Consider the following 115,343-nt stretch of genomic DNA (forward strand, 5'->3'; position numbering starts at 1 on the left):
AAGCCGAGGTCATCGAGAGCCTCATAGAAACCGTTGAGCGACAACGGTTCCGCTCCCGGAGGCGGCCACGCACCTTCGTAGTCCGACGTAATCGAGACGCTGGAGGAAAGAACGCCCTCCGCGTGCCGAACCCAGTCGCTGTCGGCATCCGCCCGCGCGTGGATGCCGACGCGGCGACGGCCCCCCTCGTCCGGCCCGCCGACCAACGTCTGAATCTGGACGCTGCCGCGGTCGGGCAACCGTAACGGTGCCTCCAGGGTCAGTTCCTCGACACGGTCACAGCCGGCTTCCTTCCCCGCTCTGAGCGCAAGCTCCAGGAGCGCGGTACCCGGTACGAGAACCGTGTCCCATACCTGGTGGTCGGCCAGCCATGGGTGTGACGCCACGGAAAGCCTGCTGGTGAACACGTGCCCCGCCAGGGCGGGTAGCTCGGCCATCGCCCCGAGCAACGGATGACCGGGAACCGCGAGCCCCGCGGAGGCCACGTCGACGCCGACATCTTCGGTCAGCCAGAACCGTTCGCGCTGGAACGGGTAGGTGGGCAGATCGACCAGGCTCGGCCGGCGGCCCGCGAAGAAGGCGTTCCAGTCGATCGCCACGCCGTTGGTGAACAGCGTGCCCAGTGCGACGAGCGCGGTCTCCCGCTCGTCGGCGTCTTTGCGCATCATCGGTACGGCGAGCGGGTCCCCCGCGCCACCCTTGACGGGCCCGTCGGCGGTTGCCAAGGTTTCCCGGACGAGAGCGGACAACACCGCGTCGGGACCCGCCTCCACGAACGTGGTCACCCCGAGACCGCTGAGGGTGCGCACGCTGTCGGCGAAGCGGACGGCAAGCCTGATCTGTTCGGCCCAGTAGTCCGCGGAACACAACTGTTCGGCCGTGGCGAGGGCTCCGGTCACCGTGGACACGACAGGGATACGCGGCGCGTGATAGTCCAAACCGGACACCGCCGCCCGGAAGTCGTCGATGATCGGGTCCATGTGCGCCGAGTGGAAGGCGTGCGACACCGGCAACCGACGCGCGTGGTCGAAACGACCGGCGATGGTCATGACCTTGTCCTCGTCGCCGGATATGACCACGGCGAAGGGCGAGTTCACGGCCGCGATCGAGACGCCCTCGCAGAGCAGCGGAATCACCTCTGCCTCACTCGCGGCCAGCGCCACCATCGCTCCCTGGGACCGCAGAGCGTCCATCAGCCGGGCGCGTGCCGTCACCATGGCGCACGCGTCATCCAGCGACAACACGCCGGAGACATGGGCGGCGGCGATCTCGCCGATGGAATGGCCGACGACGTAATCAGGCCGCACACCCCAGGACTCGAGCAACCGGAACGCCGCCACCTCGATGGCGAACAGGGCGGGCTGGGCGTTGATCGTGCGGTCGAGGGCTCGCTTGTCCTCGCCGTAGATCACCTCACGCACGTCGAGCCGGGCCAGCGTCTCGTCGAGCGCCGCCCGGAAGACAGGGAACTGCCCGGCGAGTTCGTGGCCCATCGCGAGACGCTGAGCGCCCTGCCCGCTGAACACGATGGCAACGCGCCGGCCTTGGCGCGCCCTTCCCATGACTACCGCGGGCGCGGGCTCTCCGGCGGCGACGGCGGCGAGCGCGCCGGCCATCCTGTCCCGGTCGGAGCCGACCACGACCGCGCGCTGCCCCAGGGCCTGTCTTCCGGTCGCCAGCGACCACGCGATATCGGCGAGGCCGTTCGTTGTGTCCGCGGCGACGAAATCACGGAGGCGACCGGCATGCACGCGCAGCGCGTCCTGGCTCTGGGCGGAAAGCACCCAAGGCACGAATTCGGTGTCCGGAGGCACGGCGGCCGGTGGCGCCGTCGGCTCGGGAAACTCCTCGAGAATGACGTGCGCGTTGATGCCGCTCATGCCGAACGCCGAAATGGCTGCCCTTCGCTGCCCTCCCCCGGTTTCCCACGGTCTTGCCTCGGCCAGCAGTTCGACGCCACCGTCCGCCCACTGGATATGCGTGGAGGGTTTTTCCGCGTGCAGGGTCCGGGGAAGCACACCGTGGCGCATGGCCATCAGCATCTTCAAGACTCCCCCGATGCCCGCGGCGGCCTGGGTATGCCCGATGTTGGACTTGAGCGAGCCCAGCCACAGTGGCCTGTCGACGGGACGGTCCTGGCCATAGACGGCTTGCAACGCCTGGACCTCGATCGGGTCTCCCAGCGGTGTCCCCGTCCCGTGGCCTTCCACGACGTCCACATCGGACGGTTTCAGTCCCGCCGCATCGAGGGCCTGTCGGATGACCCGCTGCTGGGACGGCCCGCTCGGTGCGTTCAGGCCGTTGCTGGCGCCGTCGGAATTGACCGCCGTTCCCCGAATCACGCCCCACACGGGATGGTTGTTCCGTCGCGCATCGGAGAGACGTTCGAGCACGAGCATGCCGGCTCCCTCGGACCAGCCGGCACCGTTGCCGCCGTCCGCGTAGGAACGACACCGCCCATCAGGCGACAGCACTCCCATTCCGCTGAAGATCACAAAACTGTCCGAGGAGGCCAGTACCGTGACCCCACCCGCCAGGACAAGATTCGACTCCCCGCTGCGCAACGACTGACACGCCAGGTGGATCGCCACCAGCGAGGACGAGCAAGCCGTGTCCACGGACATGGTGGGGCCCTCGAGTCCGAACTGATAGGCGATGCGGCCGGCGCCCGCACTTCCCCCGCTGCTGTGGAACGGGTACTCGTGGTACATGAGTCCGGTGAATACCCCGGTCAGGCTGCCCTTCAACGAAGAGGGCGGAATACCGGCCCGCTCAAGCGCTTCCCACGCTGTTTCCAGCAGGATGCGATGCTGCGGATCCGCACGAGAAGCGTCGACCGGGCTGATCCCGAACAACGCCGCATCGAAAAGCGGTGCGTCGTAAAGAAATCCGCCCTGGTTGACGTAGCTGGTCCCGGACCGCTGCCGGGTCGGGTCGTAAAGGGAGGTGAGGTCCCAGCCGCGGTCGTCGGGGAGATCGGAGATCGCGTCGACACCCGAACTCACCAGCCACCACAGATCCTCCGGCGAGCCGACACCGCCGGGAAACCGGCAACTGGCCCCGACGACGGCGATCGGGTCGTCGCCGGGCTTGGGACGCGCACTCGCCGGGACGGCACGCGCGGGCACCGCGGCCGGCTCGATCCGCTTCCGCAGGTAACCGGCCACGTCGGCCACCGTCGGGTAGTCGAACACCAGGGTCGCCGGCAGGCGGAGACCGGTCACGCCACCCAAGATGTTGCGCAGTTCGACCGCCGCCAGCGAATCGAACCCCATGTCACGGAAGGCACGGTGCTCGTCGATGACGGTCTCGTCGTGGTGTCCCAGTACGGCAGCGACGTGCGCGCGCACCGTCCGCATCACAACCCGGTCGGCATCGTCGTCCGGCAACCCCGCCAGTTCAGCGGCCAGGGGGGTGGCACTGTCACCCCGTACCGTCGGTGCGGGTCCTGGGCGTCCGGCCGGCCTGTCGACGAGTGATCGCAACAATGCGGGCACGCCGTCCGTCCGCCTTCGCAACGCGGCCACGTCCAGGCTGATCGGCACGACCGCCGGGCAGCCACCCGAGACCGCCTCGTCCAGCATCCTGAGCCCATCGGCAGGAGGCAACGCCGGCATACCGAGACGGTTCATCCGCGCCAGCGCGGCGTCGGTCATCTTGTCGGCCATGGTGGTGCTCGCCTGCCACAGGCCCCACGCGAGCGAAGTCGCCGGCAAGCCCCGTGCGCTCCGGTAGCGGGCCAGCGTGTCGAGAAAGGCGTTTGCGGCCGCGTAGGGTCCTTGGCCGGCGCCGAGCAGCAATCCGGCGGAGGAGGAGAACAGGACGAACGCGGCCAGATCGCGGTCATGGGTCAGCTCGTGGAGATGCCAAGCTCCGTCGACCTTGCTCCGGAAGACACCGTCCACTTGCGCCTCGGTGACGTCGGTGATCACCGCGTTGTCGACCGAGCCCGCGGCGTGGACCACGGCGGTCAACGCCTCTTCGCCTTCGAGCAGCTCGGCGAGTGCGGTCCGGTCGGCGACGTCGCAGGCGGCTATTCGCACCTGTGCGCCCGTCGCGGCAAGTTCGTCGCGCAGTCGCGCCGCGCCCGGTGTGTCCAGTCCACGACGGTTCGTCAGCAGCAGATCACGGACACCGTGCTCGGCCACCAGATGGCGGGCGACTAGCGCGCCGAGGCCCGTGACACCACCGGTGATCAGCACCGTTCCCTGCCCCGCCCATGAGCGTTCGGGCGCCAGGGGCCCTCCGGTGACGGCCGCCAGACGCGGCCGGAACAACTTCCCCGCGCGTACGGCCAGTTCGGGTTCGCCGGAGGCGACGGCTCCCGCGACCCAGTCCGTCGTCGCGTCGCCGGCATCGACGATGGTCACCCGGTCCGGATGTTCGGCCTGTGCCGCACGGACGAGACCCCAGACGGGCGAGTACGCCAGGCCGGTCACTTCCTCGTCCGGTCCCACGGCGACCGCGGCACGCGTGACCACCACGAGATGTGCCGTTGTCTCCAGGGTGAGCCAGCGGCGCAGGCCGGCCAGCACCCGGGACGCGGCGGCCCGCGCCTCACCAGGACCGCCGGTGAGGTCGCCGCGCACCGGCCAGACCACCACCTCGGGCACGGCCTGTGGCAGGTGAGCGAACCAGTCGTCGTCGACGATCCGCACGTCGTGGGCCGGTGTCGCGGCTGCGTCTCTTACGTCTGGTACGCCTTCCCAGACCACCTCCCACAACCCGCTGCGCGCGGAATCCTCGACGGCGTTCAACTGCTCGGCGCTGACCGGCCTGCCGACCATGGACCCGATCGAGGCCACCGGCTCGCCGGTGGGATCAGCCAGTTCGATCCGGATGCCGCCCCGGCCCGCCGGGCTGACCCGGACCCGGACCGTGCTGGCGTGGGCGCCGTGCAGCCGCACGTCGTTCCACGCGAATGGCAGCGCCGTTTCGGTGCCCCCATCCAGCAAGCTCGGATGCAGCGACGCGTCCAACAGCGCGGGATGGATACCGAACCCGGCCACTCCCTCACCGGCCGGCAAGGTCACCTCCGCGAAGCGCTCGTCGCCGGCCCGCCACGCCGCCCGGACGCCCCGGAACACCCGGCCGTAGGAAAATCCCCGCGCCACCAGGGTTTCGTAGAAGTCGCCGACCTCGATGGGCACCGCACCGGCCGGAGGCCAGGCCTTGAGGTCGAAATCGGCCGGTTCAGCGCCGGAGCTCAGGACGCCCCGAGCGTGCCGGACCCATGATTCGTCCTCGGCGGCGTCGTGCCGCCGTGAGTGGATCGACAGCGCCCGGCGTCCCGGCTTCTCCGCCGCCTCCACCTCGACCCGCAGATCGCGCGCCCCGTCCGCACCGAGGATCAGCGGCGCTTCGAGGGTCAGTTCCTCCACCAGGTCGCAGCCGGTCTCCTCGCCGGCCCGGAGTGCCATCTCGACGAATCCCGTGCCGGGCAACAGAATCCTGTCCATGATCACGTGGTCGGCGAGCCACGGCTGCGTCCGGACCGAGAGCATCCCGGTCAGCACCAGCGCCGACCGGTTGGGCAGCGTCACCGTCGCGGTGAGCATCGGATGGCCGGACACTCGCTGGCCCAGGTGGGCGGGGTCGGACAGGGCCGGTTCTTCGGCAAGCCAGAACCTTTGCGGTTGGAAGGCGTAGGTCGGCAGCGCGACCTGCCTGGCGTCCGAACCCGCGAACCAGTCCGCCCACCGCACGGGCGTTCCTTTGACGAAGGCGGAGGCCACTCCCGTCAGTACCGACGCCAATTCCTCCCGCTTCTTGTGGAGGAGAGGCAGGAAATCGGCGTCACAGAAGGATTTGCCCAGGGTCGAGAGCGTGGCATCCGGGCCCACTTCGATGAAGGTTGTCACGTTCCGTTCGGCGAGGGTGGTCACGGCGTCGAAGAACCGGACGGTTTCCCGGGCTTGACGAACCCAGTAGCCAGGAGAACACAGCGATTCACCGGCGAGTTCGCCGGTGACCGTGGAGACGAGCGGTATCCGCGGCGGCGAGTAGGTGACCTTTTCGAGCACGGCCCTGAAGTCCTCGAGCATGGGTTCCATCAGCGGCGAGTGGAAGGCATGGCTGACCTCGAGCAGGTCGGCGCGCCATGGCGATCCGGCGACGATTTCGCGCAGGGCCGGCTCCGCGCCGGCCAGCACCACGGACTCCGGGCCGTTCACCGCGGCCACGCCGGCCACATTCTCGTACCCGGCGAGCGCGGGCGATACTGCGTCCACGGGGGCGTTCACCGACATCATGGCGCCGCCGGCCGGCAACGCGCCCATGAGCCTGGCCCGCGCGGCGACGACCGCGCAGGCGTCCGCGAGATTCCAGATGCCCGCCACGTGAGCTGCCGCGAGTTCGCCGATCGAATGTCCTGCCAGGTACCGGGGTCGCACGCCCCACGACTCGAGCAGCCGGAACAGCGCCACTTCGAAGACGAAAAGCGCGGGCTGCGCGTTGCCGGTGTCGCGAAGAGTCTCCTGGGCGCCATGGAAAAGCCGTTCACGCAGTCCGGCGTCGAAATGGGCGCACACCTCGTCGAACGCCGACGCGAAAGCCGGAAAGGTCTCGTACAGCTTTCTTCCCATACCGACACGCTGTGCGCCTTGGCCCGCGAACAACATCGCTGTTTCGCCGTGCTTCGCCACACCCTCGGCCGCCACGGAAACCGTGTCACCTGAGGCAAGAAGGACCACACGGTGATCCAGGACAGCCCGGCCGACGGCCAGCGAATAACCTACGTCGACCGGCGACAGGTCACGACCCGTCAGATGATCGACAAGCCGGTCCCGCTGTGCGGACAGGGCGAGGGCCGACTTCGCGGACAGCACCCACGGCACCGGGGCCGGAAGATCCGGAGTGCGCGGCGCGGATTCCCGGTCATCGGCGCGCTGTTCGATGATGACATGCGCGTTGGTGCCGCTGATACCGAACGCGGACACGGCCGCGCGTCGCGGACGGCCGGCGGGCGGCCATGGCCGCGCGCTGGTCAGCAGCTCGATCGCGGCGCGTTCCCAGTCCACCCGGGACGACGGCTTGTCGACGTGCAACGTTTCGGGCAGCACACCGTGCCGCATGGCGAGCACCATCTTGATGACGCCCACGAGGCCGGCGGCGGCCTGGGTATGGCCGATGTTCGACTTGACCGAGCCGAGCCACAGCGGCAGCGCCCGGTCCTGCCCGTAGGTTTCGAGCAACGCCTCGGCCTCGACCGGATCGCCCAGAACGGTGCCGGTGCCGTGTGCTTCGACGGCATCGACGTCGGCGGCGGCGAGCCTGGCGTTCTTCAGTGCTTCGCGGATGACGGCTTGCTGGGCCGGGCCGTTCGGCGCGGTCAGGCCGTTGGACGCGCCGTCGGAGTTGACCGCCGATCCCCGGACGAGCGCCAGTACCTGGTGGCCGTTTTCCACCGCGGTGGACAGCTTTTCGACCAGCACCATCGCTATACCCTCGCCCCAGCCGGTGCCGTTGGCCGACTCCGCGAAGGACCGGCATCTGCCGTCGGGAGACAGGCCACGCTGCCGGCTGAAGTCGACGAAGACCGACGGCAGCGGCATCACGCTGACGCCGCCGACAACGGCCATGGAGCACTCGCCCGCACGCAGGGAACGACCGGCCAGGTGCAGCGCCACGAGCGAGGACGAGCACGCGGTATCCACCGTGACGGCGGGCCCCTCCAGCCCGAAGGTGTAAGCCACCCGTCCGGACATCACACTGGCACTGTTACCGATGACGAGGTATCCCTCGACCTCATCGGCCGCCGCACCGGAACGGGCGCCGTACGGCTGCTGAGAAGCGCCGATGAAAACTCCGGTCGCGCTGCCCCCGACACCGCTCGGGTCGATGCCGGCCTGCTCGAAGAGTTCCCATGTCGTCTCCAGCAACAGCCGCTGCTGCGGATCCGTGCCCAGCGCTTCACGCGGGCTCATCCCGAAGAAGTCCGCGTCGAAGTTCGCCGCATTGTCCAGAAAACCGCCGTGGCGAGTGCTGGACTTGCCCGGTTTCCCCGGGTCAGGGTCGTACAGTTGGTCGACGTTCCAGCCTCGGTCACGGGGAAACTCCGAAATCGCATCCGTCCCGGAAGCCACCAGGTCCCACAGATCTTCCGGGCACGCCACGCCGCCTGGCAGGCGACAGGACATGCCGACGATCGCGATCGGTTCGTGCGTCTCCGCCTTGAACCGCGAAAGCTCGTGACGGGCGTCGATCAGTTCGGTGGTGACCCGGTTGAGATAGCTACGCAGCTTGTCGGTCTCGGACACTGGAACGGAACTCCTTCAAGGCAAGCACTGCGAGGCGAGGGGCGGCAATCGGTGTCAAAGCTCGTCGATGAGGGAAAAGAGGTCGTCGTCGGACAGGGAGCCGACGGCACGGTCGCCCTCACCGAGCGATTTCTCCCCGGTGGACGGTGTTTGCTCCACCCGGGCGAGCATCGCGTGAAGTTTGGTCGCCAGCCTCGCCCGGAGCCTGGTGTCGTGCTCCGCCGCGGTGAAATCGCTTTCCCATTCTTCGAGCCTTTCCAGAAGCCTGTCGTCCGCTGCCCGCGAACCCGGCCGGAGCAACGTCAGGAGGTACCCGGCCAGACGCGAGACGGTCGGGTGATCGAAAACCACCGCGGTGGGCAACGGGATTCCCGCCATCGCCTGGACGCGATTGCGCAACTCCACCGCGGTCAGCGAATCGAACCCGAGTTCGGTGAACGGCCGTTGCTCGTCGACGTGGGCAGTGCCGGGAAAACCGAGAACCGCGGTGACCTCTTCGCGGATGATGTCGGTCAGTACGTGATGACGGTCTTCCTCCGAGACAGCCGCAAGGCGCCGTATCAGAGCATCGCTGTCATTACCGGCCGTCGTCCCCACGACGTCATGCGGGTGACCGGTTCGCACCAGAGCTTCGAACAACGCCGGCCTGGCGGTACCGAGCGCCCGCACCGCTGCCAGGTCGAGGCGGGCCGGGAGCACAACCGCCTGGTCCGCCGTTACGGCACGATCGAAAAGATCCATCGCCCGCTCCGCCGGCAGCGGGAGGAAACCGGCCAGCGCCGCCCTGCGGCGATCCGGCTCGGTCAGCCTGCCGGCCATGCCGTCGCCGGCCCACGGTCCCCAGGCCAGCGCCGTAGCGGGCATGCCGAGGCTCTGCCGGTAGCACACCAGGGCATCGAGGAAGGTGTTGGCCGCGGCGTAACCGGCCTGCCCCGGAGCACCCACCAGTCCCGCCGCCGACGAGAACACCAGGAAGGCGGCCAGGTCGGCGTTTTCGGTCAATTCGTGAAGGTGCCATGCCCCGATCACCTTCGCGTCGAACACCCCGGCCAGCCGTTCAGGCGTCAGCGACGTGATCACACCGTCGTCCAGCACGCCCGCCGCGTGGACGACGGCCGTCAACGGATGTGCCGGGGATATGGAATCCACCACCCGCGCCAGCGCCGAGCGATCGGCCACGTCACACGCGACGACGGTCACGCCGGCACCGTGCGCCGCCAGCTCACCGACCAGCTCTTCGGCTCCGCCGCGGCGGCTCACCAGGACGAGGTGCCGCATGCCGCGATCGACAACCAGGTGCCGCGCCAGCGCGTGTCCCACGCCACCGGTACCGCCCGTGATCAGCACCGTGCCCTCGGGATCCCAGGCCGGCCCGGTGAGGGGCCGCCGCTCTTCGACCGGGACCAGACGCGGCACCAGCACGCGTCCGTCGCGGACGGCGGACTCGGGCGCGCCCGTGGCCACCGCACCGGCGACAGCCTCCACCGAAATTTCCGAATCCACGTCGACCAGGACGAACCGGCCAGGGTTCTCCGCCTGCGCGGAGCGAACCAGGCCCCAGACGGCAGCCTGGGCAAGCGACACTTCTTCGGCGACGCGAACCGCGTTCCGGGTGACGAAAACAAGTTTCGCGGCGAGGAAACGGTCTTCGCCCAGCCATTGCCGGATATGGGCGAGCGTTCGCGCGGTCAGTTCCCGTGCCGCGTCGGCCGGGGTCAGGCCGGCGGTAGGGGATTCGGCGACGGGCAGGAGGACAACGTCCGGCGAACCGGGCGGCAATGCCGACCCGGCCGGCACCCAGCCGGAAGTATCTGTGGTGGGCGCAACGGACACGCGTTGCCCTTCGGCCCACTCCAGCCGCCAGAGCCCATCCGTGACGGCCGGTTCCGCCCCTTCCGTACGAACGGATGTGTTCTCCGTACCGATCCAATACCGCTCCCGCTGGAACGGATACGTCGGCAACACGGTTCTCCGGGTGGCGGTATGGGAGAATAGAGCTTCGCCATCAAGGTCGAAGCCCCGCACGAAAAGCTCAGCTACCGCGGACAGCAGCGTTTCGGTCTCGGGACGGCCGCGCCGCATCGCGGCGGTGTACGAGAGTCCCGGCGCCGTCTCCTGGGCCATCGCCGACAGGACCGGGTCCGGCCCCAGTTCCAGCACCATATCGACGCCGAGTTCGGCCAATCGTGTCATACCGTCGGCGAATCGGACCGTGTCACGCACCTGGCGAACCCAGTACGCGGCCGACGTCAGCTCGTCGGCGGCCTCACGCCCGGTCAGGGTGGAGACGACCTGGACGGCGGGGATCCGGAAGTTCAGCCGGGCGAGTTCGTCGCCGAATGCCGCCAGCATCGGGTCCATGTGCGGCGAATGGAACGCATGACTGGCCGTGAGCCGCTTCACCCGTACGCCCTTCCGGGAAAACCGGTCCGCGAGGTCGAGGACCGTCTCCTCGTCTCCGGAAAGCACCACGGATGTCGGCCCGTTCACCGCCGCGATGGATACGCGCCCGTCCGAATCGCCCAGCAGGGGGCGGATATCGGCTTCAGCCGCCTCGACGGCCACCATCAGACCGGAACCGCCCTCGGCAACCGGGAGCTCCTGCATGAGCCGTGCCCGCGCCGCGACGAGCCGACAGGCTTCGGGCAGGTCGAATACCCCCGAGACATGCGCCGCCACGATCTCGCCGAGGGAGTGTCCGATCAGAAAATCGGGGCGCAGACCCCAGGCCTCCACCAAGCGGTAGAGCGCTACCTCCAGCGCGAAGATCGTCGGCTGCGCGTAGCCGGTCTGGTGGAGCAACTCCGCTTCAGGGGTCCCTGACTCCGCGAAAAAGACGTCACGCGGCGACGGGAACTGCCCGGTATCCAGATGGTCGAGCACGGAGTCGAGCGCTTCGGCGAAAACCGGGAACCGGCTGTGCAATTCACGACCCATACCCACGCGCTGGGCTCCCTGACCGGTGAACTGCACGGCGAGCCTGCGCGCGCCGGTCACACCCTGGACCAGGCCAGGCACACGGCCGCCGGCACCCAACGCCTGGAGTGCTTCGACGAAGGCCGCCCGGTCGGCCGCGACGATGGCGGCCCGATGGCGCAGCCGCGCACGGGTCGTACTCAGTGCGAGTCCGATGTCCGCGGCTGACGCCCGCGGATCGGTTTCGGTGGCCAGCCTGACGGCCAGCGCGCGCAGCGCCCCGGGTGTCGCGGCCGACACCAGCCATGGCACCGGGCCGTCTTCCGGGCCCGGTGAAACCTCGCCGCCGTCGACGTCTCGGGGCAGTTCGAGCACGAGATGCGCGTTCGTACCGCTGATGCCGAAGGCGGAGACGCCCGCCCTGCGCGGCCGCCCCGTCTCCGGCCATGGGGTGCTCTGGGTCAACAGGGTCACCGCGCCGGTTTCCCAATCCACCTCTGCGGTGGGGGAATCGGTGTGCAGGGTCTTGGGCAGAAGTCCGTGGCGCATGGCCAGGACCATCTTGATCACTCCCGCGATGCCGGCGGCCGCCTGCGTGTGTCCGATGTTCGATTTCAGGGCGCCCACCAGCAGCGGGGCCTCTCGCCGGGATCCGTAGGTGGCCAACAGCGCCTGAGCCTCGATCGGGTCGCCCAGCTTCGTTCCCGTGCCATGTGCCTCGACCGCGTCGATCTGGGGCGGATTCAGGTCCGCGTCGTCCAGCGCCTGGCGAAGGACCCGTTGTTGCGAAGGCCCGTTGGGTGCGGACAGTCCGTTGGAGGCGCCGTCGGAGTTGACCGCGGAACCGAGAATCACGGCGAGCACCTCGTGGCCGTTGCGGCGAGCGTCGCTCAGCCGCTCCAGGACCAGGATTCCCGCGCCCTCGGACAGAACGGTGCCGTCCGCCGCGGCCGCGAACGGCTTGCACCTGCCGTCTTCCGCCAGATTGTGCTGCCTGCTGAACTCCGTGAACACGTCCGGATGGGCCATCACGGTGACCCCGCCCGAAATGGCCAGATCGCATTCACCCGAGCGCAACGCCCGGGTAGCCCAGTGGGTGGCCACCAGCGAGGACGAACAAGCCGTGTCAACGGTGACGGCGGGCCCCTCCAAGCCGAGCACGTAGGAGATTCGTCCGGACAGCGCACTCGAGGTATTACCCGTCAGGAGGTGTCCCCGTACGAGGTCGATCGCGTCGTCCGCACGCGTCGCGTAGCCCTGCTGGTAACCCCCGACGAACACACCGGTCTGGGTGCCGGTCAGCGAGGATGGATCCATTCCCGCCGATTCCAGCGCCTCCCACGACGTCTCCAGCAGCAACCGTTGCTGCGGATCCATCGCCAGCGCCTCACGGGGCGAGATACCGAAGAACTGTGCGTCGAACTCCGCCGCGTCAGGCAGGAATCCACCCCGCGCCGCATACGTCGTCCCGGGTCGTTCCCGCGACGGGTCGTACAAGTGTTCCAGGTTCCAGCCCCGGTCGCCGGGAAAGGCGGTGATCGCGTCCTCACCTCGGACCAGCAACCGCCACAGGTCCTCCGGCGAAGACACCCCACCGGGGAACCGGCAGGCCATTCCGACGATCGCGATCGGCTCTCGAACCGGTGCCGCCGGTCGTCTCCGGAGAGCGGTGATTTCTCCTTTCGCACCGTGCATCCGCTCCAGCACGTGCCGGGCGAGCCTGGCCGGGTTCGGGTGGTCGAACACCACCGTGGCCGGAAGCCGCAGTCCGGTGGCGGTCGCGAGGCGGTTCCGGAGGTCGACCGCGGCCAGCGAATCGACCCCGAGTTCGCGGAAGGCGCTCTCGGCCGGAATCACGGTCCCCTCGCTGTGTCCCAGCGCCGCCGCGGAGACCGAACGAACCAGATCCAGCACGACCCGCTCGCGTTCGGCGGTGGGCAGCGGAGCCAGCCGGTGCGCGAGATACGCCGCCGACCCTCCGCCGGAGTTCCGCGGGCGTGGCGCGGAAGGGACCACCCCGCGCAACAGCCGGGGCACTTCGTCCCTGGACACCATGGCACGGTCCAGCGCCATCGCGATCACGACGGGCTTCTCCGCCCCCAGACCCGCGTCGAAGAGCGCCAGTCCCCGCTCGACACTCAGGTACGCGACGCCGGAGCGCAGCATTCTGGTCAAATCCGTCTGGTCAAGGCGACTGGTGAAACCGAGTTCGCGGGTCCACAGCCCCCAGGCCAGCGCTGTGCCCGGGAGGCCCTGCTCCACACGGTGCCGGACGAGTTCGTCGAGGAAGGCGTTCGCGGCGGCATAGTTGGCCTGTCCAGCGGCACCACTGATACCGGAAAACGACGAAAAGACGACGAAACCCCGTAAGGGAAGCTCACGGGTCAATTCGTGGAGATGCCATGCTCCGTCGACCTTCGGATCCAGCACGCCGTGCAACCGATCGTCGGGGAGACTCGCGACGACCCCGCCACGGTGTATGCCCGCGGCGTGTACGACAGCCGTGAGCGGTTGCTCCGCGGGCATATCGGCCAGCAGGGCCGTGACCTCTTCACGCCGGGAGATGTCGCAGGCCCGGATCCGGACCTCCGCTCCTTGTCCGGACAACTCGGCCACGAGTTCCGCTACGCCCTCCGCGGCCGGGCCACGGCGGCTGACCAGCGTGAGATGACGCATGCCGTGCACGCTGACGAGGTGCCGCGCGACCTCGCGACCGATACCGCTCGTTCCCCCGGTGACCAGCACCGTGCCTTCCCGATCCCAGTTCAGGTCCGCCGGTGCGGGAGCCGGTAACCCGGCCAGTCGTGCCGCCCGCACCTTGCCCTCGCGCAGGCGCAATACGGGCTCGCCGGATTCCAGTGCGGTAGCCAAGGTCGCCGAGGCGAGCTCCCGGGTGCCGTCCTCCACCAGCACGATCCGGCCGGGGTGTTCCGCCTGCGCCGACCGCACGAGGCCGGACACCGCGGCTCCCGTGAAGCCCCCGCCGACGACCACCACGAGTTGCGCGGTGTCGAACCGTGCGTCGGACACCCAATGCCGAAGCAGACCCAACGCCTGCTCCGCGCCGGCGTGCACCGCACCGGGCACGTCCGCCGCGGTACCGCGGGCGGTCTGGTCCCGCAGGTCGAGGACGACGACGCCCGGAATGGCGTCGCCGAACTCGAAATCACCTCGTGTCACGGTGAACCAGGCATCACCGCGCGGGCCACCAACGGGGCTCACTTCGTCCCAGCGCAGGTGATACAGGCGGCCGGGCCGCGAGGTCGGCTGGTCCCCCGTGATCTCGCGGAAACCCGACAACCGTGCCGACGCCACCGGCGCACCGCTGAGGTCGGTCACCACCAGTTCGACGGTTTCGTGGTCCAGGGCGGTCAATCGGATCCGGACGGCATCGGCACCGCGGGCATGGATCGTGACGTCCCGCCAGACGAGCGGATAGCGCATGGATTCGCCCGCGAGCAACGTGGACGCCGGGGCGAGAGCCGCGGCCAGCAGGTGGGGGTGCAGGCCGAATCCGTCGGTGTCGGCGTCCCACGGAAGGCTCGTTTCGGCGATCAGGCTCTCGCTGTCACGCCACAGTGCGCTCAGACCGGGATATAGCGAGACATCGAGTAGCTCGGCATCAGGTCCAGGAAGGACTTCCGCTCCGAACGCGGTGTCCACATCAGACGACGAACCAAGAATGCCTGTGCCGTAACGATCCCAAGGGGCATTCCCGTCCCCGGTCACTCCGGCCGGTCGCGACCACACGGTGAAGCGCCGTTGCCCCGCCGCTTCCGCGTCGACGACCAGTTGCAGGCGAATACCGCCCTCGGGCACCGTAAGCGGCCGGTCGACGGTGAGCGCGTCCACCCGGATCGCGCCCACCGTCTCGGCCGCGTGTGCGGTGAGATCGACCAAGGCGGCTATCGGCGCGGCCGCCGGATCCGCGAAGTCACCGACGTCGGTGACCGCATCGACGCGGCCGCCCCCAGGCTGCGCCGGAGCGGGGATCAAGGCGGTGAACACGTATCCGCCGTCGTCCGGTAGCTCCACCACCGTTTCCATCAGGGCATGCCCGGTGGTCCGTCGCCGCTCGGCGGACATCCCGGGCAAGCCGGCGCCACGCGGCCAGAATCGTTCACGCTGGAAGGCGTAGGTGGGCAGCGGCACGAGACGGCCACCGGCGTACAGCGGCGCCCAGTCGACCGGCACACCCATCACATGGGCTTCGGCAAGCGACCGCAGAAAACGGTCTTTTCCGCCGTCGCCGCGGCGCAGGGTACCGATAACCCTCGCGACAGCACCGGCTTCGGTGATTGTTTCCTCGATCGCGCTCATCAGCACCGGGTGTGGGCTGACCTCGATGAACACGGTGGGCCCGGCAGCCAGCGCCACATGGGTCGCTTGCCTGAAACGCACCGTGTCACGCAGGTTTCTGAGCCAGTACCGCCCGTCGGCACGGGCAGTGTCCATGATTTCCCCGGTGACCGAAGAAACGAAGAGAATGTCGCTTTCCGCCGCACGAACGTCCGCCAGCGCGGACGACAACTCCTCGCTGATGACCTCGATGTCCGGCGAGTGCGACGCGTAATCGACGGCTACCTTACGGACATCAACCCCGGCGGTGCGTCCCAGAGCGGTGAACTCTTCGATCGCGCTGATCGCCCCGGACACCACCACTGAGCCGGGCCCGTTCTCCGCGGCGACGCAGACCCGCTCGCGGCACCTGGCGACAAGGTTTTCGACCACGTCCCGCGGCGCCGTGATTGACGCCATCCCGCCGGTCCCGGCCAGCTTTTCGGCGATCAGCCTGCTGCGCGCCGCTACCACGCGCGCACCGTCCTCAAGCGACAGTCCGCCGGCCACGACGGCGGCGGCGATCTCCCCCTGGGAGTGCCCGAGGACAGCGGTGGGCCGGACGTCCCACGATCGCCAGAGCTCGGCCAAGGCGACCATCACGGCCCACGAGGCCGGTTGCACCACCTCGACCCGGTCCAGTTCCTCACCGTCACTCAAGAGGTCCAGCGGTGACCAGTCCACGTAGGGTTCCAAAGCCGCCGCGCATTCTCGTAACCGAGCCGCGAACGCCGGTGACGAGCCCATCAGTTCGCGCGCCATACCGGTCCATTGCGCGCCCTGACCGGGAAACACGAACACGCAGCGCGGCCCCACGGACTCCGCGACCCCCAGCACGACCGGCGAAGCCGGATCGCCCGCGGCGAACGCCGCCAAGGACTTCCGTAGTTCGTCCTGGTCGTCACCGAGCACCACGGCGCGGTGAGCGAACAACGAACGCGCGGTATGAAGTGTGTAGCCGATGTCCGCGAGCACCGCTCCAGCGTGTCCGTCCAAATAGGACAAAAGTGCGGCCGCCTGGCCGTTGAGCGCTTCGGGGGACTTCGCGGACAGCAGCAGCGGCGGAACGCTCGCACCAGCCCCGCGCAGCCCCGGTCCCGGTGACCAGTCAGGCTCCTCCAGCACGAGATGGGCGTTGGTGCCGCTGATGCCGAAGGACGAGACCGCCGCGCGCCGGGGGCGTCCCGGTTGTGGCCACGGCCTCCGCTCGGTCAGCACCTCCACCGCACCCGCCGCCCAGTCGACCTTCGCCGATGGCGTAGTCACGTGCAAGGTCTTCGGCAGCGTCTGATGCCGCATCGCCATCACCATCTTGATGACGCCGGCCACTCCCGCGGCGGCCTGGGTATGGCCGATGTTGGACTTCACGGACCCGAGCCAGAGCGGCCGCCCGGCCTCGCGATTCTGCCCGTAGGTCGCGATGAGCGCGTGGGCCTCGATAGGGTCTCCCAATTCGGTCGCGGTCCCGTGTGCCTCCACGGCGTCGACGTCGACGGGCGACAACCCGGCGAACCCGAGCGCTTGGCGGATCACGCGTTGCTGCGAAGGCCCGTTCGGAGCGGTCAAGCCGTTCGACGCGCCATCGGAGTTGACCGCGGAACCACGCAGCACCGCCAGTACCTCGTGGCCGTTGCGCCGCGCGTCGGACAACCTCTCCAACACCACGACTCCGGCACCTTCGCTCCATACCGAACCCGCGGCGTCATCGGCGAACGAACGGCAGCGACCATCGACGGAAAGCACACCCTGCCGCGAAAACTCGACGAAAGCACCGGGCGTGCTCAGCACGGTGGCTCCGCCCGCGAGCGCCAGTTCGCACTCCCCCGCACGCAGCGACTGCGCCGCGAGGTGGATGGCTACGAGCGAGGACGAACACGCCGTGTCGACCGTGACAGCAGGCCCTTCCAGGCCGAGCAGGTACGACACCCTGCCGGTCGCGACGCTGCCTGCGCTACCGGTACCGAGATAGTCCGCGGCAGCCTGGGGAAACCCGCCGAGTGCGGGATAGTCGTGGTAGATGAGCCCGGCGAACACACCCGTGCGGCTGCCACGCAACGACAACGGGTCGATGCCCGCCCGTTCGAAACCCTCCCAGGCCGTCTCCAACAACAGCCGTTGCTGCGGGTCCATGCCCAGGGCTTCACGGGGCGAGATGCCGAAGAACGCGGCGTCGAAGTCGGTGGCCGTGTCGATGAATCCGCCGCGGTCGGTGTAGGTGGTCGCGGGCCGGACCCGGTCCGGGTCGTGGACACCGGCGATGTCCCAGCCACGGTTGCCGGGGAAGGACGTGATGCCCTCTTGGCCGTCCGCGACGAGCCGCCACAGGTCTTCCGGGCTGGTGACACCGCCGGGGTAACGGCAGGCCATGCCCACGACGACGACCGGGTCGTCGTCCACCGGATCGCCGACGGCCAGGGTTTCGCGTCCGGTCTCCGGCTCGGCGGCGGTGTGGAACGCGGCCAGTTCCCGGTCCAGGAAAGCGGCGAGCGCGGCCGGGGTCGGATAGTCGAAGACGGCCGTGGCGGACAGAGCTACTCCGGTCGCCCTTTCCAGGCGATTGCGCAGTTCCACCGCTGAGAGCGAGTCGAAGCCCGCCTCGTGGAACGTCTGCTCGGGCTGGACCGCGCCGGGCGACGCGTAACCGAGGACGAGTGCGGCGTGGACGCGCACCATGTCCAGCGTCGTCTGCCCGGCGCGCGGTCCACCGGCCACCGACGCGGGCGCCACGGGCGCGCGCCGGGCCACCAGATGATCGAACACGGGCGGGAGGTCGTCCCGCGCACGCAGCGTGGAGAGATCGAACTCGGTGGCGACGACCGTCGGATGGTGACCGCTGACGGCGCGGTCGAAGCAGGCCAGTGCGTTGGCCGGAGGCATGGGAACCACGCCCGAACGGGTCATACGCCGCAGGTCGGTCTCGCCGAGGTTGCCGATCATGCCGCCGTCGGCCGAGTCCGCCGCCCACGGGCCCCAGGCAAGCGCGGTGGCGGGCAATCCGAGCGTGCGGCGATGTTCCGCCAGCGCATCGAGAAACGCGTTCGCCGACGCGTAGCCGGCCTGCCCCGGCGAACCCACAGTGCCGGTCACGGAGGAGAACAGCACGAAGGCCGAGAGGTCCAGCCGGCTGGTCAGTTCGTGCAGGTGCCAGGCCGCGGCGACCTTCGGTCGCAGGACCTTTCCGAGGCGATCGCCGGTCAACGCGCCTATCACGCCGTCGTCGACGATTCCGGCCGCGTGCACGACCGCCGTGAGCGGATGCCCGGCCGGCACGAGCCGGAGCAGTTCAGCCACCTCGTCACGGTTCGAGACATCACACGCGACCACGCGCACGGACGCCCCGTGCGCCGCGAGTTCCCCGGCCAGTCCCTCCGCGCCACCGTGCCGGCTCGCGAGGAGTAGATGCCGGACACCGTGGCGGTGGACCAGGTGGCGGGCGACGGCCCGGCCCAGGCCACCCGTACCGCCGGTGATCAGCACCGTGCCCTGAGGTGCGAGCGGGCGTGGGAGCGTCAGCACGACCTTACCCACGTGCCTGGCCTGGCTGACGAAGCGGAACGCGTCCCGCGCGGACCGGATGTCCCACGTCGTGATGGGCAAGGGCGCGAGAGTGCCGTCCGCGAACAACTCCGAGAGCGTCGCGAACATTTCGCCGATCCGGTCCGGGCCGACCTCGAACAGGTCGAACGCCCGGTAAGCGATACGGGGATGGTCTTCGGGCCGCCGGATGTCGGTCTTCCCCATTTCGACGAACCGGCCGCCGGAGGACAGCAATCTCATCGACGCGTCGATGAACGCGCCATCAAGTGCGTTGAGGACGACGTCTATTCCGCGCCCGGCGGAGAGCGAACGGAATGACCGCTCGAATTCCAGCGAACGTGATGAAGCGATGTGATCGCCGGCGACCCCGAGCGCGCGGACCGCGGGCCATTTGGCGGGGCTCGCGGTCGCGAAGACTTCGGCTCCGAGGTGCCTCGCAAGGCGGATCGCGGCTGTCCCGACTCCCCCCGCGCCCGCGTGCACGAGCACCCGCTCGCCGGTCCCCAGGGCAGCGAGATCCACCAGGCCGTGGTACGCCGTCAGGTAGGCCACCGGTACGGACGCTGCCTGCTGGAATGACCATGGCGCCGGAAAAGCCGACAGCATCCGGTGATCGGTCACGGCGCTTTGCCCCGCGCCACCGGGAAAAAGCCCCATGACCTTTTGACCCACGACGAAGCGGGTGACCCCGGGGCCGACTTCGGCCACCACACCCGCGGCCTCCGCTCCGACGGGGCCGGCCGTGGCGCCGGGATACATGCCCAATGCGGTGAGTACGTCGCGAAAATTGAGACCGACCGCCCGCACGTCGATCCGCACCTGACCGGGCGCCAGGGGGGTGCCGGGGGCAGGCGCGAGTACGAGTTCGTCCAGCGTGCCGTTGCCGACTTCGAGGCGCCAGGGGACGTCGCCGACGGGCGGTTCGAGCCCTTCCCCGGCACGGATCCTGTTCAGCCGGGCCACCCGGATGCCACCCTGGCGAACCGCGACCTGAGGTTCGCCGGCGGAAACGGCGGCGGCCACCGCGTCGGCGGTCACCGCGTCGGTGTCCAGGTCGACCAGGACGAACCGGCCGGGATTTTCCGCCTGCGCCGAACGCACGAAGCCCCACACCGAAGCGGCTGCCAGGTCGATCGGGGGACCACCGGGCTCCGGGCAGACCGCCCAGTGCGTCACCACCACGAGCCTGGCTTTCGCGAAACGTTCGCCGGAAAGCCACTCGCTGACCAGTCCGAGGCCGCGGGCGACCAGTGCGTGCGCCTCTTCGGGCGTACTGCGCTGTCGGGTCCCGCGCAGCGGAACGATCACCACATCCGGTACCGCCGCCGGTATCCGCGACAAGTCGTCGACCACGAGCCAACCGTCCGACGGCTCCGGCTTGTGGTCCCCGTCCGTGTCCATCCACGCGAGCCGGAACAGCGCGTTGTCAACGGCGGGCCGAACGGAATGATCGATCGTTGCCGCGCGCAGGGTCAGTGAACTGGCGGAGAGGACATGTTCTCCCGCTGGATCGATCAGTTCGAGGGAAACGGTGTCCGAAGACAGCCGGCTCAGCCGGGCCCGCGCCGTGAAGACTCCGCGCGCACCGGCCGACACGCCACTCCAGGCGAACGGCATCGGCACGGGCACGTCGTCGAGTCCCGCGTACGCCGTGGCGTGGAGCGCGGCGTCCAGAAGCGCGGGGTGGATGGCGAACGCATCGACGTCCGCGCGTTCGGCCTGGGGCAGGACCACCTCCGCGAAGACATCGCCGTCGCACTGCCACACCGCCTTCAGGCCCTGGAAGGCCGGCCCGTAGGACAAGCCATCGGTCGCCGGGTCATACGCGCCGGTGAGGTCGACGTGACGTGCTCCGTCCGGAGGCCACTCCCGTGCCCAGGAAACACCCGATCCGTCCGGCTCGGCCGCGCACAGTTTCCCGCTGGCGTGATGCGCCCACGGCTCATCGGGCGAGTCGACGGAGCGCGCGTGGACGTTCAGTCGGCGGGTGCCGTCCGCGGCCGGCTCGGCGACCTTCAGTTGCACGGTGACTTCCCCCTTGGGGGAAAGCACCAAGGGCTCGTGCAGGATCAGTTCGGAGACACCGCCGAGCCCCACATGGTCAGCCGCGCACAGCGACATCTCCAGCAACGCGGTGCCAGGCACGACGATCCGGTCACCTACGCGGTGGTCGGCCAGCCAAGGCTGTCTCCGGGGGGAAAGCGTCCCGTTGAACAACACCTCGGCGGAGTCGGCCAGTTCCACGATGGTGCCCAGTAGCGGATGTTCGTCCTCGGCGGGCGCCACCGCCGCGACCCTTGGCCAGAATGATTCGTGCTGAAAGGGATACGTGGGCAAGTCGACTCTGCGTGCCCTGGCCGTGCCGAAGAACCGGTCCCAGTCGATGCCGACACCGTGGACGTGGGCTTCGGCGAGCCCGGCGGCCAACTCCGCTTCTTCACCACGACCGCTCCGCATGGTGGCGACGCCCACCGCATCCGGCACGATTTCCCTGGCCATCGCGACGAGCGCGCCCCCGGGTCCGACCTCCACGAAGGTATCCGCGCCGTGGCGCGCCAGTTCCGCCACCGCGTCGGCGAAGCGTACGGTGCGGCGGACGTGCTCCACCCAGTAATCCGCACTGGCCATGTCGTGACCGACGGTGCCGCCGGTCACCGTGGACACGATCGGGAGAGACGCGTCGCCGTATCGCACGCTTTCCGCGACCGTGCGGAATTCGTCGAGCATCGGGTCCATGAGCGGGGAATGGAAAGCGTGGCTCACCGCGAGTCGCTTGGTCCGCCTGCCCTTGGCCGCGAACCGTTGTGCCAACTCGGTTACCGCGTTCTCGTCACCAGCCACCACCACGGCGCTGGGGCCGTTCACGGCAGCCACCGCCACAGCTCCCTCGCCATCGAGATATGACGACATCTCGTCCTCGCCGACGCTGACGGCGACCATCGCGCCGCCTGCCGGCAGCGCCTGCATCAGCCGCGCGCGGGCGGCCACCAGACGACACGCGTCGGGCAGGGTGAGGATGCCGGCCACATGAGCGACGGCGAACTCGCCGTTGGAGTGGCCCGCGAGGTACCGGGGTCGTACGCCCCAGGACTCCAGCAGCCGGAACAGCGCCACTTCGACCGCGAACATCGCCGGCTGGGTATACACCGTCTGGTCCAGCCGGGCCTGATCCCCGATCGCGTCACGCAACGGAGGCCCGAATTGATCAAGCACCTGGTCGTACGCCTGGGCGAAGACGGGATACCGGGCGGCGAGTCCGCTGCCCATCCCGGCGCGTTGAGCGCCTTGTCCGGGAAACAGGAACGCCGTTCTGGCTTCACGGGCGCGGCCACGGGTGAGCCCCGCGTGCTCGTCGTCCCCGGCCAGCGCTCGCAGCGCGGCCACGAAATCCCCACGGTCCTTCGTCGTGACGGCCGCCCGGTATTCGAAGGACTCCCGGGTCGTCGCCAGTGAATACGCGACATCGACGGGCTCGGCCACGGCGAGCACTTCGACCAGCCGAGCCGCACTTTCGCGCAGGGCGGCTGGTGTTTTGGCGGACAGGACAAGGGGGACGGCAGTGGTTGCGCCGGTTTCACCCGCTTCACCGGCCGGCACCCCGGAGGCGGGTGCCTGCTCGACGATGAGATGCGCGTTGGTGCCACTGACGCCGAAGGACGACACAGCGGCGCGGCGGGGGCTCTCCTTCCCGGGCCACGGCCGTTGCCCGGTCAGCAAGGACACGGCACCGGAGGACCAGTCCACATGGGACGACGGTTTCCCGGCGTGCAGGGTGGCGGGAAGCACGCCATGCCGGATGGCTTGGACGACCTTGATGATCCCGCCGACACCGGCCGCCGCCTGAGTGTGCCCGATGTTCGACTTGAGCGACCCGAGATAAAGGGGCCTGCCGCCGGCGCGTTCCTGCCCGTAGGTGGCCAGCAACGCCTGGGCCTCGATGGGATCGCCGAGCACGGTGCCGGTGCCGTGGGCTTCGACCAGGTCGATGTCGGCCGGCGTCAGCGACGAGTTCGCCAGCGCTCGCCGGATCACCCGTTGCTGGGACGGACCGTTCGGTGCGGAGAACCCGTGGGACGCACCGTCGGAGTTGACGGCGGATCCGCGGAGCACGGCAAGGACTTCGTGCCCGTTGCGGTGGGCGTCGGAAAGGCGCTCCAGCAGCAACACCCCGACGCCTTCCGCCCAGCCGGTGCCGTTCGCCCCGTCACCGAAGGCCCGGCAACGGCCGTCGGGTGACAGGGCGTTTTGCCGGGCGAACTCGACGAACAGACGGGGGGTCGCCATCACGGTGACTCCACCGGCGAGCGCGAGGGACGACTCGCCTGACCGCAGGGACTGCATCGCGAGGTGGGTGGCGACGAGGGAGGAGGAGCAGGCTGTGTCGATCGACAGCGAAGGACCCTGCCAGCCGAAAGTGTAGGACAGCCGGCCCGAGATGATGGCCGCGGCCGCGCCGGCGCCGCCCGACATTTCGGCCCGGTGAGCGAGCAGATCCCAGTAGTCCTGGCCATTGGAACCGACGAAAACACCGATTTCGGCACCGGCCGAGCTTCCCGGCCGGATACCCGCGCGCTCCAGGGCCTCCCACGCGGCCTCCAGCAGAAGCCGCTCCTGGGGGTCCATCGCCAGCGCATCTCGCGGCGAGATCCCGAAAAACGCGTTGTCGAATTCCGCCGGGTGGTCGAGGAATCCGCCGTACACCGGTTCGGGCAGCTCCCAGCCACGTCCCGCCGGCACCTCGGAAATGGCATCGACTCCGTCGGCGACCAGCCGCCACAGTTCTTCAGGGGTATTGACACCACCCGGATAGCGGCAGCTCATCGCGATGATCGCGATGGGTTCCTGACTCGCGGACTCCACCTCGCGCAGCCGGCGGCGCACCTGCTTCAGCTCGTTTCCCGACCGTTTCAGATAGTCGAGCAGTTTCTGTTCGTCGACCATCGGTCAGTCACCAACCCGGTTCGATGCGGAAGGAATTTCTCGATCGGCGCGGGTCATTCCATCTCCCGGTCGAGGAAGGCGAGAATATCTTCCGCGGTGGCGTTGTCGCCGAGTTCCGGAGAAGCGGGACTCGCGATACCGTCCAGCGCCCGGTGCACGGAAGACACCAGGGTCTGCAGGCGCGCGCTGAGCTTGAAGCGCTCGAGGTCGTCCGGGCTCAGTCCGGCTACTGTGGACTCCAGCCGGTCGAGCGCGGCAAGCACGGGCTCCACCTCGGAGGCCAGGTCGTCGCCGCCGAGCAAGGACGCGAGGTGACGAACCAGCTTCCCGGCCGAGGGATAGTCGAACAACAGCGTGGCGGGAAGCCGCAGGTCGACCGCGGAAGCAAGACGGTTCCGCAGTTCGACGGCACCGAGGGAGTCCAGTCCGAGTTCGCCGAAACTTGTCCGCGGATCGATGGCATCCGGACCTTCGTAGCCCAGCAGAGCGGCTACCTCACCGCGAACGAGCACGAGCAATGCTTCTTCGAGTTCCGGCCCGGTCAGTTCGGTCACATTCTTCGTCGCGGTCGCGGGAGTCGCGGTGGTGTCGGCGGTGGCGATGGCCCGCGCTTCTGGAAGCGCGGAAAAGAGGGCACTGCGGCGTACCGCGGTGAACTGGGGTACCAGTTGTTCCCACCGGACATTCGCGACGAGCACAGCGTGATCCCTCTCCTCGAGCGCGCGCCGCAGGGCGATGAGCGCGGAGTCCGGCGCCATGGGTTCCATGCCGTGCCACGACGTACTCGTCGCCGACACCGTGCCGGCCATGCCCGCGCCGGCCCAGGGGCCCCATGCGACCGACAGTGCGTGGAGCCCCTGGGCTCGCCTCATCTGCGCAAGCGCGTCGAGGTAGGCGTTGGCCGCGGCATAGTTCGCTTGGCCCGCACCACCGAGCACACCCGACACCGATGAGAACAACACGAAGTGCTCCAGATTGTGGTCACGGGTCAGTTCGTGGAGGTGCCACGCGCCGAGGACCTTAGGCCGCACCACGGCGGCCAGCCGCTCGCCCGTCAACGACTCGATGACGCCGTCGTCCAGCACGCCGGCCAGGTGGAAGACGCCAGTGAGCGGGCGGTCGGCTGGAACGCCGGCGATCAGGCGGGCCAGAGCCTCGCGGTCGCCGAGGTCGGCCGCTGCCACGCTGACGGACACCCCCCTAGCCGCCAGCTCCGCGACGAGCTCACCGGCGCCGGGCGCATCGGCCCCTCGCCGTGAGACCAACAGCAGATTTGTCGTACCATTGCCGGCCAGCCATCGCGCGACGTGGCGCCCGAGCGCTCCGGTGCCGCCCGTCACGAGCACTGTCCCTTGTGGACGCCGGGGCTTCGTAGGCGTCCGGGCACCAGGCATAGGCACGCGGACGAGCCGTCGAGCCAGGACGCCAGGTGCGCGCAGGGCGATCTGATCTTCGTCGCCCGGCCCGGACAGTATCGCGAGTAACTCCCGCACCGCTTGAGGGGTGGGTTGCTCCGGCAGGTCGACCAGGCCGCCCCACCGGTGCGGGTACTCCAGCGCCGCGACCCGGCCGAAACCCCAGAGCTGGCTCTGCCCAGGCTCGATCACGCTGTCGTCGCTCGTCGCCGCCACCGCGCCTCGCGTCATCGTCCACAGTCGTCCATCCACAGTGGACCGCAGCAGCTCCATGGTCGCGGCGAGACCCCGGTGCACGCCGTCGCCGACATCGAGATCCGTACCGGCGAAAGACACGATTCCGGCGAAGCCGTCGCCGGGGAGTTCCTCACCGGTCTCGAACTCGACGACGGACGCGGTGTGCCGCAATGCCTCTCGTATCGCGACCGGCCACGGGGTGCCGGCGATGTCCGGGGGCACGACGAGCGCCCAGGTACCCGTCGGCTGGCCAGGGGGAACCTGGACGGGTTGCCAGTCGACGCGGTAACGCCAACGGTCCGGGAAACCGCTTTCTCCGACGACCGTAGGGGCCTTCGCCCAGTAGCTGTCGTGCTGGAAAGCATACGTCGGCAGGTGAGCGCGCCTGGCCGGTGTGCCCGGGAACAATTCCTCCCACGAAACACGGCCGCCGTTGACATACAGAGCCGCCAGCGCGGACAGCAAGGACAGGGTCTCGTCGGCAGCGCCGCGTAGCGCGGGAACCGCTACCTCCGTGGCGTCCCGCTGTTTCCCCGCGCTCGGTGTGTCACCTACCAGGGCCGAAAGCACGGCCTGCGGCCCCAGTTCCAGAAACCTGGTTGCGCCCGCACGGCGCGTAGTCTCCAGCCCGTCGGCGAATCGGACCGTCTCGCGAATCTGGCGAACCCAGTATTCGGGGTCGTCGACCTCCTCGGCGATCTCTCCGGTAAGCCCAGAGACCACCATGATCCGAGGTGGGTGAAAGGTGACGGAATGGGCAACTCGGCGGAACTCCGCCAGTACCGGTTCCATCAGCGGCGAGTGGAACGCCCCGGAGACCTTGAGACGGGTCACCTCCCGTCCGGCGGCGGCGAAACGGGCGCCCAATTCGGTGACGGCGTCCACGGGACCGGACACCACGATCGAACGCGGTCCGTTGACCGCGGCGATGGACACCCGCCGTGCGCCCCCGGCCGGCGCGTCGATTTCCGCCTGGACCTCGGCTTCCGACGCGGCTACGGCGAACATGGCGCCGCCTGGGGGCAACTGGTCCATCAGGCGGCCACGGGCCGCCACCAGCGCGCACACGTCGTCGAGGCTGAGGACACCGGCGATATGCGCGGCCGCCAGTTCGCCGATGGAATGCCCCAGCAGCATGTCGGGGACGACGCCCCAGGATTCGACCAGCCGGAACAACGCTGTTTCGAGCGCGAGCAGACCCGCCTGGGCGTAGGCGGTCGAATTCAGCAGGTCCGAATGTCCGGCTTCGAAAAGCACATCCTTGAGCGGATATTCCAACTCGGCGGTGAACCGGTCACAAACCTGGTCGAACGCGAGGGCGAACGCCGGGTGGTCCCGGTAAAGATCGCGTCCCATGCCCGGGCGCTGAGCACCCTGCCCGGTGAACAAGAACGCCGTCCTGCCCTCGGTTCGCGCGTCGCCTTCGGCGACGCGCGAGGACCGCTCATCGTGCAGGAAGGCACGCAGCGCTCCGGTCAGTTCCTCCCGGTCCGCACCGAGAAACACCGCGCGATGCGGCAAAGCGGATCGTGTGGTCACCAGCGCGTGGCCGATACTCTCGGCGGAATCCCGCGAGGATCCGGCATGGACAAGCAGCCGTTCGGCCTGCGCCCGCAACGCTTTCCGGCTGTGGCCGGACAGCACCCAGGGCACCGTCGGCAGTGCGGCCCCGGCCGGCGCGCGGACCGGCTGAGACCACGCTGCCGGCGCGTCCTCGACGATCACGTGCGCGTTGATCCCCGTCATGCCGAACGAAGAGACGCCGGCACGACGGAGGTGACCGGCCGCGGGCCAGTGGACGGCTTCGGTGAGGAGCCGCACCCCGCCCGCCTGCCAATCGACATGGGACGACGGTCTCCCGGCGTGCAACGTCCTGGGCAGCCGGCCGTGATCCATCGCCAGCACCATCTTGATCACGCCCGCGACACCGGCGGCCGCCTGCGTGTGCCCGAAGTTCGATTTCACCGAGCCGAGCCACAGCGGCCGGTCACGGACCCTGCCGTGGCCGTAGACCGCTTGCAGGGCCTGCACTTCGATCGGATCACCGAGGGTGGTGCCGGTGCCGTGCCCCTCCACCGCGTCCACATCGGACGGATCGAGTCCTGCCGCGGCAAGGGCCTGACGGATCACCCGTTGTTGCGAGGGACCGTTGGGTGCGGTGAAGCCGTTCGACGCTCCGTCCGAATTGACCGCCGACCCGCTGATCACGGCCAGTACGTCGTGGCCGCGACCGCGCGCGACGGACAGCCGCTCCAGTACCAGAATTCCCACGCCCTCCGCCCAGCCGGCGCCATTGGCGGAATCCGCGTAGGAGTGGCAACGACCGTCCGCGGACAGCACCCCCATCCGCTGGAACGCCGTGATGCTGTCCGGAGTGGACAAGACGGTGACCCCGCCCGCGAGCGCGAGTTCGGACTCTCCCGTCCGCAACGATTGAGCCGCGACGTGCAACGCGACGAGCGAAGACGAGCAGGCGGTGTCGATCGTCATCGTCGGGCCCTGCAAACCCAGTTGATACGCGACCCGGCCGGGTATCGCGCTGCCCGCGGTGGTGGTCCCGGGATAGTCGTGATACATGACCCCGGTGAATACGCCGGTCCGGCTTCCCCGGAGCGACAGCGGGGCGATTCCGGCTCGCTCCAACGCCTCCCACGCCACTTCGAGCAGCAGACGCTGCTGTGGATCGGTGGCCACGGCCTCGGCGGGACTGACCCCGAAAAGACCGGCGTCGAACGCGGAGGCACCTTCGAGAAACCCGCCCTCCCGGAGTTCACCGAGCGCGTCCGTGGTCCAGCCACGATCCTCCGGAAGCGGTCCCACGACATCGCGGCCCTCCGCGAGCAGTTCCCACAGCGTCTCGGGAGAGTCGACACCGCCGGGAAACCGGCAGCTCATGCCGATGATGGCGATCGGCTCGTCCGTGGCCGCCGCGGACGAGGTGACGTGCTCCACCGTCGAGGTCGTCGGCGCTGTGACGCCGAGTGCCCGTTTGAGATGGTCCGCGACGGCGGCCACCGTGGGATGGTCGAACACCAAGGTGGCGGGCAGGGCCAGCCCGGTCTCTCCGGACAACGCGTTGCGCAGTTCGACCGACGCGAGGGAATCGAAACCGAACTCGCTGAGCGCCCGGTCCGGATCGACAGCGGAAATGCCGCGGTGGCCGAGTACCGCAGCGACCTGACCACGGACCAGGTCGACGAGCAACCGGTCCTGCTCGGCCTCGGCCAGCGGGGCGAGCCGGTCCGGCAACGGAAGGCCGGACGCCACGGCGACCGCCCGCCGCGCCGGGGAACCGGCGAGTGGCCGCAGCACCTGGGGAAGTTCGTCCTTCCTGGCACGCAAGGCGGACGGGTCGATCCGCATCGCCACCACGTTTCCCAGGCCGCCACCGACGACCTCGTCCAGCAGGCCGAGCGCTTCGCCGGTGGCCAAGGGCGGCATTCCCAGCCTGCGCATCCGCTGCACGCGGCTCGCGTCGATGGGCACACCGTCGACCCGGGTGGCCTCCCAAAGGCCCCAGGCCACCGCGGACGCCGGGAAACCTGCCGCACGGCGGGTCCTGGCAAGACCGTCGAGACAGGCGTTCGCCGCCGCATAGGCTCCTTGACCGGCTCCGGCCACGAGCCCCGCGGAGGAGGAAAACAGCACGAACGCGGACAGATCGAGCCCACGCGTGAGTTCGTCCAAGTTTTCCGCGCCGCGCACCTTGGCCGCGAAAGTGGTCTCGATCTGCTCCACGGTCAGGTCCGTGATCACCGAGTTGCCGACAGCGCCGGCCGCGTGCACGACGACCGAAAGTGCGTCTTCGCCGCGCAGAAGCGCGGCCAGGGCGCCGCGGTCGGATACGTCGCATTCGGCGAAACGGATGGTCACGCCGGGGGAAGCAAGTTCGTCACGAAGTGCTTCCGCGCCCGGGGCGGCGAGTCCCCGGCGGCTCACCAGCAACAGGTCGGTGACCCCGTGGACGGTGACGAGATGGCGTGCGACCAGCGCTCCGAGACCCGAGGTACCTCCGGTGACCAGTACCGTGCCGACGGTCGGCCAGACCGGCCGGGCATCCTCCGGCTCCGGGTCGGCGACGGCGGACAAGCGCGGGCGCACGAGCGTTTCGTCCCGTGCGGCGAGTTCGGTCTCGCCCGCTTCCACCGCGGCCGCGATCGCCGGGCTGCTCTCTCCGTCGAACAGCACGATCCTGCCGGGGTGTTCTGCCTGCGCGGCGCGGACCAGCCCCCACACCGCGGCCGCCCCGGGGCTGGGCGGGTCCTCGGATTCGACGACCGCGACGGCCCCACGGGTCGCGACAATCAGGCGTGAGGGCGCGAACCGCGGCTCGGTCAACCAGGTCCGGATTACCGACAGGGTTGCCGAGACCATGCGTTCCGGCCGTTCGTGCGCCGGAACACGCCACGCCACGAGCGGGGGCACCGGCCTTTCGTCCCGGAAGAACCACTCGGAGTCGGCCCACACCGGCGTAACGTCATGGTCCTGCCCGGCGGGGACGGGGTCCCACACCACCTGCCACAGCGGGATCCGGCGAGGGGGCGCGGCCGAGGCGAGCCTGTCTTCGGTGACCGGGCGCCCCACGAGCGACTCGACGGTGGCCAGCGGAGCGCCGAGGGCGTCCGCGAGATCGACCCGGACGGTGTCACGGACGGCGCGAATCCGGACCCTCGCCATGGCGGCTCCGTTCGCGTGCATCCGCACTCCCGACCACGCGAACGGGAGCACCGCGCGGTCGTCGTCCTCCACGACCATCCGGAGATGCAGTGCCGCGTCCAGCAAGGCCGGATGGACGGCGTACCCGCCGGGCGGCACCGGCAACTTCACCTCGGCGAAAAGGTCGTCACCAAGCCGCCACGCGGCATTCAGCCCCCGGAATGCCGGGCCGTAGCGGTATCCCCGGGCGGCGAGGTGATCGTAGGCGCCGGTGACATCGACGGGGCCGGCCCCGGCAGGAGGCCAAAGCCGCAGGTCGGCAGGGGTGATCGAATTCTCTGACGCGACCACACCGCGGGCATGGCAACTCCACTGGCCCTCGCCGTCGTCATCAGGCCGCGAGTGGATGGACAACGGCCTGCCACCGGTCCGGTCCGGCGCACCGATTTCGATCCGGAGATCCACTCGCCGGTCCACGGGCACGATCAGCGGCGCCTCCAGGACCAATTCGAGCAGCGCCGGGCTGCCCACCTCCTCCCCCGCGCGGCAGGCCAGTTCGACCAGGCCGGTGCCGGGCAGCAGGACGGTGCCCAGCACCGCGTGATCGGCCAGCCACGCGTGCTCGTCAAGGGACAGGTGCCCGGTCAGCACGTGGCCGCCCGTGGCAGGCAGAGCGACCGAGCCGTCCAGTATCGGATGCGTCAGGCCCGATGGTGGCTCCGCCGGTGGCCGGGCGGTCGCCAGCCAAAAGGACTCGCGCTGGAACGGATACGTGGGTATCGACACGGTGCGGCGACCGGGAAACAGTCGGGCCCAGTCGACGGGCACGCCTCGCACGTAAGCTCTGGCGAGGGCGGTCTGGACCGCCTGGGTTTCGCTGTGGCCACGCCGTAGCGTCGGGATGAACTCCGCCCCCGGCACGATATCCGTGCCCAGCGCGGAGAGTACGGCGTCGGGTCCCAACTCGACGAATGCCGTGACCCCGGACGCGGTCAGAGTCCGGACGGCGTCCTCGAACCGCACGGTGTCGCGCACCTGGCGTACCCAGTACTCCGGATCCGTGACCTCGCCGGTGACGTAGCCGCCGGTCACCGTGGACACCATCGGAATCCGGGGCGGATGGTAGGTGATCCGCCCGGCCACCGCGCGGAAATCGGCGAGCATGGGATCCATCAGCGGTGAGTGGAACGCGCGGCTCACCCGGAGCCGTTTCGTACCGCCGAACCGCTCGCCGAGAGCGAGTACGGCGGTCTCCTCGCCCGAAACGACCACGGAGGCAGGTCCGTTGACGGCCGCGATACTGACCGCACCCGCGTATTCCTCGAGGTAAGCGCGTACCGCGGTTTCTGTCGCGCGCAGGGACATCATGGCACCGGCCGACGGCAACGCACCCATCAGCCGGCCGCGAGCGGTGACCAGTTTCACCGCGTCCGCGGCGTCGAACACACCGGCCACATGTGCCGCGGCGATCTCGCCGATGGAGTGCCCCGCCACGTGGCCGGGCACCAGGCCCCAGGATTCCAGCAACCGGAAGAGGGCCACCTCGACCGCGAAGATCGCCTGCTGAGCGAATTCCGTACGGTCCAGTGTCACGTTCTCCGCGGAGAAGACGATTTCCCGTAAAGCGGGTTCGGTCACTTCGTCGAACGCTTCGGTGTAAACGGGGAACGCCTCATACAGTTCGCGTCCCATCCCGGCCCGCTGCGCGCCTTGGCCGGTGAACAAGAAGGCGGCTGTTTCAGAGCCGGATGCCGCGGCGCCGTCGGCGAGGACGGTGCCGTCCGGGAGCGCGACGGCACGATGCCGGAAGTGATCCCTGCCGGTGGCAAGAGAAAAGCCGATATCCGCCGAGGGCAGGTCCCGCGTCCGCGCGTACGCCATCAATTGTTCGCGTCGCGCGCTCAACGCGGTTTCGTTCTTGGCCGAAAGCACCCAGGGCACGAAGGAATGCCCGGTTTCCGGGGCGGCTGCTCCGGAACGGGCCGGGCTGTCGCCGGGGAAGTCTTCCAGCACCACGTGGGCATTGGTGCCGCTGATGCCGAACGAGGAGACTCCCGCCCGGCGCGGGCGGTCCGAGTTCGGCCACGGTCGTGCCTCGGTGGCGAGTTCGACAGCACCCTCGCTCCAGTCGACATGAGGAGACGGTTCTTCCGCGTGGAGCGTGCGCGGCACGACGCCGTGCCGCATCGCGAGGACCATCTTGATCACTCCGGCCACGCCGGCCGCGGCCTGGGTGTGACCGAGATTCGACTTCACCGAGCCCAGCAGCAGAGGCGTTTGGCGGTCTCGCCCGTAGGTGGCCAGTAGTGCCTGCGCCTCGATCGGGTCGCCCAGCGTGGTGCCGGTGCCGTGTCCGTCCACAACGTCCACGTCGACGGGGCGCAATCCCGAGACGGCGAGTGCCCGCTGGATGACTCGCTGCTGCGCCGGACCGTTGGGTGCGGTGATGCCGTTCGACGCTCCATCGGAGTTCACCGCCGATCCCCGGATCACCGCGGCCACCGGGTGCCCGTTGCGCCTGGCGTCGGAAAGTCTTTCCAGGACAAGCACTCCGGCGCCCTCGGCCCATCCGACCCCGTCCGCCGCCGCGCCGAACGACCGGCACCGTCCGTCGCTGGACAGCGCCCGCTGGCGCGCGAACTCGGCGAACGGCTCCGGAGTCGCCAGGACGGTGACTCCGCCGGCCAGCGCGAGCGAGCAGTCACCCGAACGGAGCGCCTGCGCCGCTTGGTGCAGCGCGACCAGGGAGGACGAACACGCGGTGTCCACCGTGATCGCCGGCCCTTCCAGGCCAAGGGTGTAGGCGACTCGCCCCGAAACCATGCTGCCGGAACTCGCCCGGCCCGTGCCGGCAGCGCTGGGCCAGATGCCGTAGTCGTGATACATCACGCCCGCGAACACGCCGGTTTGGCTGCCCCGCAGAGATGCCGGGGCGATCCCGGCCCGCTCCACCGCTTCCCAGGCCAGTTCCAGCATGATGCGTTCCTGCGGGTCCATCGTGATCGCGTCCCGGGGCGAAACGCCGAAAAAGTCGGCGTCGAACTCGGCGGCGTCAAGGAGGAATCCGCCGGCCGGCGTGAACGAGCCATCGCCGAAGTCCCAGCCGCGGTCGCCGGGGAAGCCCGAAATCGCGTCCACGCCGTCGGACACGAGGCGCCAAAGGTCGTCGGGCGTGCGCACGCCGCCGGGATACCGGCACGCCATACCGACGATGACGATCGGATCTTCGCCCGTCACGGCCAGGCCCGGTGTAGTTCCGTCGGTCGCGGCGTCGACCACGGGCTGGGCGGCCAGCCGGGACATGATCGTCGCGGCAAGGTCGCGAACAGTCGGGTGATCGAACACCACGGTGGCGGGAAGCGTGAGGCCGGTCGCCTCGGTCAGCCGGTTCCGCAGTTCGACCGCGCCCAGCGAATCGAAACCCATGTCACGGAAGGCTTGGTCGACCTCGATCTCACGGGAGTCGGTCAGCCCGAGCACAAGCCTGGTATGACCGGCGACGAGGTCGATCAGATAACGCTCGCGCTCCGCGTCCGGCAGTCGCGTCAGGCGCGCCGGACGTCCGCTCGCCCGCCGGTGCGCAACGGGCACGAGTTCCTGGAGCACCCTGGGAAGGTCATCACGATTCCTCAGCGCGCGAAGGTCGAACGGCACGGCGAGGACAGCCGGTTCGGCCACCGTCAGGGCGGCGTCGAACACCGCCAGCACCCGTGACGTGCTCAGCGGTGCGAAGCCGTGACGCGCCATCCGCCTCCGGTCGGCCACGGTGAGATGTCCGGTCAGTGCGGTCGCGTGGTCCCACAGCCCCCAAGCGATCGCCACCGCGGGCAGACCGGCGTCCTGCCGGTAGCGGGCGACCGAGTCGAGAAAGGCGTTGCCCGCGGCATACGCGCCCTGTCCCGCGGTGCCGACGATTCCTGCCGCCGACGAGAACAGCACGAAAGCCTTCAACCGCGCCTCGCGCGTCAGCTCATGGAGATGCCATGCCCCGTCGGTCTTCGGACGCACCACGGCCGAGACCCGCTCCGGCGTCAGCGCGGAGACAACGCCGTCGTCGAGAACACCGGCGGCATGGACGATTCCGGTGAGCGGATGTGTGGCCGGAATACCGCGAACGAGTTCGGAAAGCGCGTCGCGGTCGGTCACGTCACACGCGGCCACGGTGACGTCGGCACCGAGTGCGGTGAGCTCTGCGACCAGTTCCGAGGCCCCTTGCGCCTCACTGCCCCGCCGGCTGACCAGCAGCATGCGCCGGACGCCGTGCGCCCTCGCGAGGTGGCGGGCAACGAGGGCGCCCAGACCGCCGGTGCCGCCGGTCACCAGCCAGGTGCCATCCTCGCCGGTGACCGGGTCGTCGCCGGTTCCGGCGATGTCGGCACGCCGGACGAGACGACCGGCATAGGCTCGCTCCGCCCGGAACAGAATCTGGGGTTCGCCCGTGCTCACCGCAATGGCGACCTGTTCGGCCGGATCGTCCTGGGCCCCCGTTCCGGGGTCGAGGTCGACGAGGACGAATCGCCCCGGCTCCTCGTTCTGCGCGGAGCGCACCAGACCCCACACGGCGGCGCCGCCGGGATCGGTGAGCGGCCCGGGTCCGCTCACCGCGCCACGGGTCACGAACACCAGCCGTGACCTGGCGAACCGCTCGTCCCGCATGAGTTCCAGCACACGGGCCACCCGGCTGTGCACCGACGCGAGGATCTCTTCGCCACCGGACAACTCGACCGCGACGACGTCCGGAGCCGGCCCGCTCCCGTCGAACTGATCGAGCATGGTCACCGAGGGCCGGGCGTCACCGGCGAGCGGAGCGGCGGGTTTCCAGTCGAGCGTGTGCAGGACCTCGCCCAGATCATCCCGCGCGGCGAGATCCGCTTCTCTGAGGACAACTTCGTCCACGGTGACGACCGGCGACCCCGCCGTATCCGTTATGGCGAGAGAGAACGACAGTGGCGATCGAGGCCGCACCCTGACGCGGAATGCCGAAACGCCGGACGCGTGAACACTGACGCCTCGCCACGAGAACGGCAACGCGGTCACCGTCGGATGCTCGGGATCGGCCAGCGCGAAGGCATGCAAAGCCGAATCGAGCAGCGCGGGGTGAACTTCGAACTGCCCGGGCCGAGCCGCGTCGGCATCGTCGAAACCCGTCTCCGCGTAGACGTCCCCGTCCAGTCGCCATGCCGCGCGCAAACCGCGGAAAGCCGGTCCATAGGCGAATCCCGCGGCGGCAAGGGACTCGTAACAGCCGTCCGGATCCACCGGCTCCGCGCCCCTGGGCGGCCACTCGACCAGGTCGAACTCCCCCAGTGGCGGGGCGGGCCGGAGCGTGCCCGAGGCGTTCCGCACCCACTGTCGCGCGCTTTGTCCGCGCGAATGGACCGTGACACCGCGGCATTCCACCTCGTCCGCGGGTTCGACGCGCACCCGCAACTCAACGGGCTCGTCCAACGCCAGCGGGCGCTCCAACGTCAGTTCGCCGATGGCGAGCCGCATCGCCCTACCGGCGGTCTCGGCCGCGACATGGCTGACCAAATCCACGAAGGCGGTTCCCGGCAGCAACGCCCGGCCCCGCACCACATGGTCGGCCAGCCACGGAAAATCCCGGAGCGACACGCTCCCGGTGACGACGGTTCCCTGCTCGTCCGGTAGCTCGATGCCGGCTCCGAGAAAAGGATGCGTGCCCCCTCCCGCGCCGCGGCCCGGGCCGGTGGGCCTGACCGTCGCAGGCCAAAACCGTCTGCGTTGGAAGGAGTAGGTAGGCAGCGCGCTCGGCGTGACGTCGCCGAACAACGACCGCCAGCGCACCGTGACACCGTGAACGTGCAGACGTGCCAGCGCGGTGAGAATGGCCGACAGCTCGTCCGGGCCACGGTGGGCGAGAGCGATACATGCCGGAGCGCCGGAGGCCGATCCGAGCAGTGCCGCCAGCGCCGCGCTTGGACCTACCTCGACCATGTGCGTGGTTCCGGCCTCAGCCAGCGACCCCACGGCATCCCAGAACCTGACCGTGCGCCGGGCGTGGTTCACCCAATATTCCGGGGAACAGATCTCCTTCGGGCCGACGAGCCTGCCGGTCACGGTCGACACCATGGGCAGCCGCGGTTCCGCCAGCCGAAGCCGGCGAACCACGTCGCGAAATTCGTCGAGTATCGGGTCCATCAACCGGGAGTGGAAGGCGTGGCTCACCGGCAGCCGCCGCGCCCCCTCGAACGCGCCCGCCGCCCGGTCCACCGCATCGGCCAGGCCGGCCAGCACGACTGAGGACGGTCCGTTGATCGCGGCGAGAGCGACGTCGTCGCCGAGCTTGGGCGAGACTTCCGCTTCACTCGCCCGTACCGACACCATCGCGCCGCCCTCGGGCAGGCGCTGCATCAGCTTTCCGCGGGCATCGACCAGAACGCACGCGTCCGCCAGGGAAAGAACACCCGCGATATGGGCGGCCGCGATCTCCCCGATGGAGTGCCCCGCGACGAATTCCGGGCGGACGCCCCACGAGTCCAGCAATTTCGCCAACGCCACCTCGATGGCGAACAAGGCGGGTTGCGCGTGTTCGGTGCGGTTGAGCGCGTCCTCGTCCTGGCCCCACATGACGCGTCGCAACGCGCCGTCGAAGTGGCCGAGCACGTCGTCCAATGCCTCGGCAAAGGCGGGAAACCGCGCGTAAAGCATCCTTCCCATACCCAGTCGTTGCGCGCCCTGGCCGGAAAAGCAGAACGCGACCACGGGATCGGCAATCGCACGCCCGGACGTGACACCGACGTGCTCCATCCCTTCGGAAAGCGCTTTCAGACCCGTGACGAGACTGTCTCGATCCGCGGCGAGCACAACCGCACGGTGCTCGAACGCGGTTCTGGTCGTGGCCGACGCGAGTCCGGCCTCGGCGAGCGCGGGCGCGGTCGACTCCACGAAGGAAGCCAGCGCGAGCGCCTGCTCCTTCAGGGCTCGCGGATGGCGGGCCGAGACCAGCACCGGTAGCGGGCCGTCGGGCGCTTTATCGTGACCAACCGCGGGTTCCGGCGCGGCCTGTTCGAGAACGACGTGCGCATTGGTGCCCGTAGCACCGAAAGCGGAGACCCCTGCCCTCCGTGCCCGGCCGGTGTCAGGCCAGGGCATCTGCCGGGTCAGCAGCGACACTTTGCCCGCCGGCCACCGAACCCGCGACGAGGGCCGGTCGGCGTGCAGGGTGCGAGGCAAGATCCCCGCGTTGAGCGCCATGATCGTCTTGATCACGCCGGCGGCTCCGGCGGCGGCCTGCGTGTGTCCGATGTTCGACTTCAACGAACCGAAAGACAACGGCCGTTCGCGATCCCGTCCGTAGACGGCCAGGAGTGACTCGGCCTCGATCGGATCGCCGAGTCGCGTACCGGTGCCGTGAGCCTCCACCGCGTCGACGTCCGAGGGGGTCAAGCCCGCGTCGGCGAGAGCGGCCTCGATGACCTGTTGCTGGGCCTGCCCGTTCGGGGCCGTGAAACCGTTCGACGCGCCGTCGGAGTTGACCGCGCTCCCGCGTAAAAGAGCGAGTATCCGATGGCCGTGACGGCGAGCGTCGGAGACGCGCTCGAGGAGAACGACACCCGCGCCTTCCGACCAGCTGGTGCCGTCAGCGGCGTCGGAAAACGACTTCGAACGCCCGTCCGGGGCAAGGCCACCTTGCTTCGCGAACTCCTCGAACACAGCCGGTGTGCTCATGACCGTGGCACCGCCGGCCAGGGCCAGCTCGCACTCTCCGGCCCGCAACGCCCGTGCGGCCAGGTGCGTCGCCACCAGCGAAGCCGAGCACGCCGTATCGATGGTGACGGACGGCCCCTGCAGGCCGAAGGCGTAGGACAGCCTGCCGGATACCGAGGCGGCGGCGATGTTGACGCCGAGCCCCAGCTTGGGCTCGTGCAGGAGCAGGTCTCGGTAGTCCTGCCCGTTGGTGCCCACGAACACACCGACCTGGCGTCCGCGCAAGGACGCCGGGACAATGCCACACCGTTCGAAAGACTCCCAGGCGATCTCGAGCAGGATCCGCTGCTGCGGATCCATCGCCAGTGCTTCCTGCGGGGATATCCCGAAGAACTCCGGATCGAAATCCCCGACGCGGTCGAGGAATCCCCCGTGCACGGGGACTTCCGCGCCCGCCGGGCCTCGTCCCGCCGCGGCGAGAGCATCGATGTCCCAGCCGCGGTCGAGCGGAAAGGGGCTGATCGCGTCGATTTCGTCGACGACCAGCCGCCAGAGGTCGTCCGGAGAATCGACGTGTCCGGGAAACCGGCATGCCATGGCGACGACGGCGATCGGCTCGTTCTCGCGGTCCTCGAGTTCGCCGATCCGGCGCCGCGCGCGGTGCAGTTCGCCGGTCGTGCGCTTGAGATAATCGAGCAGCTTCTCCTGCGTGGTCACCGGATCTCCCTGTCGATGAAGTCGAAGACTTCCTCGGCGCCGGCGGAATCCAGCAGGTTTTCGATGGCATCATCGGCGCCCACCAGCCTCCTGGCGGAACTGAGCAGTGCTTCCAGTCGCGCCACCACGCCGGCGCGGTCGGCCTCCTCCGGAGTGAGGCCCGACATGGTCTTTTCGATCCGGTCGAGTTCGGCGAGCACGCCGTCCTCGCCGTCGGCAAGCTTTCCGGCCAGCCAGCCGGCCAGCTCACGCGGTGTCGGGTGGTCGAAAACCAGCGACGTGGGCAATCCGAGCCCCAGTTCGGCATCGAGACGATTACGTAACTGGACGGCGGCCAGCGAATCGAATCCGGTCTCCCGGAACGCCCGATCGGGATCGATCTGGTCAGCGCCAAGGTAACCGGCGACCGCGGCGACATGCTCCGACACCAGCTTCAGGAGGACACGGTGACGCGCCACCGGGGTCAACTGTGCGTACGTGTCTTCCCTCACCGGCTGGGCCGGCGCGTCCGGCACGGCCGCGGGGATCTCTGCCAGCAAAGGAAAAGGCCGCGCACCGGGGAAAGCCCGGGTCCGCTTCTTCCAGTCGACATCGGCTACGACCAAGGTCGTCTCCCCTCGGTCCAGAGCCCGGTGCAGCGCGGCGGTGGCCTGTGCGGGGTCCAACGGCACAAGTCCCGCGAACTCGGTGCCGGCGGCCATTCCCTCTCCCGCCCAAGCTCCCCAGGCCACCGATGTCGCCGGCAGCCCGCGCGCGCGGCGGTGTTCCGCCAAGCCGTCCAGGAATGCGTTGGCCGCCGCGTAGGACGCCTGGCCCGGGTTGCCTGCGACGCCGGCGAAAGAGGAGAACAACACGAACGCCGCCAGGTCGCGGTCCGCGGTCAGCGTGTGCAGGTGCCAGGCAGCCAGCGCCTTCGGCGCCCACACCGCCTGCGCGCGTGCGGGAGTCACAGATCCGATCACTCCGTCGTCGAGCACACCCGCCGCGTGGATGACAGCCGTCAATGGTTGTTCTTCGGGTATCGCGTCCAGCACCGCCGACAGGGCGTTCCGGTCGCTTACGTCAGCCGCCACGACAGTGACCTTGCTGCCAAGTTCTTCCAACTCCAGGACCAGTTTTCGCACGCCGGGGGCCGCCCGGCCCCGACGGCTGACAAGCAACAGATGCGGTGCGCCGTGTTCGGCAAGCCAGCGCGCCGTGAACGCGCCGAGCGCTCCCGTTCCCCCGGTGACCAAAACCGTTCCCGATGGCCGCCACGCCGGGCGGCGGGTGCTGTTGCCGTCCACGGCGGGCACAAGCCTCCGGCAATACACGCCAGAGCGCCGGATCGCCACCTGGTCCTCGTCCGTGGCTTCCGCCAGTACGCCGAGCAACTGCTCGATCTCCCGCTCACCAGGCCGCTCCGGAAGATCGACGATGCCGCCCCAGTTCCGGGGTGTCTCCAGCGCGGCGACGCCGGCGAGTCCCCACAGTCCGTTCGGTACCGGCAAATCACCAGGTGCGGCCAGAACGGCGTTCCGCGTAACGCAATAAACGCGCGTAGGGGTACCGGCCGCCTCGACCGCCCGCAGCAGGGTCAATGTGCTGTCCAGTCCACCATGGACGGATCCGGTCGCGGCCGGCAGAGACACGATGCCGGCGACGCGCCCGGGTCCGTGCACGAGGTGATCGTTCACCTCGCCGGCTTGCGACGGGCTGAGCGCGGTGACCTGAGCGCCCGCGGCGGTCATCGCGGCGAGCAGCATCCTCGCCCAGGAACTGTCCTCCGTGGACTCGGGCAGCATCACCAGCCATCGGCCGGCCGGCTGGCGTGACGCGATGGTTGCCGGTCGCCAGGCCACGCGGAATTCACCCGCGTTCGGAGGCGAGCCGCTCGGTCCGGCAGCTTGGTCAAGCCAATAGCGCTTTCGCTGAAAGGCGTAGGTCGGCAGTTCGAGGCGGCTCGTTTCGGCGGGTTCGGGAAACGCGGGGGCCCAGTTGACCGGGTAGCCACGCTTCCAGAGCTCTCCCACTGCCTTCAGCAGGCTGCCGGTCTCGTCCCTCCCGTCGCGCATGGCCGGGAGCACCGCTACCTCGTCGCCGGGGTGAAGGCACTGTTCCGTCATCGCGGAGAGCGCGCCGGACGGGCCGATTTCCAGCACCACCGACGCCCGTGTCCGTTGTGCCACAACACGAATCGCATCGGCGAAACGGACGGGAGAACGCACCTGATCGACCCAGTACCCGGGTTCGAGCCACTCCTCGCCGGCCGGTTGTCCGGTCACCGTGGACACCACGGGGATCGACGGCGCGATGAACGACAATTTCTCGACCACCTGGCGGAAGTCGTCCAGCATCGGCTCCATGAGCGATGAGTGAAAGGCGTGGCTGACCCGTAGGTCGCGGACTCGTCGTCCCCGGTCACGAAAGACCGATACGATCTCCTCGACGGCCGTCCGTTCACCGGACACCACCACCGCGCCCGGGCCGTTCACCGCGGCGATATCGACCGCCGGAGTGCCGGCGACCTGGGCTCGGATCTCCCCCTCATCGGCTTCGATCGCCACCATCACACCCGGCGGCAAGGCCTGCATCAGGCGAGCGCGCGCCGTCACCAGGCGGCCGGCCTCGTGCAGCGACAGCACACCACTGACATGTGCGGCGCTCACCTCGCCCACCGAATGGCCCACCAGCACATCCGGCCGGACACCGAACGATTCCAGAAGCCGGAACAGCGCGACCTCCAAACCGAACAGGGCCGGCTGGGCGAACTCAGTACGATCCAGAAGCGCACCCAACGCGGAATCCCGTTCCGCGAAGACCACCTCGCTCAAGGGATGGCCCAGTTCGCCGTCCACGGCCGCGCAGACCGTGTCCCAGGCGTCGGCGAACACCGGGAAGTCCAGGTACAGCGCATGTCCCATCCCGATCCGCTGGCTCCCCTGGCCGGCGAAGACGAAGGCGATATCCCCCTTGTGCCGAGCGTGGAAACCGGAGGCCGGCGTGTCTTCGGTACGTTCGGCCAAGGCGGTCAGCGCGGCCAACAGGTCATCCTTGCTTTCACCGACAAGGACGGCGCGGTGTTCCAGGGCCGCACGGTGGAACGCCAGCGTGCGGCCGACCACGCGGGTATCGGCGTCGGGCGCCGTCGCGAGATGGGCGGCCAGCCGGGCGGCCTGCGCCCGCAGCGCGGTGGCCGACTTCGCCGACACGAGCCACGGCACCGCCCTGGGCGGCCGCACGGTGTCCACACTGGACATGGCACCGGGACCGCCGGGTTCCGGTGGCGCCATTCGACGACGATCCGAAACGGATGGGCCCTCTTCGAGTATCACGTGGGCGTTCGTGCCGCCGATCCCGAACGACGACACGCCGGCCCTTCGGGGAAGTTCGGCCGGGGGCCACGCGACGTCGTGTGTCAGCGGCCTCACCGCGCCCGAGGACCAGTCCACCTGCCGCGACGGCTCGTCCACGTGCAGCGTTTCGGGCAACACGCCGTGACGCATCGCCATCACCATCTTGATGATCCCGGCAACTCCGGCGGCGGCCTGGGAATGACCGATGTTCGACTTCACCGAGCCGAGCCAGAGAGGTTTCTCCCGCGGCCGGTCCTGGCCATAGGTCGCCAGCAAGGCTTCGGCCTCGATCGGGTCTCCCAGCCGTGTCCCGGTCCCGTGGGCCTCCACCGCGTCCACGTCCGGCCCCGAGAGGCCGGCGCGCCCGAGCGCGGCACGGATTACTTCCTGTTGCGCCGCGCTGCTCGGTGCGGTGAGGCCGTTGGACGCGCCGTCCTGATTGATGGCGCTGCCCCGGATCACTGCCAGCACGTCGTGACCGAGACTGAGCGCGTCACCCAGTTTTTCGACGACCAGGATTCCCACACCCTCGGCGAGACCCGTCCCGTTCGCGGTGTCCGCGAACGCCTTGCACCGGCCGTCCGGAGCCAGACCGCTCTGACGTGCGAACTCGGCGAACACCTCGAGTCCCGTCATGACCTGGACGCCACCGGCCAAGGCCAGCCGCGAGTCCCCCGACCGAAGCGACTGGGCCGCGAGATGGAGCGCGACCAAAGAGGCCGAACAGCCCGTGTCCACCGTGATCGCCGGCCCCCGAAGGCCAAGTGTGTAGGAAACCCGGCCGGAGATCACCGAGGATACGTTGCCCGTCAGCAGGTACCCCGCGACATCTTGCTGGGCCGCCGATCCGGCGGTATACGTGCCCGGGGTCGAACTGGCCCCGATGAAGACGCCCGTAGGCGTCCCCCGAAGACGTGCCGGGTCGATTCCAGCGTGTTCCAGCGCTTCCCAGGACGTCTCGAGCACCAGTCGCTGTTCCGGGTGCATCGCAAGCGCTTCACGCGGCGTGATGCCGAAGAACTCGGCATCGAATTCGCCGGCGTCGGAGAGGAAGGATCCCCAGCGGCCGTCGGACCCGCCCTCTCCGACGCCCTCGACCTCTGCCGGGTCCCATCCCCTGTCCTCCGGAAACCGGGACACCGCATTCCCGCCGGTGGCGACGAGTTCCCACAACCCCTCGGGCGAGTTCGCCCCACCCGGATAGCGGCAGGCCATACCGATGATCGCGATGGGCTCGGGCAGGCCGGCCTCCAGTTCGCTCAGCCGCTGCCTCGCCGTCGCGAGTTCGCTGGACGCCTGCCGCAGGTAGCTTCTCAGCTTGTCCTCATTGGACAATATTCGTCCCATCCCGTCAGTGGTCCTGCGAACGGCGGTCGATGAACGCGAAGAGTTCGTCGTCCGTTGCCGTGGCGAACGATTCGGAGCCCATGAAGACCGATCGCGGTGGAGCCGATTGCCCCGTATCACGAGCGGGGGCGCGTGCAGCCGAAGGAGACAGACGGTCCAGCAGGAACGCACTCACTGACTCCGGTGTGGGATGGTCATAAACCATGCTCACCGGTAGGCGAATGCGCAGAATGCCGGCCAGGCGGTTACGCAGTTCGATGACGCCCAGGGAATCCAGGCCCAGACTCCGGAACGTTCGGTCAGGCCGGACCGGCTCGCCGCGGCCGAGTATGGCCGTGGTCTGGTCGCTCACCAGATCCAGCAGCAGAAGTGACCTCTGTTTCGGGTCGAGTGGAGCCAATCGCTCCGCGAAGCCCGTCGCGGATGCCGCGGAATCGCGGCCACTGCCGGACCGGGTGGGCATCCCCGCGAGGGAGCGAAGCACAGACGGCATACCGGGAGTGTCGCGCCACGCGGCCATGTCTAGACGCGTGAGCAGGACTTCCGGGCGGTTCAGGGTCACGGCGGCGTCGAAGAGCGAGAGTCCTTGCTCGACACTCAACGGCGGTGTCCCGGAACGAACCGTGCGTTGGTTCTCGCTGTCGGGCAGACCGCGTCGCATACCGATTTGGTTCGTCCACGGCCCCCACGCCATGGCTACCGCGGGCAAACCGATCCCGCGGCGATACGAGGCCAGCGCATCGAGATAGGCGTTTCCTGCCGCGTAGTGGCCCAGCCTGGCAAAGCCGAAGGTGTCGGCCACCGACGAGAACAACAAGAAGGCCGACAAGTCGAGTTCCCGAGTGAGATCGTGCAGGTGCCACCCGCCGTCGACCTTGGGCCTCAGCGCGGCGTCGAGCTTCTCGGTGTCAATCGACGTGATCATGGCGTCGGCGAACACAGCAGCCAGGTGAATCACGGCCGTCAGCGGATGCTGAGGTCCTATCCCGGCAATAAGACGAGCCACCGCCGCGCGGTCGCCGACATCGCAGGCCTCCACCCGCACGTCCGCACCCAGCTCGGTGAGCTCGGCCACCAGTTCCGAAGCACCTGCCGCACGTTCGCCGGACCGGCTGGTCAACAGGAGGTGACGGGCCCGGCCGTGCCGGACCAGGTGGCGGGCCAGGATGGAGCCGACGCCACCGACTCCACCGGTGATCAGCACTGTCCCGTCGGGGTCCCACGCCGTCACTTGTTCGCCACGTGTAGAAACACCGCCCCAGCGCGGTGTCGCGATACGAGGTATCCGCAGCCTGCCGTCACGAACAGCGAAGGCAGGTTCGTCGTCGAGGGCCAGGCCGAGGGCCAACGCCGCGAAGTCCACCGGCACATCAGTGTTCAAGCCGGGCCGGGGCCCGAAGTCGGCGAGCACGAACCGGTCGGGATGTTCACTCTGTGCTGACCGAACCAGACCCCACACGGCCGCACCCACCAGGTCGGTGACCGCGCCTTCTTCCTCACCGGTCACTGCGCCACTGGTCGCCACTACGAGTTTCGTGTCCGCCCAACGGTCGTCAGCCAGCCAAGTCTGCAATTGCGCCAGCACGTGTGCGGTGGCCCTGTGTACTTCATCGGTCGTCCCCACGCCCGCCTGAGCCGAAACGGTCGTGACCACCGCGTCGGGAGGCGTCGTCAGGGAGTCCCATGCCCGGGCCAGTGCGTCGAGGTTCGCGAACCGCTGGAAGGTGCCATCGATGGCGGAATCGGCAACGGCCGTACCGCCGTCGCTATCGTCGATCAACAGGACCAGCCGCGGCCAGGTGCCGTCCCTCCGGGGAAGGTCCGATTCCACCCAGCCAAGCTGGAAGATGCCGTCCTGCCCCGCCGGCACGGCATCCACCGGCCAGAAACGCCGTCGTTCGAACGGATACGTCGGCAGGTCCGTGATTTCGGCCCCGGAATTCTCGAAGGCAGGGGTCCAATCGACTTTCCCTCCGCTGACGAAGAACGCGGCAACCGACCTCAGCACCTGATCAAGACCGCCGTGTCCCCGGGCGAGCGTCCCTCCCACCGTGACCTCGATATCGCCTGCCCTCGCCGTTGGGTCCAGTGTTTGTTCCATCGCCGGTACGAGGACCGGATGCGGGCTGACTTCGACGAATCGCCGGTAACCTTCGGCCGAAAGGTGCCCGACCGCCTCGGCGAACCGAACGGTCTGCCGCAGGTTTCGAAACCAGTACCGGGCGTCCGCGACAGGCATGTCGATCCAGGTGCCGTCGACCGTGGAGTACCACGGAATGCGCGGCCGCCCAGGCCTCAGCGGCGCCAACTCCGCCAACAGCCGCTCTTCGATTTCGTCTACCTCTCCGGAATGCGACGCGTAGTCCACCTCGATCCGGCGGGCATGGACTTCTTCGGCGGTCAGTTCGGTGCAGAGACCGCTCAGGGCCTTGTTTTCACCGGAAACCACTACCGAACGCGGACTGTTGATCACAGCGATGGACAGGTCGCCCCCATACCGCTCCAGTCTCTCCTGGACGATCTCGGCCGGGAGCGAGACGGACAGCATTCCTCCCCGGCCGGCCAGCGCCTTCAGCGCCTGGCTCCGCAACGCGACGACGCGCGCACCGTCTTCCAACGACAGGGCACCGGCCACACAGGCCGCCGCGATCTCGCCTTGACTATGTCCCAGGACCGCCGCCGGAGTGACACCGAACGAACTCCATACCGCGGCGAGAGACACCATGACGGCCCACAAAGCCGGCTGTACGACGTCCACACGCGACAGAACCGCCTCGCCGCCATTCGTCACGACATCGATCAGCGACCAGTCCACAAATGACGCGAGCGCGTCTTCGCACTCGCTCATCGACTTGGCGAACGCCGGAGACCGGGCCATCAGCTGACTGGCCATACCGACCCATTGCGAACCCTGGCCGGGAAAGACGAAGACAGTTTTCCCCTCGGTCACCGCAAGGTCCGATATCAGGGAATCGACGGTCTCACCGCGTGCCAGAGCCGTGAGTCCGGCCAGCAACTCGGCCCGCCCTTCACCGACGACCACCGCCCGATGGTCGAACATCGCCCTTGTAGTGATCAACGACAACCCGACATCGGCTTGACCGGCCGCTTCATTCTCTCGCAAGTGGGTCAGCAGCCGGGCAGCCTGCACACGCAACCCGCCCGGGTTCCTGCCCGACACCACCCATGGCAGCGGTCCGCCTGCCCGGTCGCGGGTGTTCGCGGTGTCCGCCCGAACCTGCGCGACGGGCGCCTGCTCGATGATGACATGTGCGTTCGTGCCGCTGATACCGAACGAAGAAACCGCCGCCCGGCGAGGACGATCCCCGGGCCACGCCCGGGACTCGGTGAGCAACCGGACATCACCCGTCGTCCAATCGATCTTGGTCGAGGGCCTGTCCACGTGCAGGGTGCGTGGCATACGTTCATAACGCATCGCCATCACCATCTTGATGACTCCGGCGATCCCCGCCGCGGCCTGCGTATGGCCGAGATTCGACTTCACCGTGCCGAGCCACAGCGGACGTCCCGGCGCACGTCCCTGCCCATACGTGGCCAACAGCGCCTGCGCTTCGATAGGATCACCGAGCGCTGTGCCCGTGCCGTGCGCCTCCACGACATCCACGTCCGAGGCAGTCAGGCGTGCCTGGCCGAGGGCATCACGGATCAACCTCTGCTGTGACATTCCGTTGGGCGCGGTCAAACCATTCGATGCGCCGTCGGAGTTCATCGCGCTGGCGCGCAGTACCGCCCAGATCCGCCGGCCCTGGCGTCGTGCCACGGACATCCGCTCGACAACCAGAACGCCGACACCTTCGGACCAACTCGTACCATCGGCCGTGTCCGAAAACGCCTTGCACCGGCCGTCCCGCGAAAGGCCGCCCAACCGCGCGAAATCCGTGTAAATGGTGGGGGTCGCCATCACGGTCACACCGGCGGCCAGCGCGATCGAGCACTCACCGGCCCGGAGGCTACGGGCAGCCAGATGCAGCGCCACCAGGGAGGACGAACATGCGGTATCCACGGTCAAGGCCGGGCCTTGGACGCCCAGAGAATAGGACAGACGTCCGGAAAGGACGCTGGGTGCGGCTCCGGTCAGGGCATATCCAGCCGTGCTGCTTCCCAGACGGTCCGTGAGGTTACGGTAGTTCGAATCCATGGCGCCGACAAAGACACCCGTCCTTGTCCCCGGTAAGGACAGCGGGTCGATGCCGGACCTCTCCAGCGCCTCCCATGAGGTCTCCAGCAGGAGACGCTGCTGCGGATCCATCGCCAGTGCTTCGTTCGGCGAAATCCCGAAGAACGCCGCGTCGAAGTCGGCCACGTCGTGCAGGAATCCACCCCGTGGCGTGGCGCCGACGGGTCCGCCATCCCCGTGAAGATCACGCACGCCGTCCATATCCCAGCCGCGGTCGGTGGGAAACCCACCGATCCCTTCACCACCCGAGGCCACCAGCCGCCAAAGACCTTCAGGTGAATCGACTCCCCCAGGAAACCGGCATGCCATTCCGACGATCACCACCGGATCGTCCTCCACGGAAAGCGTGGTATCCGAACCCACCGGTCGGCGATCACCCTCGTCATCGGGCGTCAACTCGCGGTGAAGATGAGCTACCAGGGCCTTCACGCTCGGATGATCGAAGATCGAGGTGGGCGGGAGTCGCAGTCCCGTCACCGCATTGACCCGCCCTCTCAACTCCACCATCATCACGGAGTCAAAGCCCAGTTCCTTGAACGGCACCGTGACGTCCAATGGGCCATCGCCGTCCAGCCCCAATACCGCTGCTGTTTCGGCACTGACGAGGCCGGTCAGTAAATCGTTCTGTCGAGCACTGTCCAGTCCGACCAGCCGATCTCGTAGCGCACTGCCCGTCACAGCCTCCACGTCCGTCTGGTCGGCAACGCGCGGAAGAACCCCCGAAGGCACGGCAGCCACCTTCGTGTCCGCCCCGACTCGGTCCAGCCAATAGTGCCGCCGTTGGAACGCATAGGTCGGCAGATCCACCCAATGCGAATCACCCCGGTGTGGCATGCGGGGAAAAATGGCCGTCCAATCGGGACTCATGCCATGCACATGTAACTCGGCGACAGCATGCAGGAACCGCTTGATCCCACCGTGTTGCCGGCGCAGCGATCCGATGGCACACGCGTCCGCACCGACAGTCTCGAATGTTTCACCGAGTGCGGATGTCAACACAGGATGCGCGCTGACCTCCACGAAGGCGTTGAAGCCCGCATCGAGGAGTTCGCGGGTGGCCTGCTCGAACAGGACGGGCTGCCGCAAGTTCGCATACCAGTACTCGCCGTCCAGCCCATGGGTATCCATTTCCGCCCCGGTGACCGTCGAATAGAACGGTACTTCCGCCGGGCCGGCCTCCACTCCGGACAAGACCGCCAGTACTTCCGCACGGACGGCCTCGACCTGCCTGGTGTGCGAGGCATAGTCGATCGCGACCCGGGAAGCGGATATACCACGCTGTGCCAACCTGGCCAGTAATTCGTCCATCTCGCTGGTGTCGCCGGCCACCACCGTGGTGGCAGGTGAATTCATCGCCGCGACGGTGATCCCGCTCGACCCACCCGCCCATGACGTGGCTTCATGCTTACTCATCGGGAGCACGGCCATGGCACCTCGGCCGCTCAGGGCGGTCAGCACCCGGGCCCGCAACGCCACGATGCGAGCCCCGTCGCGCAATGACAACGACCTCGCCACACAGGCAGCCGCGATCTCGCCTTGGGAATGCCCCACCACCGCATCCGGCCGTATCCCGGCGGCCTTCCACATTTCGGCAAGGCTCACCATCACCGCCCACAGGACAGGCTGCACGATTTCCGAGCTCTCCAAGGATCGCGCGTCGGCGACCGCCTCCGCCAGAGGCTGGTCGATCCACTCCGACAACGCTTCCGCGCACGCCTCCATCCAGTGAGCGAACACCGGGGACGACGCCCACAGTTCCAACGCCATGCCCGCCCACTGCGATCCCTGGCCGGGAAAGACGAAGGCTACTTTTCCGTCCCGTGGTATCAGGGCGCGACCCGATACCACACCATGATGGGCCTTCCCTTGCGCTATCGCGGAAAGACCGCCAATGAGATCTTCTCGATCGCCGCCGATTACGACAGCTCGATGGCCGAACGCGGACCGCGAGGCCGCGAGCGCATACCCGGCCTCGCGCGCCCCCAGTTCGCGGCGCTCACCGAGGTACGCCAACAGCTTCGACGCCTGCGCTCGCGTCGCCGCCGGCGTGTGGCCGGACACCACCCAGGGCAGGACGGCAGTCTCGGTCTGCTGCAGTTCGTACTCACGTTCGCGGCCCGGGATGTCCTTCGGTGGCCCTGGCGGGGCATCGGAGACAACGACGTGGCAATTGGTCCCGCCCATCCCGAACGAAGAAACACCGGCGATGAGGCCGTCACCACGATCACCAGCCGTGGCGGCCCGTGGCCACTGCCTGAGTTCGGTCACCACCCGCAGATGCCACGAGTCGAACCGGATAGCCGGGTTGGGTCGATCGAAGTTCAGGCTCGCGGGAATGAGCCGATGCCGAACGGCCAGTGCGGTTTTGACCAAACCGACGATTCCCGCGGCGCCCTCGAGGTGCCCGATGTTCGTCTTCACCGAGCCGACCAACAGCGCATCCCGGTGGCCCCGGCCCGCACCGTGCACCGCACCCAGCGCGGCCGCCTCGACAGGATCGCCTACCCGGGTGCCCGTTCCGTGCAGTTCGACGTACCCCACCTCGCCCGGATTCACCCCAGCCTGTTCACAAGCCGCTCGCAGCACCGCCTCCTGTCCAGCCCGGCCGGGAATCCCGAGACCTTCTTCGCCACCATCGTTGTTCGTGGCGCTACCACGGATGACGCAGTACACACGGTCGCCGTCGGCCACAGCCCGCGACAGCGGCTTCAAAACCACGAACGCGCCACCCTCACCCCGCACAAACCCGTTGGCCCGCGCATCGAAGGTGTAACACGTGCCATCCGGTGAGAGCGCGCCCATCTCCTCGGCGGCCACCGCGCTCGCCATGGACAAGTTGAGATGCACTCCGCCGACGAGCGCTGATGACGATTCGTTCCTGCGGAGGCTTTCGCAGGCCATGTGCACGGCGACCAACGACGAGGACTGCCCTGTGTCGACGGTCAGACTCGGCCCGCGCGTATGCAGGAAGGAGGACAAACGGTTCGCGATCATGCCGAGCTGGACACCGGTTGCCGTGTGATGTCCGATCCGAGAAGGATCCGATGCCAGGCTGAGAATCGCATAGTCGCTTCGCATCGCACCGACGAACACGCCGACCGCTTGTCCCCGCAGATCCGCGGGGACGATCCCGGCATCCTCCAGCGCCTCCCAACCCAACTCCAGCGCCAGCCGTTGCTGGGGATCCATACTGATGGCCTCGCGAGGCGAGATACCGAAAAACGCGGGATCGAACAGGGCGACATCCTCGACGACACCGGCCCGGTGCACGCCGGATCCACGCGAATCCGGCACTTCGGATTCAGCGTGGTCATCCCGGCCCCACCGCGACGCCGGCACCGGCCTCACCGCGTTTTCACCGCCGCACAGGAGTTCCCAGAACGCGGCCGGGCTCTCCGCCCTCGGCAGCCGGCACGACAATCCGATGACGGCCGTCGGCTCAGCGTGATCCGGCAACGTATCCCCGTGGCAAGTTCGGACACCAGCCTTCGGCCTCTGAAACATCGCCTAGAGGACAACACGAACCTGAACGGGAGATCGACGATTTGTGCGTCATCGGCAAAGAACGCGCCCGTCTTCACCGTCTGCGGTAGAAGTCACTCCGGACAAGATCAACGCCACGGCACACACGACGGCTCGGCGACGAGGTCATCGGTGCCGATCGGGCCAACGCTGGACCTGCGGCAGGTCCAGGCATCGACATCGGCGCTACCGGCTGGCTTCCCCGGTTGTTTCCGAAGACGGAAGCAGGCGGCGGCTCTCGATCAGCCGCGCCATCTTCCTCACCGTGTTTCCCTCGTCGAACAGGGTCAGCGGCTCGACCGACGTGTGCAAGGTCTGATTGACGGCGGCCACCAGCGCGATGCCTTCGATGGACTGGCCGCCGAGGGTGAAGAAATCGTCGTGGATGCCAACCGATTCGACGCCGAGCACCTGGGCCCAGAGCCCGGCCAGATTCGCCTCGAGCGGCGTACGGACGACGTCCTCGGGATCTCTGGACGCCGGCCGGCCGGCTTCGTGACCGATCGCTGGAAGTTTGAGCTTCAGTTCCCGGGCAAGGGAGGCACGAGAGACTTTCCCGCCGCTGCTGACCGGGAGCTCCTCGCGGTAGTCGAACAGGGTCGGTACCTTGTACGGTGCGAGCGCGCTCCGGGCAAAGGCGCGCAGCTCACCGGGAGTGGCCGCGGCGTCTTCTTCGAGCACCACGACAGCGGCAACCTGCTCGGTGAACCCGGGGCCGGGGACACCGCAAACAGCCACCTGCCGCACAGCGGGATGCCTCTTCAGCGCGTTCTCCACCTCGACGGGCGCGACTTTCTCGCCACCACGGATGATGAGGTCCTTGATTCGTCCCGTGATGCGCAACTCTCCACTCTCGGTCAGCTCTCCTTCGTCACCGGTGCGGAACCACCCATCGACGAACGCCGTCGCGTTGGCTTCCTCCGGCACGAGGTAACGGCTGATGACGTTCGCGCCGCTGACGACGATCTCTCCGCGGACGCCCGCGCGTGTGGAGACGACGCCGTCGGCGAGGAGACCGATCGTCGATCCGGTGGGCACCATGGCAGTCACTCCGAGTCGCACGGGAGTCGAGGCGATCTGATGCGCCTCGGTCATCCCATAGGACTCCACGATCGGAATTCGGTAAAACCGCTCGAGCGCCGTCCTCAGCACAGGCGAAAGCGCGGCCGATCCGGATCTGACGAACCGTAGCGCACGCGGTGGCAGCCAGTCCTCCGGCGCGTGTTCGAGAATGCGCTGATGCATCGCCGGGCTGGCGGAGAACCAGGTAACGTCGTGTTTTGTCAGCCAGTTCAGGATGTCGCCGGGCAGGAAAGTGTCGGCGCAGACCACGCTGGAACCACAGCACAGCGCCGCCAGCAGCGAGCCCACCAGACCCTGCACGTGAAACAGCGGCATGATGTTCAACCGGCGATCGGCCGATGTCAGTCCATAGGCCTTCGCCGAAGCTTCCGCTGCGGCAAGCATGGTCGGCCAGGTCAGCGGTACGAGTTTGCCCTGCCCGGTGGTGCCGGATGTCTGAAGCACCAGGCTCTCCCCGTGGTGCGGGCCACTGGGGCCGCGCCGCCGGGCCGGCTCGTCCAGGGTTATCCGGAAACTGTCGTCGTCCCGTTCGAGTTCGGCGACCGGAATGCCGTGCCGTTTGGCCACCTCGCGCGCCGTCGTCGACAATCCGGGCCGTACCACGAGAAGAGCGGGTTCGAGCAGGGCGAAGGCGTTGTCGAGTTCGCTTTCGGAATAAGCCGGGTTGAGGGGCGCCGAAACGGCCACGGTGGCCACCGCGAGAAACAACACACCGGCATCGAGGCCGTCGGGCAAAATCGTCGCGACACGATCTCCCTGACCGACCCCAGCGTCGCGCAGCGCGGTAGCGAGGGAGGAAAGGACACCCACCAGTCGGCCGTAGTCGATGGACCTGCCCCCAGGCTCGATGAGGGCAACGGATCGTGGCCGGCGAGCGGCGTGCTGCCGAACCAACTCCAGCGCAGATGCCGCAGCCGGCGGAGGCGCGCCCGGAGCGGCACGCGCCGACTTCTCGCGTGAGAGCGAGACCACCTCCGGTAGGACCCGGTTATCCGTATGCGCGGTGCTGTCGCCAAGGTCGGAGGCGATGGCCTCCAGCAGTTCCTCTGCTCGTTCGGCGCTTTGGGGACCTCCGTCGCTGGTGAAGGTGATCTCTGTGTGCCCGGGAAGTTCCACGACGGTGAAAGAGGGCGGGAAGAAGTACCCGCGGCGTGGCACACCGAACACGGTGGAGGGTACGAAAGTGTTGGTGGCGTAGTCAGCCAGGTCCAGCCGCCCGAGGTGAGTGAGAGCGAACGACCAGGCGTTGCGTGGTGTATAGGACAGGATCGTGTCCAGCAGCTTGACCGTGACGCGCATAAACGCCTGCGGGACCCGGACAATGCTCTCTATCGCGTCCAGATTGGGGAAGGAGGCGAGGTCGGTGTCCTTGGCCAGCGCATCCAGGACCTCCGCGTAGATTTGCTGCCAGGTCGAATCGGGATTCAACCTCACCCCGATGCCTGTGGTGAGGTTGCCCGTAGCCCGGATGTCCGGCAGATGCCGGCGCAGATCCACCGGGAAGAAGAACGTGCCCGCGGCAAGGCCACAAACCTTGTTCGCGGTGGCCGCTACCCTCGCCAGGACAGCCGGGTGGACACCGGCAACCGTAAGGCGGCGCATGATTCCCCCGCGGCTCCGGAAGGGGCCGCGGGCACGAAAGGCCGCGTCGCCTTTGAGCAGCCGCGGCCTGACACCGTCCGGCACGCCCACCTGCCGGATGAGTCTGGTCTCGGTCAGCGGGGACGAAGCTCCGATGAGTGGTTCGCCACGGAGCGCACGGAAAACCTCGCCGATCCACAACTGCAGGCCTCGCCCGTCCATGATGCTGTGGTGCGAGCGGAAGACGAGAACCGGAGCCTCGCCGGTAAGCAGAACGACCTCACTCAAAGGGCCACCGCGATCGCCGCGAAGCGGCCGGTCCAGACCAGGATGAGCATAATTTACGCGGTCCAGCCCCGCGCCGTCGATGACCCGCACCTCAGGCGGCCGGCCACTGTCCACCCACACCCGGCCCTTGCGGGTCAACCGGGCACCGGGACACACCTGGGCAGCGGCACCGACCGCGGCGGCCAGTTCGCCCGCGTCGAGCGTTCCCGTTCCCTCGACGAAGATCTGCGGTGTCATCGACGTCTCGGCCGGATTGGCCTGATAGATCCACTCGATCGGGGAGACCGGGCGCTGCCAGCCGCGGTCCGTGGATGACCTTGCAGAAGTCATCGATACTCCGTTCTTCCATCACACTTCGTCCAGCCCAGCCGATACGGCGCACGCTTGCCCTCGCCATATCCGCACCGAGCCGCCTGCCACATCGCCGGTGCGGCAGGCAGGACGGTCGGGAACCCGTCACATCCGGTTCGGTGCCTGCCAAAGTGACCCGCAGCGTACGGTATTACGAACGCCTGCCCCGCGACCCGGTCAGGCGGGGAATTTCGTGTTACCGACAAGAACAGGGCGGGACGGCCCTACTTTTGTCAAAATCGGATAATGTCAGCTGTCGAGTTGACTCGTATGCGAACAAGGCCACCTACCAGATCGGTCCTGACCTTCTTGCGCGTCACTGAAGTTGGAAGGTGCCGGGAGATCTTCCGGCACTACGTGGGCGGTGTGGTGGCCACCGCCGGCGAGTGGTCGGTCTTCCAGCGTCCTTTCCCCAACTCCTATCGGCGCTCAATCCCGAGTTCTTCGCACCGATCAACATCACGTGGGCTATCGACAACCGAGCAGCCTGCCTTCGCGTCATAACCGACTCCCGGTCGTCGACAAGACTGGAACACCGCCGGGGCGACAAGGAGGCTCTCAGGGTGGCCGGGAAAGATGCTCCAAGGAGCGAACGGGATCTTGCGGGAACAGCCGGCCGACCGGTTGGCATCGACCGTCCAGAAAGGACACAACATGGGCGAGCAGAAAGACCGGATGCTGCGCGGTGACTGGTACCTGGACGAACCCGACCTGGCCGCGGAACGACGGCACTGCTGGCGCATCCTCGACAGGTTCAACGCCACCGGAGCGGACGACGACACCGAGCGCCGACGCATCCTGGAAGAACTACTCGCCAAGTTCGGCCCCGGCGCCTCCGTCCTGCCGCGATTTCACTGCAGCTACGGCACCCAGATCACCATCGGCGCCAACAGCTTCGTCAACAACGACGCACTCTTCATGGACGACGCCCTGATCACGATCGGCGACGACGTCCGGATCGGCCCCCGGGCGCAACTGCTCACCGCACTGCATCCCATGGAGGACCACGAGCGACGCCGCGCCGGGTGGGAACGACCCGCCCCCATCACGGTCGGCGACAACGCGTGGCTCGGCGCCGGCGTGATCGTCTGCCCAGGCGTGACCATCGGGAAAAACGCGGTCATCGGCGCAGGCAGCGTGGTGGTAAGGGACATACCGGACCAAGTGTTCGCCGCAGGCAACCCGGCACAGACAATCCGCCGTCTGTGACATCGCGACCACCCCGGGCGCGGACCGGCGAAGGACGCAGCGGCGGCCATGCCCCCACCGGAGTGGCCACCCTCATTCTGCCCCGTCCACGAGTTATCGAACTTCGCGGCGCAAATGTTGCCGTCCGAGGAGAGGCTCACGCCGCCCGAACCGGTCGCGGTCGCGCGATGGCGGCCGTTACCGCTCGCCCGTCTCCCGGATCCACGCCCTCCGTGAGGGTGTTGCCTGGTAACGCCAGGTATGCACCCGCCGGTGCTGGGCCCAGAGGTCATCCTCCGGGCCCTCACACTAGCCTCGTCACCTCTCGGCTCCGGTGCAGCCTTCGGACGAATGGTCCATATGCCGCCCGCAGGCGGTCCACCGGCGTGAACAGTCGTGCCATGGTCACAGCCGCCGGCGACCAAGCCCGCACGTAACTGCGCCATGGCCGGGCCAATGGTCGATACGAGTCCGAGCCTCCGACGCCGTCGCTGGCGGTCACGGCGGTGACGTTGCTGGGACGGGACACCAATTCTCCTTCGTTCGGTGCTGCCGCGGAGGAACCTCACGGCCCGACTGCGTCGCTGGGCCGCAACGGGAGCGCGGGAAAGGTCACGGTGGAGGACTGGCAGGCGGTGCGGCAGGTCCGGTCGGCCGAGCAGCACTCCGAACAAATCCACGAGAACGACCGCACCGGGCACCTCGCGACGTCGTCCACCTCGACTTCCACCTCGCATGCGGCGCACGAAACCTGGCCGGCCGCGGTCCGGACCTCTGCGGGTACCTCCTCGGGCGAGCGGGCCAGATAGCGTCCGTGCCCACCGGTCGCGCTGCGGCGAGCGTAGAGGCGCGCATAGAACGGATGTGTGACCAGTGCGACCGCGAACCCGAGGAACGAAGCCAGGCTGCTGAGCACGGTCCAGACGCCGCCACTCAAATGCGTCGCGGCGGGCACGTAGGTCAACGCCAAGCCGACGCAAGCACCGGTGGCGAACGAGGACAGGCCGATCGGGTTGAACCGACGCAGGTACGCGCGGCGGTGCTCAATTTCGCCCACGTCCATGCGGAGCCAGCCACGAACCACCGCATAGTCCCCGAACAGCGTGCCGATCCAGGCGAACAACATGACCGCTTCGAAGGTCAGCACCTCGTTGATCACGTCCAGCATGTGCACGAAGATCAGGGCTGTGCCGACGACGCAGGTCACTGTGCTCCAGAACGCTCGTCCGGGCGTGAACCGCAGGAATCGGGCGAACAATGTGGACAGTGCCAATGACGAGGCATACGTGTTCTGCAAGTTGATCCGAATCTGGGTGACGAACAGGCCGATGAAGCCCACCCATCCGGTGAGCGCCACGAACGCCGTCCCCGGGTTGGTCTGCCCGGTGGCGCGCCAGACCAGCACGCCCACCGGCAGGTAGATCAGCCACGTCAGGAGGTTCTGAGGTAACACTGCTACCCCGAGCAGCCCCCAGAACCGGCGCCGCGGAGAGTCGGTCGGCCGCGCGAAGCGCGCGAACTCCATGGACAACAACGGCACAAGAGCGACCACGCCGTTCACCGTGGCGATCACCCCGAAGATCCCGGCGACGCTCAGCCCGCCGCCGTTCGGCGTGTAGGTCAGGAAATCCCTGCCCCGCTCCCGCGACACCGGGTCCTGGAAGATCACCACCAGGTTCCATACGAGCCAGATGACGAACACCGGGATCGTCCAGTTCTGGAACCGGGTCACGAAGACCATGCCGTACAAGGTGAGCGGGATGAACAACAGCCCGGTGATGACCCAACCTACCTGTTCCGGGATGTGCACGAACGCCGCCAAGCCGGATCCGAGGATCTGGCTTTCCAGCGCCCAGTAGAAGAACCAGTTCGTGCCGAACACCACGGCGGTGACCGTCGAGCCGAGGAACCCCATCCCGAGGCCACGCGAGGCCAGATCGGAGCTGAGCCTGGTGCCCGCCGAAGCCCGCACCAGCACGTAACCGAGCACAGTCTGCGCGATGACCGCGTAGACCAGCCCGACGATGGTATTCGGCATGCCGTATTGCGAGGCCAGCGACGAGCCGATGGCCAGCCACGCGCCCGCGGTTCCGCCCCCGGTGAGCGGCAGCATGATGCCCCAATACCCCCATGACCGATGGCGAGGAACCTTCCGGTTGGCGTAGTCGTCGGTGGCCGCGTTGCCGCTACTGAAGATCCTTCGCAGCACGGAGATGCCGGGACTTCCCATATCCGACTCCTTTGTCGTGGGGTGAACGAGCGCGCCGGGCAAGGCGGATTCCGCCGAGGGTAGGAACGCGGGCGCCGGAAATCTGTGGGTCGTACCCCACTTCCTGGGGACCGGATATGTGCTCGCCCCCAGGAAGTGGGCCATGTGCCCGAGCACAGGGAAACCCCCGGATCTGTGTGGCGGCGAGGATCGCGCGAGCGGACGCGATGGCTTTGACTGGTGTCCGGTCGTTCGCCGAACCCTGACGAGGAGAACACGATGTTGCGTCCGAATCTTGTCGTGACCGGTCGCGCCGACGGTAGGTCAGCCTTCGTCGACGAACGACCGCTGACGCCGGTGTCCACCCCGGAGCTGGCAGGCCTGGACCTGTTTCTCGCCTGGGGAACCGCGGACGGCACGGCCAGCAACAGCGACGAGCGTCCCACCCCGGTTCTCGCCCCGTACTTCCCGGGTCCTGGCGGCACCAGGCTGGTGCTCGTCACCTGGCTCCCGGCCGGGCAGACCGGGCAGGCGGCCACGCCCTCGGCCGATGAAGCCGACCTGCTGGCTGGGCTCGCCGCCACGCTGGAGAAGGACGACCCGGGGATGCACACCAGCGCGACGCTCGACTACGGCATCGTCCTCAGTGGAGAGATGTGGCTGGAGCTGGACGAGGGAGCCGAGCGGCGCCTGCCGCCGGGCTCGTGCGTGGTACAGCGGGGTACCCGGCACCGGTGGTCCAACCGCGGCACCGAGCCGGCCACGATGGCGTTCGTCCTCATCGGCGCGGAGCGGGACCGGTGAGTGCCACGGCACCGTTGCGGCTGCACGATTCCACCCTGGGCCGGTTCGTAGACTGGCTGGCGCGCACCCGGGGGCTCGACTTCACCGACTACGAGCAACTCCGGCGATGGTCGGTCGCCGACCTGTCCGGTTTCTGGTCCGCTGTCAAGGAATTCCTCGGCGTCCCGTTCCGCACCGGCCACACCGAAGTACTCGCGAACGAGAAGATGCCAGGCGCGGAATGGTTTCCCGGAGTCGAAACCAACTTCGCCGACGGACTGCTCTCGACGTCGGGCGCCACCCGCGCGGCAGTCGTGACGATCAGCGAGGACGGCTCCACCGAGACGCTCACCCACCACGAGTTCCGGCGACAGGTCGCCACCCTGGCCCGTTCGCTGCGGCGACTCGGTGTCATCCGGGGCGACCGTGTCGTCGGCTACCTCCCCAACATCGGCCAGGCGGCTGTCGCGTTCTACGCCACGGCAAGCCTCGGCGCCATCTGGGCGTCGGTCGGCGCCGACTACGCACCCGAGGCGGCCACGGCCCGGCTGGCGCAACTCTCGCCGAAGGTCCTGATCTCCGTCGACGGTTACCGCTTCGCCGGCACCGCCCGCGACCAGCGTGACGCGGTCGCCAGCCTGCGCACGTCGCTGGCCCCCGAGCACACGGTGATCGTTTCCCGGCTCGGCCTGCCGGTCGGCGACGACGATCTCGACTGGGGCGACGTCACCGTCGGTGACGCGAACCTGGAGCCGGTCGCGGTGCCCTTCGGCCACCCGTTGTGGGTGCTGTTCTCCTCCGGAACCACCGGCCTCCCCAAGGGGATCGTGCACGGTCATGGCGGCATCCAGCTCGAGATGTACAAGACGTTGCGGTTGCACTGGGACCTGTACCCGGACAGCCGGGTCCTGTGGGCGACCTCGCCGAGCTGGGTCCTGTGGAACATCCTCGTTTCGGTCCCCCTCGTCGGTGCCACCGCGGTGCTCTACGACGGGAGCCCGACCTTCCCCGACACCGCGGCACTGTGGCGGACCGTATCGGCACACCAGATCACGCATTTCGGCACCAGCCCGGGTTTCCTCGCCGCGACCGAACGAGGCGGCACCGAGCCTGGCCGACGTTTCGACCTCTCCTCGCTGCGGCAGATCATTTCGACCGGCTCACCGCTGCCGGCCAGTGCCGCGCTCTGGGCGGAAGACCACGTCGGCAAGCACATCCCCGTCGTGTCCATCAGCGGCGGGACGGACGTGGTCGGCGCGTTCGCCGGCGGCGCGCCGACCGTGCCGGTGCGGCCGGGAGAACTGCCCGCGGGCTGCCTGGGGGTCGCGCTCGAATCCTGGGACGAGCGTGGCCGGCCAATCACCGGCGACGTCGGCGAGCTGGTCGTAACTCGACCGATGCCCAGCATGCCGGTCGCGTTCTGGGGCGACGAGTCGGGTGAACGCTACCGCGACACCTACTTCTCCACCTATCCCGGCGTGTGGCGGCACGGTGACTGGATCACCATCACCGACTGGCACTCCGTGGTGGTCCACGGTCGCTCGGACGCCACCCTCAACCGCAACGGGGTGCGTTTGGGCAGCGCCGACATCTACCACGCCGTCGAGGACCTGCCCGAGGTCGCCGAAGCCCTCGTCGTCGGCGCCGAAATGAGCGACGGCGGGTACTGGATGCCCTTGTTCGTCGTGCTTCGCGACGGAACCGAACTCGACGACGAACTCGGACACCGCCTCCGCGACACGATCCGCCGCCGCGCCTCACCACGGCACGTCCCTGACGACATCTACGCGGTCCCGGGAATCCCGCACACCAAGACGGGCAAGAAACTCGAGGTTCCCATCAAAAGGTTGTTACAGGGCGCCGCCCCGGACACCGTGATCACCCCGAGCGCCGTGGACCGGCCCGAGTTGCTGCAATTCTTCACCCGGCTGGCCAACGACCGCGGTAGCTCCGCCTGACCGCCGGACTAGCGCGTGTTTCAAAAGCCCGTGTTTCCGCATCAGGTGAGTACCTGCGCGCGGGCGCCGAAGGCTTCGGATTTTCGGAGGCGGGCCGCCAGCCTGCCCAGACAAGGTCGACGGCGAGAGCCACGGCCCGTCTACGCAAATCCGATCGCGCGCCTTGGAAACACAGACTAGTTTGGACGCTCGACGACAAAGGAGGCGAGGAAACCGTGGGCCCAAACAGTTTTCTGCGGCTCCTCGTCGACGGCGCCCCGGCCTCGGACTACGAGGACGCGCTGCGAACAGCGCTGGCCGGTGCGGCCTCGGGCGAGGAGCACGACCGGATCGTTGACGACCACCGGCTCGCACTCCGCGCACGCGACCTGCTGGAACAGCACCAGTCGCGGGAAGCGGCGCAACGGGCACTGCTGGAATGCGCCATGGAACTCGCCGACGTGCCCAGCAACGTCAACGCGATGCTCACCTCGATTGTGACCAGGGCCCAGCGCCTGCTCGGCTGCGACCTGGCCTACCTCAGCCTCAACGATCCGGAACGGTCGGAGACCTACGTACGGGTCATGGTCGGCGCGACCTCGTCCTGTTGGAAGGACATTCGCATCCCGTTCGGAGCAGGCATCGGCGGCAAAGTCGCCGCGACCGCGACGCCGTTCGCCACCTCGGACTACTTCCACGACGAACGCCTCGCCCACGACCCGGTTGTCGACAAGTCCGCCCGAGCCGAAGGACAGGCCGCCATCCTTGGCGTTCCGCTGGTGCACCGAGGGCGCGTCATCGGCGTGCTGTTCGCGTCCAACCGTCGGCTCGAACCCTTCCCGCACGAGTCCATCGTCCAATTGAGTTCACTCGCCACGCTCGCCGCCATCGCCATCCACCAAGCCAAGCTGCTGGAAGAAAAAGAGACGGCCAACACCACGTTGCGCGCCCGCGCCCGCGAAACCGAACGCGCCGTGACCGCGCACGACCGCAGCATGGAAATCGTCCTCCGTGGCGGCGGGGTCCAGGAAGTCGTCAACGCCACCACGGAAACGCTCGACGGCACGCTCGCGATCTTCGACGAGCAAGGCACCACGCTGGCCTGGACGCCCGACACACCCGAAAAACTGTTGCAGGCCATGCTGTCCGCGACTCAGGGCGACCGCGACCGCGGCGTCCGCAGCGCACCCGCCGGGAACTTCTGGGTCACCACCCTCGCGGCAGGCCGTGAAGACCTCGGCAGTCTCGTCTGGGCGCCGTCATCCACCGCGAGCGACGCCGACCGTCGCATCCTCGAACGCGCCGGCGTCGTCGCCGCGCTGGTCCGGCTGTTCCACAACAACGTCGCCAACGCCGAAGCGCGCGTCCGCGGCGAACTCCTGGACGACCTGCTCTCCCCCACCGCGACGACCTACACATCACTCGCCGACCGCGCACAACGACTCGGCTACGAGCCCGACACCCCGCACATCGTCGTCGTCGCGCACATCGAACCCGCGCTCCGGCAACGGCTCGCGACCAACACGTCCGACCTGGCCGTCGCCCGCAGCGGCCTGAGCACCACCCGCGACGGATTCGCGGTCGTCGTCCTTCCCGCCGGCAACACCGCGCTCACCGCGAAACAGGTCTCCGGTTCTCTCACCATGCGACTCGGGGCACCGGTGACCACCGGCGCCGCAGGCCCCGTCGACAACGCCGCCGAACTGCCAACCGCCTACACTGAAGCACTCGCCTGCACGCGCGCGCTGCTCCGACTCGGCCGAATCGGCGACTCCGCCACAGTCGACGAACTCGGCTACACCGGCCTGCTACTGGGCGACAGCGCGTCCGCCACCACGTTCATCGGCCGCACCCTCGGCCCCGTCATCGACCACGACGCCCGCCGCGGCACCACGCTGCTCTCCACCCTCGAAACCTACTTCGCGACCGGACAAAGTCTCGCCACCAGCGCCAAACAACTCCACGTCCACCCCAACACCATCACCCAGCGCCTCGACCGCGTCAAACGGCTGCTCGGTGTCGACTGGTCGGATCCGGAGCAGGCATTGGACCTCCAACTCGCACTCCGCCTGCGGCGAATTTCGTGGGACTGTCAGTGATCTTGGCCAGAGCATCCACCGGCCCTGGCCGCGTCGATGTCCGCCCCACCAGCACCCCAGCCTCATCGTCGACACCATCGAGGACCAGGCACGACAGCCCGACAACACCAACGCCAGAAGTTGATCACCTGCGCACGGCGCTCACTTTGGCACAACACCAAGAATCCGACACCCATCATCACCGCTGAGCAGGTCCCGGGGCGCGGTGGCAGGATTCATCTTGCTCCGTTTTCCCCTGACCTCGCCGAACCCGCCGTGCGTCTCTCGACGTAACGGGCTCAGCCCGAACGCCGGGAGGAGTTCCTGGCGGCCCTGCGAGAGGTGCTTCCCGCCGCGCGGGCCGAGCCGAACTGCATCTATCTGCACGTCGGTCAATCCATGACCGAGCCCGATGTTTTCCTTCTTTCCGAAGGGTGGCATGACCTCGCCGAGTATCGCGATGTCGTGCTGCCGAAGCCCTACTTCCAGACTTATCTGAAGATCAGCGAGAGCACCTATGCCCGGCCCCGCATCGTCGTGCCGCTCACGCCGGTCGAAGCGACCTGACACAACCTCTTGGTCAGCGCTTCGCCGCGGTCTCACTCGCGCAGGATGCCTCCGCCGCCCCGGCGCGTGCGGCACTGTCGATGTTGTCCTCGACCCAGCTGCGCAGCATCCGCAGTGGCACGGCCGCGCTGTGCCCGAGCTCGGTGAGCGAGTACTCGACGTGCAGCGGCACCGCAGGATAGACAGTGCGATCAACCAGGCCGAACTCCTCCAGGCGCCGCAAAGTCTGGGTCAGCACCTTCGGGCTGATTCCCTGCAGGTGCCGCTGCAACTCGCCGAAGCGCTGCGGACCGTCCTCGAGCGCGCCGATGGCCAGTGCGGACCATTTGTTCGCCAGCAGGTCCAGCATCGCCCGGCACGGGCACTGCGCGGCGTAGACGTCGTGGTCGGAGTGCTGTCCGGTCAGGCACACAGTGGTCATGGAAAGCCCCTCACCTCGATGCTTCCCATCGGGAAGTTCTAGCCCTTGCGAGTAACTATATCCCAGGAGATACGTTGCCGGCGTCCGGAAAGACCGTCGTCCGGTCTTTCCGGGTAACCAATCCAGGGAGAGAACCAGTGTCCGACATATCGATGCGCGCCGTCGTCCAGCAGGCCCTCGGCGGTCCCGACGTACTTTCGGTGCAGCAAGTACCCCGCCCCGAACCGTTGCCGACCGAAATCCGGGTGAAGGTGCGCGCGGCCGGCATCAACCCGGTGGACTGGAAGACCCGGGCAGGAGCCGGCATGGCGCACGTGCTCGGTGAGCCGCCGTTCATCCTGGGCTGGGACGTCTCCGGCACCGTGGAGAAGGTCGGTTTCGGCGTCACGACTTTGCGCGAAGGCGACGAGGTCTACGGCATGCCCTGGTTCCCGCGGGCAGCGGGCGCCTACGCCGAGTACGTCACCGCACCGGCCCGGCAGTTCGCCCGCAAGCCTTCGAGCGTCAGCCACGAGCAGGCCGCCGCCGTGCCGCTCGCCGCCCTCACCGCGTGGCAGGCCCTGGTGGACACCGCGCACGTCCAGTCCGGGCAGCGCGTGCTGATCCACGCCGCCGCCGGCGGCGTCGGGCACCTGGCCGTCCAGTTCGCCAGGCACCTCGGCGCCTCGGTGCTCGGCACCGCACGGGCCCGCAACCACGACTGGCTCACCAAGCTCGGGGCGGACGAGCTGATCGACTACACCGCCGTCCGGTTCGAGGACGCGGCCTCCGACATCGACGTCGTGATCGACCTGGTCGGCGACCTGTACGACGACACCAGCACGCGCTCGCTGGACGTACTGCGCCCAGGTGGGCTGCTCGTCGCCATTCCGGCCGGCGTGTCGCCCGAACTGGCCGCCGCGGCCGAGGCGAAGGGCGCGCGGGTGACGCCGTTCCTCGTCGAGCCGGACGGACCCGCGCTCACCACCATCGGCGCGCTGATCGACTCCGGCGAGGTGGTGGTGGAGGTCGAAGAGACGTTCCCGCTCGAGCAGGTCGCCGCGGCGCACCGGCGCGGCGAGTCCAACCGCACCCGCGGCAAGCTCGTCCTGCGGGTCGCTTCCTGAAGCCCTGCCACAGAACCATGGGAGAACACTGATGTTTTACGAGATCCGCCGCTACCAGGTCCGGCCCGGACGCCGCGACGAATGGGTCCGTTACATGGAGGACACCGTCATCCCGTTCCAGGTCGAGCAGGGAATGTCGGTCACGGCGTCGTTCGTGGACGAGGAGGACCCGGACGGCTACGTGTGGATCCGCCGGTTCGAAGACGAACAGGAACGGATTGCCCTGTACGCCAACGTCTACGAAAGCGACCGCTGGCAAGAAGAGTTGGCCCCGAAGGTGCAGAGCTTCCTGCTCGTCGATCAGAGCAAGGTCACCAGGGTCGTCCCCACCCCGAATTCCGGGCTGAAATGAACGAGCCGAAGACGCACAACGCGCCCTCGATCAGCCGCGCCGCCGCCGTCGCGCTGATCGAGGCCGTACGCGACGAGGCCGCCGCAGCCAGGTTCGAGGTTGCCACGGCGATCACCGACGCCGGGGGCCATCTCCTGGCTTTCGAGCGCACCGACGGAGCCCCGTTCCTCACCGCCGAGGTCGCGATCGACAAGGCTTGGACCGCGGCCTCGTTCCGGCTCGCCATGCACACCTGGAACTCCCTCGTCGCCGATCCGCCCGTGGCACCACTGGCCCACCATCCACGGCTGATGGCCGTGGGCGGCGGGTTCCCGCTGTTCGACGACGGTGTGTGCGTGGGCGGCCTCGGAATTTCGGGCGGAACCGCCGAACAGGACGATGGGCGGGGCTCTCTGTGCAGAGGACGCGCATGGAGCTTGGTACTCAGGTTGCTTGAATGAGACACGAAACTCATCGGAGCATCCGCGGCATGGGGTCCGACATCTATGAGCTTGTAAGGCAGGCAAGTTGCCCACCAAGGGGGTCCACAATGAACGTCAAATGGGTTCGGCGAGCGGGAATCGCCGGCATGGCCGTCGCATCCGCGGCGGTGATGGTGGGCTGCTCATCCACCGACCACAACACGGCCGCACCCGCACCCCCGCCGACCGCCGCTTCAGCGAACGTCGTTGCCCTCAACGGTGCCGACTCCGCCGCCGCCAACGACAACAAGGAAAGCGAATACGCAGCCAAGCGTGTCGGCGTCCCGGGGTGCCGGCACCTGACTACGGCCATCTACAACGACGCACCGGCCACGACGAATGAACCCGCCCCACCTCAGTTCCGCATCGCGTTTGCCTTCCGCAACCCGGGGCCGAAATGCGTGGTGCGCGGCTTTCCTGGGGTCCGGTTCGACGGGGAAGACGGCACCAGCTGGAATGTGGACCGGACCAATGAGCCGACGATGGATGTCGTGCTGGAACCGGGCGAACGGGCCATCGCCAACTTCACGTACATGGTCGCTGACGAAGCCACCGGCTGGCACGTCAAGTCGGTCTCGATCACCCCGCCAAACACCTACGACACCCAGACCTTCCCGTGGGAGCAAGGCGCGCTGAACAAGCAGGACGGCGCCGCTCACCCCGGTACCTACGTCAGCCCGGTCCGTGTCGAGCAGTAACAGCAACCAAGCCGGACCCGGCGGGGCAGGCCAGGACATGACCGAATGTCGCGGGTCCGCAGCAACGTGACCGCCCCGGCCTGCGACACGACCCCTCTTCCCGCAATGCCAACCGACAACGACGGATAAAGACCAGTAGACTTCGACACCAGAAAGGTGCTCCCCGAACTCGCTCGAACATGACCCTCAGCAAGTCATATTCTTGCAGCTCAGAGCACCTTTCTTTCTCCGCGACACAACCCCACGCCCCAGCCACCGTGAAAGCGGGAGGCTAACGGTAGAAGGGGTCAGCGACCGGACAACAACCTCTTGGCGGCCGCCGCGTGCCACCCCAGCCACTGCGGCATGGCCCGTGAGAATCCCGATCATCTCCTGCCATTCTTTACTGATTCCCCGAACAAACCGGGGATAAGCCATTAGGCTCGCAGGGTGTCGGGTGCGGTGTCGATCATGCTTCCGTCGCTACCGGCGCGGATGTCGGAAGTGGGCGGCTACGCCGAGTTGGTCAGCACCGGCCGGGCGGAGCGGCTGTGGATAGGCCAGTCCATTCTCCTCGAACCGCACCAGGTGATGGCCTACCTGGCCGGGCGCGACGTCCGGATCCCGGTGGGCACTGCGGTGACGCTGATGCCGTTACGCCATCCGCTGGAGGCGGCGCTGCAAGCCCGGTCGCTCGCGGCGCTGACCGGCCATTCCGTGGTCGCCGGTCTCGGGACCGGGCCATCCCAGTTCGTTGCAGCGCTGCGTGGCAAGCGGTATAGCAGCCCGCTCCGCGCGGTCCGCGAGTACGCGTCCGTGATGCGGGCACTGCTGAGTTACGACAGCACGCGGTTTGATGGCGAGTACTACTCACACGAGTGGCCGTTGCCCTGGATCGAGCATCCGCGCGTGTATCTCGGGCTCGGGGTCCTTCGCCGCCGGATGGCGGTCCTCGCCGGTGAAGTCGCTGACGCCGTGATTACCTGGCTCGCGCCGCTGGGTCACCTCGCCGAGGTCCTGCGTCCGGCGGTCGTGGCTGGTAGCACCGCCGCCGGACGGCCGGTGCCTCGTATCGTGGCCGCGGTGGGTGTGGCGTTGGACGGCGAGGGGCGTGACCCGCTGGATCTCACTCTCGCCGCTTACGCCGGGCACTTGACCGCACCCCACTACCGCGCGATGTTCCGCGAGGCGGGGCTCTCGGTGGGGCCCAGTCAGCCGGCTTTCGGTGCCGGTCACCTGCTGGCGCACGAGGTCGTGCTGACCGGTGACCCAGCCCGAGTGGCCGACGGCATCCGGCGGTACTGGGCCGCGGGGGTGGATGAGGTCGTGCTGCATGCCGGAGGGGTGCGGACACGGTACGGCGACGATCAGGCGCTTGCGGATCTGAACCGCGTCCTGGACGCCCTCGCCGCCACGGATACCGCTACAGCGGCTCCGTTGGGTCAGCCCGGCGCAGGATCGTGACGGCGTATTCGCCCAGGGAGACCCGATCTGGCTGGTTGGTCTTGGTGGCGAGGCTGGCGACGTGTTTCTCCACGGTTCGGGGCGAGATGTGCAGACGCTGACCGATCGCCTTGTTGCCGAGCCGCTGTACCAGCAGTTCCAGCACCTCGAACTCGCGGACCGTCACCCCGAGCCGACGAAGCTGATCGGGCAGCCGACTGGTGCCGGCCCGGCGCTGCCGGACCGGCACGCCGTTCCGGCGCAGCAGCGCACGGCAGGAACTGGCGACCGCGGTCACGCCCAGCTGGTGGAAGTATTCTTCCGCCTGCCGTAACCAGGCCACCGGCTCGCCCCAGCCGTCGGCGGCGGCCGCTTCCGCGACGAGGCGCAAACCGAGATGCCGGGCCATGGCGTAGGGCGCCGTGGCCTCGGCGGCCGCGTTCATCGCATCCGCCGCGCCCTCCCGATCACCCGCCCGGCCGAGCAGCACCGCGTTCGCCAGCAACAGGAACTGCCGGTTCCAGCGCATGTGGCCGAACGCGCCGGCCAGCAGGTCCGCGCAGTCGCCGGGGGGCAACGTGCCCGCGATGGCGTCGAGCAACGGTAGTAGGCCATACCGGCCGGTCAACCGGAATCCCGAGGGATTTCTGGTGTCGTGGTCGCTGGCCGCCGCCAGTTCGGCCCTGGCCAGCTGCACGTCCTCCTCCAGCAGGGCGCAAAACGCGCGGGCGAGACCGAACACGACCGCCCGCTCGGGTGCCGGTTCCCCACTGATGACCTGGGCGAACCGGGCGAGCGCGGTCTCCATCTCCTCCCGCTTGCCCTGGTGCGCGGCCAGCGTCGCCCGGGTGACCAGGAGATACCGGATCACGTCGGTCAGCCGCAGCCTGGCCGCGACCGCCGAGCAACGGTCCATCTGGTCATGCGCGGCGGTGAACTCGCCGCGCATGACCAGATCCATGCCCCAGAGCGCGTCGGCGGCGCAGGCGACCGTGACGGCGCCGCCGGCCTGCTCGCGCGCACGGTCGAGATTGGTGGCATCGGCGTGACTCTGCACGTCGTGCCCGCCGAGCCGGAGCAGGACGTGGGCGCGGACGAGGGTCATCCGGTTCTGTTCGGCGATCAGCAGGGCTCGCTGCAGGTAACCCCGTGCCTCGTCGAGATCCCGGTCGCGCGCGGCGATACCCAGAACCTGGAGCGCCTGGCAGGAGACCGCCGGGGCAGACGTCTGTTCGGCGAGACGGAGCGCGCGGTTGGCACACTCCTCGGCTGCCGCGATGTGCCCCTCGCCCGGCACTTCCAGCAGCAGGTTGGCGTTGAGCGCCTCGACAGCGGCCAGGTCTTCGAGGTCGTCCGCGCCGAGCAGGGCGCGCACCGTCCTTACCTGCGCCATACCGTCCGCGAACCGGCCGGCCAGATATGCCGCCCAGCCGAGCCTGAGATGCAGTTTGATCGCCCGGTTGAGCTGTGCGAAAGCCGCGAACGCGTCGGCGAGCCGGAATGCCTCCTCGATCTTGCCGGTCTCGGCTAGTGCGTACAGCAGCCCTTCCAGGGCATCGGCCCGGACCGCTGGGTCGGGATGGTCGGCCAGCAGGTCACGGGCTCGACCGAGCAGCGTGACGGCGGAATCGGGAGCCCCGTTGTCCAGCGCGCGGTGGCCGGCTTCGGCGAACAACCGGCCGGCCGCGGCGAAATCCCCGGCGGTCACCCGTAAGGTGGCCGCCAACTGGCACCACTCGCCCGGCAACCCCAGGTACATTGCCTCGATGGCGTCGGCGGCTTTTCCCGCGATCTCCGCGCGGGTCTTCGGCGTCACGTAGGCGAGCGCGGCACGCGCGGTCAGCGGATGCCGGAACGCATACCAGTCCGGTTCGCGGTCGTCGGCGACGATGAGCTGGCCGACCGCGCCGGCATGGATATGGCTCAGCAACGCATAGTCGTCCGTGCCGGTGACGGCCTGGACGACGGCCAGCGGAAAGCGCTCGCCAAGCACCGCGGCCGTGGCCACCAGTGTCCGGCCCGGCTGACCCGCCCGGTCCAGCACCTGCTTGACGCTGCTGGACACCGTGGCCGGCACGTCGGCGGCCAGCTCACCGGTGACCCGCCAGCCGTCCGGGCCGCACACCAGCAGACCCGAGTCGAGCATATGGTTCAACAGCTCTTCGGCCAGAAACGGGTTGCCGACACTGTTCCGCGCCATCAAGTCGGTCACCTCGGCCGGCACCTCCGCCGGCTCGACCCCCAGATACGAGCCGGCCAGCTGGTCCAGGCCCGGCCGGTCGAGCCGGTCGAGCGTGCGCAGCACACAGGTCCGGCGCTGCGCCGCCGCCCGTGCCAGCTCCAGGGCGGCGGATGGTTCCGAGCGCACGCCCCCCAGGAACACGATCGGTTCCCGACCGAGATTGTCGATCAGGTACTCGACGATGGACAGGCTTTCCGAGTCCGCATCCTGGAGGTCGTCGAGCACCAGCAGGCAACCACGGGCCCGGCTGGCCACCGACAGGAGCCGCAAGATCGCCTCGCCGAGCACCACCAGTGAATCGCCGCGCTCGTTGTTCTCGGTGTCACCGTCGTCATGCCAGTCCGGCACCAGCCGGCCGAGGCTGGACGCGTACGGGCCCAGTTCGGCCGTCTCGGGCGGGCGGCTCCCGTGGAACAGCGACAGCAGCGCCTCGGTCAGCGGCCGGAACGGGACGATAGGGCCGATACCGCTGCCCCGCCCCCGCAGTATCCGCAGACCGAGCTCGCTGGCGAGGCCGGTCGCCTCGCGCGCGAGCCGGGTTTTCCCTATCCCGGCCTCGCCGACGAGAAAAATGGCACTCCCCCGGCGACCCACGGTGGCCCGCAACGCTTGGTCAAGTTCTCGCACCTCGTGGTCTCGCCCCACCAGAACCGACGAGCGGTGACGCATCCGTGGAATGTTACGCGGACGCGATCGTATGTCTCAAGCGAGATTTGATCCCGATTCGGCGAGCCGACCCAGCGTCTCGCGGAGGTCAGTCGGTGCCCTCCCAGTAGCTGATGACCAGCGAAGGGCTGTCCGGCCACATAATGGTGAGCGCGTCGATCCGCGGCGCGGTGCCGGTCAGCGCGCCGTGCCGGGTTCCCCGCGTCACGGCTTCCGACAGGACGACGGGGCCGAGCGGATCGCCATTCTCCGAGCCGGGCCAACTGTTCTGTTCGTTCATCTACTTCTCCCTGTCTTCTTGTTTTTCGGGCATGGCTTCGAGGAACAGGACCGATGGAACCGTCTTCGGGAAACCGAGACGGAGCAGGCCATAACCGATACCCGCCAGTCCGCTCAACAAATTCGGGGTCGGGACGGAGTCCGGCGTACCACAACAGGCTCCGCGGTCCCGTAGTGCGGCAAGGACGAATCCGGCGCGCCAGGCGCAACCGGCGGCCGCTGTTTCCTCGCCTGCCGCGGCCAGCATGGTCAGCGGTTCGAGCACGCCGAGTTCGCCGTGGCGCAGGCTCAGGTCGCCGCGCGGTGCCCGGTCGAGGAGAACCCGTATGTCGGCGGTGTCCCCGTCGATCAGATCGGCCGCGATGGTTCCGGAGAGTCCGGAACACCAGCCATAGTCACGGTTCGATTCCGCCGACGCCTTTTCGACCTCTTTCCGACCACGACGCAGTGCCGCGCGGCCGACGGCCGCATAAGGTTCACCGGCACCCATTTCGGCGTAGCGCATCAATGCCCAGCCGATCCCGGTTGATCCGTGCGCGAAACCGGCCGGTTCCCCGTCGCGTCCGGTACCGCTTCGTTCGGCCGCGACGAGCCGGTCCGCGATCGCCCGCGTGAGCCGCCGCGCGGCGGGCAATCCGGTTTCCTCGGCCACCGCGATCAGCGCGGCAAGGTCGCCGGCCAGGCCACCTGACACCCCGTAACGGCCGTCGTCGGGCAGTCCGGCGAGCACGTCCACGGCGGTGGCCAGCCAGCCGTGCAGGTCCTGGTCGTCGAGCAGTGAGGCGAGCCGGGCAAGGCCGTAGCACACCCCGCCGAGCCCGAGGAACCCGCCATGGCCGGCGGTGGCGGCCAGTTCAGGCCGGTGGCCCAGCATGTCGAGCAGACCGGGAACTGCGCTCACCGCCTCGCGCGCTATCTCCCGGCCACGCGCGAGACCGGTCAGCTTGGCCAGCTCGGCCAGGAACAGCGCAACACCGATGTATCCATAGCCCAGCCCGGCCCCCATTGGCAGTAGCGCCCAATGCCGGCCGTCTGCCGGTTCCAGGCCCACCCAGTTGCCACGCCCGCCGCCCCGGGCGGCCCGGCCCATGACCTCGTCCGCGATGGTGCTCGCCGCGGCCAGCAGATACTCAGGGTCGGCGCGGGCCACGGCCGACTTGGCCACCGCGCGCGAAAACTGTGGATCGGCGGAATGCGGCCGCGTGGCCAGGGCCGCGCTGATCACCCATTCCTGAAACGACTCGTCCACTTCCCCCATCGCCTCGATCTTCTCGAGTGTGTGGGCGAGAGTGGGTCGGTCGAGCAGATCCGGCAGGCAGGCGCCGTCCGCGCTCCAGAGCGCGCGGGCCGACGGCCGTCCGGTGAACAGCGGGACATCGCCCGCCCACAGATCGGCGTGTTCGTGCGGCACGAGCCGGCGGCGGAAGTCGTCGTCGGCCGAGTCGGCCCACAGCAGGTCGAGGGCGCGGTCCCGATCCAGCGCGTCCCGCAGGAGGTCCGGGTGCGTGGATTCGTCGAGCAGCACCGAATAGAGCCGGGTCGGCCTGGCGAGTACGCGGATCTCGTCGTCACCGCTCCTGCGCAACGGTCCGCCCGGCGCCAGCAGATCCTCGCGACCCGCCACGATGGTTTCGTAGCCGGACCGGAACCCGGCGAGCAGCGGCGCGCGGAAGTCCGCGGGTTCCGTCTGCCGACCGGCAAACGAGGGCCGGTTGACCGCGGTGCGGAACTTGACGGCCCGCCGCACCAACCGCATCCGGTCGGTGCCCGCGTCCTCCCAGCAAACCGCGTCGACCGGGACGGTAGCGCCGCTGTCTCCTCCCATGCCGGAGACATCGAGCGCGCCATGCCGACCGATCAGCAGTTGCGGCAGCAACGCGGATCGGTACACCGAGGACGACAGCCGCTGCGCGGCGGGATCGGCGTAGGTTTCCGGTGCGCCGGGCCGCGCGGGGTGGAACAGCGTTTCGACATCGACGAGTACTGGCTGATCCCCGCACGCGACAAGGTTTTCGCAGTGCGCGTCGGTCGCGTCGAGCGCATACAACAAAGCAAGTAGCGCGCCCTGATTACGGTAGAACTGGTTGACGTCGGCGAGGCTGTCGCAAGGGCGGTACGGAATGAACTCCGCCCACCCGTAGCCGGCTCCGGCTACTGTCCTGGCGGTACGAAGCGTGACGCGATTCGTGTTCGCGTTGAGCCATTCGACCAGCTCCGCGAAATGGCGATACAGCGCCAAGGAACGCGGTTTGTACACGACCTTGGCTCCGCTCGCCAGCCGGAGGATCGCGACCGATCGCCCGTGCTGGTGTGAGTCGCCCGCCGACAGCCCGACTGCTACCAGCGCACCGGGGTCGGTGTCGTCGAGCAGTTCGGCGAGGATGGCGGGCCGGTCGACGCAGAACCTCGCCAGCAGTTCGGCCTCGGCCTCGACGGCCTGGTCGCAGGTGACCGTCACCAGCCTGGCCAGCACCGGATAGGTCCTCAACAGTAACGCCAGCGTCCGAGGGCTGGACTGTTTCCTGACGAAGTCGGCGAACCGAGCCGACGAGTCCGCGCCGGTCAGCGTGCCGGCGGCGGCGTGCAGTTCCCGCACCAGGGTGCGGGTGGCCAGCGCGGCCAGCCGCCGGCCGAGCCGGCCGGCGAACTCCCGGCCCACCTCGGTCAGGTCGATGTGTTCGGCGCCCGGCAGGTCGCCGGTCCGCCGGAGCAGGCGGGTCCGGGCCGACTCGACGAACGGGCGGAACGGCACTGCGAACGCGTCGCGCCAGTCCGCGGGCGGCGGCATTTCGGGCGGGTCCGATTTCGCTTCCGTCAGGGTCCGGTGCACGGACCGGGCCCAGCCCGGCTGCGGGACTCGGGCGGCGAGAGCCTCCGACGGCTCGGCGAGCAGGGCCAAGAGCCCGACCTCGTCAAGACCGGCCGAGGCCAGCCGGTCGGCGAACCAGCGATTGTCGTGCGAACGGTGGGCCGAACGCCAGTGCTCAAGCCGCTCACTGGCGCGGCGTCTCCCCGTGGCCTCCGGACCGCCGGGGGCGGGCAAGCGCTCGTTCACAGTGAGGGCGGGGGCCCACCACCACTCGCCGAGATCCGGTGTCGAGGCGTCTGTCACGCGCTCACGATGGCACAGCGGTGCGGGACCTACATGGGTAACTCGCCCCCATATTTGGACGCGCGCACGGACGCGAATCCGGGTAGCGGCTACCCATGTCCGGGTCGGCCCGCCGAGACAGGCTGGTGAGGTCACTGCGGCAGGGGAGGCAGTCGCAACACCCCGGGTCGTCTTCCGAGTGGGGGTCGGTAACACATGCCCGAAAACCGTTCTTTCTCGCCGGCCGGCAGGTCCGCGACCGGCTGGGATCCAGATACGGCCGGACTGATCAGCCTGGCTGGTGCCGCCAACCTGACCGCCGGTCAGGTGCGCGAGCTCTATCGGCGTTTCGTCGACGGCGGCCAGATCCGACCGATGACGTCATTCGGCTGCGGCGATTCATTGACGGACCGGGCCGAAGGCGTCTGGCTGTATACCCGGGATGGCCGGCGGATCCTCGATTTCGCCAGTGGCGCGGCGGGGTTCAGCCATGGACACAACCATCCCTCCATTGTCGCCGCCCGGCTCCGCTACGCCGAGCGGCGCCGGATGGAGGTGCACAAGACCTATTTCTCGCCCTATCTCGCCGCACTCGGCCACAATCTGGCGACTATCCTGCCGGGTGATCTCTGCCTTTCCTTCTTTCCGAACTCCGCCGCGGAAGCGATCGAGGGAGCGGTCAAGCTGGCCTACAAGTATCACGGCGGTACCCGGAACACCATCCTCTGTTCCGATATCGCCGACCATGGCCGGCTTCTTGGCTCCGGCAGCCTGAGTGCGGGAAACAAGGGACGCTATCCGGAAATTCCCGGAGTGGCTCGCTATCACTACGACAGCACGGAATCGGTGCGATCGGCGATCACGCGAGCGACGAAATCAGGAAACTGTGACGTCTACGCGATCCTGGTGGAACCGTTCAGCTCCTCGACCGCGCGCCAGTGTTCCAAGCAATTTCTCCGCGACCTCCGCGAGTTGTGCACCGCCGGCAAGATCGTGCTGATCTTCGACGAGACCCGTACCGGCCTGGGCCGGACCGGCAGCCTGTTCCACTTCACCCGCCACCCCGGGCTGATTCCGGACGTGCTGGCCATCTCCAGGTCGTTCGGCGGCGGAAAATCCTCGGTCTCGGCGTATGTCGCACGCAAGCGGATCTTCCGGCAGTCGTATGACAACCTGGCCGACTCCCTGCTGCACAGCACCAGCACCACTTACTACGGATTCGGTGAGGAGAACGCGACCGCGATCGAGGCGATCCGGATCGCCGTCGAACACGACTATCCACGGCGGGCCCGGGACATCCAGGATGTTCTCGCGCCTGGCCTGGCCCGGATCCAGCGATCGTGCCCGGGCACGATCAGCGAAATACGCGGTTGCGGCGCCACCTTCGGCGTCATGCTCGACTACAGCGATGAGGTCGTGAAAGTTGCAGGAAAAGCGCTTCCCAGCGGATTGACGGACAATCGGGACTTCGTCGCGAAACTCACTTCCGCGGCAGTGCTCGACGCCCTGTACAAGAACCACGGAATCCTTGCCCACCAGGGACTACACGGCCGACTCCCCGTGCTCATCGGTCCCCCTCTGATCGCCGAACCGGAACACGTCGAGCGATTTCTGGACGGTTTCGAGGCGGCACTCGCCGACGGGTTGCCGCGATTGCTGACGAAATTCCTCGGAGAGAAGGCGACAACGTTATGAAGACTGTGGTGGTGACCGGCGCGGCCGGGGTGCTGGGCGGAGGCCTGGTGAAAAGCCTTGCCAGGAATGGGATGACGGTACGTGGGCTGGACCTCCGGCCGGCGCCGGAGCCGGTCGCCGACGTACGGCAGATTGAAGGTGATGTCCGGAACCCGGCGGTCGTGCGCGCCGCGATCGCCGGCGCGGACGCCGTGGTGCACTGCGCCGCGGCGTTGCCGAGCCAGCACGCCGAGCAGATCAGATCGGTGATCGTCGACGGCACGGCGAACGTGCTGGCGTGCAGCCGTGAGGAGAAGATCCCACGCGTGGTGCATATCTCCTCCACCGCGGTCTACGGGCTGCCGAGTCTGGTGCCCACGCCGGAGGATTACCCGCAGGTGCCCGTGGATCCGTACAGCACGGCAAAGGTCATGGCCGAAGAAGCGTGCGTGTCGTCCCGCGCGCAAGGCATGTGCGTGTCGGTGTTGCGTCCCAAGACATTCCTCGGGCCCGGCCGGATGGGCTTGTTCTCGATGCTGTTCGAATGGGCCGTCGAAGGCCGGAACTTCCCAGTTCTCGGCCGTGGTGACGTGCGCATCCAGATGTGCGCGCTGGAGGATCTGATCGACGCCGTGCGCGCGGTGCTGGCGGCACCGGAAGAAATCGCGAACGACGTCTACAACGTCGCGGCCGCGGAGTTCGCCACGCTTCGGGAGGATTTCCAGGCCGTGCTCGACGCCGCGGGGCACGGAAAACAGGTGGTGTCGGTGCCCATCGGACCCGCGCTGCCAATATTGCGTGGCTTGCAATGGGCCCGACTGTCCCCGGTGTACGGCCGCCTGCTGAGCAAGCTGCGGGCCGACTCCTACGTGAGCATCGAAAAGGCTCGCGAAAGGCTCGGTTTCACACCCCGCTTCTCCAATCGCGAGGCGATTCTGCGGACCTTCGACTGGTGGCGGACGCAACGAGGGTCCGTTGTCCGCCGCGGCACCACTTCGCGTGAACCGTGGCGGCAAGGCGCGCTCAGCCTGGCCAAGGTCCTGTTTTGAGAATCCGGAGGTGCCCCATGACGAAGGCCTCGCCAACCGTGTCCGTGATCATCCCAAACTACAACTACGCGCGTGCCCTTCGCCCATGCCTGGAGTCGGTACTCGCGCAGACCTATGACAACCTGGAGATACTACTTGTCGACGACTGCAGTACCGACGACTCCGCGTCGGTCGCGGCCGAACTGGGCATCCGTATTATCCGCACGCCCTACAACATGGGCGCTCCCGCGGCCCGGAACCTCGGTGCCGGTCAGGCGAGCGGCGAAGTCCTGTTGTTCGTCGACTCCGACGTCGCGTTGAACCCCGACGCGGTGGTCAACGCCGTCCGGCTGCTGGAGTCGAGCCCGGATATCGGGGCGGTGTGCGGTAACTACGACCCGGTCCCGCTCTTCCGGGACAGCCTGGTCGAGGAATATCGCTGCCTTCAGCAGTACTACTGGCTCGCGGAGGACGAGGGCACCATCACCACGTCCTACACCGCGATTCTGGCGATCAGCGCCGATCTGTTCGCGGCCGTGGGCGGATTCGACCCGCGGTTGCGGCACACCGAAAACGCCGAGTTCGGTCACCGACTCTCCCGCACTCACCAGGTGCGATTGACCTCGGCGGTACGCGGTCGTCATGACTACGACGACTCGCTGCGGGTGGTGATGTCCAAAGTGTTCACCCGGGCCCGCTTGCATATTCCGTTGTACCTGCGGCGTCCGGAGCTTTCCGGTGGCTTCTCGAGCGGCCCGCGGGCCTGGGGCAGCATGGCCACGCTGGCGGCCCTGTTCTCGATCCCGCTTCCGGTGCTGTTCGGTCCGCTGTTCGCGGCCGTTCCGCTGTCGTTGCTGGCCATCGCGATCGGGTGCGACGTGCCGATGTACCGGTTCGTGCTGCGGCGGCGCGGTCCTGGCTTCCTCGGATATTTCCTGGCGATGCACGGGCTGGTGAACGCCACGGTCGGGCTCGCGGCGCTCGCCGGCGGCGTGCAATGGTTGTCATCGAGTTCGTTCCGACGCATGTACGACCGCGCGCCGACTCCGCCGGCGCCCGGGCAAGCGGTGGAGCACCGATGAATACACCGCGAACCGTGTCCGTGATCATCCCCAACTACAACGGCGGCCGGACCCTGGAACTGTGCCTGCGGTCCGTGCTGACACAGCACCACCGGCCAGCGGAAGTGATCGTGGTCGACGACTGCAGCACCGACGATTCGGTCGCCATCGCCGAACGCGCCGGCGCGCGCGTGGTACGCACGCCACGCAACAGCGGGTGCGGTGTGGCTCGCAATCTTGGTGCCACGCATGCCAGTGGCGCGGTGCTGTTTTTCGTCGACTCCGATGTCGCCCTCGAACCGGATGCCATTTCCTCCGCGCTCAGTGTGCTCGGTTCGGAACCGACGATCGGCGCGGTATGCGGCATCGAGCATCCGGTGCCGCTGCTCAACAACAGCCTGGTGGCTCGGTTTCGCGCCCTCCAGTACCACTACTGGTCGGCCAGTTCGGAAGGGAACGTGTCCTTCCTCTTTCCCAACATCTGCGCGATCCGGGCCGATGTTTTCGCCGAACTGGGCCCCTTTTCGGCGGCCCTCCGTCAGACCGAGGAGGTAGACTACGGCTACCGGCTCAGCCGACGGTACCGGCTTCGGCTGACTTCGGCCGTGCGTGGCCGGCACGATCACGATGCTCGGCTGGTCACGTTGCTGCGCAAGCTGTTCCAACGTGGCCGGTTGAGGGTTCCGCTTTACGCCAAGGCACGCCGCTTCGCGAAAGGTTTCGAAACAGCGAACCGGGCGTACGCCAGCGTCGCCGCGCTACTCGCCGTGGTCTCCACGGTGTTACCGCTGGCGGCGGGAGCGCTCGCGGCCGCCGTTCCGGTGCTGCTTTTCGCCGTGTCGGTCGGGCTCGACGCCGGCATGTACCGGTTCGTCCTGCGCGAGCAGGGTCCGGCTTTTCTCGGATACTTCACGGTCATGCAATTCCTGGTGAATGTGACCATCGCCGCCTCGGTCGCGGTGGGTGCGGCCCAGTGGATCGCTTCCCGGCGTTTCCGGGTGCTGTACGACACGCCCGCCGTCACCTCGTGAGGAAGCGCGAAGATGCCAGAACCTCATCGCCAGCCGACCGTATCGGTAATCATTCTGCACCGGGGTGACGACGCCGCGCTGGGGCGCTGCCTCACGGCCATTGGCGCGCAGACCTACCAGCCCACGGAAACCGTCGTCGCCAACCACACCGGTACCGGAATTCGGGACAGCCCGGCCGCGGCCGGAAATCGTGCGGTCGCCGCCAGCCATGGCGAAATCGTGTTCTTCGTGGCCTCCGACATTGTGCTGGCACCGGACTCGATCGCCAATGCCGTCCGGCTCCTGGGGGAACGCCCCGGCCGCGGCTGCGTGTTCGGGAAACAGGTGCTCGAACCCGCCTCCGGGCGCGATTTTCGCCGCTGGCTCGGGCCGGTATGGACCGCGTTTGGCGCACCGGCAGCGATTCCGATGCCGGTGATCGAGGCGGTCGGACCGTTCGACGCGAGCCTGCGCGAATCCTGGGACGTCGAGTACCGGGCGCGGCTGGCGAACCGCTACGAAATCGTCTTCTCCGATCTGGTAACCGGGCAGCAGCGTGCCAGTACGAAATTCTTGGCGCTGGCGCGGACCGCGTTCTTCAGGTCGCAAGCGTTCCTTCCGATACTCGCGTTGCGCCGAGGCGCCGGACGGCGGCAACTCGGGTCCATCGCCGGCCTTGACCGGGGCCTGCTCAGCCGCGGCGTGCTCGTCGCGGGCGCGGCGTTCGGCTTGCTGCGGTGGCTTTTCGACCCCACGTTCGGTGCTTCACTCACCCAACTGCCGGTCAAGCCGGACCAGACGGCGAAGCCACCGAACCGGCTCTGGCGCAGGCTGGTCTCCTGGGTACTGGCGTTCGTCGTGCTGGTGGCTGTGGTGCTGGCCCTTCGAGATCAGGACTGGCAACTGGCTGCAACGCTGATACGCCCCAACATGGTGCCGTTGCTGCTGGTCTCGTGCCTGGCGTACCTGACCGGGTTGGCACTGACCATGGCATCCTGGCGTTGCCTGCTGGTCGCCGGAAAGAGTCGCGTCGGTTATGCGGCCAGCGCGCGCATCTTTTTCGCCGGCATCGTCACGCAGAAACTGCCCGGCCGGTTTTGGGGTGTCCTCACCCATATCCGGCTGGGTGGCGACGCTGGGGTCACGGCCAACCGGATGGTCGCGGCCTACGCGCTGAGCCTCCCGGTGGCCTTGACGACCGCCGCGGCGGTCGGCTCGTCGGTCGCGCCGAGCGTGCTCGGCGGCCGTGCCCTGCTGCTGATCATCCCGGTTCTGCTCGTGGCCGCCATGTTCTTCCGGCCCCAGGCAGTCGGCCTGCCGGTCAGCAGGCTGCTCATGCTGACCGGACGCCCCGTACCGGGCACCGTGGCCCCGGACAAGGCGATGCGCAGGTCGATTATGGTCTCGCTGGCTTCCTGGCTGGTGTCCGGTCTGCATCTGTGGGTGCTGGCGGTCATGCTCGGCGCGAACCCACTGGCCGCGCTGCCGGTCTGCGTCGGAGGCTTCGCGCTCGCGGTCGCAGCGGGCAGCGTCGCCGTGTTCCTGCCCGACGGCTGGGGTGCCCGCGAGGTCGCAATGCTGATCGCGTTGACCACCGTTCTGCCGGCAGAGGCCGCCGGAATCGCCGCGGTCGCCAGCAGGCTCGTCACGTTCTGTACCGAGTTGCTCGGCACCGGGCTGTCCGTCGCAATCGCGAAGGCCGTTGAAGGCCGCCGAAGTGATAGGAAAGCGAATGCATGACCTGATCAGTGTCGACGAGTGTGAGCGACTGTCCATCTCGGAGGTACACGACCTGTATCGCCGGCATGTCGGCCGGAGCCAGGTGTCGCTGATGTCGTCATTCTCCTTCGGCCGGGAGCTAGTGGCCGAGGCCGAGGGGGTGTGGATCCATACCCGTGGCGGACGGCGGATTCTGGATTTCACCGGCGGGGTCGGAGTGCTCGGTCACGGGCACAATCACTCGCAAATCCTGGCCGCTCGCAGGGAGTTCCAAGCCCGCGGCGGCCTCGAGTCCCACCACGGCCACCTTTCGCCGTACGTGGCGGTGCTGAGCCACAACCTTGCTCAACTCCTGCCGGCCGACCTGTCGGTTTGCCGGTTCGTCAACTCCGGGGCCGAGGCCGTGGAAGAGGCGATCAAACTAGCCTACCGCTTTCACCGCGGCCGACGCCGCCACATTCTCCACTCGGACATTAGCTTTCACGGTAAGCTGCTCGGCTCCGGCAGCGTGACCGGAGCCGCGCAGCACGCGTTCGCCTTCCCCCGAATCTCCGGCGTGCTGTCGTACACCTACGACGACATCGAATCGGTTCGGGCCGCGATAGACAGCTGCCGGAAAGAATCGGGCGAATGTGACGTCTACGCAATCTTGGTGGAGCCGTTCAGCGCGTCCACCATGCGGCATTGTTCCGAGGGTTTCCTCCGCGAGTTGCGGGAATTGTGCACGGCGGAGGACATCCTGCTCCTGTTCGACGAAATCTATACCGGCTGGGGAAAGACGGGCAGCCTGTTCGCCTTCCTCCGGTATCCCGGGCTCGTACCCGACCTGCTGACCACCTCGAAATCGTTCGGCGGCGGAAAATCGTCGATTTCCGGCTATGTGGCGAGGGAATCGGTCTGCCGCATCGCCGGCGACGATTCGGCCGAGCCTGGCATGACCGAGGAGATCGCGACGGCCATCGAGGCGGTGCGGATCGCCGTCGACGACGATTACCCCGGCCGTGGCCGCACAATCGAACGACAGATCGCGGCCGGGCTTGGCAACCTCGCCGAGAAGTATCCACGCATGATCACCGACGTAGCCGGATCGGGCGCGCTGTTCGGTGTCTTCCTCGGCGGGCCGAGGATCCTCGGCATGGCATCGCGCATCGCGCCCGGCGGGCTCGGCAGAGATCCGAATTTCGGGACAAAGCTGATGGCCTGTGCCGTGGTGGACGCGTTGTACCGCGATCACGGCGTGTACAGCTACTACACTCTCAATGGGCGAAACCCGCTGGTGGTGGCGCCGTCGCTGGTGGTCGAGCAGGCGGAAATCGACTACTTCATGAACGCACTCGACCGCACGCTGGCCAAGGGTCCGGTACGACTGCTGGCCGAGTTCGTGAAGAGCAAGGCGGGGTCGCTGTGGTGAGCGAACCGGCCGACACAGTTCTCGACGACATCACACCTCGGCGGGGCCGCCGATGGCCCGCCCAGGTACTCCTGGGCGCGGCGCTGGCCTGGCTGGTGTTCACGATGTCGCAATTGTTGTTGAGCGGCAGATGGTCGTTATGGATCCTGGCCGACCTGGCGCCCGCACTGCTGTTCCTCGTGGTTCCGGTGGTGCTGTTGCTGTGCACCGTGCCGTTTCCGGTGCCGCGGGTGCGCATGCCGCCGCGGTCTCGGGTCGCCACGGTGCTGGCCGCCACCATCTCGCTTGTTCTGGGCATCGGACACGCCGGGGTGAACTGGGCAGCGCTGAGCCCCCACGGAAACAACCTGATACCGGCCGGAGCGGTCAAGATTGTTTCCTGGGACACCCTGTACTGGGACCAAAGCGATGACCCGGACCGGTTCTACGCCTATCTGCAAGAACAGCACGCCGACGTTTACCTGTTGCAGGAGTACGTGGTCGGCATTCCCCGGCCGGACACGTTGGAACCGGTCGACGACCTCGGCCGCATCCGCGAAGCCTTTCCTGGCTATTACGTCGCCTCCGCGGGCGAACTCCTCACCGTGTCCCGATTCCCCATCGCCGCACAGATCCCGCTGCCCGCGTCGGCGACGAGGCCGCCCGGCATCAGCTACACCGCATGGCCTGAATTCTGGACCTACCGGGTCCTGCGCACCGATCTGACGATCGACGGAAAAACCTTATCCGTCTACAACCTCCATCTTCCCGACGTCCTCGACCTCGATTTCAGCCCAGCCACCTCGACGTTCTATCGAATGATCGGAAAATTGGACACGTGGCGCCAGGCAGAATTCCAGGCCCTGCACGCCGATCTGGTTGCCAACGGCAACCCGGCGATAGTAAGCGGCGTCACCAACACCCTGCCGAACATGGGCGACCGGCACTGGTTCGACGGATTGCACGATGCCGTGTCGGCCGGCGACTCGTTCTATCCTGTCACACTGGCCTTCCGCGGAATGTCGCTGTGGCGAATGGACGGCACGTTCACCACTTCCGGCTTGCGGACGGACTCCTACCGGCTGGTCGACCCGCAGGGCATGTCCACCCACCGCCTGCAGGCTTTCGCCGTGTCCAGGACGGGGGCTTGAGATGAGCGGTCAGCCGCTGATGTCCGACGAGGGTCTGCAGGTCGAGCGGGTAACGGCCCGGGTCGGCCGACGAACCTGGTGCCGGGCGACTCGCCTGCTGGTGAGTTGCGCGCTCCTGTGGCTTGGATTTGTTTTCGCCCAATGGTTCCTGAGCGGGCACTGGTGGGTGTGGCTGCTGGTGGGCGCGATACCGCCGTTCCTGTTCGTCCTGGTTCCGCTGCTGCTGTTGGCCGGCGTGCTGGTCTTGCTCGCCTGCCGGATCCGCCTGCCGGTGGCGGCTCGGTGGTGGGTGGCCGTCGCCGGCGTTCTCGCCGGAATACTCGGATTCGGGCAGTCCGGAATCAACGTCGCCGCACTGACCGGTAATCCCGACGGCGCGGTACCACCAGGCGCGATCCACGTTTTCTCGTGGAACACCGAATACTGGGATCAGAACGACGATGCAAGCCATTTCTACGATTATCTCAAGGCGCAACACGCGGACGTTTACCTGCTGCAGGAACATATGTACTGGGACGAAAGCAAGGACGAGAAAGGTGCGATACAGCTGAAGGATATCGATCAGTTGCGGCAAGAATTCCCCGGATACACGGTGGTGGCAAAGGGGGAACTGCTGACGTTGTCGCGGTTCCCGGTACTGGGCTGGCCCCACGTCTCGGCTGCTGACTGGTGGGCTGATTTCACCACCGGAAAGGTATTGCGAACGGACCTGAGAGTCGGCACCACGACCCTTTCGGTCTACAACGTACATATCCCCGTGCAGGTCGACATGAACCGGAGCCCCCTGCATGCCGACTTCTATGGCTACACGCGCGAAGCCGACGACCAACGGCACGCCCAGTTCTCCGCCTTGACGTCCGACGTCGGAGCCAACCCCAAGCCGGTGCTGATTGCGGGGGATTTCAACACCAGCCCGGCGATGGCGGACCTCGCCGGCCTGCGGTCCATAACCGCAGACGCGGCCCGGGCCGCCCGTTCGCTGTATCCGGCGTCCTGGCAGGCCGGGAGCTGGATGCGATTCTGGCGTCTGGACTGGGCGTTCACCATGCATGGCGTGCGCGTACACCGGTACGAGTTCGAAGATCCGCAGGGTATGTCGGACCACGACGCGCAGGATCTGACGATTTCCCTGCCGGATTGAGGAGCGGCATATGTCCGAAGCCATTTTTGAAACGGTGCGCCGCCCTCCGGTCACAATGCGGCGCGACCGACTCGTGCGCACGGCACTCATCGCTCTGCCGATGCTGGTGGCGGCCGTCGCGGTCGTGACCCACCTGGTCGTAGGCCGGTTCTGGCTTGACCTGGAGGTGTACCGGCAGGCGGGCAGTGCGCTGATACACGGTCGGCCGGTGTACGGTTTCGCCGGTCACGGCGAAGCGGGAGACCCCCTCCCGTTCACCTATCCGCCGTTCTCCGCTCTGATGTTCGTACCATTCGCCGTCATCGGCACCGATGCGGCGATCTTCGGCTGGACCCTGGTATCAGTCGCGGCGCTGGAGGTGACGATATGGCTGGTACTGCGCACGCTGGGTGCCGAGTCACCCCGCCGGAACGTGCTCACGCTGGGTTCGTCGTCGCTCGCGCTGATGGTCTACCCCGTGACCAACAACCTGCTCGTCGGCCAGGTCGATCTGCTGCTGATGGCCCTGGTAGTCGCCGATCTGCAGGGGCCGGCGCGCAGCCGGTGGCGGGGTGTCAGCATCGGCGTCGCGGCGGGAATCAAGATAACTCCGGCGATCTTCGCCCTGTACCTGTTGCTCACCGGCCGGCCGAAGGCCGCCCTGCGCGCATTTGTCGGTTTTCTCGCTACGGTGGCATTGGGTTTCCTGGTCCTGCCGGGCGATTCGCGGGCGTACTGGTCGGGGCTGTTCCTGGACGGATCCCGGGTCACCCCGGACGCGCGCACGATCAACAATCAGTCCCTGCTCGGCGCCATGGCACGGATCACGGCTCAGCCGTGGCCGGCGCACCTGTGGTCACTGCCGGTGATGGCGGTGGCCGGCCTCGCGGGCATCACCATCGCGGCGGTGGCCAGCCGTCGAGGACTCGAACTGACCGGGATACTCACCTGCGCGCTGACCTCGTTGCTGATCTCGCCGGTGTCCTGGCCACACCACTGGGTCTGGTCGGTCCCATTGCTGCTCGTGCCGGCGTGGCGCGGTGCCGTCCAGCGAACGGCTGCGATCGTGCTGCTGCCGGTATTCATCGCGACGAACAGCTGGATGATCGTCACCTCGACCAAACACGACGACAGCTTTCGTGGCGCGTTTCTGGTGTTCAGCAACGCGTACGTAATTGTTGGCCTGGTACTTCTTGCCTGGGTCGCGGTGTACTTGTGGCGGCGAAGACCTTCCCGGTCGACAGCGCCTGGGCGATCACGGATCGTCCACGCCGGCTCCCGGCGCCTTCCAGCACGGTTCCGTCCTCGTGGATAGAAGGTCGCCCAGAGCTTGTCTCATGTGGCTAGTTTGGCTGAGCGGCGCCGGGCGCGGGAAGGGCCGATCCGCTCCCTTCCCGCTTCGGCGCGGGCAAGGCCTACCTCCGCGCCGCGGTCGGGTAGGTGGTGTAGGTGAAGCCGGGGAGCTCGGCGAGTTCGGGCCGGTTCCCGTTGGCGATCAACTGGTCGAGCACGAACTGCATGCCGGCGGTCGCGATCTGCGCGGTCGGGTCCTCCATGACATAGCGAAGCCGGGTGACGATGGCCCGTTGGTCGTCGACCGACCGGACGACCGGCATGGCGCTGACCACTTCGGTGTCGTCTTCGACCACGGGCGCCTGGTCGATCCGCTTCTCGAAGCCCGGGTAATCCGGCCACATGAGACGGCTCATCTCCACCGAAGACAGGGAGCTGTACCAGAACCTGCGATACCGCGCCTCGATCCGCGCGCCGGCCTCGCCGTCGGCGAGGTCTTCGAGATCGATGGTCGGCGCCGCCGGGGCAATGATCAGCCGGGCCGGGTCGAGCTTTCGGCCCGATGCCTCGTACAGCAGCGAGCACACGTTGTTGCTCTGCCACGTCAGGCCGGCGCTCGGGCGTCCGGCAGTGCCGACGACGAGCACCATCAGCTGAGCCCAGTCGATGGTCTGCTCCTGCAGCCACTTCAAGGTCCGGTGCACCGAGTCCAGCGCCGAGAGGGCGAAGGACGCCGCCATCATGTCGTTGAACGACACCGGGATCGCGTCCGGGCCGTCGCCTTCGAGCAGGTTCGCGCGCAGGTACCCGAAGTCCAGGAGCTTCGGGTTCTTGATCGCACGTTCCAGGTAGTCCGCGGTAGTCGCGCAGGTGTAGTCGACGAGATCGGTGATCTTCTCCTCACGTCCCCGCCACGCGGCGGCCGCGACCTCGTCACGCCAGTACGAAACGCTGTTGAAGTCCTGGACGACGCGGCACTGCGCGATGAGTTCCCTGGCGTCCTTCTTGCAGCTGGGGTGGTCGAGTTCGCGCAGCCGGGCCAGGTAGGGGATCGCGAGGCCGAGGTGCGAGACCGCGGTGATCTCGAAGAACCCCCGGGTGCCCTTCCGGAAGTCGACCGCCGCAGGCGGGCGTCCGCCGCCGGGGAACAGCACGAGGTCGGTGCCGGTCGCCACCAGCATCGGCGTGCCGGAGTGGGCTTCGCCCAGTTCCCGCTGCAGGTTCGCGCCGATGCTGTCCGGAGCCGAGGTGAAGAGCTCGAAGAGCCGCATGAAGTGAGGGTTGGGTTGGTATCGCATCGAATTCTCCTTGCTGGTGCGGGTCAGGCGTTGTCGAGCGAGAGTTCGTAGACGACGCTGTCCTGACGGAACCGCACGTCTGGGGTGAGACTGTTGGCGACGACCAGGAAGCACCTGCCGTCGGCCTCGAAATAGCTCGCGTCGGTGCCGCCGAACGTGGGGAACTCCTCGAGGACCTCGAACTTTCCGTTGTCCCACCGGTACAGCTGCGACATCAGGTCGGTCTTGGGGGTGGGGGGCATTCCCTGCACGAAACAGATCCGGACGAGGTAGAGGTCGTCGCCGCGGCGGAAGAGTTCGAATTCGCGGCCACCGGCGCCGCCGAGTGACTGGTGGGGCTCGAAGAGCTCGCCGTTCCACCGGTGCAGCGTCGACTCGCCGGTGATGCAGGCGAAGGCCAGCCACTCCTCGCCTTCGTGGGAGAAATGCAGGAAACTCCGGCCGAATCGTTCGCCGAACGTTTGGTAGGGGACGAAGGAATTCCCGTCCCAGCGGTAGACGACGCTGGGTGAAAGCTGGTCGGCGTAAGCCAGGAAATGGTGTCCGCCGACGCGGAAGGAGTCCCAGTTGTACCCGAAGCGCCCGCCGAGGACCTGGAATTCCTGCCACCGCCCGTCGATGCGCTCGAAGATGACCGAGCGCCCGTGACCCTGGGGTACGAGGGGGATGCCGGGGATCATCACCCCCTGGGCCAGGGCCAGGAACTCGCGGTCGTCGATCGAGAAGTGGTGCCACTGTTTGGCGCCGAAGGTGGGCAGGGCCTCGTCGAGGATCCACTTCCCGCCTTCCTCGCGGTAGATGAGCGAGTCGACGTTGACTTCGTATGGCCCCTTGCCGGTCCGGAGGTTGGCGAAGGCCAGGTAGGTCGTCCCGCCGCTGCGGAAGCTCAACGCGTCTTCCGCACTCGGGCTGGGGAGGCGGTCGTGCTCGGCGAACCGCCCCGCTTCCCAGCGGTAGAGGACGGCGTCCACGTCAGCGTCGCCGCCCTGCATGTCGACGGGCCGCCCGGGCACGTCTTCGGCCAGTTGCGGGACGGCGAGGTGCAGCCGGTCGCCGACGCGGAAGATGTGCGCGCTGCGAGCGCCGGACGTGGCGAGACGCTGGTGGACCGACAGGATCTTCACCTTCGGGGGATTCGGGTCGGTGTTCGGCACGGAAGCTCCTTAGCTAAGTTAAGTTGACCTTGGCCAGCTTGACTTAACTTTGATAACTTGTCAACCATGCCGAAGGGGATCACGCGTGAGAAGGTCGTGGAAGCCGCGCTGGAGCTGCTCGACGAGAAGGGCATCGACGCTGTCACCGTCCGCGCGCTCGCGGAGCGGCTCGACGTCCGCGCGCCGGCCCTGTACTGGCACCTGCGCAACAAGCAGGAGCTGCTCGACGAGATGAGCACGACGGTCCTGCGCCGCATCGCGGATGTGCTGCCGGCTCCAGGTTCGGGCTGGCGCGAAGATCTGGCCGCGTACGCCCGCGTGCTCCGCGCCGAGTACCTGCGCCACCGTGACGGTGCCCGTGTCTTCAGCGGTGCGCGGGTGTCCGATCCCACAGTGGTGGTGCGCATCAAGGAGCCGCTTTACCAGGGCTGGACGAAGGCTGGGTTCACCCTTGCGGAGGCGGACGACGCGCTGGACGTGGTCGTCGCGTTCGTCGTCGGCTTCGTCATCGAGGAGCAGGAACGGCTCCAGTCCGCCGAAACCGATCCGTCGCGGTACTCCCTCGCCGAGCGTGACGCCGGGTTGGGCGAGCAGGCGCCGCTGGTCAAGGTCGCTGGGCATCTTCGCGACGACGGTGATGAGAGGTTCGAGCGCCACCTCGGTATCGTTCTCGACGGTCTCGCCGCCCGGCACGTTCGCGGTGAGCAGTCAGGACGGAAACGGCGCACCCGGTGACACCGTGAGGGCCTTTAGTTCGCGTTGTAGCCGATTGTGGCAGTGCCGCCGGTGCCGAGAACGCCGTTCCACGCCGCGTTGTCGACCTTGACGACCTCGCCGTTGTCGGTCCAGGGAAACGGACTTTTGGAAAGCTGCTTTTAGCGGAACTCGAAGTGCTCTGCGTGAACGTAATCGCGCGGGATGCCTTTCCGCCGCAGGTCGGCGCCGAGGCCCGCGATCATCGCAGCCGGACCGCACAGGAACACGTGCGTGTCCGCCGTCACCGGACCGGCCGCGGCCTGGATGCGGTCGACGGTGAGCCTGCCGTGCTCCTTGGAGAAGACCGGGTGCACCTCGAGGTTCGGCAACCGGTCGGCGGCCGCGACGAGGTCGGGCAGGAACACCGCTTCGGCCTCGGTCCCGACGCAGTAGAACAGATCGAGGCGGTTCGGCTCGTCGAGCCGCTCGGTGGTCAGCCAGCCCAGGAACGGCGCGACTCCGATACCGCCGGCGACCCAGATCTGGCGGGCTCCACCGAGGGTGTGGTCGAACATGCCGTACGGGCCGTTGACCGTGGCCGGCAGTCCGGGACGCAGGTTCTCGTGCATCCGCCGGGTGTCCCGGCCGCGGGAGCGGATGGTGAGCCGGACCGAGCCGTCCGGCGATGTCCCGGCCACGCTGAACGGGTGTTCGCGCCAGCGGTGTTCCCCGCCCACGCTCAGGTAGACGAACTGCCCGCCTTGCAACGGCGACCCGGCACCGGTAGGTGTCAGCAGGACGTCGGTGATGTGCGGTCCTGGGCGGAGCATCGTCCTTGATCACGTAGTCGGCTTTCGCCGCTCTGCGCCGGAGCAGCAGTTCGTCGTAGCCGTATGCGGTGACTCCGACGGCGCTGATGATCAGATAGATGACGCGCAATACGGCCGATCCCGCCAGTACTTCGTCGAGCAACCAGCCGTGCACCAGGGCGGCGATCAGCAACAGGCCGATAAAGCGGTGCGTCACCTGCCAAAGCCGGTAACCGATCCGCAGCAGCCGGCTCACCCGGGCCAGTGACACCAGGATCAGGGCGAGCAAGCCGACAGCGGCGAAAATGCCCAACAGTCGCCCCGCCACGCCGGAGAAGGTGAGCTCTTCCTCGAGGGCCGTCCGGCCACCGCCGGTGATCAGCGTGTGCGGGAGGAACAACAACAGAGACCAGATGCCGCACAGCCGGTGCCAGAAGTACATGCGGTCCAGGCCGCCGAAGCAGCGTTCCAATGTGGGCAACCGGCTGGCCAGGACTGTCGTCCAGGTCATCAGGTAGACCGCGAGCACGCCGAGGACTTCGCCCAGCAGGTAAGAAGTTTCAATCCCGTCCGGCCGGAGCTTGGTCCAGGCCGCCACCACCGCCCCGGCGCCGGAGACGACCGCCAGCGGGCCGGCGTGCCGCAGCTTCAGCCGGACGTCCATCGGCCGGCGCAGGATGCGGATGACGTAGATCGCGATGGCGACGAGGAAAGACATGGCGTGACTCCAGGTGTCGGCCGGCCGGCAGGTGTCCGGCAGGCATCTGAACTAAGTTCACTTCCGCAGCCCACAGTGCCTGAACTTTGTTAAGGCGTCAACGGTGGCGCGGATGATGAGGGTCGGCGGGGCGGGCTTCACGCTGCGAACTCGCCGATGGGCAGGCCGGCGCGCCGTCAGTCCAGGGTCGCCTGGATCGCCAATGCGACGGAGATCTTGTCGCCGACCACCACGCCGCCGCCGTCCAGGGGCAGGCCGATGCCGACGCCGAACGTCGTGCGGTTCAGCTCGCCGGTCGCGGTGAAAGCCACGCGGGCGTCGCCGAAACCCTCGAGCGTCAAGCGCAGCGGCACCTCGGCGGTGACGCCGTGGCAGGTGAGGTCGCCGCGCAGCAGGAAGCCGTCGCCGTCGGGCTCCAGGGAGGTCGAGCGGTAGGTCGTCACCGGGTACTTCTCCGTCTCGAAGAAGTCGCGTGCGCGCAGGCCGCCGTCGCGTTTCGCATTGCCGGTGCTGATGCCATGATTCCGCGCTACCGGAGAATGGAGGGGTTTCGCTTGGCAGTAGGAAGACCGCGGTGACTCAAGGGTGGCTGCGTTTTGCGAAAAAGGCAGAATCGGGCGACGGTTTGACTGTCGTCGCAATTGTGCCGGTAGTTGTGTGAGCGAAAGTTCCCGGGTGCGACACAGGCTGCTTGGACCGTGAGTGGCGCGACCACCTCGTCGCGCTACTCGACCTCGTCATGAGCTGGCGGCCAGCCCTCGACAACGACACAGCGGGCCAGGCGCAGCCTGCCGGTAGGAGTCAGCGGGGCGTTACGGCGTGACACGAGGACCTCCGTGGTGCGGTGCCGATTGTGGTGATCCACACCGAACCCGGAGGTCCTCCCCCACATCGACATCATCCATTCCCGTGTCGCCCGTGCTCAACCACCGTGGTCAGTACACCTAGGCCGCGTTCTTGACCAGACCGAACTTCATCAGGCTGTGGGCGCTGTCGACGATCAGCTCCTCGTTGGACCTGGGTCGCCAGCCGAGCACGCGGCGCGCCTTCTCCGAGCTCGCCCGCTTGACCTTGCCCAGGTCGTGGACGGCCCCGCGGAGCGAGGGGTCCGTGCGCGATGCCAGTCGCACCAGCAGATTCGGCGCCTGACGCAGGGGAACACGGGCACCGAGGCGGTCCCGGAGCACGCGGGCGATGTCCGCGATCCACAGCGTCTCGCCGGCGACCGCGAGGAAACGTTCGCCCCGAGCAGCCGGATCGTTCATCGCGCGCAGGTGCAAGTCGACCACGTCCCGCACATCGACCAGCGCGAAGGACAGCCGCGGCAGCGCGGGCATCTCGCGGTTCAACAGCCGCTGGATGAGCGTGCTGGACGTCGACAGCTCGGGTCCGAGCACCGGCCCGATCACACCGACCGGATTGACGACGGCGAGTTCGAGCGAGCCGCCCTCACGCTCCACGAAATCCCAGGCCGCGCGCTCGGCCAGCGTCTTGGACTTCGCGTAGGCACTCACGTGCGGACCGTCCAAATCGGTCCAGTCCCGCTCGGTGAACGTCCGGTCGAGACTCGTGTGGCCGTAGCTCATCGCCGCGAAGGACGAGGTCAGCACAACCCGCCGCACCCCCGCATCGCGCGCGGCGCGCAACACCCGCAGCGCGCCGTCGCGCGCCGGCACGATGAGGTCGTCCTCGTGGCGGGGGACGGTGGGCGGGAACGGCGAAGCGACGTGGAGCACGTAGTCGCAGCCCCGCACCGCGGTCGCCCAGCCCTCGTCGGAGGTGAGGTCGGCGAACGCGAAGCCGAGCGCGTCACCCGGTTCCGCGCCACCCGCACGCAACAGGCCGCGGACATACTTCTCCCGTTCGGGTGAGCGCACCGTCGTACGCACGGTGTAACCCGCATCGAGGAGCCGCAGGATGCTGTGCGCCCCAACGAAACCCGAGCCTCCGGTGACCAACACCGTCTCGCCACTCATGCCTTTCGCTCCCCTGTGCTCGGTTTTCCCCGCACCCCGGTATATCGGGATGCAACAGGCCTGGTTCCTGATGAGACATGAATGTATCAGAGCGAAACACCTGTGCCAAGACAGTGATGTCTCAATCTGATACACTGCCACCTGCCATGGAACCAGCAACGCCTTCCACCAGCAGCAAGAACTCGCCGCGCTTCGACCGCACCTCCGCCGCGATCCTCGACGCCGCGGCGCGGGTTTTCTCCGAAGAAGGCACGAGCGCGCACCTCGCCGCCGTCGCCGTCGCAGCCGGCATCAGCCGCGCCACGCTGTACCGCTACTACGCCAACCGTGAGGCCCTGCTCGACGCCCTCACGGCGGACGCACTCGACGCCGCGGCCCGGCGCCTCGCCGACGCCGGTCTCGAACGCGCCACCGTCGAAGACGCGATCGAACGAATCGTGCGCGCGTTCGTGGCGGTCGGAGATCGCTACGCGGTGCTCACCAGCGACCACACGACGCTCGAAGCAGCCCATGAGCAACTCGCCGCTCCGCTCCACGACGTACTCGCACGCGGAATCCGGACCGGCGTACTGCGTGACGACCTGTCCGTCGAGATCCTCTACGAGTTCCTAGCCGGCACCATCCTCAAGGCGATCCAGCTCAACCAGCAACACCGCCTGGGGCTGGAAGAAGCCAGCGCCGTCGCCGCCGGCTTCTTCCTCAACGGCACCCGCGCACGGGTTTGACACAGGGCACCGCGGCCCGCGTTCTTGCGTGTACTTCGGTCACCATCTGGTTCTTGTCGCGGTTCGCGGCGATCCACTTCAAGGCCGACACAGCGAGCGAATAGCGATGGTAGAGCGGATTGGTCTTGTCCTTCGGTCCACAGTCAATTCGAGAGGGGTGTCCCGGCCCCGGCGGGTCCCTTCGCCAGCCGCTTCACCCCAGGCAAGGCTGCTATGCAGCACTTGGCCGACAGATGATGCTGGAAGTCAGCTTCGCGGTGAAACACCGGACGCTCAGCAGCCAGCGCCGACCTCGGCAAACAGCACGTCACCAACCAATCGCACCTGCACGGAATCCACGCCGCTCATCGGCTCCCCCTGTCACCTGCCTGGCCACAGCTGCTGCTGTGGCCAGGCGTCGGCGGCATGCCTTGGTCAACCCGAGGTTGAGGCCCAGTACAGGGCGGGGTCGTTGTTGCTGCCCTTCCACAGGCCGTAAAGCAGCCCGTTGAACGGGGCCAGAGCAGGGCCTTCACTGCTGCCGACGTTGCTGATCAGCTGCTGGCCGGACCAGGTCGTCCCGTTGCTGGTGGCCCAGTAGAGACCGGTGTCCGTACCGGTGCCCTTCCACATGCCGTAGAGCTGGTTGTTGAACACGGCCAGAGCGGGGCCCGCACTGGTGCCGACGTTGTTGATCCTCGTCTGGTCGGTCCAGGTCTTACCCTTGCTGTCGGTCGTACCGTCGGTGGAGGCCCAGTACAGGGCGGGGTCGTTGTTGCTGCCCTTCCACAAGTCGTAGAGCCGCCCGCCGAACACGGCCAGGGCGGGGCCTTCGCTGGTGCCGGCGTTTTTGATCTGGTGCTGGTCGCTCCAGGTCGTACCGTCGAAAGTGGCCCAATACATGGCGGTGTCCAAACCGGTGCCCTTCCACAAGGCGTAAAGCAGCCCGTTGTACACGGCCAGGGCGGGTGCGGCGCTGGTGCCCCGGTTGAGGATCAGTTGCTGGCCGGTCCAGGTGTTACCGTCGCTGGAGGCAAAGTATATGGAGGGGTCGTTGTCGCTGCCCTTCCACATGCCGTAGACACGCCCGTTGAACACGGCCACGCCGGGGCCTTCACTGCTGCCGACGTTGAGGATCTGGTGCTGGCCGGACCAGGTCGACCCGTTGCTGGTGGCCCAGTACAGACCGGTGTCCGTACCGGTGCCCTTCCACATGCCGTAGAGCTGGTTGTCGAACACGGTCAGGGCGGGGTCCGCGCTCGTGCCGGAGCCGCTGATCGCCTGCTGCCCTGTCCAGCCGGCGGTCGCGGGGGCGACAGCGTTCCCCACCGCTCTGGGTAAGACGCTGCCCGAGAGCGGTGTGGACGCGCCGGGTTGGATCGCGTCGGCCGGGCTGGCCAAGACCGCGCCGGCGGCCAGCGCACCGGCGAGGATTACGGCTGCTAGGACTGCTTGTCTCCTGCCTTTGAAGATCATGCGGTCTGTCTCTCCTCTATTTGCCAGTGCCGATCTGACGTGACCGGCGCCTCGCTGAGGGATACGCGGAGTGGTTACGCCGGGCCCAGGCCAGAGGTCGTCGCCTATTGAATGAGATAGGCGATGCTGGGAATGGTGGTGGTGGCTCGTGCCCGGATACATCGCCCAGCCGATGTTTCCGCTGGGAACCCGCGACGACAGGTATCGGTGGTGCCGTCGACATCCCATTTCGCGTAGTAGTCATAGACCGTTTGGTATGGCGGGAAGTCGTGCGGCAGGTACGCCCACGCAATCCCGGTCCGGCACACAGAGAGGATCGCGTTGACGATCGAAGGTCATGCACCCGGGCCGCCGGTCCGGACGGCGATCTCAAGCCCGTGGAGACGGCCGTGGTGGCTCCCGGCTGACACGCGACGAAGCGGTCGTTCGCCCCGTGAGCGGAGTGCCGTAGCCGGCATCGCGCGTGGCGCAGGATGGCACGGCCGCGTCCGGAGCAACGGCGAGATATCCGGCGGAGGCGACCGCGCCGGCTCCCGAGGCCGTATCGGGCACGTTCGGGCCGGCGATCCGATACCAATCGCTGCCGCCATCGGACGTTTCGTCGCTGGTGAACTCGCACATCACGCGCACTGTGTCGCCGGGTTCGAGCGTCCCGATCACCGCACTCGGACCGAGATCCACGGTGGTCGTGCCGTCGGCGACCGCGCGGACATTGAGGGTTGAGACCTGGGGGCTGACGGTTGCGGTGATGACGTTCCGGCCGGCTTCCGCCGGCGTGTCTTGCGGCTGAGCCTGCCGGTTCGCACCCCGGGCACTGATCACGACCAGGCCGTGATCAGGGCGAAGACCACCGAGGTCCCGGCGAGCCAGCGCGGTACCGGTCGATACCGGGCCTGGGCCAGCCGCCGCGTGCGGTCCTGGGGGCCGGGTCCGTGCGCACCGGCGAATCGTGGCGTTCCCATGTTCTCGCCTTTCTTCCTGTTTCTTCTCGCGACGAGCAATGGCATAAGTCGGCCTGGTCATTTGATGACCGGCAACGAACCAAGCCAGTCATTGGTCAAACGGTCATCATCCGCACCGCGACCGCCGAGGCTTCCGGCTGATTGACCAATTGATCAGGCTCGCTTGCCAATCATCGATCGCGCGGCGCTAATGACGTTGTCCCGGGTCTTGTGCGCTCCCGGGACTGACACGTCCAGATATTTCTCGCGTCGTTCGGGGAGAACACATGTTTCGTTATCGGCGAACAGCCTTCGCCGCGGTCGCGGCGGCACTGGTCACGGCCGGCGTCGCGGCGATCCTCTTGACACAACCGGAGAATGTCGTGTTGACCGGCGCCTCGGTGCGGCAGGTGTCACTGTCCAGTGACCTGACCTCCGCCGAGGGTGTTCAGGTGCTCGAGGAGCCCACTTCGCAAGCCCATTGGGACCCCATCGAATGCCAGACCGCGGTCGCTCGCGCCAATCCGGCGACAGGTACTGGGCTGGCTTACCGGAACCGGTCCAGTTTCTGCGCGGTCAACAAGTACTGGGTGGAACACGCGGACTCGAAGGGAAACGTTTCCTGGCTCGACGTCAGGTTGACCATCACGGGCAAGACAGTCGGTCAAACCGACGACATGAATCCCGCTCGCCGGGTCAACCTGACCAATACGCGGAAAGCGGTCCTGAAAGTTACGGTCGACATCACCAGGAGTACCGGAGTATTCGCGAACCCGGCGGCGAGCTGGCTGGAGATCGGCGCGGCATGTGAAGCACCTCGACCGTTGGCATCGTCGTGCCAGAGCACCACGGGCGTCCAGCATCGGACCCTGTCGGAGTGGCGCGATCCCAGCAGCCGTTTCGCGGAATTCATCTTCTCCTCACCCGCGCATTCCGGTGAAGCGACCGTGGACGGAGCGCTGGGCAACGCCCGGTTCACCGTGCGCGGTGGCACGACCGGAGCCGTGGCGCAGGGGAAGAAAAGCGACCCGATCGGAATACGTTTCGATTCCGCGGGCTATCTGACTTCCCGCAGCGGCGCGGTATTCCTCTATCACGCGCCGTTCCTGGTGCAGAGTTACCGGGACGCGTCCATGTACGAAGTCACCAGGCACATCGACCGGGCGTTGAACCACCCGGAAACAACGTTCCCCAGGCCCCCGGCCGGGCAGCACAAGAACATTCCGGGCGGCTCCGCGAACGCTCCCCTGCAGCGCACCATACGGGACGACGGCAGACACAACGACGTGCAGGCCGCGTGCCGCGATGCCGAGCGAGCCAGCGGGAACAACCCCGACTACACCGCTGCCGGCATGGAGTGCGACGAGTTTCCGTTCGCCACCACGGCCCAAGGACCGGCACACGCGGGCTTGAACTTTTCCGCCTATGCCGTACCCGCCAGACAGAACACGAACGCGGGCAACTATCTCAATTCGTTCTACAACAACGATCGCGTCCTGAGGCTTCCCGGAACCACGTTGACCATTCCGATCGGGGACGCCTTCTACGTCGTCATCACGAGGTAAGGATCGCGTGCGCAGAGTCCGCTGGACAAAACTGGTCAACGAGATCCGCCTGGTCATCAAGGTCGCTTCCACAAAAGTGATATGTCCATACCATTCCGCGCTGTCTGATCCAGAGGGAGAAGTTCCGTGAATCGCTTGTACACCGGCGCCGCGCTCGTTGCCGCGGCTGCCCTCGCCGTCGGTGGGGTCGCCGCCGGCCACCTTTCCGGCCGGTCCAACGCCGACCGTGCGGCCACCGTCGACCTTGCCGTCTCCGTCCCCGGCGACGGCGGTGGGTCCGCCGCCGTCGCCAACGCGGTGCAGCAGACTCGCAAAATGATCGAGTCGCCTTTTTTGCTTCACTCGGCGTCTGTCTTGACGACGGATCTGGAGGCACTCGACCCGGCCGGTATGGACAGCTACCTCGCCACCTTGTCGAACTCCGAACTTCGTTCCCTCGACCGGGTTCTGCGCCCGCAGTTCTCCGGCCCGGCGGCACCGCGCCAGATCGCGGACCAGGCCCGAAGGCGCCTGGTCAACGCGTTGCTGGATCGCGCCTCCGGTAGGAACGTCACACGGATCACCCCGCTTCTGACCTTCCTTCAGCCGGAGCTGCGGACCTCCGACGGAGCATGGCAAAAGAACACCAAGTGGGACTTCCAGTACACGCCGGCGATCGGCCGGCCGGGCGGTCTCTATGGCCCGGCGGACGGCCCCGATCTGCACGACGCGGACCAGAGGGATCTCAACGACTGCTACTTCCACGCCGAACTGCTCTCGCTGGCCCGTCGTGACCCGATCTGGGTCGAGCACAACATCACCCAGAACGACAACGGTACCTACACCGTGACCTTTTATCCGGGCGGTACGGCCACGAAAATCGACATCACCGCGAACCTGCCGTACTTCTCCTACACGGACAAGAACGGAATCCAGCAGAGCGGCTGGACCTATGGCGGGATACAGAGCGGTATCTGGATCGCCCTGTATGAAAAGGCGTACGCGCAGCTCAAGGGCGGCTATCCGGCCATCGAGGGCAACGATCCGCTCAGCCCGCAGGCATGGACCGGCGCCGCCTACACCGACCTGACCGGCAACGCCTCCGAGCGCGCCGGGAAGTTCACGGCCTCGACCTCCGTGGTCTCGGCACCCTCACTGGACACCATCGCCCGCTGGCTCACCGCGGGCAAGGCCGTCGTCACCAGCTCCAACCCGTACACGAATGGCTTGCTCATCTTCCCGGACGCGCCCAACCCGTTCGTGGACGGCTTCATCGACGTCCCGGCCCAGCCCGTCGGCGACAACGGCGCCGCACAGGGTGCCTCACAGACGAACGTGGTGGACAGCAGGCACGAATACGTCGTGGAAAGCGTCGACACGAAGAACCGGACCATCACCCTTGCCAACCCGTGGGGCAGCAAGTCGGGCACCCCGTGGCAGTTCCGCATCACCGAAGGCGTCTACCACAAGAGCTTCATGGACGCCGCCGCGGTCCAGCTCCCCAGCGTCCCCGGTGATTACCCGCCGCCGAACGTCGCCTGAGCAACCGACCGGCTCGCCGAGCCGGTCCGGTACCGAACTGGCTCGGCGTTCCCGGCCGCCCACGCTCGAACGGTCCCGAAAATGGTAGGACGGGACTCGCTGGTTGTATTTCTCCCGGGCATTCCCCGGCCGACGGCGTTTCGAAAGTCAGAAGTCGAAGTGACCGTTCGGGTCGTAGGGCAGCGCGGGGTCGACGGCAAGCCGGCCTTGTATCAGGGTAAAGGTATAGTCCTTCCGGTCGCTGGGGCAGCACATGACGTCGGCGGACCGGTAGTAGGCCAGGGTGAGGACGATCTTGTTCCCGTCCGCGACCTGAGTGTCGATTTCGTTGGCCCGCACCGAACCCAGAAGCCGGTTACCGTCGAATAGGAACGCGATCGTGGCCGGATGGTTTCCGCAGAATCCGGGATCGTTACAGTTCCGGTAGGCGTAGAAGGCGCGTAGCGGGCCAGGAGACACGGTAATCGGTGGTGCGCCGCCCCACATGCTCGGATCGGCCCCTTTGTCCCGGATCTGTCGCAGGGCCTGGTCGAGATCGAAGTCGTCGTGATAAACGGTGCTGCTGGGCAGCGCGGCGGGCACCGTGGTGGTGGTTGTCGCCGCTTTGGCCGACAGGCCGCTGGTGTTCCACAACCGCACCGTTTGGTCGGCGCCGCCACTCACCAGCAGGGTGCCGTCGGAGCTGAAACGCAACGACAGTACGGAGTCGGTGTGGCCGCGAAGCGTGTGGAGCAGTTGGCGTTTCGATACGTCCCACAGGGTGACGCTGTGGTCGGCGCCGCCGACGGCGAGGAAGGCTCCGTCGGGCGTGAAGGCGAGAGCCTGGGCGGTATCGATTTCGGCGGGAAGCGTACCCAGCAGGCGTTTGCCGGGGATGTCCCACAGCCGGACGGTTTTGTCCATCGTGTCGCTGGTCGCCAGGACGGCCCCGTCGGGGCTCACGGCGAGTGCGCGTATCTCGCCCGGCTCGCCGTCGATGTCGCCCAGCGATCTTCCGGTACCGAGATCGAAGAACGCCATGCGGTGGCCGGTTCCGATGATCACGATTCGCCGGTCGTCGCCGACCGTCGCGATGACACCGGTGCCGACGTCCGTGGCCGGTACCGCGAGCGTGGCGATGGACTGCCCGCGGAGGACGTCCCAGATCCGGACCGTTCCGGCCACCGAGCGCGTGATCGCGATCGCCCGATCGGTGGCGTCGAACAGCACCGACATGATGGTCTCGCCGTCGGGCAGGCTGAGTGTCGCGATCTGCCGTTCGATCGGCGGGGCAGGCTGCGCGGACGGGCTGTCCACGCTCGGCGGGTGGCTGGTTTGCGGGGCCGTTGACGGCGTTGCGCTGTCCGCCGCGTGGGTGCCGGTGAGCGGCCATAGCCGGACGGTGCGGTCACAGCTTCCGGTGACGACGGCGCGGCCGTCGAGACTGAACGCGGTGGCCTGGATGTCGCAGGTGTGGCCGTCGAGGACGACGTCGACCCGTTGGCCGGTCTTGTTCCAGATGTTGACCGCGTGATCCTTGCCGGGGGCGGCAACGGTCCGCCCGTCCGGACTGACCGCAACGCCCTTTTCGGGCTCGCCGCCGACCAGCACGGCTACCGGCGGCGGGGCGGCGGACGCGGGAGACGGTGGTGTGCCGCCGGACTGACCGACCGGCAGGACATGGCTGAGCAGAAGGGCCCCAGCGGTAAGCATCACGACAGCCGAACCGACCGCCGCGGGCCACCAACGGCGACGGCGACCCGAGGCTGGTTCGGGCCGGGTCGCCGGCGGGAGCGGTTCGGCGGCGCGCTGGTCGATTTCGTTGGTGATCTCCGCAGGGAGCCAACCGTCGTCGACCACCACGGTGCCCACCCGGCCGGCCTGGCGGCAGAACTCGAGGATCTCTTCGACCGACGGCCGGCGCTCAGGCGTCTTGGCCAGACAGCGGCCCGCCAGCTCACCCAGCCCGTCCGGCATCCCGGCCAGATCAGGCTGCTCGTGGATCACCCGATACAACAGGGCGGCCTCTGGTCCGTCGCCGAACGGAGCCCGGCCCGTGGCCGCGAACGTGAGTACGGCACCGAGTGAGAACACGTCCGCGGCAGGGGTCAGGGTGTCACCGAGGGTCTGCTCGGGTGACATGAACTGCGGTGATCCGATGCGTACATCGGTACGGGTGAGCTGGGTGGCGTCGAGGGCCCGCGCGATACCGAAATCGATGACCCGCGGTCCGTCGGCGGCCAGTAACACGTTCGACGGCTTCAGATCGCGGTGCAGCAAATCCGTGCCGTGGATATCGCGCAATGCTTCGGCGAGCCCCGCGGCGAGCAGCCACACCGTGTGCTCCGGGAGCGATCCAGCGCCAGTCACCGCTTCCCGCAGGGACAGGCCGGCGACATACGCGGTCGCCAGCCACGGCTGCGCGCACTCGGTGTCGAAATCGACGACCTGCGCGGTGTACCAGCCCGAAACCCGCTGCGCGGCGACCACTTCTCGCCGGAAACGTTGCCGGAACTCGGACTCGGCGGCCAGCTCGTCACGAACCAACTTGATCGCCAGCGGGCGCCCGCCCCTGGTGTGACCGAGGTAGACCCGCCCCATACCACCGGTTCCCAACCGGGCCCGGAGCCGGTAATCGCCGATCGTGCGGGGATCGCCCTCAGCCAAGGATTCCAGGGCCATACCGCCACCCTCCCCCAGGCCGAATGCACGGTCGTTTCAGCATGCCAGGGTAGGGTACCGGCCGGCGAGCGGCGTTCGGCGCAACATGACCGCTCGCGACGGGCTGATTCGATTGACGCCGGCCAAGAAAGTCCGCACATTGTCTGGACAATCGGCCGAGAATGGTCAATAAACGAATCGGCACGAGGAGGACGCGCATGGGGCGCCGCGAACTGGCCGTGGATCCCACCGCAGGGCCGGTGGAGGCGTTCGCCCATGCGCTCCGTCGACTGCGGGCACAGGCCGGTTCGCCCAGCTACCGTGCGCTGGCCCGGAAAGCAGGCTACTCGGCCTCGGCCTTGTCGTCCGCGGCGAGCGGCGTCGCCCTGCCGTCCTTGGACGTGGCGCTGGCATATGCCGGGGCCTGTGGTGGCGAGCCGCATGAATGGGAAACTCGCTGGCGACAGGCGCGAGACCAAGCCGTCACAGACCAAACCGGCGACCCTGCACCCACGGCACGGAATCGCCTCAGCACCGACCCGCCGCCGGCACCCGGCGCGGTTCTCCGGGACAATGCCGGCTATGCGGGCCCGTACCGGCTGCGCCGGGTGATCGGGGCGGGCAGCATGGGGCGCGTGCATCTGGCCTATACGCCGGGCGGACGCGCGCTCGCGGTCAAGGTCATCCGCGCCGACCTGGCCGAGGACCCGGAGTTCCGGCGGCGTTTCGCCCGCGAGGTCGCCGCCGCCCGGCGAGTGCACGGGATGTTCACCGCCGAGGTCCTCGACGCCGACACCGACGGTCCGCGCCCTTGGTGTGCCAGTGCCTACGTGCCGGGGCCGAGCCTGGAGGACGCCATCGCCGAGCACGGCCCGTTGCCGACCGAGTCGATCTGGCTGCTCACCGCCGGTGTCGCCGAGGCACTGCAGAACATCCAATCCGCCGGGCTGGTGCACCGCGATCTCAAGCCCTCCAACGTGCTGCTCGCCCTGGACGGGCCTCGGGTCATCGACTTCGGCATCGCCCGCGCCAGCGACGCCAGCCATCTCACCCGCACCGGCATCCAGATCGGCAGCCCGCAGTTCATGGCGCCCGAACACGTCCAAGGGCACGACCTCACCTTCGCCGCGGACGTGTTCGCCCTCGGCGGGCTCGTCACCTTCGCGGCCACCGGGCACGGACCGTTCGGCGACGGTGTCGACCCGGCCGTGCTCTACCGCGTCGTGCACGAACCACCCTCCCTCGATCGGTTATCCGATGATCTGCGCGAACTGGTCGAAACCTGCCTGCACAAACAACCCGGGCACCGGCCCGGCCTCGACGCGATCATCCGGACCTGCCGCGAGCGCAGCACCGCGACCTCGCTGAAACTGTCCGGCCAGTGGCTTCCCGCCACCCACCTGGCCGGTATCCACGACCGGATAGCGGCTATCGCGGGTCCATGACCGGTCGTCGTTCGACCGCGTCGGCGATCAGTTGGAGGGGGTCGGTGAACTCGTTGAGGTCGAGGTGGACCAGCGGCAGCGAGTGCCCATGATGACCACGCCGCCGACCACGGTGGTGGTGCCGATCTCCTCCAGTACGCCTGCAGGTCGACCTGGCCGACCTTGGCGAACGGGGTGGCGACCGTGGCGCGAGTGGACACCCGCTCGTGCCACGACCGTTCTCGAGGGTCTTCTGTTCGAAGTTCAGCCGGTGGACTGAGTTTCGGCCATCCAGCCGGCGATTTGGGTGCGGGACGTGAAGCCCATTTTCGTGAGGATGTTTTCGACGTGACTTTCCGCAGTGCGTTGCGCGATGAAAAGTTTTTTCGCGATTTCCTTGTTGGTCATGCCTTGGGCGACCAGTGTGGCGACCTCGTGTTCTCTGCGCGTGAGCGGCGTCGGCTTCGACGTGGGTTCGGCTGGGGATTCTTCGTAACGGGCGTAACGGAGGGCGGCGGATGCGGTCAGGGACATTCCATGGTCGTATGCGGCCTGGAACCGTTCGTTACCCAGCGCGTGACGGGTGCGCGTTTCGCAGTCCTGGTGGAAGGCCGACAGCAAGGGTGTGATCGCGGCGATGAAGATCACCTCTGATCGGCGCGCGGCTACACCGAACAACAGGGCGGCGCGGCGTGGATCGTTGTCCGCGGCGATCCACGCCAGTGCTTCCAGGCACAGGGTGATGCCGAACTGGTCGTCCAACTCCGATCTCAGTTGCAGGCTCTCCCGTTCCAGCCGGGTCGCTTCACGGCCGGTTCCTTGGCGCCACCGTGCCATACCGGCGATCCACAGGGCACGGGACCGGGACCATGATTCCTGCGTGGGTTGCGTGATCGCGAGGCAGTCGGCGCAGTACGCCAGCGCCCGCTCGGTGTCGTCGGCGACGAAGTGGCAGAGAGCCAGCAGATTGAGAGTTTCGGCCTGGAACCTGAGGTCACCGGCCGCTCGAAACGCGACCAATGCCTTGTCATAGGCCTCGACCGCGCCGGCGAAATCACCGGCGTACATCGCGTCATAGCCGGACACCAGTCTGATCAGCGCGGCGGCGGGCTCGTCGAAGTCCCGCGCGAGGTCGCGGCCTTGATCGAGCAGCACCGCGGCCCGGTCACGATCGCCTTGCGCGATGGCCAGCCAGATTCCGGTGTGCAGCGCGCGCACGCGTGCCTGACTCCGCCTGGGCGACACGGCGAGGAGCCGGTCCAGCCATTGGCGTCCCTCACTCATCAGCCCCCAGATCGGCCATTTTTCGTGCACGTCGGCGACGATGCGCAGGCCGATATCGACCTCGCCGGGGCGGCTGAGGCAGAATTCCAGCGCGGCCCGGAGGTTGGCGTATTCATCACGCAGGCGACTGATCCACTCGGCCTGCCTGGAGCCGTGCCAGTCGGCTTCGGCGCGGGCGAGGAGGTCAGCGTAGAAGTCACGGTGCCGGCGGCGCAGCGCCGTCCAGTCCTCGGTTTCCTGGATCCTCTCCTCACCGTACTGGCGAATCGTCTCCAGCATGCGGTACCGCACCCGCGTGCCACGCTCGTCGCGGATCAGGATCGATTTGTCCACCAACGACGCTACGATGTCGACCACCGGCGGGTGCGGCGAATCCCGGTCGTGCTCGGGTCCGGCGAGGTAGACGGCGTCGATGGCATCCAGTTCGAAACCTTCACGGAACACGGCCGCCTGAGCCCACACGCTTTGCTCCGCGCTGGTACACAGGCCGTGGGTCCACTCGATACACGCACGCAAAGTGCGGTGCCGTTCGGGTAAGCTCCGGCCACGGATGTTCAGCAAGCGATAGTGGTTGGTCAGTTGCTCCAAAATCTGCGTCAGCGACAAAACCCGTACCCACGTGGCAGCCAGTTCGACCGCCAGCGGGATGCCCTCCAGCCGTCGGCAGATTGCGGCGACGGCCGCGCGATTGTCCGTGGTCAGGGCGAAGCCGGGCAGGACCGCCGAAGCCCGGTCGCAGAACAGGCGGACCGCATCATTCTGCGACACCCCTGCCGAGGCCACGTCCTCGTCAGGTACCGGTAAGGGCGTTACCGACAGGACATTTTCCCCGCGAATGCCCAGGGTCTCGCGGCTGGTCGCCAGGATGGACAGGCCGGGACAGGCCCGCAGCAACTCCTCGGCCAGTGCCGCGCAGGCGGCGACGAGATGTTCACAGTTGTCCAGCACCAGCAGCAGATTCCGCGACCTGAGATGGTCGACCAGCGCGTCCATGTCGGATGTGGTGACCTGCCCCCGTAAGCCCAGCGAAGAGCAGATGGTCTGAGCGAGCACCTGCGGATCGTCCACGGCCGCCAGGTCGACGAACCACACGCCGTCGGCGAACGTCCGTTGCAGCGCGGTTCCGGCTTGCACGGCCAGCCGCGTCTTGCCTACCCCGCCCAACCCCGTCAGTGTTACGCTTCTCGAAACAGAAAGCAGTCGCCTGACCTCGGAGAGTTCGCGACGACGGCCGATGAAGCTGGTCAGCTCCGCCGGCAATGCACCGACGGGGCCTCGCAGCCTCACCGACCGAGTCATACCAGGCCAGGCTACCTCGCGCTCCGCCCCCTCGCCGGGACGAGGCGCGGGTGGCGGGCACCTGCTATCGACCGCTTCGCCGCGCCAGTTGGTCGAGGCCGACCGCGGCGATGACGATCGCGCCTTGCGTGATGGACTGCCAATTCGCATCGAAGGCCAGGCTGAAGAACAGATTGTCCAGGCCGACGATGATCAGCAGGCCTACCGCGGTACACCGGCGGTCCTGATGCCGGCCAGCCGGCTCGCTTCCCGGTTGCCACCCACCGAAAGCAGCTCGCGGCCGAGAATGCTGCGCTTGAGCACGATCCATCCGGATACGAAAATGAGCACGACGATCACCAAGGGTAACGGTGCGATCGTCGCACCGGCCACCACACCGATGAGAACCGCGTAGATGCCGAACTTCCGGAAAAAGCGCCGTGCGAGAGCCGTCTTCGCCTCGCTTGCCTCCGGCGCGGATCCTGGCGCCGGAGGCGCGATCGCAGGGACGTCAGTGGGTATGTTCACGGGGTTACTCCAAAGGCGACGGCGAGGATTTCGCGAACTGTGGGCCTTTTCTGATGCAGGTCGAAATGCCCGACGGCCCGGCCGGCCGACATGACGGGACCTGAGGCCGGGCGGCACTTGATCGTGTTCTGAAGGGCATTTGATACGCGCTTTTGTGAACTTGTTCTCGATCTTGGTTGAGGGCCACGCGGCAGCCCACCTTCATGGGTTGATCGATCACCACGCGTAGGGGGGAGGCCAAAGCTTCGCCCCGCTCGACGCGGGCACCGTGCTGCCGATAGTGCTTCTGCTGTTCCGGTCGCCCGAGGTCACCGTGACCCGCCGCCGCAGCGCCTTGGCCGTGGTCGAGTCCGAACGATCACAGTGTCCTCCTGTTCAACGCGCGATTTGCGGTACGGGACACCTGGGACGAGGCGGCGATCGAGGAGCGTGGCCGCTGGCTCGCCGGCCTCCTGGCGGACATTTGGCCAGGCCCGGCCAACGAGACGTGGAAAGGGAAGTAGCGGAGTTCACCGTCACCATGAATTTTCCGGAACTTGTCAGTGCGTGGGTCCCCGCTTGTAGCTTCGATACAAAATATGATCGAACCGCTGATCCGGATCGACGGCGACGATATTGTGCCCGAGTCAGCAGGTTTGTGCGGTGAAGTCGAAGCGGGCCGAGGTCGTTACGCACAGGGAAGGCCGGATCGTTGGTCCTTTAGGCAGATCCGCCTTGTGGGAGCGCGGCGGCGGTCTCTCCGGGGAAGCTGATCCCGTCCACGCCGCACCTGCCTCTCGGCTGGCTCGCCCGGTGTGTCTTCTGGGTCTTCTGGGTTTCCTGTGAAAATCGGCCTTTTCCGGAGGCGCTGTCGCGCAGGCCGACAGTGGGTGGGTGATGTACGACGGCAAACTGTATACGTCGGAGAGTGCTTGTCAGGACAAAATCAATTATTATAATAGTCCTGCGCTCGATCATTTTGATATGCTCGATTTCAAATGTTCTGGGGGCGGCAACGCCTGGGTTATTTTGGCCAAGTGGGCATAGTCCAGCAGAGTGGGTCCTGCTGAGAATTTTTGAATCACAATCATTCCGTTACCCACCATGTGGCCCCAGTGTCGAGCCGGCTGGCTCGGATGCGGCTCGCTGGTTGCCCAGGCGGTGGTTTCCGCCGCCTGGGCGACCAATTCCCGAGAAGAACCCTCAGCCGCGGTCGACGGCTCAGGTTTGCGGTGGACGCCTGTAACGCGTGATCAAGAACTCGCGATGTCCTCTCCGTCACCGAGCGTGCGGGTGCCAACCAACGGCCTCCAAGAGCACCGGGGTGGTCCACCGAGAGATGGCGTGGCTCGATATCCACAATCGTGTTCTAGCAAGCAGACCGCTGGGCGGGTCATAATGGACTCGCTTCTTTTGATCTGATCGGTGAGACAGTGGTGGTCCGGACCGTGCTGAACAGCGATGGTCTGGACCACCACTGTCGACGACCAGTGATCCAGCAGGCCATGGCCTTGCCCCGAGCCCCGGGCGTTCGGCCAGCCAGTCGGTGAACGTGCGGCCCCGACCCGTCAGCACGCCCATCGACTGGTCTCCGGAATCCCGGAAGACCGCCATTGCAGGTGCTCCCGGCGTTCTGCGGGCATCCTCGACTGCAGCTTCCTCTCGTCGACATCCTCATGGTTTCGTTCCCTTCGAACCGCGTATCTGTCACTGACGGCACGGCCCCTGCTGTGGTCGTCCTTGCGATGTCCCACAACCGCGCGTGATCAACTGGCGGCCGCGCCGGCCTTCACCAGCCCGTCCAGTAACGATCACGGAGTCCGCGACGCCGCTCGGACCGCGCACTCTCCAGCACGCATGCGCGGCGTTTTCCGATCAGGTACCACACAACCAGGTGTTCTCCGCTAACAGTCGGGGTTTCGACTAGCGATTGACCGGGGCCCGGCCGATTATCTTGGCAACGACCCGCTTCTGCGTCCCGGGAGGGTCCGGGAGCCTGTCGAACGGATCCATCCCGCGTGAATCGGGTCCAGGATTTTGGTTTGGGAAACGAAAGGAGGAACGATGATTGTCGCAAGCCTTGAAATTTCCCTTGGCTCCATTGGAGTCTTTTTGTGAGGTCTGCAGCCCCAGTCGCCAGGACGCGGCTGGGATTGCAGTGCTCCCTTCCGGTCAGTGATGGATACCGCAATCACCGTGGCGGCCGATCATCGCACACGCGGCCACCTTTCGGTCGGGCCGTGCGGGCGAAGGAGGGTTGCGGCTGAGGTCGGGTGGCGCAGGGGGTCTTATCTCCTGCGCTCCGACCGATCTGAGCGAAACAGCTACCATTACCCAGGTCCTGTCATCCTGATCACCAGGCGGTGCGTGCCCACGTATCGGCGCGTGGTTGTCAATTTTCCGGCTTTTCGCGAGGTAAGCGACACCAGCAAGTGTCCGGCCTCAATTGTAGACGGCGTAGCGTGATCGCGACGCGCCCGGTTGACCGGTCCCGCATGCGTCGCGCTACATTTTCGAAGGGGTTGACCCTCGTCTCGCTCCCGCCCATTCGATCAAGTTCACCGTCTAGCCGCCAGGGGATCTGGGCGGTGCGCCGCCCAGAAGCTGGGGAGAGGGTTCGGCGGCTGGTGCAGGTTTCGGGGTGGTTCATGTTCCGGGTGCGGCTAGGCGGGTGTAGGTCCGGCCGTTACTCGTGCCGCCCGGGGTGGTGGCCGTGATGGTGACCGGGCCGGCCGGGCCGGCGGGTGCGAGCGCGACGACCTGGGTGTCGGAGAGCACGGTGAACGGGGCGGGCGTGCCGGCGAAGGAGACCGTGCTGGTGAAGGTGAGGCCGGTGCCGGTCAGGGTGACCGAGTTCCCACCGGTGGCGGGGCCCTGGTTCGGGATGAGGCTGGTCAGCACCGGTGCGGGAAGATAGGTGTAAGAAACGGTCCCGGAACTCGTACCGCCCGCTGTGGTGACGGTGACCGGGACGGTTCCGGTGCCCGCCGGTGGGTGCACGCTCAACTGGTTGTCCGAATCCACCATGAACGACGGCGCCGCCGCTGCTCCGAAATGGACGGATGTGGTGCCGGTGAAACCGCTTCCGGTCAGGGTGACGCTGTTACCCCCGGCGGTTGGACCCTGGGCTGGCGAGATGTCGGTGAGCAGGGGCGCGGGCACAGAGAAATAGGACACAGCGTTGCTCGTGCCGGACAACGTCGTGACGCTTACCTGGACCGGACCTGCCGGGTTCCCGCCGGGTGCCACCGCGGTGATGTGCGTGCTGTCCACGACGGTGAACGAGGAGGCGGGGACAGCGCCGAAGAAAACACCCGCGACGTCGGTGAAGCCGGTGCCGGTCAGGGTGACCAGGTTACCGCCCGGCAGCGGCCCTTGGGTGGGGCTGATCGAGGTGAGCGTGGGTGCCGGAACGTAGGTGTAGGACAGGGAGTTGCTGGTGCTGGTGCCGGCGGAGACGTTCACCGCGACGGTTCCGCTGCCCGCCGGGGCGATCGCGTTTATCTGGGTGTTCGACACCACCGTGAAGGCGGCCAGGTTCGCTCCGAAGTGGACAGTAGTGACTCCGGCGAGGTTGGTGCCGGTCAGGACGACGGTGTTGCCGCCGGAGGCAGGGCCCGAGGTGGGGCTCAGGCTGGCCAGGCTCGGTGCGATGTAGCTGTAGGGCAGGCCGTTGCTGGTGCCGGACGGGGTGGTCACGGTCACCTGCACGGTGCCGCTGCCGGGTGGCGCGATGGTGCGGATTTGTGTGTCGGAGAGGGCGGTGAAGGCCGTACTGGCCGAGCCGAACTTGACGGACGCGGCACCGGTCAGTCCGCTGCCGGTGATGGTCACTTGGTTCCCGCCGCTGGGTGTCCCGCTTGACGGGTTCAGCGAGGTGATCGACGGGCTCACGATGTCTGGGCTCCCCACACTTTGGATCGAAGCTGGCCAACGATCGCGCACGGGCGGTCGTGCGGTGGGGCGTGGTGCCGGTTCTCACCACGCCCCACCTGTTTCCCGTGGCGGGGTGCGCCCGAAGGGACAGCGGGAGCACCCCCGCCCTCCGGTGTCAGCCGCCCGGAGGGGCCTGGTAGGTGTAGGCGGCGGTCGCGGTGGCGCTGCCACCGGTGGTGGTGACCGTGACGTCCACGGTGCCCGCGGCGTGGGCCGGGGTTTGTGCGGCGAGTGTGCCGTCGTCGAGCACGCCGAACGCGGCCGGGGTACCACCGAAGGTCACGCCGGTCGTCTCGGTGAAACCGGAGCCGGTGATGGTCACGGTGTCCCCGCCGTTGGTCGACCCGGTCGTCGGCGTCACCCCGGCGACGGTGGGTGTGCCGACATAGGTGAAGGTCAACCCGTTGGTGGAGCCACCCGGGCCGGTGACCACGACCGACGCGTTGCCTGCGGTGCCCGCCGGGGTGGTGACCGTGATCGACCCCGCGGTGTTGGCGGTGATGGTGCCCGCGACGCCACCGAAGGTCACCGAGGAGGCATTGGCCAGGTTGGTCCCGGTGATCGTGGTGGGCGTCCCGCCCGCGGTCGGCCCGGAGGTGACCGACAGACTGCTCTTGAACGGCGGGCTGACGTAGAAGTAGTTCACCGGGGCACTGGTCCCACCCGGCGTGGTCACCGTGACCGCCTTGACCCCGGTGCCGGCCGGCGCCACCGCCTGGACCTCCGTGGGCGAAACCTGAGTGAACGAGGTCGCGGGCGTGGTGCCGAACTTCACCGCGCTGGTGTTCTGCAGATTGGTCCCGAAGATGTCCACCGTGGTGCCGCCGGCGGAGGTGCCCGATCCCGGTGCCAGGGTGAGTCCGGTGGTGTAGGTGTAGCTCGAGGTCGCCGACCCGTCGGCGTTGGTCACCGTCACGGTGACCGCGCCCGCCGCGTGCGCCGGTGCGGTCGCGGTGATCCGGGTGTCCGAATTCACCGTGAACGTCGCCGCGTTCCCGCCGAAGTCGACCGCCGTCACCGTCGGGGTGTTGAAATTGGTGCCGGTGATCACCACCGGGTTGCCGCCAGCCGTTGTACCCGATGTCGGGGCGAGGCTGGTAATCGTGGGTAGAGCCATTGAGGTGTTCTCCTTCGAACCGTGCTTCCACTGGTCGCGGCCCCTGCCCCACACCGCCGGATCGGCGACCGGGACGAGGTGGTGCTCCGGTCCGAAGAGCGCACCCTCAGGTCACAGTCATCAACTGTAATCCGGCATTAACGGAAAACAATCGGCTGTTTGGGTTCCCCCTGCCGCCAACCGTGAAGATCGGCCCTCCCGGATCGTCATCACCATTGCTTGATCCCTTTTCTTGCCGGAGGGCCCGATCATCCAGCTCAGCAATGCGAAGGCGTCGATCTACCCGAGTCGCCGCCGGTCCGGCCACACGACTGCCAAGATCAGGCCGACTGCACGAAGCGGCGGTCACGTGCAGGTCCGCTCGTTTCGCTGGCAATCAAGTTGCCGAGCGATGTTGTCTTCTGCGGAACCCGTTACACGTCCAGTTCGGACAGTCGTGTAGACCGTCCTTGATCAATGCGGAGAAGGCGCGGGTGTGCGCGATCGATGGCCCGTGTAATGGTTCTGCAGGTTCCGGTTTGCTCACGACGTCCGAACTGTTCGATTCGATAAGTAACGGTGGTTGTGCGTCGCTTCGCTCCGATCGGGTGGCGCGTTCGGCGGGGTACTGCGGCGTCCTCTGTTCAGGTCCCCGTCCGGGGGGTGAATCGGCTCCCCAACGGGTCAAATGTGCTCAGGTGACGTTGTCGTTACGCGTCTCAGCACCGTAAATACTCTGGTCGACCACGTCACGACCGACAGTCGATTGAACCCATAAATATCACGAGGGAGGACCGTTGAGGGTCTCTTGCCAGTTGCTTTTCCGGCGTGTCGGCATACTGTTCGTCGCGCTGGCCGGCATGGTCGCCATGGTGCTGCCAGCCATGGTGGCCGCCGCCGGGCAGGCCGGTGCCGCGGAAACACCGCGGGCCAATCCCAGAGCCGCGTTCAGTTCGACCACGACCGTGACGGCCACGCCGAGCACGGTTCCCTCCGGTGGCGCCGCGACCTTGACCGCGTCGGTCAACTGCCTCGCACCGGCCGGTCCGACCGGGACGGTAAGTTTCTTCGACGCCACCGGCACCCCGACGTTCCTCGCCACCGGCACGCTGGCCGGCGGGCCACCCACGGCGACGACGTCGGTTACCGCGGTGTTCTCCGCGCCGCCGACCGTCCACACCATCACGGCGGTGTACAGCGGTGATGCCAACTGTGACCCGTCGCTGGGCACCACCACCGTCACCGTCACCACCACCACGGTCGCGGTGACCGGGACGCCCAATCCGGCGACCCAACTCGAAGACGTGACCTTCACGGCAGTGGTGACCTGCACCGGTGATGGTGACCCGACCGGGTCGGTGACCTTCACCGACACCACCACCGCCACCGTGCTGGGCACCGACGCGGTCGGCACCGCCGGCCCTGGCGCCGACCAGCGCACCTTCACGATTCCCGCGACCGCCCTGACCGGTCTCGGTCCGCACACCATCACGGCCGCCTACACCAGCACGAACCCCAACTGTGCGGGCGCGACCGGCACGACGACCGTCACCGTGATCGCCCCGGGAACCAGCACCACCACGGTGTCGGCCACCCCCAACCCCACGACCGTGGGGACGCCGACCACGCTGACCGCAACCGTCACCTGCACCTCGGGCAGCACGCTCGGTGGCAACGTGACGTTCTTCGACGGAGCAACCCTCCTGGGCACCGTGCCGGTCACGACCGGGCCACCGGCAACGGTGACGTTCTCCACCACCTTCGCCACCACCGGAGCCCACACCATCACCGCGGTCTACAGCGGCACGCTCACCTGCACCGCGTCCGCCGGCACGTCAACAGTGGTGGTCAATGCCTCCGCGTCGACCACGACTGTGTCGGCCTCGCCCAACCCGACCACGGTGGGGACGCCGACCACGCTGACCGCGACCGTCACCTGTCCCTCGGGTAACCCGGCGGGCGGGACGGTGACCTTCACCGACACCACGACTTCCACCGTGCTGGGCTCGGCGACCGTCGTCGGCGGCCCGCCCACCGGCACGGCGACACTGCCACCGGTCACCTTCGCCACCCCGGGCCCGCACTCCATCAGTGCCGCGTTCGGGGGCACGGCGACCTGCGCGGCCTCGACCGGCACCGGTTCGGTCTCGGTCACGGTCAGCACTGGCACCTCGACCACGACGGTGTCGGCCTCGCCGTCGAACCCGTCCTTCGGTCAGCCGGTCACCCTGACCGCGACGGTGACCTGCGCATCGGGCACTCCCGCAGGCGGGACGGTGACCTTTACCGATACCACGACCGGCACCGTGCTGGGTACGGCGACCGTCGTGGGCGGTCCGCCCACCGGTACCGCGTCGATCACGGTCAACGGCCTGACTCCGGGCACGCACACCATCTCTGCGGCTTTCGGCGGCACCGCCACTTGTGGTTCTTCCACGGGAACACTGTCGCTGACGGTCTCGACCACCCGGACGATCAGTGGCAACCAGTTCGGCACGGTGACCATCACCACCCCGACCACCATCACGCCGGGAACCCGGATTTTCGGCAACGTGGTGATCGGCGCCGGTGGGTCGCTCGACGCCGAGGGCGTGCAGATCTTCGGCAGCCTCACCGCGATCGGTGGCAGCGGGCTGCGGCTGTGCTCCAGCACGGTGGGCGGCAGCACGAACATCTCCGGCATGAACGGCGTGATCGTGATCGGCGACGACGGTGACGACGGCAACCCGCCATGCGGTGGCAACAGCCTGGCAGGACCGGTGTCCCTGACCGGCAACACCGGATTCCTGGAGTTCTCGGCGAACAGCACCGGTGGTTCCGTGACGGTGAACAACAACACCACCACGCTGACCGTCGCGCCGGAAAACGCCACCGCCACCGAGTTGGAAGCCAACAGGATCCTCGGCGGCCTGAGCTGCAGCGGCAACGTGCCTCCGCCCACCAATGACGGCCGGCCGAACATGGTGACAGGGCCCAAGACCGGGCAATGCTCGACCCTCTGATGCCTCTCCACGGATAGGTTCGGGAAACCGCACCCAATGTGGCCGGCGCGTACCGTCGGCCACATTGGGTGCAGTGGTTTCAGCGGGTCAAAGTTCGGAAACGAATTGCAAGTCCTGAGATTCCCTCGAACGGTGGGGCCTTAGACGGTTTCAGGTAGCCGTGTGAAGTAGCTTCTCGTATTTGCTAGTGCCGGGCATCCCGGGCGAGTCGAGGCGTTCGCCCCTACCTGCGGCGGCCTGACTGGCAGCGGCACCTGCATGGTGCTCCCTGGGTGCTCCTGTGCCAAAACATTGCCCGACACTCGGCGACACTAGACGGCATTCGAAGACATGGTATTCTTGTTTCTACCAGCGTTCCCGGGACTACCCGGTATTGAGCGGCAGAGTATGACACTCGAAACTGTGGACTTTTACAGAGACATCCCAGCGCCACCACCGAATTTGGGCCAGAGCCGATCTTGGAACAGTCCCCGGAACCGCTCCGGCATCGATTCCGGATGCGGTGACGTAGGTTACCGGCTCGCACGAGGTTGTTCGTCGGCGTCTCAGTGTTGTCAGGAGTCGGCGATGCTGATGAACAGCCGTGCGGCGCGGGCGATGACCGCGCGGTCTTCTGCGCTGAGGGCTCGCAGCTGGTCGTCGAGCCAAGCGTTGCGCTGCGCTCGGGCGGCGCCGGCGAGTTCATCTCCTTCCGTGGTGGCGCTGAACAGCACTTTGCGGCCGTCGCCCGGATCGCGGGTGCGTACGGCGTAGCCGGCCGAGGTGAGGCGGTTCACGATCTGACTCATGGAGGCTGGCGAGACCCGGTTGTGCTCGGACAGTTCGGTGAGGGTCTGCGGTCCGTGCTTATGCAGGCGGGTGAGCACGTCGAGTGCCGCGTCGCCGAGGCTGCCTTCGGGGCGCTCGCTGCGGAAGCGGCGGTAGAGGCGGCCGACGGCGGAGCGCACCTGCCCGCCGAGGTCGGTCTCGTCGGCCTCGGCTGAGTGCTGGTCAGTTGCACGCTTCTCCATGGCTCGTTAATATACCTAAAGAGATATTTCTTATTACTAAACATCGAGTACGGGCCCCGCGTTCACCGCGCGGCGCCCGTGCCGCGAGGCGCGAGACGAGCCGGAGAAGTGATGCGTAACCAGCCAGGCGGGCCACCGCGAACGGCGCGGTCCAGCTCCGGTAAGCCCGACCGCTACCGGAGGGTGGCACTGACGAACACGACGATGGCCGTGTTCATGTCGAGCCTGGACGGATCCATCGTGATCATCGCGTTGCCGGCGATCTTCAATGGCATCGGCCTGGATCCGCTGGCTCCGGCGAACATCGCCTACCTGCTGTGGATGATCATGGGCTACCGGCTGGTGCAGGCGGTGTTCGTGGTGAACCTCGGCCGGCTGGGCGACATCCTGGGCCGGGTCAGGATCTACAACCTGGGTTTCGTGGTGTTCACCGTGGCCTCGATCCTGCTCTCGCTCGATCCCTTCACCGGTTCGCGGGCGGCGCTGTGGCTGATCGGCTGGCGCTTCCTGCAGGCGTTCGGCGGCTCGATGCTCGCGGCGAATTCGGCCGCGATCCTGACCGACGCGTTCCCCCGGGAGCGGCGCGGCTTCGCGCTGGGCGTGAACCAGGGTGCGGTGTTCGCCGGGCAGTTCATCGGGCTGACCGCCGGGGGCCTGCTTGCCGCGTGGGACTGGCGCGCGGTGTTCTGGGTGAACGTGCCGGTCGGCATCGCGGGCACGTTGTGGGCGTACCTCCGTCTGCGAGACAACGGGGTGCGCCGGGCGGAGCGCATCGACTGGTGGGGCAACGCCACGTTCGCGATCGGTCTGAGCGCGATTCTGGTCGCGGTCACCTACGGCATCCAGTCCTACCACGGTCACACGATGGGCTGGACGAATCCGGCGGTGATCGTGGGACTCGTCGGCGGAATGGTGCTACTGGCCGTGTTCGTGGTGATCGAGCGACGTGTTGCCGAGCCGCTGTTCCGATTGCA

At 67.7% G+C, this 115,343-nt stretch carries 51 protein-coding genes and 4 pseudogenes (2 of these 55 running past the window's edge); 27 read left to right on the forward strand and 28 right to left on the reverse strand.

The features are described 5' to 3' along the window. The 6 genes and pseudogenes from ACFSXZ_RS36310 to ACFSXZ_RS36335 all read right to left on the reverse strand — a co-directional run. Positions 1–8,171, reverse strand: a pseudogene (locus ACFSXZ_RS36310) (SDR family NAD(P)-dependent oxidoreductase); its annotated part reaches 2,995 nt to the left of the window's first position; the annotation flags it as partial. A 141-nt stretch (positions 8,172–8,312) separates the two neighbouring features. Continuing rightward, positions 8,313–23,990, reverse strand: a complete 15,678-nt coding sequence (locus tag ACFSXZ_RS36315; protein ID WP_449224302.1) for an SDR family NAD(P)-dependent oxidoreductase — start codon at positions 23,988–23,990, stop codon at positions 8,313–8,315. 53 nt (positions 23,991–24,043) lie between these two features. Then, on the reverse strand, positions 24,044–38,683 hold the full coding sequence (locus ACFSXZ_RS36320; protein WP_378270590.1) for an SDR family NAD(P)-dependent oxidoreductase: 14,640 nt from the start codon (positions 38,681–38,683) through the stop codon (positions 24,044–24,046). Next, on the reverse strand, positions 38,680–43,353 hold the full coding sequence (locus ACFSXZ_RS36325) for an SDR family NAD(P)-dependent oxidoreductase (protein WP_449224304.1): 4,674 nt from the start codon (positions 43,351–43,353) through the stop codon (positions 38,680–38,682). The genes ACFSXZ_RS36320 and ACFSXZ_RS36325 overlap by 4 nt, the downstream gene beginning before the upstream one ends. A gap of 16 nt (positions 43,354–43,369) precedes the next feature. Further along, the gene (locus ACFSXZ_RS36330; RefSeq protein ID WP_378270592.1) at positions 43,370–51,067 is read right to left on the reverse strand and encodes a type I polyketide synthase; all 7,698 of its coding nucleotides are present in this window, start codon (positions 51,065–51,067) and stop codon (positions 43,370–43,372) included. Between the two features lie 204 nt (positions 51,068–51,271). Beyond that, complete coding sequence (locus ACFSXZ_RS36335) at positions 51,272–54,367, reverse strand: non-ribosomal peptide synthetase (protein WP_378270594.1); 3,096 nt, start codon at positions 54,365–54,367, stop codon at positions 51,272–51,274. A gap of 407 nt (positions 54,368–54,774) precedes the next feature. Here ACFSXZ_RS36335 and ACFSXZ_RS36340 point away from each other — a divergent pair, with 407 nt between their 5' ends. Both ACFSXZ_RS36340 and ACFSXZ_RS36345 read left to right on the forward strand, forming a co-directional pair. Continuing rightward, positions 54,775–55,077 (forward strand): hypothetical protein, encoded by a 303-nt coding sequence (locus ACFSXZ_RS36340; protein ID WP_378270596.1) that lies wholly within the window; start codon positions 54,775–54,777, stop codon positions 55,075–55,077. Then, positions 55,043–55,597, forward strand: coding sequence for a sugar O-acetyltransferase (locus ACFSXZ_RS36345; RefSeq protein ID WP_378270597.1), 555 nt, complete (start codon positions 55,043–55,045; stop codon positions 55,595–55,597). Before ACFSXZ_RS36340 ends, ACFSXZ_RS36345 begins: the two co-directional genes overlap by 35 nt. Before the next feature lie 544 nt (positions 55,598–56,141). Here the strand turns inward: ACFSXZ_RS36345 and ACFSXZ_RS36350 are convergent. Next, positions 56,142–57,806, reverse strand: a complete 1,665-nt coding sequence (locus ACFSXZ_RS36350) for a purine-cytosine permease family protein (protein ID WP_378270599.1) — start codon at positions 57,804–57,806, stop codon at positions 56,142–56,144. Positions 57,807–58,064: 258 nt separating this feature from the next. Between ACFSXZ_RS36350 and ACFSXZ_RS36355 the strand changes: the two genes are divergently transcribed. The 4 genes and pseudogenes from ACFSXZ_RS36355 to ACFSXZ_RS36370 form a co-directional block, all read left to right on the forward strand. Then, entirely contained in the window at positions 58,065–58,589 is a 525-nt protein-coding gene (locus tag ACFSXZ_RS36355; RefSeq protein WP_378270601.1) for a cupin domain-containing protein, read from the forward strand. Continuing rightward, positions 58,586–60,526, forward strand: a complete 1,941-nt coding sequence (locus tag ACFSXZ_RS36360) for an acetoacetate--CoA ligase (RefSeq protein ID WP_378270603.1) — start codon at positions 58,586–58,588, stop codon at positions 60,524–60,526. The genes ACFSXZ_RS36355 and ACFSXZ_RS36360 overlap by 4 nt, the downstream gene beginning before the upstream one ends. Before the next feature lie 215 nt (positions 60,527–60,741). Then, on the forward strand, positions 60,742–62,604 hold the full coding sequence (locus tag ACFSXZ_RS36365) for a helix-turn-helix domain-containing protein (RefSeq protein WP_378270605.1): 1,863 nt from the start codon (positions 60,742–60,744) through the stop codon (positions 62,602–62,604). Between the two features lie 285 nt (positions 62,605–62,889). Next, positions 62,890–63,150: pseudogene (locus ACFSXZ_RS36370) on the forward strand (putative quinol monooxygenase); the annotation flags it as partial. A 13-nt stretch (positions 63,151–63,163) separates the two neighbouring features. Here the strand turns inward: ACFSXZ_RS36370 and ACFSXZ_RS36375 are convergent. Further along, the gene (locus ACFSXZ_RS36375) at positions 63,164–63,571 is read right to left on the reverse strand and encodes a winged helix-turn-helix transcriptional regulator (protein WP_378270607.1); all 408 of its coding nucleotides are present in this window, start codon (positions 63,569–63,571) and stop codon (positions 63,164–63,166) included. 152 nt (positions 63,572–63,723) lie between these two features. On the opposite strand from ACFSXZ_RS36375, the gene ACFSXZ_RS36380 reads away from it, so the two are divergent. The 5 genes from ACFSXZ_RS36380 (at position 63,724) to ACFSXZ_RS36400 (ending at position 67,631) form a co-directional block, all read left to right on the forward strand. Next, a complete protein-coding gene (locus tag ACFSXZ_RS36380; protein WP_378270744.1) occupies positions 63,724–64,677 on the forward strand; it encodes an NADP-dependent oxidoreductase in 954 nt (317 codons plus the stop codon). A 31-nt stretch (positions 64,678–64,708) separates the two neighbouring features. Continuing rightward, complete coding sequence (locus tag ACFSXZ_RS36385; RefSeq protein WP_378270608.1) at positions 64,709–65,029, forward strand: NIPSNAP family protein; 321 nt, start codon at positions 64,709–64,711, stop codon at positions 65,027–65,029. Next, positions 65,026–65,469: a GlcG/HbpS family heme-binding protein gene (locus ACFSXZ_RS36390; RefSeq protein WP_378270609.1), complete on the forward strand. Its 444-nt coding sequence runs from the start codon at positions 65,026–65,028 to the stop codon at positions 65,467–65,469. Before ACFSXZ_RS36385 ends, ACFSXZ_RS36390 begins: the two co-directional genes overlap by 4 nt. A gap of 128 nt (positions 65,470–65,597) precedes the next feature. Next, positions 65,598–66,188, forward strand: a complete 591-nt coding sequence (locus ACFSXZ_RS36395) for a DUF4232 domain-containing protein (protein WP_378270611.1) — start codon at positions 65,598–65,600, stop codon at positions 66,186–66,188. A gap of 429 nt (positions 66,189–66,617) precedes the next feature. Then, on the forward strand, positions 66,618–67,631 hold the full coding sequence (locus tag ACFSXZ_RS36400; protein WP_378270613.1) for an LLM class flavin-dependent oxidoreductase: 1,014 nt from the start codon (positions 66,618–66,620) through the stop codon (positions 67,629–67,631). Here ACFSXZ_RS36400 and ACFSXZ_RS36405 read toward each other — a convergent pair. From ACFSXZ_RS36405 to ACFSXZ_RS36415, 3 genes are all read right to left on the reverse strand, one after another. After that, a complete protein-coding gene (locus ACFSXZ_RS36405; protein ID WP_378270614.1) occupies positions 67,591–70,521 on the reverse strand; it encodes a helix-turn-helix transcriptional regulator in 2,931 nt (976 codons plus the stop codon). The two genes, ACFSXZ_RS36400 and ACFSXZ_RS36405, sit on opposite strands and share 41 nt — an antisense overlap. 85 nt (positions 70,522–70,606) lie before the next feature. Further along, positions 70,607–70,798, reverse strand: coding sequence for a hypothetical protein (locus ACFSXZ_RS36410; protein ID WP_378270616.1), 192 nt, complete (start codon positions 70,796–70,798; stop codon positions 70,607–70,609). Next, complete coding sequence (locus ACFSXZ_RS36415; RefSeq protein ID WP_378270618.1) at positions 70,799–73,909, reverse strand: type 2 lanthipeptide synthetase LanM family protein; 3,111 nt, start codon at positions 73,907–73,909, stop codon at positions 70,799–70,801. A 195-nt stretch (positions 73,910–74,104) separates the two neighbouring features. On the opposite strand from ACFSXZ_RS36415, the gene ACFSXZ_RS36420 reads away from it, so the two are divergent. Genes ACFSXZ_RS36420 through ACFSXZ_RS36460 form a run of 9 tightly spaced genes read left to right on the forward strand, consistent with a single transcriptional unit; the run spans position 74,105 to position 85,356 of the window. Then, on the forward strand, positions 74,105–75,583 hold the full coding sequence (locus ACFSXZ_RS36420) for an aspartate aminotransferase family protein (protein ID WP_378270619.1): 1,479 nt from the start codon (positions 74,105–74,107) through the stop codon (positions 75,581–75,583). After that, a complete protein-coding gene (locus ACFSXZ_RS36425) occupies positions 75,580–76,611 on the forward strand; it encodes an NAD-dependent epimerase/dehydratase family protein (protein WP_378270621.1) in 1,032 nt (343 codons plus the stop codon). The genes ACFSXZ_RS36420 and ACFSXZ_RS36425 overlap by 4 nt, the downstream gene beginning before the upstream one ends. A 17-nt stretch (positions 76,612–76,628) precedes the next feature. Next, complete coding sequence (locus ACFSXZ_RS36430) at positions 76,629–77,672, forward strand: glycosyltransferase family 2 protein (protein ID WP_378270623.1); 1,044 nt, start codon at positions 76,629–76,631, stop codon at positions 77,670–77,672. Next, positions 77,669–78,682: a glycosyltransferase family 2 protein gene (locus ACFSXZ_RS36435; protein WP_378270624.1), complete on the forward strand. Its 1,014-nt coding sequence runs from the start codon at positions 77,669–77,671 to the stop codon at positions 78,680–78,682. Before ACFSXZ_RS36430 ends, ACFSXZ_RS36435 begins: the two co-directional genes overlap by 4 nt. A 12-nt stretch (positions 78,683–78,694) precedes the next feature. Beyond that, the gene (locus ACFSXZ_RS36440; protein WP_378270626.1) at positions 78,695–80,401 is read left to right on the forward strand and encodes a lysylphosphatidylglycerol synthase domain-containing protein; all 1,707 of its coding nucleotides are present in this window, start codon (positions 78,695–78,697) and stop codon (positions 80,399–80,401) included. Then, a complete protein-coding gene (locus ACFSXZ_RS36445; protein WP_378270628.1) occupies positions 80,394–81,791 on the forward strand; it encodes an aspartate aminotransferase family protein in 1,398 nt (465 codons plus the stop codon). Before ACFSXZ_RS36440 ends, ACFSXZ_RS36445 begins: the two co-directional genes overlap by 8 nt. After that, positions 81,788–82,921 carry a hypothetical protein gene (locus tag ACFSXZ_RS36450; RefSeq protein ID WP_378270630.1) on the forward strand — a complete coding sequence of 378 codons (1,134 nt, stop codon included), beginning with the start codon at positions 81,788–81,790 and terminating at the stop codon, positions 82,919–82,921. The genes ACFSXZ_RS36445 and ACFSXZ_RS36450 overlap by 4 nt, the downstream gene beginning before the upstream one ends. A gap of 1 nt (position 82,922) precedes the next feature. After that, the gene (locus ACFSXZ_RS36455; protein WP_378270631.1) at positions 82,923–84,062 is read left to right on the forward strand and encodes an endonuclease/exonuclease/phosphatase family protein; all 1,140 of its coding nucleotides are present in this window, start codon (positions 82,923–82,925) and stop codon (positions 84,060–84,062) included. 10 nt (positions 84,063–84,072) lie between these two features. After that, the gene (locus ACFSXZ_RS36460; protein WP_378270633.1) at positions 84,073–85,356 is read left to right on the forward strand and encodes a glycosyltransferase 87 family protein; all 1,284 of its coding nucleotides are present in this window, start codon (positions 84,073–84,075) and stop codon (positions 85,354–85,356) included. Positions 85,357–85,456: 100 nt separating this feature from the next. On the opposite strand, the gene ACFSXZ_RS36465 is transcribed toward ACFSXZ_RS36460, so the two are convergent. Both ACFSXZ_RS36465 and ACFSXZ_RS36470 read right to left on the reverse strand, forming a co-directional pair. Continuing rightward, positions 85,457–86,632, reverse strand: coding sequence for a DUF5624 domain-containing protein (locus ACFSXZ_RS36465; protein WP_378270634.1), 1,176 nt, complete (start codon positions 86,630–86,632; stop codon positions 85,457–85,459). Positions 86,633–86,655: 23 nt separating this feature from the next. Then, entirely contained in the window at positions 86,656–87,786 is a 1,131-nt protein-coding gene (locus ACFSXZ_RS36470) for a hypothetical protein (RefSeq protein ID WP_378270636.1), read from the reverse strand. A gap of 66 nt (positions 87,787–87,852) precedes the next feature. Here ACFSXZ_RS36470 and ACFSXZ_RS36475 point away from each other — a divergent pair, with 66 nt between their 5' ends. Continuing rightward, positions 87,853–88,521 (forward strand): TetR/AcrR family transcriptional regulator C-terminal domain-containing protein, encoded by a 669-nt coding sequence (locus ACFSXZ_RS36475; RefSeq protein WP_378270637.1) that lies wholly within the window; start codon positions 87,853–87,855, stop codon positions 88,519–88,521. 140 nt (positions 88,522–88,661) lie between these two features. Here the strand turns inward: ACFSXZ_RS36475 and ACFSXZ_RS36480 are convergent, their stop codons facing one another. From ACFSXZ_RS36480 to ACFSXZ_RS36495, 4 genes and pseudogenes are all read right to left on the reverse strand, one after another. Continuing rightward, positions 88,662–89,312 carry a hypothetical protein gene (locus ACFSXZ_RS36480; RefSeq protein ID WP_378270639.1) on the reverse strand — a complete coding sequence of 217 codons (651 nt, stop codon included), beginning with the start codon at positions 89,310–89,312 and terminating at the stop codon, positions 88,662–88,664. 169 nt (positions 89,313–89,481) lie between these two features. Then, a pseudogene (locus ACFSXZ_RS36485) lies at positions 89,482–90,009 on the reverse strand (ferric reductase-like transmembrane domain-containing protein); the annotation flags it as partial. Between the two features lie 176 nt (positions 90,010–90,185). Next, on the reverse strand, positions 90,186–90,650 hold the full coding sequence (locus tag ACFSXZ_RS36490; RefSeq protein WP_378270641.1) for a YceI family protein: 465 nt from the start codon (positions 90,648–90,650) through the stop codon (positions 90,186–90,188). A 303-nt stretch (positions 90,651–90,953) separates the two neighbouring features. Next, on the reverse strand, positions 90,954–91,985 hold the full coding sequence (locus tag ACFSXZ_RS36495) for an SDR family oxidoreductase (RefSeq protein WP_378270642.1): 1,032 nt from the start codon (positions 91,983–91,985) through the stop codon (positions 90,954–90,956). Positions 91,986–92,131: 146 nt separating this feature from the next. Here ACFSXZ_RS36495 and ACFSXZ_RS36500 point away from each other — a divergent pair, with 146 nt between their 5' ends. Then, positions 92,132–92,710, forward strand: coding sequence for a TetR/AcrR family transcriptional regulator (locus ACFSXZ_RS36500; protein WP_378270643.1), 579 nt, complete (start codon positions 92,132–92,134; stop codon positions 92,708–92,710). A gap of 414 nt (positions 92,711–93,124) precedes the next feature. Here ACFSXZ_RS36500 and ACFSXZ_RS36505 read toward each other — a convergent pair whose 3' ends face one another. The 4 genes from ACFSXZ_RS36505 to ACFSXZ_RS36520 all read right to left on the reverse strand — a co-directional run bounded on the left by ACFSXZ_RS36505 (position 93,125) and on the right by ACFSXZ_RS36520 (position 95,127). Continuing rightward, positions 93,125–94,165, reverse strand: coding sequence for a hypothetical protein (locus tag ACFSXZ_RS36505; RefSeq protein WP_378270644.1), 1,041 nt, complete (start codon positions 94,163–94,165; stop codon positions 93,125–93,127). Positions 94,166–94,269: 104 nt separating this feature from the next. Beyond that, positions 94,270–94,494, reverse strand: a complete 225-nt coding sequence (locus ACFSXZ_RS36510; protein ID WP_378270746.1) for a transposase — start codon at positions 94,492–94,494, stop codon at positions 94,270–94,272. Positions 94,495–94,534: 40 nt separating this feature from the next. After that, positions 94,535–94,987: an SH3 domain-containing protein gene (locus ACFSXZ_RS36515; RefSeq protein WP_378270645.1), complete on the reverse strand. Its 453-nt coding sequence runs from the start codon at positions 94,985–94,987 to the stop codon at positions 94,535–94,537. After that, positions 94,984–95,127, reverse strand: coding sequence for a hypothetical protein (locus tag ACFSXZ_RS36520; RefSeq protein WP_378270646.1), 144 nt, complete (start codon positions 95,125–95,127; stop codon positions 94,984–94,986). The genes ACFSXZ_RS36515 and ACFSXZ_RS36520 overlap by 4 nt, the downstream gene beginning before the upstream one ends. A 266-nt stretch (positions 95,128–95,393) precedes the next feature. Here ACFSXZ_RS36520 and ACFSXZ_RS36525 point away from each other — a divergent pair, with 266 nt between their 5' ends. Together ACFSXZ_RS36525 and ACFSXZ_RS36530 are read left to right on the forward strand one after the other, a co-directional pair. Next, positions 95,394–96,671: a NucA/NucB deoxyribonuclease domain-containing protein gene (locus ACFSXZ_RS36525; protein ID WP_378270648.1), complete on the forward strand. Its 1,278-nt coding sequence runs from the start codon at positions 95,394–95,396 to the stop codon at positions 96,669–96,671. Positions 96,672–96,797: 126 nt separating this feature from the next. Continuing rightward, positions 96,798–98,192 (forward strand): C2 family cysteine protease, encoded by a 1,395-nt coding sequence (locus ACFSXZ_RS36530; protein ID WP_378270650.1) that lies wholly within the window; start codon positions 96,798–96,800, stop codon positions 98,190–98,192. A gap of 147 nt (positions 98,193–98,339) precedes the next feature. Here the strand turns inward: ACFSXZ_RS36530 and ACFSXZ_RS36535 are convergent, their stop codons facing one another. Continuing rightward, a complete protein-coding gene (locus tag ACFSXZ_RS36535; protein WP_378270651.1) occupies positions 98,340–100,853 on the reverse strand; it encodes a WD40 repeat domain-containing serine/threonine protein kinase in 2,514 nt (837 codons plus the stop codon). Between the two features lie 197 nt (positions 100,854–101,050). Between ACFSXZ_RS36535 and ACFSXZ_RS36540 the strand changes: the two genes are divergently transcribed. Next, positions 101,051–102,277, forward strand: a complete 1,227-nt coding sequence (locus ACFSXZ_RS36540; RefSeq protein ID WP_378270652.1) for a serine/threonine-protein kinase — start codon at positions 101,051–101,053, stop codon at positions 102,275–102,277. On the opposite strand, the pseudogene ACFSXZ_RS36545 reads toward ACFSXZ_RS36540, so the two are convergent. From ACFSXZ_RS36545 to ACFSXZ_RS36565, 5 genes and pseudogenes are all read right to left on the reverse strand, one after another. Further along, positions 102,261–102,459: pseudogene (locus ACFSXZ_RS36545) on the reverse strand (hypothetical protein); the annotation flags it as partial. The gene ACFSXZ_RS36540 and the pseudogene ACFSXZ_RS36545 sit on opposite strands and share 17 nt — an antisense overlap. Positions 102,460–102,520: 61 nt before the next feature. Then, a complete protein-coding gene (locus tag ACFSXZ_RS36550) occupies positions 102,521–104,839 on the reverse strand; it encodes a LuxR C-terminal-related transcriptional regulator (RefSeq protein ID WP_378270654.1) in 2,319 nt (772 codons plus the stop codon). 201 nt (positions 104,840–105,040) lie between these two features. Continuing rightward, positions 105,041–105,346: an ABC transporter permease subunit gene (locus tag ACFSXZ_RS36555; protein ID WP_378270656.1), complete on the reverse strand. Its 306-nt coding sequence runs from the start codon at positions 105,344–105,346 to the stop codon at positions 105,041–105,043. A gap of 2,625 nt (positions 105,347–107,971) precedes the next feature. Continuing rightward, a complete protein-coding gene (locus ACFSXZ_RS36560; protein ID WP_378270658.1) occupies positions 107,972–109,219 on the reverse strand; it encodes an IPT/TIG domain-containing protein in 1,248 nt (415 codons plus the stop codon). A 157-nt stretch (positions 109,220–109,376) separates the two neighbouring features. After that, positions 109,377–110,378 (reverse strand): IPT/TIG domain-containing protein, encoded by a 1,002-nt coding sequence (locus ACFSXZ_RS36565; protein WP_378270660.1) that lies wholly within the window; start codon positions 110,376–110,378, stop codon positions 109,377–109,379. Positions 110,379–111,154: 776 nt separating this feature from the next. Between ACFSXZ_RS36565 and ACFSXZ_RS36570 the strand changes: the two genes are divergently transcribed. Beyond that, entirely contained in the window at positions 111,155–113,359 is a 2,205-nt protein-coding gene (locus tag ACFSXZ_RS36570) for an Ig-like domain repeat protein (protein ID WP_378270661.1), read from the forward strand. Between the two features lie 554 nt (positions 113,360–113,913). Here the strand turns inward: ACFSXZ_RS36570 and ACFSXZ_RS36575 are convergent. Continuing rightward, on the reverse strand, positions 113,914–114,369 hold the full coding sequence (locus ACFSXZ_RS36575; RefSeq protein WP_378270663.1) for a MarR family winged helix-turn-helix transcriptional regulator: 456 nt from the start codon (positions 114,367–114,369) through the stop codon (positions 113,914–113,916). Positions 114,370–114,480: 111 nt separating this feature from the next. Here ACFSXZ_RS36575 and ACFSXZ_RS36580 point away from each other — a divergent pair, with 111 nt between their 5' ends. Then, positions 114,481–115,343 carry the 5' end (the start) of an MFS transporter gene (locus tag ACFSXZ_RS36580; RefSeq protein ID WP_378270665.1) on the forward strand. The gene runs 886 nt beyond the window's last position, so 863 of the gene's 1,749 nt are visible here — the first part of the coding sequence; the start codon lies at positions 114,481–114,483; the stop codon falls past the right edge of the window.

It is taken from the genome of Amycolatopsis pigmentata (assembly GCF_042684065.1).
Classification (GTDB): domain Bacteria; phylum Actinomycetota; class Actinomycetes; order Mycobacteriales; family Pseudonocardiaceae; genus Amycolatopsis_E; species Amycolatopsis_E pigmentata.

Excerpts from the sequence above, each read along its gene's own strand:
- ACFSXZ_RS36315 (WP_449224302.1), bottom strand. The coding sequence starts at position 23,990 with ATGGTCGACGAACAGAAACTGCTCGACTATCTGAAACGGTCGGGAAAC.
- ACFSXZ_RS36330 (WP_378270592.1), bottom strand. The coding sequence starts at position 51,067 with ATGTTTCAGAGGCCGAAGGCTGGTGTCCGAACTTGCCACGGGGATACG.
- ACFSXZ_RS36335 (WP_378270594.1), bottom strand. The coding sequence starts at position 54,367 with ATGACTTCTGCAAGGTCATCCACGGACCGCGGCTGGCAGCGCCCGGTC.
- ACFSXZ_RS36345 (WP_378270597.1), top strand. The coding sequence starts at position 55,043 with ATGGGCGAGCAGAAAGACCGGATGCTGCGCGGTGACTGGTACCTGGAC.
- ACFSXZ_RS36350 (WP_378270599.1), bottom strand. The coding sequence starts at position 57,806 with ATGGGAAGTCCCGGCATCTCCGTGCTGCGAAGGATCTTCAGTAGCGGC.
- ACFSXZ_RS36355 (WP_378270601.1), top strand. The coding sequence starts at position 58,065 with ATGTTGCGTCCGAATCTTGTCGTGACCGGTCGCGCCGACGGTAGGTCA.
- ACFSXZ_RS36375 (WP_378270607.1), bottom strand. The coding sequence starts at position 63,571 with ATGACCACTGTGTGCCTGACCGGACAGCACTCCGACCACGACGTCTAC.
- ACFSXZ_RS36380 (WP_378270744.1), top strand. The coding sequence starts at position 63,724 with ATGCGCGCCGTCGTCCAGCAGGCCCTCGGCGGTCCCGACGTACTTTCG.
- ACFSXZ_RS36385 (WP_378270608.1), top strand. The coding sequence starts at position 64,709 with ATGTTTTACGAGATCCGCCGCTACCAGGTCCGGCCCGGACGCCGCGAC.
- ACFSXZ_RS36390 (WP_378270609.1), top strand. The coding sequence starts at position 65,026 with ATGAACGAGCCGAAGACGCACAACGCGCCCTCGATCAGCCGCGCCGCC.
- ACFSXZ_RS36395 (WP_378270611.1), top strand. The coding sequence starts at position 65,598 with ATGGCCGTCGCATCCGCGGCGGTGATGGTGGGCTGCTCATCCACCGAC.
- ACFSXZ_RS36405 (WP_378270614.1), bottom strand. The coding sequence starts at position 70,521 with ATGCGTCACCGCTCGTCGGTTCTGGTGGGGCGAGACCACGAGGTGCGA.
- ACFSXZ_RS36410 (WP_378270616.1), bottom strand. The coding sequence starts at position 70,798 with ATGAACGAACAGAACAGTTGGCCCGGCTCGGAGAATGGCGATCCGCTC.
- ACFSXZ_RS36420 (WP_378270619.1), top strand. The coding sequence starts at position 74,105 with ATGCCCGAAAACCGTTCTTTCTCGCCGGCCGGCAGGTCCGCGACCGGC.
- ACFSXZ_RS36425 (WP_378270621.1), top strand. The coding sequence starts at position 75,580 with ATGAAGACTGTGGTGGTGACCGGCGCGGCCGGGGTGCTGGGCGGAGGC.
- ACFSXZ_RS36430 (WP_378270623.1), top strand. The coding sequence starts at position 76,629 with ATGACGAAGGCCTCGCCAACCGTGTCCGTGATCATCCCAAACTACAAC.
- ACFSXZ_RS36435 (WP_378270624.1), top strand. The coding sequence starts at position 77,669 with ATGAATACACCGCGAACCGTGTCCGTGATCATCCCCAACTACAACGGC.
- ACFSXZ_RS36440 (WP_378270626.1), top strand. The coding sequence starts at position 78,695 with ATGCCAGAACCTCATCGCCAGCCGACCGTATCGGTAATCATTCTGCAC.
- ACFSXZ_RS36445 (WP_378270628.1), top strand. The coding sequence starts at position 80,394 with ATGCATGACCTGATCAGTGTCGACGAGTGTGAGCGACTGTCCATCTCG.
- ACFSXZ_RS36455 (WP_378270631.1), top strand. The coding sequence starts at position 82,923 with ATGAGCGGTCAGCCGCTGATGTCCGACGAGGGTCTGCAGGTCGAGCGG.
- ACFSXZ_RS36460 (WP_378270633.1), top strand. The coding sequence starts at position 84,073 with ATGTCCGAAGCCATTTTTGAAACGGTGCGCCGCCCTCCGGTCACAATG.
- ACFSXZ_RS36465 (WP_378270634.1), bottom strand. The coding sequence starts at position 86,632 with ATGCGATACCAACCCAACCCTCACTTCATGCGGCTCTTCGAGCTCTTC.
- ACFSXZ_RS36475 (WP_378270637.1), top strand. The coding sequence starts at position 87,853 with ATGCCGAAGGGGATCACGCGTGAGAAGGTCGTGGAAGCCGCGCTGGAG.
- ACFSXZ_RS36480 (WP_378270639.1), bottom strand. The coding sequence starts at position 89,312 with ATGCTCCGCCCAGGACCGCACATCACCGACGTCCTGCTGACACCTACC.
- ACFSXZ_RS36495 (WP_378270642.1), bottom strand. The coding sequence starts at position 91,985 with ATGAGTGGCGAGACGGTGTTGGTCACCGGAGGCTCGGGTTTCGTTGGG.
- ACFSXZ_RS36500 (WP_378270643.1), top strand. The coding sequence starts at position 92,132 with ATGGAACCAGCAACGCCTTCCACCAGCAGCAAGAACTCGCCGCGCTTC.
- ACFSXZ_RS36505 (WP_378270644.1), bottom strand. The coding sequence starts at position 94,165 with ATGATCTTCAAAGGCAGGAGACAAGCAGTCCTAGCAGCCGTAATCCTC.
- ACFSXZ_RS36520 (WP_378270646.1), bottom strand. The coding sequence starts at position 95,127 with ATGGGAACGCCACGATTCGCCGGTGCGCACGGACCCGGCCCCCAGGAC.
- ACFSXZ_RS36525 (WP_378270648.1), top strand. The coding sequence starts at position 95,394 with ATGTTTCGTTATCGGCGAACAGCCTTCGCCGCGGTCGCGGCGGCACTG.
- ACFSXZ_RS36535 (WP_378270651.1), bottom strand. The coding sequence starts at position 100,853 with ATGGCCCTGGAATCCTTGGCTGAGGGCGATCCCCGCACGATCGGCGAT.
- ACFSXZ_RS36540 (WP_378270652.1), top strand. The coding sequence starts at position 101,051 with ATGGGGCGCCGCGAACTGGCCGTGGATCCCACCGCAGGGCCGGTGGAG.
- ACFSXZ_RS36550 (WP_378270654.1), bottom strand. The coding sequence starts at position 104,839 with ATGACTCGGTCGGTGAGGCTGCGAGGCCCCGTCGGTGCATTGCCGGCG.
- ACFSXZ_RS36565 (WP_378270660.1), bottom strand. The coding sequence starts at position 110,378 with ATGGCTCTACCCACGATTACCAGCCTCGCCCCGACATCGGGTACAACG.
- ACFSXZ_RS36575 (WP_378270663.1), bottom strand. The coding sequence starts at position 114,369 with ATGGAGAAGCGTGCAACTGACCAGCACTCAGCCGAGGCCGACGAGACC.